Source organism: Nonomuraea rubra (genome assembly GCF_014207985.1).
Taxonomy (GTDB): Bacteria; Actinomycetota; Actinomycetes; order Streptosporangiales; family Streptosporangiaceae; genus Nonomuraea; species Nonomuraea rubra.
This window is the reverse complement of record NZ_JACHMI010000001.1, coordinates 2,054,680-2,170,022: the sequence shown is the minus strand read 5'-3', so window position 1 is coordinate 2,170,022 and position 115,343 is coordinate 2,054,680. Positions and strand designations below refer to the sequence as shown.

88 protein-coding genes and 1 pseudogene (1 of these 89 running past the window's edge) are annotated in these 115,343 nt (G+C 71.2%); 44 read left to right on the top strand and 45 right to left on the bottom strand.

Features of this window, described 5'->3' with window-relative positions:
- Positions 1-565 carry the 5' portion of a TetR/AcrR family transcriptional regulator C-terminal domain-containing protein gene (locus tag HD593_RS09945; RefSeq protein ID WP_185101890.1) on the bottom strand. The gene continues 71 nt to the left of window position 1, outside the view, so the window shows 565 of its 636 coding nt (coding positions 1-565); its start codon is at positions 563-565; its stop codon lies off the left edge, out of view.
- 69 nt (positions 566-634) lie between these two features.
- Here HD593_RS09945 and HD593_RS09940 point away from each other — a divergent pair, with 69 nt between their 5' ends.
- The 4 genes from HD593_RS09940 to HD593_RS09925 all read left to right on the top strand — a co-directional run bounded on the left by HD593_RS09940 (position 635) and on the right by HD593_RS09925 (position 3,909).
- Entirely contained in the window at positions 635-1,579 is a 945-nt protein-coding gene (locus HD593_RS09940; protein WP_221524696.1) for a hypothetical protein, read from the top strand.
- A gap of 51 nt (positions 1,580-1,630) precedes the next feature.
- Positions 1,631-2,821 carry an FAD-dependent monooxygenase gene (locus tag HD593_RS09935; RefSeq protein WP_185101889.1) on the top strand — a complete coding sequence of 397 codons (1,191 nt, stop codon included), beginning with the start codon at positions 1,631-1,633 and terminating at the stop codon, positions 2,819-2,821.
- A 258-nt stretch (positions 2,822-3,079) separates the two neighbouring features.
- Positions 3,080-3,466 carry a hypothetical protein gene (locus HD593_RS09930; protein WP_185101888.1) on the top strand — a complete coding sequence of 129 codons (387 nt, stop codon included), beginning with the start codon at positions 3,080-3,082 and terminating at the stop codon, positions 3,464-3,466.
- Between the two features lie 26 nt (positions 3,467-3,492).
- The gene (locus tag HD593_RS09925) at positions 3,493-3,909 is read left to right on the top strand and encodes a hypothetical protein (RefSeq protein ID WP_185101887.1); all 417 of its coding nucleotides are present in this window, start codon (positions 3,493-3,495) and stop codon (positions 3,907-3,909) included.
- Between the two features lie 122 nt (positions 3,910-4,031).
- Here the strand turns inward: HD593_RS09925 and selA are convergent, their stop codons facing one another.
- Positions 4,032-5,342 carry an L-seryl-tRNA(Sec) selenium transferase gene (gene selA, locus HD593_RS09920; RefSeq protein ID WP_185101886.1) on the bottom strand — a complete coding sequence of 437 codons (1,311 nt, stop codon included), beginning with the start codon at positions 5,340-5,342 and terminating at the stop codon, positions 4,032-4,034.
- Positions 5,343-5,496: 154 nt separating this feature from the next.
- Here selA and selD point away from each other — a divergent pair, with 154 nt between their 5' ends.
- A complete protein-coding gene (gene selD / locus HD593_RS09915) occupies positions 5,497-6,489 on the top strand; it encodes a selenide, water dikinase SelD (RefSeq protein WP_185111749.1) in 993 nt (330 codons plus the stop codon).
- 141 nt (positions 6,490-6,630) lie between these two features.
- Here selD and HD593_RS09910 read toward each other — a convergent pair whose 3' ends face one another.
- Together HD593_RS09910 and HD593_RS09905 are read right to left on the bottom strand one after the other, a co-directional pair.
- Positions 6,631-14,364 carry a type I polyketide synthase gene (locus HD593_RS09910; protein ID WP_221524695.1) on the bottom strand — a complete coding sequence of 2,578 codons (7,734 nt, stop codon included), beginning with the start codon at positions 14,362-14,364 and terminating at the stop codon, positions 6,631-6,633.
- A gap of 312 nt (positions 14,365-14,676) precedes the next feature.
- Positions 14,677-16,170 (bottom strand): alpha/beta fold hydrolase, encoded by a 1,494-nt coding sequence (locus HD593_RS09905; RefSeq protein WP_221524694.1) that lies wholly within the window; start codon positions 16,168-16,170, stop codon positions 14,677-14,679.
- Between the two features lie 538 nt (positions 16,171-16,708).
- On the opposite strand from HD593_RS09905, the gene HD593_RS09900 reads away from it, so the two are divergent.
- From HD593_RS09900 to HD593_RS09885, 4 genes are all read left to right on the top strand, one after another.
- Positions 16,709-18,760, top strand: coding sequence for an ATP-binding protein (locus HD593_RS09900; RefSeq protein ID WP_185101883.1), 2,052 nt, complete (start codon positions 16,709-16,711; stop codon positions 18,758-18,760).
- Between the two features lie 98 nt (positions 18,761-18,858).
- Positions 18,859-20,886, top strand: a complete 2,028-nt coding sequence (locus HD593_RS09895) for an ATP-binding protein (protein ID WP_185101882.1) — start codon at positions 18,859-18,861, stop codon at positions 20,884-20,886.
- 159 nt (positions 20,887-21,045) lie between these two features.
- Positions 21,046-21,876: an LLM class flavin-dependent oxidoreductase gene (locus tag HD593_RS09890; protein ID WP_185101881.1), complete on the top strand. Its 831-nt coding sequence runs from the start codon at positions 21,046-21,048 to the stop codon at positions 21,874-21,876.
- A 188-nt stretch (positions 21,877-22,064) separates the two neighbouring features.
- Positions 22,065-22,529, top strand: coding sequence for a hypothetical protein (locus HD593_RS09885; RefSeq protein ID WP_185101880.1), 465 nt, complete (start codon positions 22,065-22,067; stop codon positions 22,527-22,529).
- Between the two features lie 21 nt (positions 22,530-22,550).
- Here HD593_RS09885 and HD593_RS09880 read toward each other — a convergent pair whose 3' ends face one another.
- Complete coding sequence (locus HD593_RS09880; protein WP_185101879.1) at positions 22,551-23,159, bottom strand: flavin reductase family protein; 609 nt, start codon at positions 23,157-23,159, stop codon at positions 22,551-22,553.
- A 76-nt stretch (positions 23,160-23,235) separates the two neighbouring features.
- Entirely contained in the window at positions 23,236-24,090 is an 855-nt protein-coding gene (locus HD593_RS09875) for an SMP-30/gluconolactonase/LRE family protein (protein ID WP_185101878.1), read from the bottom strand.
- A 180-nt stretch (positions 24,091-24,270) separates the two neighbouring features.
- Here HD593_RS09875 and HD593_RS09870 point away from each other — a divergent pair, with 180 nt between their 5' ends.
- The gene (locus HD593_RS09870) at positions 24,271-24,624 is read left to right on the top strand and encodes a beta/gamma crystallin domain-containing protein (RefSeq protein ID WP_185101877.1); all 354 of its coding nucleotides are present in this window, start codon (positions 24,271-24,273) and stop codon (positions 24,622-24,624) included.
- Positions 24,625-24,651: 27 nt separating this feature from the next.
- Here the strand turns inward: HD593_RS09870 and HD593_RS09865 are convergent, their stop codons facing one another.
- From HD593_RS09865 to HD593_RS09850, 4 genes are read right to left on the bottom strand one after another with little or no spacing between them, the layout of a single operon-like run.
- Positions 24,652-25,827 (bottom strand): DegT/DnrJ/EryC1/StrS family aminotransferase, encoded by a 1,176-nt coding sequence (locus tag HD593_RS09865; RefSeq protein WP_185101876.1) that lies wholly within the window; start codon positions 25,825-25,827, stop codon positions 24,652-24,654.
- Complete coding sequence (locus tag HD593_RS09860; protein WP_185101875.1) at positions 25,824-26,582, bottom strand: amidohydrolase family protein; 759 nt, start codon at positions 26,580-26,582, stop codon at positions 25,824-25,826. The genes HD593_RS09865 and HD593_RS09860 overlap by 4 nt, the downstream gene beginning before the upstream one ends.
- Entirely contained in the window at positions 26,579-27,247 is a 669-nt protein-coding gene (locus HD593_RS09855; RefSeq protein ID WP_185101874.1) for an amidohydrolase family protein, read from the bottom strand. Before HD593_RS09855 ends, HD593_RS09860 begins: the two co-directional genes overlap by 4 nt.
- Positions 27,247-29,232 carry an NHL repeat-containing protein gene (locus HD593_RS09850; protein WP_185101873.1) on the bottom strand — a complete coding sequence of 662 codons (1,986 nt, stop codon included), beginning with the start codon at positions 29,230-29,232 and terminating at the stop codon, positions 27,247-27,249. Before HD593_RS09850 ends, HD593_RS09855 begins: the two co-directional genes overlap by 1 nt.
- An 82-nt stretch (positions 29,233-29,314) precedes the next feature.
- Here HD593_RS09850 and HD593_RS09845 point away from each other — a divergent pair, with 82 nt between their 5' ends.
- Genes HD593_RS09845 through HD593_RS09835 form a run of 3 tightly spaced genes read left to right on the top strand, consistent with a single transcriptional unit; the run spans position 29,315 to position 32,737 of the window.
- A complete protein-coding gene (locus tag HD593_RS09845) occupies positions 29,315-30,040 on the top strand; it encodes an amidohydrolase family protein (protein WP_185101872.1) in 726 nt (241 codons plus the stop codon).
- Positions 30,037-30,765, top strand: coding sequence for an amidohydrolase family protein (locus HD593_RS09840; RefSeq protein WP_185101871.1), 729 nt, complete (start codon positions 30,037-30,039; stop codon positions 30,763-30,765). The genes HD593_RS09845 and HD593_RS09840 overlap by 4 nt, the downstream gene beginning before the upstream one ends.
- A gap of 43 nt (positions 30,766-30,808) precedes the next feature.
- Positions 30,809-32,737, top strand: a complete 1,929-nt coding sequence (locus HD593_RS09835; protein WP_185101870.1) for a ligand-binding sensor domain-containing protein — start codon at positions 30,809-30,811, stop codon at positions 32,735-32,737.
- Position 32,738: 1 nt separating this feature from the next.
- Here HD593_RS09835 and HD593_RS09830 read toward each other — a convergent pair whose 3' ends face one another.
- The 5 genes from HD593_RS09830 to HD593_RS09810 form a co-directional block, all read right to left on the bottom strand.
- The gene (locus tag HD593_RS09830; protein ID WP_185101869.1) at positions 32,739-33,632 is read right to left on the bottom strand and encodes a dihydrodipicolinate synthase family protein; all 894 of its coding nucleotides are present in this window, start codon (positions 33,630-33,632) and stop codon (positions 32,739-32,741) included.
- A 58-nt stretch (positions 33,633-33,690) separates the two neighbouring features.
- Positions 33,691-34,554: a carbohydrate ABC transporter permease gene (locus HD593_RS09825; RefSeq protein WP_185101868.1), complete on the bottom strand. Its 864-nt coding sequence runs from the start codon at positions 34,552-34,554 to the stop codon at positions 33,691-33,693.
- Positions 34,551-35,417: a carbohydrate ABC transporter permease gene (locus HD593_RS09820; protein ID WP_312903414.1), complete on the bottom strand. Its 867-nt coding sequence runs from the start codon at positions 35,415-35,417 to the stop codon at positions 34,551-34,553. The genes HD593_RS09825 and HD593_RS09820 overlap by 4 nt, the downstream gene beginning before the upstream one ends.
- Before the next feature lie 55 nt (positions 35,418-35,472).
- Complete coding sequence (locus HD593_RS09815) at positions 35,473-36,720, bottom strand: ABC transporter substrate-binding protein (RefSeq protein WP_185101867.1); 1,248 nt, start codon at positions 36,718-36,720, stop codon at positions 35,473-35,475.
- An 86-nt stretch (positions 36,721-36,806) separates the two neighbouring features.
- A complete protein-coding gene (locus tag HD593_RS09810) occupies positions 36,807-37,979 on the bottom strand; it encodes a DegT/DnrJ/EryC1/StrS family aminotransferase (RefSeq protein WP_185101866.1) in 1,173 nt (390 codons plus the stop codon).
- A 68-nt stretch (positions 37,980-38,047) separates the two neighbouring features.
- Between HD593_RS09810 and HD593_RS09805 the strand changes: the two genes are divergently transcribed.
- Complete coding sequence (locus HD593_RS09805) at positions 38,048-39,253, top strand: hypothetical protein (protein WP_312903413.1); 1,206 nt, start codon at positions 38,048-38,050, stop codon at positions 39,251-39,253.
- Positions 39,254-39,265: 12 nt separating this feature from the next.
- Here the strand turns inward: HD593_RS09805 and HD593_RS09800 are convergent, their stop codons facing one another.
- The 4 genes from HD593_RS09800 to HD593_RS09785 all read right to left on the bottom strand — a co-directional run bounded on the left by HD593_RS09800 (position 39,266) and on the right by HD593_RS09785 (position 42,990).
- A complete protein-coding gene (locus HD593_RS09800; RefSeq protein WP_312903412.1) occupies positions 39,266-40,336 on the bottom strand; it encodes a dihydrodipicolinate synthase family protein in 1,071 nt (356 codons plus the stop codon).
- 97 nt (positions 40,337-40,433) lie between these two features.
- Positions 40,434-41,444 carry an NAD-dependent epimerase/dehydratase family protein gene (locus HD593_RS09795; RefSeq protein ID WP_185101865.1) on the bottom strand — a complete coding sequence of 337 codons (1,011 nt, stop codon included), beginning with the start codon at positions 41,442-41,444 and terminating at the stop codon, positions 40,434-40,436.
- Between the two features lie 120 nt (positions 41,445-41,564).
- The gene (locus HD593_RS64265; protein ID WP_185101864.1) at positions 41,565-42,449 is read right to left on the bottom strand and encodes a Gfo/Idh/MocA family protein; all 885 of its coding nucleotides are present in this window, start codon (positions 42,447-42,449) and stop codon (positions 41,565-41,567) included.
- A gap of 97 nt (positions 42,450-42,546) precedes the next feature.
- Positions 42,547-42,990 carry a hypothetical protein gene (locus tag HD593_RS09785; RefSeq protein ID WP_185101863.1) on the bottom strand — a complete coding sequence of 148 codons (444 nt, stop codon included), beginning with the start codon at positions 42,988-42,990 and terminating at the stop codon, positions 42,547-42,549.
- Between the two features lie 208 nt (positions 42,991-43,198).
- Here HD593_RS09785 and HD593_RS09780 point away from each other — a divergent pair, with 208 nt between their 5' ends.
- The 3 genes from HD593_RS09780 (at position 43,199) to HD593_RS09770 (ending at position 48,743) form a co-directional block, all read left to right on the top strand.
- Entirely contained in the window at positions 43,199-44,674 is a 1,476-nt protein-coding gene (locus HD593_RS09780) for an aldehyde dehydrogenase family protein (RefSeq protein WP_185101862.1), read from the top strand.
- Between the two features lie 235 nt (positions 44,675-44,909).
- Positions 44,910-47,696, top strand: a complete 2,787-nt coding sequence (locus HD593_RS09775; RefSeq protein WP_185101861.1) for an ATP-binding protein — start codon at positions 44,910-44,912, stop codon at positions 47,694-47,696.
- 114 nt (positions 47,697-47,810) lie between these two features.
- Positions 47,811-48,743, top strand: a complete 933-nt coding sequence (locus HD593_RS09770; protein ID WP_185101860.1) for a zinc-dependent alcohol dehydrogenase — start codon at positions 47,811-47,813, stop codon at positions 48,741-48,743.
- Positions 48,744-48,782: 39 nt separating this feature from the next.
- Here the strand turns inward: HD593_RS09770 and HD593_RS09765 are convergent, their stop codons facing one another.
- Positions 48,783-50,831: an ATP-binding protein gene (locus tag HD593_RS09765; protein ID WP_185101859.1), complete on the bottom strand. Its 2,049-nt coding sequence runs from the start codon at positions 50,829-50,831 to the stop codon at positions 48,783-48,785.
- Positions 50,832-51,045: 214 nt separating this feature from the next.
- Positions 51,046-51,348, bottom strand: coding sequence for a hypothetical protein (locus tag HD593_RS09760; RefSeq protein ID WP_185101858.1), 303 nt, complete (start codon positions 51,346-51,348; stop codon positions 51,046-51,048).
- Between HD593_RS09760 and HD593_RS65080 the strand changes: the two genes are divergently transcribed.
- The 5 genes from HD593_RS65080 to HD593_RS09735 all read left to right on the top strand — a co-directional run bounded on the left by HD593_RS65080 (position 51,308) and on the right by HD593_RS09735 (position 57,560).
- On the top strand, positions 51,308-51,913 hold the full coding sequence (locus HD593_RS65080; protein ID WP_379478738.1) for a serine hydrolase: 606 nt from the start codon (positions 51,308-51,310) through the stop codon (positions 51,911-51,913). The two genes, HD593_RS09760 and HD593_RS65080, sit on opposite strands and share 41 nt — an antisense overlap.
- A 144-nt stretch (positions 51,914-52,057) precedes the next feature.
- Positions 52,058-53,521: a sulfatase family protein gene (locus tag HD593_RS09750; protein WP_221524693.1), complete on the top strand. Its 1,464-nt coding sequence runs from the start codon at positions 52,058-52,060 to the stop codon at positions 53,519-53,521.
- Positions 53,522-53,676: 155 nt separating this feature from the next.
- A complete protein-coding gene (locus tag HD593_RS09745) occupies positions 53,677-55,287 on the top strand; it encodes an outer membrane protein assembly factor BamB family protein (protein WP_185101856.1) in 1,611 nt (536 codons plus the stop codon).
- A gap of 153 nt (positions 55,288-55,440) precedes the next feature.
- Entirely contained in the window at positions 55,441-57,189 is a 1,749-nt protein-coding gene (locus HD593_RS09740; RefSeq protein ID WP_185101855.1) for a hypothetical protein, read from the top strand.
- Positions 57,186-57,560 carry a hypothetical protein gene (locus HD593_RS09735; RefSeq protein WP_185101854.1) on the top strand — a complete coding sequence of 125 codons (375 nt, stop codon included), beginning with the start codon at positions 57,186-57,188 and terminating at the stop codon, positions 57,558-57,560. Before HD593_RS09740 ends, HD593_RS09735 begins: the two co-directional genes overlap by 4 nt.
- A gap of 68 nt (positions 57,561-57,628) precedes the next feature.
- On the opposite strand, the gene HD593_RS09730 is transcribed toward HD593_RS09735, so the two are convergent.
- Positions 57,629-57,991 carry a beta/gamma crystallin domain-containing protein gene (locus tag HD593_RS09730; protein WP_185101853.1) on the bottom strand — a complete coding sequence of 121 codons (363 nt, stop codon included), beginning with the start codon at positions 57,989-57,991 and terminating at the stop codon, positions 57,629-57,631.
- A 537-nt stretch (positions 57,992-58,528) separates the two neighbouring features.
- Between HD593_RS09730 and HD593_RS09725 the strand changes: the two genes are divergently transcribed.
- Positions 58,529-58,783, top strand: coding sequence for a hypothetical protein (locus HD593_RS09725; RefSeq protein WP_185101852.1), 255 nt, complete (start codon positions 58,529-58,531; stop codon positions 58,781-58,783).
- A gap of 159 nt (positions 58,784-58,942) precedes the next feature.
- Here HD593_RS09725 and HD593_RS09720 read toward each other — a convergent pair whose 3' ends face one another.
- A complete protein-coding gene (locus tag HD593_RS09720; RefSeq protein ID WP_185101851.1) occupies positions 58,943-59,887 on the bottom strand; it encodes an alpha/beta fold hydrolase in 945 nt (314 codons plus the stop codon).
- Between HD593_RS09720 and HD593_RS60250 the strand changes: the two genes are divergently transcribed.
- Complete coding sequence (locus HD593_RS60250; protein WP_185101850.1) at positions 59,886-60,206, top strand: hypothetical protein; 321 nt, start codon at positions 59,886-59,888, stop codon at positions 60,204-60,206. The two genes, HD593_RS09720 and HD593_RS60250, sit on opposite strands and share 2 nt — an antisense overlap.
- A gap of 287 nt (positions 60,207-60,493) precedes the next feature.
- Here the strand turns inward: HD593_RS60250 and HD593_RS09710 are convergent, their stop codons facing one another.
- The gene (locus HD593_RS09710) at positions 60,494-61,426 is read right to left on the bottom strand and encodes an SGNH/GDSL hydrolase family protein (protein ID WP_185101849.1); all 933 of its coding nucleotides are present in this window, start codon (positions 61,424-61,426) and stop codon (positions 60,494-60,496) included.
- Between the two features lie 95 nt (positions 61,427-61,521).
- Between HD593_RS09710 and HD593_RS09705 the strand changes: the two genes are divergently transcribed.
- The gene (locus tag HD593_RS09705) at positions 61,522-61,929 is read left to right on the top strand and encodes a hypothetical protein (RefSeq protein WP_185101848.1); all 408 of its coding nucleotides are present in this window, start codon (positions 61,522-61,524) and stop codon (positions 61,927-61,929) included.
- Between the two features lie 392 nt (positions 61,930-62,321).
- On the opposite strand, the gene HD593_RS09700 is transcribed toward HD593_RS09705, so the two are convergent.
- The 6 genes from HD593_RS09700 to HD593_RS09675 all read right to left on the bottom strand — a co-directional run bounded on the left by HD593_RS09700 (position 62,322) and on the right by HD593_RS09675 (position 74,246).
- Entirely contained in the window at positions 62,322-63,221 is a 900-nt protein-coding gene (locus HD593_RS09700) for a CHRD domain-containing protein (RefSeq protein WP_185101847.1), read from the bottom strand.
- Between the two features lie 389 nt (positions 63,222-63,610).
- Positions 63,611-66,115, bottom strand: coding sequence for a S8 family serine peptidase (locus HD593_RS09695; RefSeq protein ID WP_185101846.1), 2,505 nt, complete (start codon positions 66,113-66,115; stop codon positions 63,611-63,613).
- Between the two features lies 1 nt (position 66,116).
- A complete protein-coding gene (locus HD593_RS09690; RefSeq protein ID WP_185101845.1) occupies positions 66,117-67,334 on the bottom strand; it encodes a beta propeller repeat protein in 1,218 nt (405 codons plus the stop codon).
- Between the two features lie 10 nt (positions 67,335-67,344).
- Positions 67,345-68,610 (bottom strand): S8/S53 family peptidase, encoded by a 1,266-nt coding sequence (locus tag HD593_RS09685; RefSeq protein ID WP_185101844.1) that lies wholly within the window; start codon positions 68,608-68,610, stop codon positions 67,345-67,347.
- A 14-nt stretch (positions 68,611-68,624) separates the two neighbouring features.
- Entirely contained in the window at positions 68,625-71,027 is a 2,403-nt protein-coding gene (locus HD593_RS09680) for a hypothetical protein (protein ID WP_185101843.1), read from the bottom strand.
- A gap of 291 nt (positions 71,028-71,318) precedes the next feature.
- Positions 71,319-74,246, bottom strand: coding sequence for an ATP-binding protein (locus tag HD593_RS09675; protein WP_185101842.1), 2,928 nt, complete (start codon positions 74,244-74,246; stop codon positions 71,319-71,321).
- Positions 74,247-74,626: 380 nt separating this feature from the next.
- On the opposite strand from HD593_RS09675, the gene HD593_RS09670 reads away from it, so the two are divergent.
- The 5 genes from HD593_RS09670 (at position 74,627) to HD593_RS09650 (ending at position 80,278) form a co-directional block, all read left to right on the top strand.
- Entirely contained in the window at positions 74,627-75,508 is an 882-nt protein-coding gene (locus tag HD593_RS09670; RefSeq protein ID WP_185101841.1) for a TIGR03854 family LLM class F420-dependent oxidoreductase, read from the top strand.
- Positions 75,509-76,743: 1,235 nt separating this feature from the next.
- Positions 76,744-77,640, top strand: coding sequence for a helix-turn-helix domain-containing protein (locus tag HD593_RS09665; RefSeq protein ID WP_185101840.1), 897 nt, complete (start codon positions 76,744-76,746; stop codon positions 77,638-77,640).
- 116 nt (positions 77,641-77,756) lie between these two features.
- On the top strand, positions 77,757-78,743 hold the full coding sequence (locus tag HD593_RS09660) for an NHL repeat-containing protein (protein ID WP_185101839.1): 987 nt from the start codon (positions 77,757-77,759) through the stop codon (positions 78,741-78,743).
- Between the two features lie 321 nt (positions 78,744-79,064).
- Positions 79,065-79,691, top strand: a complete 627-nt coding sequence (locus HD593_RS09655) for a ClpP family protease (protein WP_185101838.1) — start codon at positions 79,065-79,067, stop codon at positions 79,689-79,691.
- The gene (locus HD593_RS09650) at positions 79,688-80,278 is read left to right on the top strand and encodes a ClpP family protease (RefSeq protein ID WP_185101837.1); all 591 of its coding nucleotides are present in this window, start codon (positions 79,688-79,690) and stop codon (positions 80,276-80,278) included. The genes HD593_RS09655 and HD593_RS09650 overlap by 4 nt, the downstream gene beginning before the upstream one ends.
- 27 nt (positions 80,279-80,305) lie before the next feature.
- On the opposite strand, the gene HD593_RS09645 is transcribed toward HD593_RS09650, so the two are convergent.
- Positions 80,306-80,647, bottom strand: a complete 342-nt coding sequence (locus HD593_RS09645; protein ID WP_246546430.1) for a helix-turn-helix domain-containing protein — start codon at positions 80,645-80,647, stop codon at positions 80,306-80,308.
- A gap of 147 nt (positions 80,648-80,794) precedes the next feature.
- Here HD593_RS09645 and HD593_RS09640 point away from each other — a divergent pair, with 147 nt between their 5' ends.
- From HD593_RS09640 to HD593_RS09625, 4 genes are all read left to right on the top strand, one after another.
- Entirely contained in the window at positions 80,795-81,385 is a 591-nt protein-coding gene (locus HD593_RS09640) for a hypothetical protein (protein ID WP_185101835.1), read from the top strand.
- Between the two features lie 509 nt (positions 81,386-81,894).
- The gene (locus tag HD593_RS09635; RefSeq protein ID WP_185101834.1) at positions 81,895-82,239 is read left to right on the top strand and encodes a hypothetical protein; all 345 of its coding nucleotides are present in this window, start codon (positions 81,895-81,897) and stop codon (positions 82,237-82,239) included.
- On the top strand, positions 82,229-82,876 hold the full coding sequence (locus HD593_RS09630) for a hypothetical protein (RefSeq protein WP_185101833.1): 648 nt from the start codon (positions 82,229-82,231) through the stop codon (positions 82,874-82,876). Before HD593_RS09635 ends, HD593_RS09630 begins: the two co-directional genes overlap by 11 nt.
- Before the next feature lie 506 nt (positions 82,877-83,382).
- Positions 83,383-86,181 carry a WD40 repeat domain-containing protein gene (locus tag HD593_RS09625; RefSeq protein ID WP_185101832.1) on the top strand — a complete coding sequence of 933 codons (2,799 nt, stop codon included), beginning with the start codon at positions 83,383-83,385 and terminating at the stop codon, positions 86,179-86,181.
- A 232-nt stretch (positions 86,182-86,413) separates the two neighbouring features.
- Here the strand turns inward: HD593_RS09625 and HD593_RS09620 are convergent, their stop codons facing one another.
- Positions 86,414-87,388: an aldo/keto reductase gene (locus HD593_RS09620; RefSeq protein ID WP_185101831.1), complete on the bottom strand. Its 975-nt coding sequence runs from the start codon at positions 87,386-87,388 to the stop codon at positions 86,414-86,416.
- Between the two features lie 87 nt (positions 87,389-87,475).
- Here HD593_RS09620 and HD593_RS09615 point away from each other — a divergent pair, with 87 nt between their 5' ends.
- Positions 87,476-88,105: a TetR/AcrR family transcriptional regulator gene (locus tag HD593_RS09615; RefSeq protein ID WP_185101830.1), complete on the top strand. Its 630-nt coding sequence runs from the start codon at positions 87,476-87,478 to the stop codon at positions 88,103-88,105.
- 191 nt (positions 88,106-88,296) lie between these two features.
- Here the strand turns inward: HD593_RS09615 and HD593_RS09610 are convergent, their stop codons facing one another.
- Complete coding sequence (locus HD593_RS09610; RefSeq protein ID WP_185101829.1) at positions 88,297-89,199, bottom strand: LysR family transcriptional regulator; 903 nt, start codon at positions 89,197-89,199, stop codon at positions 88,297-88,299.
- Positions 89,200-89,387: 188 nt separating this feature from the next.
- On the opposite strand from HD593_RS09610, the gene HD593_RS09605 reads away from it, so the two are divergent.
- Both HD593_RS09605 and HD593_RS09600 read left to right on the top strand, forming a co-directional pair.
- The gene (locus HD593_RS09605; RefSeq protein WP_185101828.1) at positions 89,388-89,693 is read left to right on the top strand and encodes a DUF1330 domain-containing protein; all 306 of its coding nucleotides are present in this window, start codon (positions 89,388-89,390) and stop codon (positions 89,691-89,693) included.
- Between the two features lie 293 nt (positions 89,694-89,986).
- Complete coding sequence (locus HD593_RS09600) at positions 89,987-90,820, top strand: SDR family NAD(P)-dependent oxidoreductase (protein ID WP_185101827.1); 834 nt, start codon at positions 89,987-89,989, stop codon at positions 90,818-90,820.
- 81 nt (positions 90,821-90,901) lie between these two features.
- On the opposite strand, the pseudogene HD593_RS63290 reads toward HD593_RS09600, so the two are convergent.
- The 3 genes and pseudogenes from HD593_RS63290 to HD593_RS09585 all read right to left on the bottom strand — a co-directional run.
- Positions 90,902-91,114, bottom strand: a pseudogene (locus tag HD593_RS63290) (Na+/H+ antiporter NhaA); the annotation flags it as partial.
- Between the two features lie 218 nt (positions 91,115-91,332).
- A complete protein-coding gene (locus HD593_RS09590; protein WP_185101826.1) occupies positions 91,333-91,533 on the bottom strand; it encodes a ferredoxin in 201 nt (66 codons plus the stop codon).
- Between the two features lie 17 nt (positions 91,534-91,550).
- Positions 91,551-92,756 (bottom strand): cytochrome P450, encoded by a 1,206-nt coding sequence (locus HD593_RS09585; RefSeq protein ID WP_221524691.1) that lies wholly within the window; start codon positions 92,754-92,756, stop codon positions 91,551-91,553.
- Positions 92,757-92,845: 89 nt separating this feature from the next.
- Between HD593_RS09585 and HD593_RS09580 the strand changes: the two genes are divergently transcribed.
- A complete protein-coding gene (locus tag HD593_RS09580; protein WP_185101825.1) occupies positions 92,846-93,457 on the top strand; it encodes a TetR/AcrR family transcriptional regulator in 612 nt (203 codons plus the stop codon).
- A 51-nt stretch (positions 93,458-93,508) separates the two neighbouring features.
- Here the strand turns inward: HD593_RS09580 and HD593_RS09575 are convergent, their stop codons facing one another.
- On the bottom strand, positions 93,509-94,138 hold the full coding sequence (locus tag HD593_RS09575; RefSeq protein ID WP_185101824.1) for a response regulator: 630 nt from the start codon (positions 94,136-94,138) through the stop codon (positions 93,509-93,511).
- Positions 94,078-95,175 (bottom strand): sensor histidine kinase, encoded by a 1,098-nt coding sequence (locus HD593_RS09570; protein WP_246547779.1) that lies wholly within the window; start codon positions 95,173-95,175, stop codon positions 94,078-94,080. Before HD593_RS09570 ends, HD593_RS09575 begins: the two co-directional genes overlap by 61 nt.
- Before the next feature lie 130 nt (positions 95,176-95,305).
- Here HD593_RS09570 and HD593_RS09565 point away from each other — a divergent pair, with 130 nt between their 5' ends.
- Positions 95,306-96,304 carry a hypothetical protein gene (locus HD593_RS09565; RefSeq protein ID WP_185101822.1) on the top strand — a complete coding sequence of 333 codons (999 nt, stop codon included), beginning with the start codon at positions 95,306-95,308 and terminating at the stop codon, positions 96,302-96,304.
- A gap of 190 nt (positions 96,305-96,494) precedes the next feature.
- Here HD593_RS09565 and HD593_RS09560 read toward each other — a convergent pair whose 3' ends face one another.
- On the bottom strand, positions 96,495-96,968 hold the full coding sequence (locus tag HD593_RS09560) for a hypothetical protein (protein ID WP_221524690.1): 474 nt from the start codon (positions 96,966-96,968) through the stop codon (positions 96,495-96,497).
- 819 nt (positions 96,969-97,787) lie between these two features.
- On the opposite strand from HD593_RS09560, the gene HD593_RS09555 reads away from it, so the two are divergent.
- Positions 97,788-98,603 (top strand): alpha/beta fold hydrolase, encoded by an 816-nt coding sequence (locus HD593_RS09555; RefSeq protein ID WP_185101821.1) that lies wholly within the window; start codon positions 97,788-97,790, stop codon positions 98,601-98,603.
- Between the two features lie 861 nt (positions 98,604-99,464).
- Here HD593_RS09555 and HD593_RS09550 read toward each other — a convergent pair.
- The 3 genes from HD593_RS09550 to HD593_RS09540 form a co-directional block, all read right to left on the bottom strand.
- On the bottom strand, positions 99,465-105,644 hold the full coding sequence (locus HD593_RS09550; protein ID WP_185101820.1) for a S8 family serine peptidase: 6,180 nt from the start codon (positions 105,642-105,644) through the stop codon (positions 99,465-99,467).
- Positions 105,645-105,661: 17 nt separating this feature from the next.
- On the bottom strand, positions 105,662-105,844 hold the full coding sequence (locus HD593_RS09545; protein ID WP_185101819.1) for a hypothetical protein: 183 nt from the start codon (positions 105,842-105,844) through the stop codon (positions 105,662-105,664).
- Positions 105,845-105,924: 80 nt separating this feature from the next.
- A complete protein-coding gene (locus HD593_RS09540; protein ID WP_221524689.1) occupies positions 105,925-108,867 on the bottom strand; it encodes an ATP-binding protein in 2,943 nt (980 codons plus the stop codon).
- 420 nt (positions 108,868-109,287) lie between these two features.
- Between HD593_RS09540 and HD593_RS09535 the strand changes: the two genes are divergently transcribed.
- A complete protein-coding gene (locus HD593_RS09535; RefSeq protein ID WP_185101817.1) occupies positions 109,288-109,899 on the top strand; it encodes a hypothetical protein in 612 nt (203 codons plus the stop codon).
- A gap of 44 nt (positions 109,900-109,943) precedes the next feature.
- Here the strand turns inward: HD593_RS09535 and HD593_RS09530 are convergent, their stop codons facing one another.
- Together HD593_RS09530 and HD593_RS09525 are read right to left on the bottom strand one after the other, a co-directional pair.
- Positions 109,944-110,900: an alpha/beta hydrolase fold domain-containing protein gene (locus tag HD593_RS09530; RefSeq protein WP_185101816.1), complete on the bottom strand. Its 957-nt coding sequence runs from the start codon at positions 110,898-110,900 to the stop codon at positions 109,944-109,946.
- A 20-nt stretch (positions 110,901-110,920) separates the two neighbouring features.
- Positions 110,921-111,238, bottom strand: coding sequence for a putative quinol monooxygenase (locus tag HD593_RS09525; RefSeq protein WP_185101815.1), 318 nt, complete (start codon positions 111,236-111,238; stop codon positions 110,921-110,923).
- Positions 111,239-111,380: 142 nt separating this feature from the next.
- Here HD593_RS09525 and HD593_RS09520 point away from each other — a divergent pair, with 142 nt between their 5' ends.
- Complete coding sequence (locus HD593_RS09520; protein ID WP_246546426.1) at positions 111,381-112,301, top strand: AraC family transcriptional regulator; 921 nt, start codon at positions 111,381-111,383, stop codon at positions 112,299-112,301.
- Between the two features lie 200 nt (positions 112,302-112,501).
- Here the strand turns inward: HD593_RS09520 and HD593_RS09515 are convergent, their stop codons facing one another.
- On the bottom strand, positions 112,502-112,972 hold the full coding sequence (locus HD593_RS09515) for an HIT family protein (RefSeq protein WP_312903411.1): 471 nt from the start codon (positions 112,970-112,972) through the stop codon (positions 112,502-112,504).
- Positions 112,973-113,345: 373 nt separating this feature from the next.
- Here HD593_RS09515 and HD593_RS09510 point away from each other — a divergent pair, with 373 nt between their 5' ends.
- Positions 113,346-113,984, top strand: a complete 639-nt coding sequence (locus tag HD593_RS09510; protein WP_185101814.1) for a TetR/AcrR family transcriptional regulator — start codon at positions 113,346-113,348, stop codon at positions 113,982-113,984.
- A gap of 322 nt (positions 113,985-114,306) precedes the next feature.
- Positions 114,307-115,272 (top strand): RNA polymerase sigma factor, encoded by a 966-nt coding sequence (locus HD593_RS09505; protein ID WP_221524687.1) that lies wholly within the window; start codon positions 114,307-114,309, stop codon positions 115,270-115,272.
- Positions 115,273-115,343 lie beyond the last annotated feature (71 nt).

Sequence of the window (115,343 nt, the reverse complement as noted above, 5' to 3'; positions counted from 1 at the left end):
CGCGGAGGTGCCCGGCGGCCTTGACCAGATCGGCGCCTTCGCCCAGCCACGCGTCGCGCCCGGCGAGCGAGTACCTGGCCGGTTCGGCGCCGTCGGACTGGCTGCGCTCCTGCTCCTCGATCACGAAGCCGACCACGAACGCGGTGACCAGGTCGACGGCGTCGTCCGCCTCGGCCAGTGAGAAGCCGGCCGCGGTCAAGCGCTCGAGCCAGGGCTCCTTCGCCTTCACCACGTCGGGGTCGGAGAAGCGGGTGCCGCTGAAGATGCGGGCTCCGTCTCGGTGGAGCAGGTACTCCGAGCGCAGGACGCGGGCGTAGGCGGCCACGTCGTCACGCCAGCCGGCGCCGGGAGCGATCGCCGAGAGGGCGTCGATGACGCGGCGCATGACGAACGTGCTCATCTCGTCGAGCAGTTCCTGCTTGTTGCGGACGTGCCAGTACAGCGCGGGGGCTCCCACGCCGAGCCGGGAGGCGAGCGCGCGGACGGTGAGAGCGTCCATGCCCTTCTCGTTGAGCAACTCGAGTGCCACCGCCACGATCCGCTCCCGCGTGATGCCCTTTGCCACGGTTGACACCTTAACAAAGTTCAGGCACGGTGGGTGACGGCAAAATTGAACTTAGTTCAGGAGCGTGTCATGCGTGCTGCAGTCGTCAACTCCCCAGGATCGGCACCCGTCTGCGCGGACTTTCCCGACCCCGAACAGCGGCCGGGCCAGGCACCGCTGAGGCTCGTGGGCGCGGGTCTGCACCACATCGTCCGCGGGCTCGCCTCCGGCCGGCACTACGGCAGCGGCCAGGCCTACCCCCTCGTGCCGGGCATCGACGCCGTGGCCAGGACCGAGGACGGGCGGCTGGTCTACACGGGCCTGGCCCGGTCGCCGTGGGGAACGATGGCCGAACGGCTGGTCACCCCGTTCGAGGTGGAGCTGCCCGCCGGGGCCGATCCGCTCGCGGTCGCCGCGGGCATGAACCCCGCCATGGCGGGCTGGATGCCGCTGACCGCCCATCGCGAGGAGGTGGGCGAGCTCGGCACCGTACTGGTGCTCGGGGCGACCGGCATGTCGGGCGGCCTGGCCGTGCGGGCGGCGCTGTCCCTCGGCGCGAAGCAGGTCATCGCGGCCGGGCGCGATCACGAGGCGCTGGAACGGCTGCGCGGCCCCGGCACCGTCACCGTTCCGCTCGCGGCACCCGGCGCCGGAGCTACCGCCCTCGCCGCCGCCGTCGCAGAAGCGAGGCCCACGCTCGTGCTCGACTTCGTGTGGGGCCCCGTCGCCGAGGCCGCCTTCGCCGCACTGGGCACGGGCGACGGCGGAGCGGCGATCGACTACGTCCAGGTCGGCTCGCTCGCCGGAAGTGAGGCGGCGCTGCCCGCGGCCCTGCTGCGCAGCCGGCGGATCCGGATCAGCGGCAGTGGCGCGGGCTCGGTCTCGAAGGCCGAGATGATCGCCGGGTTTCCCGAGATCATCGCCCGGTTCGCCGACGGCACCTTCGACGCCCCGTACGCCGCCTACCCGCTCAGCCGCGTCGGCGAGGCCTGGGCGCATCAAGGGCACACCCGCGCTGTCATCATCCCGGGCTGACCGAGCGAACCGCGCTCAATGGCCCCGCTCGATAAGGAAGGAAACGGCGTCATGCAGAAACGCGCGTTGGTCGTCGGGCTCGGGATCGCCGGGATGTCCGCGGCGATCGGGCTGCGGCAGGCCGGATGGCAGCCCGTCATCGTCGAACGGGCCCCGGAACGCCGCATAGGCGGCTACTTCGTCGGCCTCATGCCGGAGGGCAGGCGGGCCGCCGCCGACCTGGGCATCGCCGGCCACCTGCCGGCCCGCAACCCGCCCGACGGCGGGAAGACGTGGTCGCTGACCCGGCGCGGGAGCCTTGAGCCCGGATTGGGCTTCCTGCACCTGCCGGGCGATCCCCTGGCGGTGATCCGCGGGGACCTCGAAGCCGCGCTCTGGCAAGGCACCCTCGGGGACGGGACGAGCGAGCCCGTCGACGTGCGGTTCGCGACGAAGCCCGTCGAGATCGACGACACCGGTGCCGACGTACGGGTGCTGCTCGAAGACACCGGTACCGGCACGTGGTACCGCGAGAGCTTCGACCTGGTCGTGGGCGCCGACGGGCTGCGATCGAGCGTGCGCCGCACGGTCTTCGGCCCGCACGAGAACCACATGACCACGTGGGACACGATGATCTGCGCGTTCGAGCTCCAGGAGCAGGTGCCGTCCTTCGCGCGGGCGGACAGCCTCATCAGCGCCCGCGCGGGCCGTGCCGCCTGGGTGTTCTCGTTCGCCGACCGGCCCCCGACCGCCATGCTGACCTACCGGACCGGGGACATCGAAGGACAGTTCACCGGATCCAGGGTCGAGCGGCTGCGCACCGTCTTCTCCGAGATGGACGACCCCGTGGTGCGGCACGCCCTGGACTCCGTGGAGCGGGCGCCGGATCTCCTGTTCGACTCGGTGCACCAGGTGAAGATGCCCCGGTGGAGCAGGGGGAAGGTCGTGCTCGTGGGCGATGCGGCGTGGTGCCTGAATCTCTTCTCGGGCATGGGGGCCACCTCCGGCCTCCTTGGTGGTGCCGAGCTCGGCCGGGCGTTGCGGGAGAACCCGGACGACCTCGGCGCCGCGCTGGCCTCCTGGGAGTCGCGGCTGCGCCCGTTCATCACGAAGCACCAGCGCATCGCCCGGCTGAAGCAGCAGATGTTCGTGCCGTCGAGCCGTCCCGCCGAAGCCCTTCGCTCGGTGGTCCTGCGCCTCGCCTGCACGGCGCGGGAGCGCAGGCTGGCGAGGACCCGTGCCGCGGAAGGAAGCGCATCGTGACGGTGACCGTCGCCGTGCCGCAACGGATCCCGATCCTGACGCGGCCCGGGTAAACGGCGCGTCAGCCGCGGCGGCCTCGCAAACGGCCGTCTCCGCACGTGCACGGGTGGGCGGGACGCGTCGGAAGGGCCACAGGTTCGCATACGACCGTGCAAGAAACCTTGATCGGACGACACGGGGCGGCGAGCGTCCCGGCGGGCTTCGCGACCTTACGTTTCGTTGTGGCTCCTATCCAGCCGTAACAAAGGGGGATTCCTCATGCTTCGTCGTGCTCTTGCGGGCTGCCTCATGCTCGCCGCCGCCGGCCTCGCCACCGTCGCGGCCCCTGCCGCCCATGCCGACTTCAAGGCCCCGTACGCGCGGGCCGCCGCGATCATCGACGCGGACGGCTCGCTCAACGAGAGCAAGAACGTCGTCAGGTCCTGGCGGGCGGGCACCGGCCGGTACTGCGTCCAGCTCGCCCACCACATCGACGCGCGCGAGGCGCTGATCCAGCTCACCCCGCGCCACATGCTGCGCCTGCCGTACATCGCCTACCGGCATCCATCGGCCACCTGCCGGGACGACAACACCATCACCGTCAACGTCTACAGCACGCACACCAGCCGCCTCGCCGACAGCGGCTTCGACCTGCTGGTCTCGTAGCCCGGCCGAAAGGACACGCAACCGACATGAACACCATCAGGCGATTCGCCACCGCGACGCTCGGCGCCACCGCCGTGGCGGCCGCCGGGCTCCTCGCTCCGGTGGCCGCGTCCGCGGAGACCCCGTTCGCGCAGGCCTCCGCGACGGTCGAGGCGGACGGCTCGGTGACGCACAGCAAGCACGTGGACGACGCCTGGCACCCGTCCCGAGGCGTCTACTGCGTCCTCGTGAACCAGCTCGTCGATCTGGACGGCGACGTGGCCATCCATGCCACGCCCATCGGCCGCTACGACCACCCGCGCTCGCTGTCGGTGGAGCGCGGCGCCCGCGTCTGCGTCCGGCGCGACCTGCACCGCAGCGCGGCCGACCGGACGATCGCCGTCCACAGCCAGGCGGGCTACCGGTTGCCCGCCGAGACCGCCTTCTATCTGACCGTCTCCTGATGTCCCCGGAGCGAGGCCGCGCGTGACCCGCGCGGCCTCGCCACCGTTCAGCACCTCCGGCGAACCGCCACGCGCCGTCCCACTGGACCCCGTCCCCACCCGGGCCGGGATGACGTTCGCACTCACTCCGCTGACAGTATGGCTTGAACGCTCGCCAGCAGCGTGTCGTCCTGATCGGCCGGAACCGCGCGCAGGTCGAGCAGGCACCGGCCGTTCTCCACGCGGGCGAGCACGGGCGGGCGGGCCCGGCGCAGCGTGGCGGCCACGCGCCCGTCCAGCGCGACGGCGGCGCTGGGCAGGGACACCCCGGGCGCCCCGCCGCCGCCGACCACGCTGCGGCTGTCGACGGCCTCGGCGTCGATCCCCTCGTCACGTAGCCGGGCCGCCAGGCGTTCGGCTCGGGACCTCAGTGTGGCCTGATCGGCGTGCAGGCTCTCCCAGGTCGGCGTCGGCGGCCCTGCGACCGTGGCTTCCAGCGCCGCCAGCGTCACCTTGTCCACCCGCAGCGCGCGAGCGAGGGGATGGCGGCGCAGCCGGTCCACGAGAGCGGCGCGGCCGAACAGCAGCCCGCATTGAGGGCCGCCGAGCAGTTTGTCCCCGCTGGCGGTGACGAGGTCCGCACCCTCCCGCAACCAGCTCGTCACGTCGGGCTCGCGGGGCAGCAGCGGCTCGGGAGCCAGCAGCCCGGAGCCGGCATCGGCGACGAGCGGGATGCCGCGCTCCCGGCACAGCTCCGACAGCCGCGCCACCGGGACGTCCGCCGTGAAGCCCTCGATCCGGTAGTTGGACGGGTGCGCCTTCAGCACCATGCCCGTCCGCGGCCCGATCGCGGCGGCGTAGTCCGTGATGGCGGTGCGGTTGGTCATGCCGACCTCGCGCAGCCGCGCCCCCGTGGAGACGAGCAGGTCGGGCAGGCGGAACCCGTCGCCGATCTCGATCAGCTCCCCCCGGCTGATCACGATCTCGGCCCCGGCCGCCAGCGTGGTGGCCGCCAGCGCGAGCGCGGCGGCGTTGTTGTTCACCACGTGCACCGCCTCGGCCGCGGGGACGGCGGCGGCCAGCGCGGCCAGCGCGGTACGCCCCCGCCTGCCACGGCCGCCCGTGCCGAGGTCGAGCTCGACGTCGGTGACCCCGGCGGCCAGCTCCACCGCCTGGCGGGCGGCGTCCGACAGCGGGGCGCGGCCCAGGTTGGTGTGCAGCAGCACGCCGGTGGCGTTGATCACCGGCCGCAGCCCGGAGGCGGAGCCGGGCAGCGCCGCCAGCACCTCGACCAGGACCTCTCCAGGCGCGAGCTCTCCGTCCCTGGCGCGCTGCTGCGCGGCGACGATCGCGGCCTTGACCCGCGCGTGGCCGAGCCGCCGCAGCGCCTCGGCCAGCCGGGGGTCGGCGAGCAGCGTGTCCGTCCGCGGGATGGAGCGGCGATGGTCGGCCACGCTAGGGACGTCCGATCAGCGTGCGGAGCACGAGCTCGCTCGTACGGGCCTGAACACGCATCATGGGATCACCGGCCTTCTGGCGACGAAGGTGTCCACCGCAGGGACCAACCGCAAAATCCAACCATGGCAGCCTTCGCCACCTTAGAGTGCGATTGTGAGGCTAACCCAGTACGCCCAGGGCGGCGGCTGCGCCTGCAAGATCCCCGCGGGAGACCTGGAACGGTTGCTGGGCAGCTCGGAGCTGCCTCTTCCGCGAGATTCCGCGGCAGAACTCCTCGTGGGCCTGGAATCCGGCGACGACGCCGCCGTGGTCCGCACCCAGGACGGGACCGTGATCATCAGCACGGCCGACTTCTTCACCCCGGTGGTCGACGACCCCTGCGACTGGGGCCGCATCGCCGCGGCCAACGCCCTCTCCGACGTCTACGCCATGGGCGGGCGCCCGCTGGTCGCGCTCAACCTCCTGTGCTGGCCCCCTGACCGCCTGCCCTACGAGCTGGCCGCCGAGGTGCTGCGGGGCGGCGCCGAGGTGGCCGCGCGGGCCGGCTGCCATCTGGCCGGCGGGCACAGCGTCATCGACGCCGAGCCCAAGTACGGCCTGGCCGTCACCGGCACCGCCGACCCCGGCCGGCTGCTCCGCAACGACGCCGGCCGCCCCGGCCTGCCGCTGTCGCTGACCAAGCCACTCGGCCTGGGCGTGCTCAACAACCGGCACAAGCGCACCGGCGAGGTCTTCCCGCACGCCGTGGAGACCATGACCAGGCTCAACGCGGACGCCTCCCGCGCGGCCCTGGCCGCCGGCATCCGCTGCGCCACCGACGTCACCGGCTTCGGCCTGCTCGGACACCTGCACAAGCTCGCCCGCGCCTCCGGGGTCACCGCCGTGATCCACGCCTCCGCCGTCCCCGTGCTGGACGGGGCGGCGCGGGCCGTACGGGAGGGGTTCGTCCCCGGGGGTTCCCGGCACAACCTCGACTGGGTGGCACCCCACCTCGGCCACGGCGACGTCCCGGAGGAGACGCTGCTGCTCCTCGCCGACGCGCAGACCTCGGGGGGACTGCTCGTCGCCGGGGAGATCCCAGGTGCTCCCGTGATCGGCGAACTGATGGAGCACACCGGACACACCGTCATCGTCCATCCTTGACCGGACGTGGTGACCCTCCTGGTCTTCAAGACCTCGGCGGTGGCGAGCAGCGCGTGACCGGGGGCGCGGTGCGGTGGGTGCCCCCGCAGCCCACCGCACCGATCGCCTCCCCTGCCGGGAAGCCTCCGCCGCCCTGGCGGTTCAGGGCAGGGTCGAGATCCAGGTTCGGAGGGCGGACGTGGTGGTCCCGATCCGGTCGGTGATGAGCTGGAAGTGGTGGCCGGGCACCTCGACGATGTCGACGGGCGGCGGCCACGCGGAGCCTCCTGGCGGGTGCTCGCCCAGGTAGGGAAGGGGGTCCTGGGCGCGCAGCAGCAGCGTCGGCGCGCCGGCCGGCCGTGGCTGCCAGCCGCGCAGGATCCGGGTGTAGGCCCCCATCGCGACCAGGGACGTGTCGTCGAAGAGCTCGTCGAAGAGCTCTCCCAGCTGTGCCGCCCGGTGGGCGGGCATGCCGAGGAGCCACTGCTCGGCCTCGTTCTCGCCTGTCACGTGGTAGGTGTCGATCATGGCGATGCCGGCGGGTGGTGTCCCGGCCTCGGTGAGCCGGGTGGCGACGGCCTGGGCGGTGCACCCGCCGACGGAATAGCCGGCGAGCACGACGGGGCGCTCGCCGAAGTGGCGCTGGATGGTCTCGGTGTGCAGGTCGATCAGGGTGTGCCAGTCCTCGGGCACGACACCTCCGCCCGACAGGCCCGGGTAGGGGATCTCGTACACGTCGCGTTCGCCCGCGAAGAGGTCGGCGAGCCTGCCGTAGATCCCCGTGGCGACCCGCGGGTAGAAGTCGGGGAAGCAGATCAGGGCGGTCCCGCCGGGCCCGGTCGCCAGCCGTTCGGGTGGCAGGGCGTGCGCTTGCCGAAGCTCGGACGGGAACGTCGGCAGGGCCATCGACGCGACGACCAGCATGCGCATCGCCTCCACCTCCTGACCGGCCTGCGACATCCTGCGGTAGAGAGGGGCGATCAGGGATTTCACGGGTCCGGGTTCCGGCTGCGGCAGGGCCTCGTGCTCCCGCTGTGGCAGGGCTTCGCCGAGCAGGTCGAGGAGGTGTCCGGCCAGTTGTTCCGTGCCGGGGTGGTCGAACGCCACGGTCGCGGGCAGCCGCAGCCCGGTGAGCGTGCTCAGCCTGTTGCGGAGCATGACGCCGGCGAGCGAGTCGAGGCCGAGCTCGGCGAACGACCGGTCGAGCCGCACCTCGTCCGCGCCGGCGTGGCCCAGGACGGTGGCCACCTCGGCTCGTACCGCCTCCACCAGCGCGGCAAGCCGCTCGCCGGGCGGCAGCGGGGCGAGCCTCCGGCGCCACGTCCCCGGCCCTTCCTCCTGCGATGTGGTGCCGGCGGTGGGGCGCGCCCGGCGCAGCAGGCCGCGGAGCAGCTCCGGTACGGGCCCGTTCCACGCGCGGTCGAGCAGGAGCGGAGCGAGCACGGGCTCCGGCGAGGCCAGCGCGGCATCGAACAGGCTCAGGCCCTGCTCGTCGGTCACCGGCGCCAGCGGACCGTGGCGTACGGCGCCCGCCATGCCGCCGGCGTGCAGCCACGGCCCCCAGACCAGCGACAGTGCGGGCAGTCCCCGCGCGGCACGATGCCGGGCCAGCGCGTCGAGGAAGGCGTTGGCCGCGGCGTAGTTGGCCTGCCCGGCGTTGCCCAGCAGGCCGGCCGCGGAGGAGAACAGCACGAACGACGACAGGCCGAGGTCGCGCGCCAGCTCGTGCAGGTGCCAGGCCGCGTCCACCTTGGGGCGCAGCACCTTCGCCATCCGCTGCGGGGTCAGCGCGTCCAGCACCCCGTCGTCCAGGACGCCCGCGGCGTGCACGATCGCGCTCAGCGGCGGGTCGGCGGCGGTCACCAGGGCGCGCACGGCCGCGCGGTCGGAGATGTCGCACGCGGCGACCCGCACGGACACCCCGAGGTCCGCCAGCTCGGCCCGCAGCGCGTCCACCCCATCGGCGGCCTCGCCACGCCGGCTCGCGAGCAGGAGGTGGCGCGCCGAGTGGTGGGTGGCCAGGTGCCGTGCCAGCACGGACCCGAGGGCGCCCGTGCCACCGGTCACCAGAACGGTGCCGCGCGTGTCGAGTGTCCCCACCGCCTCCCCGCCCGGACCACCCTCCTCCCGGCCGGTTTCGGTCAGGCGTGGGACCAGGATCGTGCCGGCGCGGATGGCCAGGACCGGCTCGCCGGACGCGCGTGCCGCCCGCAGCGCGGCGGCGGACTCCGGGCTGTCGTCGGCATCGGCCAGCACGATGTGGCCCGGATACTCCGCCTGGGCGACGCGTACGAGCCCCCACACCGCCGCGGCGGCCAGGTCGGGGTCCGGCGAGGTGGCGTCCCGCGTCACCACGACCAGGCGCCGGCCTTCCGCGAGACCGGACGCGCTCCAGGACCCCAGCATCTCAAGGGCCTCGGTGGTGGCGGCGTGCACCGCGGCCACCGGGTCGGAGCCCCGCGACCGGCCCTGGACGTGCACGACGACATCGTCCCGCGGGCCGGTGGGCTCACCGTTCTGCTCCGGCTCGACCCACCGCACACCGTAGAGGTTTCCGGCAGGCCGCCGAGGGGGGTGCTGCCCGGCCGGCCGCCGCAGCGTCACGGTTTCGATCCGGGCGACCGGTGAGCCGGCGCCGTCGGCGAGGTTCAGCCGGATCCGGCTGTCTCCCAGCTCCCGTACGTGGACCCGCAGTTCCGTGGCACCGGAGGCGAGCAGCCGCACGCCGGAGAAGGAGAAGGGCAACCGGGCCTCGGCGAGCTCGGGGGCGGCGACGAGGCTCGCGTGCAGCGCGGCGTCCAGCAACGCGGGGTGCATCACGTACCCTGCCGCGCTCTCCGCGTCGGGCAGCCGGACCTCGGCGAACAGATCTCCGTCACGCCGCCACACCGCCCGTACGCCGCGGAACGCGGGACCGTAGGCGAGGCCGGCCGCGGCCAGGACGTCGTAGGCGCCCTCGACGTGCACGGGTGTGGCGTCCGCGGGCGGCCACGCGGCGGTTTCGTCCGGCTTGCCGGGAGCGGTGACGCCGAGCGTCCCCGTCGCATGCCGGGTCCAGGGCTCACGGGTGCCCGCGTCGTCGGGACGGGAGTCGAGGTCGACGGTCCGCCTGCCCGTCTCGTCCGGTTCGCCGAGGGTGACCTGGAGGCGGACGCCGCCCGCGGCCGGGAGTTCGAGCGGGGCGACGATCGCCAGGTCCTCCAGGAGGTCGCAGTCGACCTCGTCGCCGGCGCGGACGGCCAGCTCGACCAGGACGGTCGCCGGCACCAGCGTGCGGCCCCCGGCCACGTGCCCGGCGAGCCACGGGTGCGTTCCGGCGGACAGGCGGCCCCGGCACAGGACCCGGTTCGTGCCGGGTTCGGGTTCGGCGCCGGTGAGCATCGGATGCCGCAGGGTGCCGCCGTGGACGGTGGAGTGGCGGCTCACCCAATATCGGCGGCGCTGGAAGGGATAGGTGGGCAGGTCGATGAGCCGCGCGCCGCTGCCGGCGAAGACGGCCCGCCAGTTCACCGGTACGCCGCCGGCGTGCAGCGCGGCCACGGCCTCGAGGAGCACGTCCACGTCGTCGCCGCGGGCCCGCCCGGTGGCCGCCACCGCCGGGTCCTCGGCGGCGAGGCAGTCACGTACCAGGGAGGTCAGCACCGCGTCCGGCCCCACCTCGAGGTAGGACCGCGCGCCCCGCTCCTCCGCCGCCCGTACGGCGGCCGCGAACCGGACCGGCTCGCGCACCTGCCGCACCCAGTATTCCGGCGAGCGCAGCTCCTCGGTCACCGGCAGGCCGGTCACCGTCGAGATCACCGGGATCGCCGGGGAACTCAGCGTGAGGTCCCCGAGCACGTCACCGTACTCGCCGAGCATCGGCTCCATCAGCGGGGAGTGGAACGCGTGGCTGACCCGCAGCCGGGTGGTCCGCCGTCCCCGCTCGGCGAACCCGGCCGCCACGGCGGAAACGGCGCTCTCCGCACCGGAGACGACCACCGAACGCGGGCCGTTGACCGAGGCGATGCCGGCCGCGCCGGCCCAGTCGCCGGCCCGGTCGCCGGACAGGTCGCCGGACAGCGCCGCGGCCACCTCCGTCTCCGTGGCCTGCACCGCCACCATCGCGCCGCCGGGGGGCAGGGCGCCCATCAACCGCCCGCGTGCCGCGACCAGCCGTGCCGCGTCCGGCAGGGTGAACACCCCGGCGACGTGCGCCGCCGCCAGCTCGCCGATGGAGTGCCCGACGAGGTGGTCCGGGCGGATCCCCCATGACTCCAGCAGCCGGAACATCGCCACCTCGAAGGCGAACAGGCCGGCCTGGGTGAAGTCCGTACGGTCGAGCAGCGCGGCGTCGTGGTCCATCACGTGCGCCAGCGCGGCCGGCAGGTGCGGGTCCAGGTGCCGGCACACCTCCTCGTACGCCGCGGCGAACGCGGGAAACGCCTGCCTCAGCCGTGCTCCCATGGCGGGTCGCTGAGCGCCCTGGCCGGTGAACAGCATGGCGAGCGGCGCCGGACGGGCGGTGCTCACCAGGACGTCCGGGTGGGGCTCGCCGCGTCCCAGCGCGTCCAGCGCCGCCCGGTCTCCCCTCGCGACGACGGCACGCAGCGGCAACGCGGAGCTGGACACGGCGAGCGAGTACGCCGCGTCCACGGCGTCGACCTCACCGAGGGCGGCCAGATCACGCGCCCTGGCGCGCAACGCGGCCTCGTCGGCGGCCGACAACAACCACGGCGGCCTGCACGCACCGGCCCCGTCCGGACCCGACGTCGCCGAACCAGCCGCCCAGGAACCCGGCGCCCCCGGAACGGGCTCCGGTTCGGGGGCCTGCTCCAGGATGACGTGCGCGTTCGTGCCGCTGATCCCGAAGGCGGACACGCCCGCCCGGCGTGGCCGCCCCGTCTCCGGCCAGGCCCGCGCCCCGGTCAGCAGCTCCACGGTCCCGCGCGACCAGTCCACATGCCCGCTGGGCGCGTCGACGTGCAGGGTGCGGGGCAGCAGGCCGTGCCGCAGGGCCTGGACCATCTTGATGACCCCCGCCACCCCGGCGGCGGCCTGGGTGTGGCCGAGGTTCGACTTCACGGAGCCCAGCAGGAGCGGTGGCGCCTCCGGCCGCCGCGAACCGTAGGTCGCGATCAGCGCCTGCGCCTCGATCGGGTCCCCCAGCATCGTTCCCGTCCCGTGCGCCTCCACCGCGTCCACGTCCTGCACCGCCAGGCCGGCCGCCGACAACGCCTCATGGATGACCTCCTGTTGCGCGGGGCCGCTGGGCGCGGCGAGCCCGTTGGACGGGCCGTCGGAATTGACGGCCGTCCCCCGGAGCAGGGCCAGCACCGGGTGCCCGTTGCGCCGGGCGTCCGACAACCGTTCCAGCAGCAGCAGCCCGGCCCCCTCCGACCATCCCGTGCCGTCGGCGGCGGCGGCGAACGACTTGCAGCGGCCGTCCGGGGCCAGTCCGCGCAGCCGGCTGAACGCGGTGAACGTGGAGGGTGTCGCCATCACGGTCACCCCGCCGGCCGCCGCCAGCGAGCACTCCCCGGCCCGCAGCGCCCGGGCCGCCAGGTGCAGCGCCACGAGCGACGACGAGCAGGCCGTGTCCAGCGTCATCGACGGGCCGCGCAGGCCCAGCGTGTACGAGATCCGGCCGGAGGCCACGCTGCCGGCCGACCCGAGCGCCAGGTGCGCCTCCAGCTCGTGGGGGTCGTTGATGAACCGCATGCCGTAGTCGTCGTACATCACGCCCACGAACACGCCGGTGTCGCTGCCCCGTACGGACACGGGGTCGATGCCGGCCCGCTCGAAGAGCTCCCACGACGTCTCCAGCAGCAACCGCTGCTGCGGGTCCGTGGCCAGTGCCTCCTTGGGGGACATCCCGAAGAACGCGGGGTCGAAATCTGCGGGATTGTCGAGGAACCCGCCGCGTAACGTCAGCGACTTGCCGGGCATGTCGGGATCGGGGTCGTACAACGCTTGCACGTCCCAGTCCCGGTCCTCGGGAAAGCCGGAGGTGGCGTCACGCTCGTCGAGCACCAGCCGCCACAGGTCCTCCGGTGAGGCGACGCCGCCCGGGTACCGGCAGGCCATCGACACGATGGCGATCGGGTCGTCATCGGCCGGGGCACGTTCCAGGGCGGCCCGCCCGCGCGGCCTCGCCTCGCCGCCGAGCCTGGCTCGCAGGTGGGCGGCCACCGAGGCGGGGGTCGGGTGGTCGAACACCAGGGTGCTGGGGAGCTCGACCCCGGTCCTGGCGCTGAGCCGGTCGCTCAGCACGATCCCCGCCATGGACGTCAGCCCGAGCTCGGCGAACGGCCGCCGCAGGTCGGCTTCCCCGGAATCCGGCCCGAGCACCGCCGTGACCTCGGCCAGCACCAGCCGTTCCAGGGAGGCCGCTCCGGCCCGCACCGATCCGCCGAGGCCGGCGGCCGTCAGCTCATGGCGCTTCGGCTTGCCGGTCGAGGTCCGCGGCACGGCGTCGATCACGTGCACCGCGTCGGGCACCTTGGCCTCGGTCAGCTCCGCCCGGCACGCGGCCAGCAGGGCCTCCGGGTCGAACCCCTCGGGGCCCGGGACGACGAACGCGACCGGCACCTCACCGAACACCTCGTGCGGCACGCCCGTCACGACCGCGTCGGACACCCCTGGGCAGCCCAGCAGAACCCGCTCGACCTCCTCGGGATGGATGTTCTCGCCACCCCGGATGATCAGCTCCTTGAACCGGCCGGTGAGCGCGAGGTGCCCGTGCGCCACCCGCCGCCCCAGGTCGCCGGTGCGGTACCACCCGTCCACGAAAGGCGACTCCCGGTCGCCGTGGTAGCCGAGCATGAGCCCGGGACCGCGGACCCAGACCTCGCCCTCCTCCTCGTCCGGGACGTCCTCGGCACTGTGCGGATCCACCAGCCGGATCTCCACCCCCGGCACCGGAGGCCCGCAGGAGCCGGCGACGCGCGGCCCCTCCGGCCGATTCGCCGCGATCATGCCGCACGTCTCCGTGCTGCCATAGGCGTCGAGCAGCGGCGCGCCGAGCACCTCCTCCGCCTCCGCGCACAAGCGCGGGGTGAGGGGTGCCCCCGCCGTGACGCACAGCCGCAGCCCGGACGGCTTCCGCCCGTCCCGCCGGGCGGACTCCACCAGCCGGTGGTAGACGGTCGGCACCCCCGCCAGCATGGTCGGCTCGTGCTCGTACAAGGCGTCGAGCAGGCTCTCCTCGCCGAGCACGTGGGCGCTCGCACCCGTCGCCACCACACCAAGCAGGCACAGCGAGTACGAGAAGGAGTGGAACAACGGCAGCGGCCACAGCAGCCGATCCCGCGCGGACAGCCCGAAGATCGGCGCATGGCAGGCGGCCGCGGACCACAGCCCGGCACGTTGCGTCGAGAGCACGCCCTTGGCCCGGCCCGTGGTCCCCGAGGTGTAGTGCAGCCAGGCGGGATCGTCGAGAGCCAGGTCGTCCGCCGCCCGGCAGGGCGCTTCCCGCCCGGCCAGGTCCTCGTACCGCAGGCAGCCGTCCGGAGCATCGTCGCCGTCCCCCACGAGGACGACGAGGGACGAGGAGGTCCGGCGCACCTGGGGCAGGCGGGAGGCGTCGGTGAAGATCACCTGGGCGGCGCTGTCCCCCAGCGCGTGGGCCAGCTCGGCGTCCGAGGATCTCGGGTTCAGCGGCACGCCCACCGCCGCCGCCCGGGTGATCGCGAGGGAGCTCTCGATGGCCTCCACCCGGTTCCCGAGGAGGATCGCCACCCGGTCACCCGCGGCGACCCCCGCGGCTCTCAGCCCACCCGCCAATCTCCTCGTCCGGACGTCCAGGGCCGCGTAGCCGACCGCCCGGGACGCGTCCGAGAAGGCGATCCGGTCCCCCTGGGCGGCCGCGTGCCGGGCCAGCAGCTCGGGCACCGTACGGATCAATTCACTGTGAGCCAAGGCCATCCCCTCGCCAGGTACGGAGCGAACTTCGTGCGGCGTGTCCACGCTCGCACGGAAACGGCCCCGGCGCGTCGATGCGCCGAGGCTCGTCCCTCTCAGGAACCGCTAGACGAGGTCGATCGCGTTGTCCCACCCCTGCCTGTGCACCTTCATCTTCTGGTCCCCCGTGGCCCCTGTGGTACGGCGAGCCCAGTGTCGGAGATCCGGCTGTCCATGTCCCAGGCCGTTAACTGTCCATTTTCCCGACACTGGGCCTGCCGGCCCGCAGCAGCGGATCATTCATGCGACGGCCGACCGGAGAGACAGCCCTCAGTCCTGGCGCTCTTCGGCCGGGCAGCGGGTGCCCTGCGCGGGCACGGTCAGCGAGATCAGATAGCCGTCCATGGCCGTCGTGATGCACGGGGTCTTGCCGTAGATGCCGTGGCCCCAGCCCTCGTAGGTGAACAGCGTGGCCTTGGAGCCCAACTGCTCGGCCACGTTGGCCGACCACTCGTACGGCGTGGAGGGGTCGTGCATGGAGGTGCTGACCAGGAGCGGAGCGCTGCCCTTGTACTCCAGCCGGTGCTGCGGGTTGGTGACCGGGTGGCCCTGGCAGATCGGCATGTCGCCCATCGGCATCGGGTTGTACCGCATGTCCGGGGCCGCCGCGCCGGCGCCGCTCATCACGTCGGCGTACTCGTCGTAGTCCCGCAGCGACAGGTCGAAGTCCGAGCAGAGGATCGCGGTGGGGAGTTCGGCGGTGTTCCCGCTCACGGGACCGTTACCCGGAGGGCCCGGCATGTTGTCCGGCACCGGCCCGCCGTCCAGGGCGTTGAGCACCTGGGCCTCCAGCCGCCAGTCGGGCGCCTCGTTGAGGATCACGCCCAGCCATCTGAGGTTGTGGGCGCTCACCGGGCGGCCGGTGACGCCCGGCCAGTACAGCTCGCCGCGGCTCGCCTTCTCCAGCAGTCCCTGCCACAGCGCGCGGACGTCGCGCCCGTGCAGGACGCACCCGGTGTCCCGTTCGCACCAGGCGACGAACTCGTCGAAGCCGTCCTGGACGGCGGCCGCCTCGCTCACCTGGAACGCCTTGGCGTCCAGGCTGTGGTCCATGCTGCCGTCCAGCACCATGGCCCGGATCCGGTCCGGGAACAGCTCGGCGTACATCTGCTGGGCGAGCGTGCCGTAGGAGACGCCGTACGAGGTCAGCTTGTCATCCCCGAGCGCCGCGCGGATGGCGTCCATGTCACGTGCCACGTTGAGCGAGTCGAGGTGGTCGTACAGGGGGCCGGTGCGCTTGCGGCAGTCCGCGTGCAGCCTCTTGTTGAAGGAGATCCACTTGTCGTAGTCGTCCTGGCTGGTCATGATCGGGCTCGGCATCTCGTTGTACACCGAGGCCGAGCAGGTCACCGAGCCGCTGCGGGCGACGCCGCGAGGGTCGTAGCCGACGATGTCGAAGTGCCGCTGGACTTCCGCGCTGAAGCCGGCGGGACGGAACATGCCGTTCACGCCGGAGTTACCGGGGCCGCCCGGGTTGATCAGCAGGGATCCGATCCGCGCGGAGGGATCGGTGGCCTTGCGCCGGGCAAGGGCCAGGTCGACCTTGGGGCCGTCCGGCTTGGACCAGTCGATCGGTACAGCCAGCCTGCCGCACTCGACGGCGGGCTCCTCCTCGCACGGCTCCCAGGTGATGCCGCCCTTCCCGCCGGCGCCTGGGGCCTCCTCTCCGGTCCCCGTCCCGCCGGCCCCGCACGACGTCGTGGCGGCCAGCAACGTCGCCATCGCCACGAGGACGAGGGCGAGCGGAGAAGTTCTTCTTGGCACATTGCTCCCATCGTTGATCGGCTCGCCGGGTGGCACGCGGCCGGTCCTCGACTCAGGATGCCCCGTGATCATCGGTTCGAATGCGACAGGCGACTCCACCGTTGACGGAAAGCATGTGCCTCCGGCGACAACGGGACCAGTCCGGTTTCCTGTCCACTCATTGGCCGTTGCCCGGCCCCGAGCCATTCCCGACGCCATGAGATCACATCGCGAGAGAGAGCGTGACACCGCTGTGTGTGACCGGGATCACATAATCAGGTCTGAACCCGGGAACAGCGCCCCGCATCGAATCCCGCAGAAGTGAAAATGCTTACTGCCGGCGCCATCAATGAAAACTGACAACGGGTGTGCCCAGTGACGTGATATCAGATCGGCGTGAATGCCGATGGCACAATAAGCCATCACGCCGAGATCACCTCAACGCCACAGAATGCATGATTCCTGCATCTACCGAATGAAAGCCCAGGTCGGTTCGATGAATGCTGCGACAATGCGCCACCTCACACTCTCGCAAGATTCGCAGGCAATAGTTGAGCGCATGCCGTCGGGAAGAAAGGGAAACTCCGAGTTACTGGGCCGGCGCCTGCAGGCGGCACGCGAGTCGGCGTTCGTGGGCCGCCGGGAAGAGCTCGCGATCTTCCGCGCCGCGCTGTCCGGGGGCCGGTGCAACGTTCTCTACCTTCATGGTCCCGGAGGAATCGGGAAGTCGGCGCTGCTGCGGCGGTTCGCCCGGGAGGCCGTGTCGGCCGGGCGCCCGGTCGTCCAGCTGGACGGCCGGACGCTGGGGCCCGCACCCGAGGCCGAGGCCGAGGCCCAGGCCCAGGCCGAGGCCGTGCTGCGCGACGAGCGGGCGGTGCTGTTCGTGGACACCGTGGAGCGTGTCCAGGGCCTGGAGGGGTGGCTGCGCGACAGGTTCCTGCCCCGCCTGCCGGTGGGCGCGCTCGTGGTGATCGCGGGACGACTCCCGCCGGACGTACTGTGGCGGGCCGACCCGGGATGGGCGGGGGCGCTGGAGGTGCTCGCGCTGCGTGACCTCCCCGCCCGGGACGCCGAGGCTCTCATGGACTGCTGCGGGGTCGCGGACGAGCTGCGCGAGCCGCTGCTGGCCTTCGCCGGCGGGCATCCGCTGGCGCTGCTGCTGGGAGCGGCGGTCGCGGTGCAGGACGGGGGCGCGAGCACGCGGTGGACGCCCAAGCACGACGTGGTGGCGACCTTGCTGGACCAGCTCGTGGGCGAGGTTCCCAGCCGGGCGCACCGGCACGCGCTGGAGATCTGCGCGCACGCGTACGTGACGACCGAGGACCTGCTGCGCGCCGCGCTGCCCGGAGACGCGGGACGGCTGTTCGACTGGCTACGGCGGCTGCCGTTCGTGGAGTCGAGCAGTCTCGGCCTGTATCCGCACGACGTGGTGCGGGAAGTGCTGAACGCCGACCTGCGCTGGCGCGACCCGCAGGGCTATGCGGCCATGCACGAGCGCATCCACACGGCCCTGGCGGAGAAGGTGTGCACGGCCGCGGAATCCGACGTGCTGAGCACCGTCACGGCGCTGTTCTACCTGTACCGCGGCAAGAACGCGATGATCGAGCCGCACAGCTGGTACGAGGAGGGCGAGATCCAGGAGGGCGCCTTACGGGCCGGGGACGCCGAGAAGCTGCTGCGGCTGGCCCGCATGGCGGAAGGAGAGGAGTCCGCCGCCTGTGCCGCGTTCTGGCTGGAACGCCGGCCCGCGGCCTTCCGCGTCTACCGGCGGGCCGGGACCGGGGAGCCGGTGGCCTGCCACGCGTGGCTGCGGCTGGAGACGCCGGACGACGAGGAGTGCGCCGCCGACCCGATCGTGGCCGCGGCGTGGGAGCACGCGCGCGCCACCTCGCCCTTGCGCGCGGGCGAGCACCTGGCCGTCGGCCGGTCATGGGTGCTGCCCGCCTACCGGGGCAACTCGCCGGTCACCGACCTGGTGCAGTGGCGGGTGATCGGTGACTGCCTGCGGTCGGAGCGGATGGCCTGGTCGTGCATAGCGGTTCGAGGCCCCGGCCGGGACCGGAGGGAGAGCTGCCGCCGGCATGGCATGCGCGAGATCCCGGATGTGGCCTGCATGGGCGGGCAGTCGTACACCTTGTTCGTGCACGATTGGCGTGCGGTGCCGCCTCGGTCGTGGCTGAGGCGGCTCAACCGGACGCCGGTGCCGGACCCGTCCGAGCCGCAGGCGGACGAGCTGGCGGTGCTGTCACAGGAGGAGTTCTCCGAGGCCGTCCGCCAGGCTCTGCGGCACCTGGCCCGCCCCGGGGCCCTGGCCGGCTCGCCGCTGACCCGTACCCGGCTGGTTGCCGAGCACCCCGGCGGCGATCCTGCCGAGGCGCTGCGCGAGCTGCTGGAGGGGACGATCGAAGCGCTCGATGGGGATCCCCGCTCCGCCAAGCTGCACCGCGCGCTGACCGCCACCTTCATGGGCGGCGCCCCGACACAGGAGCTGGCCGCCGAACGGCTCGGCCTGCCCTTCACCACCTACCGCCGCCACCTGACCGCGGGCGTCGAGCACGTTTGCCAGCATTTGTGGCAGCGGGAGCTCTACGGTGCGGCCGCGAGGGCCTGAGAGCCCGCACTGCAGCGACCTGCGCGGCCCCGGCGGTGCATCGCAGGCTTGCGAAATGATGATGGCCCAGAATTTCGGAGAAAGTCGTGATAAACGGTATGCGATCGGTGAACGACCAGGGTTCAGACCTGCTCGGGCAGCGGCTGCTGGCCGCGGGGAATGGGACGTTCGTCGGCCGTCAGGAGGAGCTCGCCGCCTTCGGCGCAGCGCTGCGGAGCGGTGGCAGGGTGCTGTTCGTGCACGGCCCTGGCGGGGTCGGAAAGTCGGCGCTGCTGCGCCGGCTGGCACAGGAGGCCCTGGCGGCCGAGCGCAGCGTCACGCTGCTGGACGGGCGCACGCTGGGCCCGTCCCCGGCCGCGTTCGAGTCCGCCGCCGAGGCGGTGTTCGCCGATGAGCGTGCCGTGCTGCTCGTCGACAGCTTCGAGGACATCCAGAGCCTGGAGGGCTGGCTGCGCGAGCGGTTCCTGCCCCGCATCCCGGTCGGCGCGCTGGTCGTGCTGGCCGGGCGCGTTCCGCCGGACCTGACGTGGCAGGCCGACCCCACCTGGGCGGGCACGCTGATGGTGCTGCCGCTGCGTGACCTCTCGCCCACGGACGCCGCGGCGCTGCTGGAGGCCCGTGGCGTGGCCGTCGGCGGCCTGCGCGAGTCGCTGCTGGCCTTCGCCGGCGGCCACCCGCTGGCCCTGTCCCTGGGCGCCGCGGTGGCGATCAAGGACGAGAGGGCGAGCTCGCGCTGGAAGCCGACCCAGAACGTGGTGGCCACCCTGCTCGACCAGCTCGTGGGGGAGGTGCCGAGTCCCGCGCACCGGCACGCGCTGGAGGTCTGCGCGCAGGCGTACGTCACGACCGAGGACCTGCTGCGCGCGGTGCTGCCCTACGACGACGCCGCCACCCTGTTCTCGTGGCTGCGGCGGCTGCCGTTCATGGAGTCGGGGACGCCGGGGCTGCACCCGCACGACGTGGTACGCGAGATCCTGCGGGCCGACCTGAGCTGGCGGGACCCGCAGCGCTACGCCGAGCTGCAGCAGCGCATCGGCGGTCACCTCATGGCCCAGGTCCGTACGGTGGCCGACACCGACGTGCTCCGGGTCGTCGGCTCCCTGTTCTACCTCCGCCACCATCGCAGGTCCCTGCCGGGGCGGGACTTCTGGCACCAGGAGGACGACGTGTACGAGGAGGCGTTCCGTCCCGGGGAGACCGGGAACACGGTGGCTCTGGTCGCCGAGGCCGACAGCGGGGAGTCGGCGGCCGCCGTCGCCTTCTGGGCCACCCGGCAGCCGGAGGCGTTCCACCTCTACCGGCACACCGCGACCGGCGAGCTGGCCGGCGTCTGCGTCTGGCTCCGCCTGGACCGGCCCAGCGACGAGGAGGCCAAGGCCGACCCGGTCGTCGCCGCCGCCTGGACCCATGCCCGGGCCGTCGCCCCGCTGAGGCCGGGCGAGCACCTGGGCGTCGGCCGGATCTGGGTACGCGACGCGAGCCGCGGCCTGTCCTCGGCGATGGAATGGCGCGGAGTCGGCCACTCCCTGCGCTCCGAACGCATGGCCTGGTCGTTCATGGCCGTGCCCGCCGACGACCCCAGGGTCGGCTACTACCGGCGCTACAGTCCGTACGAGCTCGACGAGCACACCTGGCTGGGAGACAGCGAATACACCCTGTTCGCCCACGACTGGCGGGCCCTGCCCGCACAGGTCTGGCTGGAGCGGCTGATGTCGGCCGACACACCCGCCGCCGCCTCCTCCGTACGAGAGCCCGAACTCGCGGTCCTGTCGCGGGCGGAGTTCACCGACGCCGTCCGCAAGGCCCTGCGGCACCTGTCACGTACCTCCGAGCTGGCCGCCAATCCCCTGGTGCGCGGCAGGCTGGTCGCCGGGCATCCCGACCCCGTCCAGGCCCTGCGCGAACGCCTGGAAGAGGCCATCCACAGGCTGGGCCGGGACCCGCGCGCGAGCAAGCTCCATCGTGCCCTGGACACCACCTACCTGCGCGGCGTCCCCAACCAGGAAGCCGCCGCCGAACGGCTCGGCCTGCCCTTCACCACCTACCGCCGCCATCTGACCACCGGCGTCGAACGCATCTGCGAGGACCTCTGGCAACGCGAACTGTACGGAACCAGCGACGGCTGACCTCGCAACGGCTCGCACCGTGCGCGCCTGAGATTTGCGTGTGTCCCGGACCGTCGCGTTGTCGGATCGGGGCAGCGGCGTTCGTAGTAGGGGTGAGACGCAGACCATGGCGCCCGAGGAAACAGGGCCCCGTCCCTACTGATGACGAGGACAGGAACGATGACCGATTCGACGGCAACCGGCGGAACCAGGCCCTTCCGATTCGGGGTCGTTGCCCCGCTCAGGACAGACCTGCCGACGTGGCGGGACCAGGTGCGCCGCCTCGCCGACAGCGGCTACTCCACGCTGCTGATGCCCGATGTCCCACGATGGCAGCCGGCGCCCGGCCCCACGCTGGCCGTCGCGGCTACCCTTACCGACCTGCGGGTGGGCACGTGGGTGTACGCCTCCCCGCTGCGCCCGGCGTGGAGCACCGCGTGGGAGGCGCACTCGCTGTCGGTGCTCACCGGCGGTCGCTTCGAGCTGGGCATCGGCACCGGCAGGCCCGGCATCGAAGACGAACTACGCGAGCTGGGGCTGCCCGCCGTGCCACCGGGCGAGCGGCTGGCCCAGGTGCGTGAGGCCGTCACGACGCTGCGCGATCTCGACGGCCCCGACGCACACACGCCGGTGGTGATGGCCGTACGCGGGCCCAGGGCCCAGGCGCTGGCGGCCGAGCTGGCGGACACGGTCGCCTTCGCACTGATGCCGGGAGAGGACCGGGGTGAGATCACACAGGTGGTACGCGGCTTCCGCGCCACCCGAGACGTGGAGCTCGCGCAGCACGTGGCGGTGATCGGCGACACCGTCGCGCCGTTCATGGCGTCCCCCGACACCGACCCTGCCGCACTTCACGCGGTGGACTCGCTGGCGGCCCTTCCGGCTGACCCGGCGGCGGCGGCCGAGGAGATCCAGCGGCGACGTGAGGAGATCGGCTTCTCCTACTTCGTCTTCGGCGCCGGCCACGCCGACGTGCTCGCTCCTGTCGTTGCCGAGCTCGCCGGACGTTGAGCCGCCGTAGCAGACGCGACGTGTGGTGACAGGCAGCGTTGCCTGAGTCCGTACGCAGCGAAACGAGGTGCGGGCCCGGCCGGGGAACGTGTCCGGTGCCGCGCGTGCCCGTGGTGGACGGGTCGCCGTCAAGCCAGGTAAGGCGAGTAGGCTGACCATGATCCCCTGCGACGGTGAAGGAGCCGCTCATGACCGCCGACCCCACGATGGCCCGGATCGGCCAGGGGGTGGAGTTGCATCACCACCAGGGCGAGCGTGAGGCCGCGCGCGAGTTGTTCGCGCAGATCTGGGACGACATCGGCGGCGAGCAGGGCGACCCGCTGCATGTCTGCGTTCTCGCCCACTCGATGGCCGATGTGCAGGACGACGTGGACCAGGAGCTGATGTGGGACCTGCGCGCGCTGGCCGCCGTCGGCCTGGTCACCGATGAGCGGGTGGCCCAGGCCGGGGTGCCGCTTTCGGTGGCCGGCCTGTATCCGTCGTTGCACCTGAACCTGAGCGAGTGCTATCGCAAGCTGGGCGATCTCGACCGCGCCCGTGAGCACCTCCAGCATGCGCGGGACGGGATCGGCGCCCTTGGCGACGACGACTATGGGCGGCTCATCAAGGGCGGGCTGGAGCGGCTGGCCGAACAGTTGGGTGAGCCCGTCTGACCGCGAGCACCCGGGTATGACTCATACGGCCTGCGGCTCCTCGTAGGGGATGCGGTTCAGGTGCAGGATCTCGCCGAGCGTCCCCCATTCGTCGCCGCCGAGCTTGGTCAGCGGACGCAGCCGCTCGGCGTCAGGCCGGCCGTTGACGATGTACTCTTCGTGCACCGCCGCGAGGAACACCCTGCCGAAGACGAGGGTGGAGTTGCCCATGCGCAAGGTGGTGTGCGAACGGCACTCCAGGACGACCGGAGAGGCGGCCACCCGGGGCGGCCGCACATGACGGCTGGGTTCGCGTTCGATTCCCGCGGTGCCGAACTCGCTGACAGTCCGCGGGAAATCGGTGGCGGTGTCGCGGATCAGGTGCAGCAGTGGTTCTGAGGAGAAATTGACGACGAACTCACCGGTGTCCTCGACATTGCGCAGGGAGTCCTTGCGGCCGATCGAGGTGAACTGCACGATCGGCGGATCAGTGCTGGCGATGCTGAAGAAGGAGTGCGGAGCGAGGTTGTCGACCGCTCCATCCGGGGTGACGGTGGACACCCACGCGATCGGACGTGGAACGACGACCGACGTCATGAACTTGAAGAAGGCCGCCCCGCCCAGGGCCGCGGGGTCGAAATCGACACGCATGTCGTTCAGTATCCCGTTCGATCACAGCGTGTAGTGGCCGCCACGCAGAGCTGCGGCGACGGGAGCGTTCCGCGGGTCAGCCGGGCATGCTCGGACGGGGCAGCGCGGGGCCGGCCACGTCCAGGCTGAGGCGGACGATGGTGGGCCGGTGACGCGAACCGAGCATTCCCAGGCTCGTCACGAGGAGACCGTCGTCGAGGACGGCGATCGCGGTGGGGCCGTCGAGTCCGTCCGCCTCGGTGGCAAGCGTGGTCATGGTGCCGTCCGGGGAGATCCGGACGACGGTGTCGCGCGGATGGACGGCGAGGTACAGCGTCCCCGAGCGATCGAAGGCGAAGTCGTCAGCGGGTATGCCGGTGTACACCGGTCTCACCTCGCCCGGGCGCCCTTGGTCGATGCCGATGCGCAGGACGGTGCCCTGGGCCGTGTTGGTCGCCCACAGGGCGCCGTCCCAGATCTTGAGGCCGTTCACGCCCGTGGACGACACCGGGTCGTCCGGCGACGTCGGCGCCAGGCGCTCGTCGGCGAGCCAGAGCCGGAGGGCGCGGTCACCGGGAGGGCAGCAGAGGATCTCGCCGTTGACGGAGTCGGCCGCGAACAGCGTGCCGTCCTCGGCGAAGGTGATGCCGTTGAGCCCTGCCCGGGCTTCCGCGGCGGCGAACCGTACCCAGCGGCGGGGAGCCTCGCGCCGCCAGATCCCCGCCACGGAGCCGGTCGCGCTGCGCACGGCGGCGTAGAGCCGGCTCTCGGCGTCCGAGGCGAGGCCCACCACCAGCACGTCTGTCTCTCCGGGGACCACCCGTTCCGGCTCGCCGTCGGACAGCCAGACGGTGCCCGCCAGCAGCAGCGTCGCGCAGATCGTGCCGTCCGCGAGCACGACGATGTTCTCCGGCGTCTCGCCCGCGCCGTGATCGAAGGTTGTGAGGATCATGGGATGCGCCGTCCAATCTTCAGCGGCCCCTGGCCGGGGGCAGGCGGGTTCACCAGGGTACGCGGGGGTCAGTTGTTCCCCGTGCGCCACCTGGGCATCGGATGGACTGTGAAGCGGTCACCGGAGCGCGGAAGCGTGGCCTCCCGCAGGAAGAGTCTCTGGAGAGCGCAGGAGAGAGCCATGAAGAATTCCCTCCGCAAGGTCGTTGCCACGGGAGCCGTCGCGCTGGCCGCCGTGGTCACGGTTCCGGCCGGTCCCGCGTACGCCATCAACGGGGTGGCGTGCCGCAACAATCCGTTGGTCGACGAGTTCCTCTACGTCAACGGACACTGCTTCGCCAACGGTGGCACGATGGGCGTGGCCATCTACGGTGTCGAAACCATCTGGTCGGGCAACAACCGGGTGGCCATCACCTACATCGACGACCTGGGCGGTCCGAGCGGCGGCATGCTTCTGGACAAGTGGAGGATGTGGGACTTCTCCGACGACGGCCACGACCGCATCCACAAGGTCACCTCCATCTCGATCTACTAGTTCCGGCACCAGGGACTTTCCCGGCCCTCATGGACGAGGTCCCCGGGCAGCGCCGGCGAGCACCTTGGCCAGGGCCTCGGCGATGTGCGCGGCGCCGGTGAGGTCGTCCATGAGCATGGGCTGGCGAACCCAGAGCACGTCGCGTGCCGCGGCCTCGGCCGACGGGCAGGGCTCGGGGCGGGCGCCCGCCTCCGTCAGGGCGGGCATCGTGCCGAGCGGTGGATAGCCGCCGTCGAGGGGGACCCCTTCCGCATCCATGGCCGCCAGCAGGAACGGCCGGTCGAAGGGGACGTGGACGCGCAGCATGAGCAGGTGGCGCGAGTCGCGCGTGGTGCCGGGTGGCTGCGGGACCACGCTCACCCGGTCCCCGGGCAGGTCGCGTTCGACGGCGGCGGCGAAGGTGTTCCTGCGGTCGATCTCGTCGTCGAGCCGGTCCAGCCAGGGCAGCAGCAGGGCGGCCTGGATCTCGGTCAGGCGCAGGTTCCAGCCGGCGCGCGGATGGCCGTACCAGGCGCCGTCGAGTGCGCGGCCGACGTTGCAGAGCGACCAGACGGCCTCGTGGACCTCGCCGGCGCGGCAGACGATCAGGCCGCCCTCCCCTGCCGTCATCGCCTTGCTGGACTGGAAGCTGTAGACCCCGGCGTCGCCCAGCCCGCCGACGGGGCGGTCGCGGTAGGCGGCGCCGTGCGCCTGGGCCGCGTCCTCGACGACGGCCAGGCCGTGCCGTGCCGCGAGGGCGTTCAGCGGGTCCATGTCGGCCGGGCTGCCCGCGAGGTGCACCGGCACGATCGCCGCGGTGCGGGGGGTGAGCGCCGCTTCCACCGCGGGCGCGGACAGGTGGAGGTCGGCGGCGTCGACGTCCACGATGACCGGGGTGGCGCCGGCGAGCAGGACCGCCGTCGCGGTGGCGACGAACGTGTACGCCGGCACGATCACCTCGTCGCCGGGCCCGACGCCGAGCCCGCGCAGCGCGGCGAACAGGCCGAGCGTGGCGTTGCCGACGGCGACGCCGTGCTCGACCCCGGAGCGGCGGGCGAACGCGGCCACCAGGTCGGCGCACGCCTGGCCTCCCTGGGTGGCGCCCCACTGGCCGCTGTCCAGCACGGCGGTGACGAGCGCGCGCTGGGCGTGGTCCATCGGGGGCGGCCACGCCGGCCAGGGGGCGGTGCGCACGGGGGTGCCGCCGTCGATCGCCAGGGTCATGGCTGATGTCCTTCCGCGAGGTCGCCGCCCAGGATGCGGGCGGGGTCGCCGCCCAGGATGCGGGCGAGGTTGCCGCCCTGGATGAGGGCCCGGTCGGCGTCGTCGAGCGGCGCCAGGGCGACGCGGCCGAAGCCGACCCGCAGGTCGAGGAAGCAGGCGTCGGAGCCGTACACGACACGATCGGCGCCGACCGCCTCCGCCAGCCGGGAGATCCACCGCCCGGTCATCTTGGAGCCGCAGATCTCCAGGTACAGGCTCGGATGGTCGCGGACGAGCCCGGCCGCGCGGGCGAACCCGTACGGCCAGAGCCCCGCGTGCCCGAGCAGCAGCGGAACCCCGGGATACCGGCGCGCCACGGTGACGAACCGCTCCGGGTCGCTCCAGGGCGAGTCCGTCTGGCCGTGGGCGAGCACGGGCAGGCCCAGCTCCCACACCGGGTCGTAGCGGCGGTCGTCGAGGGCGCACTGGTGCACGTCCGGATGGATCTTGACACCCCAGACGCCCCGCTCGGCGAGCCGGTTGCGCTGGTGCGGGTTGTACACCTGCCACACCCCGAACCGGCCGGGGTACCGCTCGGCGGCGGCGAAGGCGAGCCGGTTGCCCTCCTCCGCGCTGGGGCCGACGGCGAGCAGGTGGCTGATGCCGATGGCGTCGATGCCGAGGCGGTCCATGAGGGCGACCATGCCGCCGGCCGACGGGTCGGGGATGAGGAAGTCGGGCCACGGGCCGAGGTGGCCGTGCGCGTCGAGGATCACAGCAGGTCACCCCCCGAGGCGATCAGGGCGATGTCGTCCTCCGGCAGGTCGAGGTGGTCGAGGAGGAAGCGGGGGCCGCAGTCGTCCATGACGGGGGCGCCGGTGCCGAACACCAGCCGCCCGGCCCCGAAGTGCCCGGCCAGCCATTCGACACCGCGCTGGGTGTTCACGGTGCCGATCTCCAGCCACAGGTTCGGGATGGCGGCCATGAGCTCGGCGACGGCGCGCAGCCGCCGGTAGCCGGGGTTGAGCAGCAGGACGCGCTGCTCGGGCAGCTCCCGGGCGAGGGTGAGGAGCTGTCCCGGCGAGGTCTCGTCGAGATCGATGGCCGCCGTGACGCCGAGCTCCGCCAGCCAGCGCAGGGCGGTCGGCCCGGTCAGCTCGAAGCGGTGCCTGGCCGGGCAGAGCCGGACCACGGGCACGTCCCAGTGCGGCACGGGCTCGAACGGCTCGGGCAGCAGCACGGGCACCGGGACGAGCCGGGGGTCGCCGAGCGCGAGCAGCGCCTCGTTCCCGGCGCGGACGTCGGAGTAGAGGCTGAGGGTGTGGGTCACGTAGGCGCGGTCGATGCCCAGCCGGCCCATGTCCGGCCGCGGGTCCTCCGGCAGGTCGTCGAAGGGTACGGGGCCGATGAGCCGGTGGGCGTCCACGACGGGGTACGACATCAGAGCTGCCGCGGGGTGACGGTCAGCGGCGGGCAGCGCGGATCGAGGTCGATCCTGGCCAGGTGCCGGCCGCTCAGGGCCCACGCCTTCCAGGAGCCGGGCTCGAAGTGGAGCTGCGGGTTGGTGTACCACTCGTCGCCCAGGCCGGTGGCGAGCCGCGTGGCCTGCTCGCCCAGCTCGTAGGCGTTGCCCCCGCCGAAGAACGTGCTGGCGAACACCCTGCCGCGGTGCGTGGTCAGCTCGCCGTACCCGGACAGGGTGCCCTGGTGCTCGATCGTCCGGGTGGCCGGGTCCAGGGCGATCCAGGCGCCGGAGTTGCGCTTGTACACGCCGTAGAGCAGCCCGTCGTGGATCTTGACGTCCTGGAAGGTGCGGTATCCGGCGATCGGGTCCGTCTGCCACAGCACCGTACGGGTGCGCAGGTCGAAGGCCGCGACGGACGCCGACGCGTGCACCGGCGGGGTGCCGCCGCCGCCGAGCACGTCGCCGCCGAGGTACACGATGCCCTTGCCGGCGTCCAGCGACAGGCTCATCAGGCTCTGCCCGGGGATGACGCCCTTGTAGACGTCGATCTCGCCGGTGTCGGGGTCCACGACCGACAGGGCGCCCTCCAGCTCGGCGCCCAGCGGGGCGGAGGCGACCAGCAGCTTGTCGCGCACCGGGTCGTACTCGATGTCCCACGGGCGCTGCTGGCCCTGCCCCAGGTGGCCGAGGCTGCGGACGGCGTCGGTGCGCAGGTCGATGGAGATGATGTTCCCGCTGGGGTAGATGGCGGCGTAGATCTGGTTGCCGCGGCGCACGAGGTCCTTGGGCTCTCCGGGGACGCGGAAGCGGCGCTGCTCGCCGGTGCGCAGGTCGCGCACGTCCATGAAGAAGTGGCCGCCCACGTAGACGGCGCGTCCGGGCACCAGCAGCATGCTCTGGGGGCGTTCGGCGCCGGCGGGCAGTCCTGCCTCGATCAGGTCGGTGAACTCCCACTGCCCGGTGCCCAGGTCCAGCGACCACATGCCGCCGCTGCCGGAGAACCCGACCAGGGTGCCGTCATCGGTCAGCGCCAGCCGCCTGGTCTCGTCGTCCTGCGACGGAGGGCCGGCGACCCTGGTGGGGGCGCTGTCGCCGGTGCGGTAGCGGTGGACGGCGCCGTCGGGGCGCGAGGTGGCGTAGACCGTGCCGTCGGCGGCCACGGTCAGGGCGTCGAAGCTGCTCGTGCCGAGCGGGACCCGCCGGAGGTCGGTGCCGTCCTTGCGCACGTCGATGAGGGTCTGGCCGCTCGTCGCGAGGATCCGGTCACCGTGCTCGGCGACCACCCCGATGCCGGTCGTGCCCTGGGCCAGCTCGGTGACGGCGCCGGTGGTCCGGTTGATCGCGACGAGCTTGCCCTTGTCGAGCAGGCCCGCGTAGACGTTCTCGGCGTCGGCGGCGACCGCCCTGACGTACCGCTCGCCCGCGGCCAGCACGCCGAAGTCGCGCACGGCGCCGGTGGCCGGGACGTACTCCCTGACCCGGCCGTCCGGGTAGGTGCCCGCGTAGATCGTGCCGTCGGGGGCGGTGGCCAGCGCCCAGATGTAGCCGCCGTTCCTGCCGAACGAGGCCAGGTGCGCCACCTCGCCGGTGGCCGGGTCGAAGCGGTAGAGGTCGGGGACGGGGTAGGTGCCGACGTAGATCTTGCCGCCCGACACGGTGGTGGCCCAGCCGCCTTCCGGTTCCCCGGTGGCGGGGCCGTCGGGCAGCCGCACGCTTCTGACGACCTTGCGGGTGCTCAGGTCGATCTCGGCCAGTACGGGCGGCTTCTGGCCGCGCGTGACCACGTACGCCCTGCCCTCGTGCACCGTGGCGCCCACGATGGCCCCGGTCATCGACGCCGCCCCGAACGTCTCCACCCGCGGCCCGGCGCACGATGACGCCGGGGCCGCTTGAGCCGGGACGACCGGCAGGAGCAGCCCGGCGGCCAGGGCCGCGAGGACTGCGAGGGGTTTCCGCGGCACGGCCGCACCTCCACGTGAGCGTGTTGCCCAATTTTGGCCCAGACCGTAATGTGCTGAGCTTGATAAGTCAATGGAGGCGGTTGTGACGGCGTTCGACGCGAGCAAGCTGATCGGCGACCTTGAGGTGAGCCTCGACGTGGATGTCCTGGTCGGCGCCTATCCCGACCGCGACGGCCCGCCGGGCACGCCCCGGGCGGTGCTGGACACGCTGGCCGCGCACCGTGTCCGGGCGGGCGCGGTCGCGTCCCTGCGCGCCGCGCTGTTCGACGTGCGCGGCGGGAACGACGAGGTCCTGGGGCTGGACCCGCCGGTGGTCCCGGTAGGGACGGTGGACCTGCGCGACCCCATCGGTGCCGTACGGGAGATCGACCGGCTGGCGGGGCTGGGCGTCAGGGCCGTCAGGCTCTTCCCCGACGAGCAGGGCGTGGAGGCGGGCTTCCCCTCGGTCCGCCACGTGGCCAGGACGTGCGCGGGGCTCGGGCTCGCCGTGCTGACCGGGGGTGACGTGCGGCGCTTCTGGCAGCCGTTCGCCGGTCTGGACGCCACGGTGGTCTTTCTCGACACGCACTTCTACCACCTGGGCGACTTCCTGGTCGTGGCCGCCGACGAGCCGGGCTTCCACACCTCGACCCGCCTGCTGAACTCGCCCGACGCGCTGGAGACCGTACCGGCCGACCGGCTGCTGTACGGCTCCCGCACCCCCCACTACGAGCCGGTCGTCCCCCTGCTGCGCCTGGCGACCAGCGGCCTGAAGCCGGAGGAGATCGCCGCCGTGGCCGGCGGCAACGCGAGGAGGCTGCTCGGATGATCATCGACGTGCACGCGCACTGGGGCCCGTGGTTCTTCACCATGGACGTGGCCGGCGCGAACGTGGCCACCATGGACCGATACGGCATCGACCTGTCGATCGTCTCGGCCACCGAGGCGGTGATCTACGACGCCCCTGCCGGCAACCGGGCCCTGGCCGCCTGGCTGGAGGGCCAGGACCGCCACCTGGGCTACGTCACCGTCAACCCCCGCAGGCAGGCGGACGCCGAGCGGGACCTGCGCACGTACCTGCCCACCGGCAGGTTCGCCGGCGTCAAGATCCACACCGACTACACCCGCTCGCCCGTCTCCTCGCCCCAGACGCGCGAGGCGCTGGCCATGGTCGCGCAGGCCGGGGTGCCCGCGCTCGTGCACACGTGGGGCGCCACGGTGCTGGACCTGGCCCAGGTCTGCCTGGACACGCCCGGCCTGCGTGTGATCGCCGGGCACATGGGCGCCGACGGCCACGCCCACGCCATCGAGGCGGCCGGCGCCTGCGACCGCCTCTACCTCGAACCGTGCTACTCCCACGCCCCCGCCGGCCGCTTCGCGCAGGTGGCGGCGGCGGTGGACCGCACGCGGCTGCTCTTCGGCACCGACTCGACCCTCATCGACCCGGCCTCGGCGTTCGGCGCGGTGGCGGCGGCGGGCCTGGACGCGGAGACGGCCGAGCTGGTCGCGTGGCGGAACGCCGCACGGCTTTTCGATCTGGACATTACGGCCTAGTCCGTTATACCGTGCGGCCACCCTCACAAGGAGTGACCAGCGAATGATCCCCCGCCGCCGTTTCCTCCAAGCCGCAGCCATCTCCGCGGGCGCCGCCACCCTCCAGGCCGCTCCCGCGGCGGCCGGCACCCGTGAGCCGAAGGGCACGATCACCGACCTCGGCCCGGCCAGCGTGACCAGCCCCCTGGGCAACGCCGAGTTCGTCGGCGACGTGCTCTACCTCGGCTCGCGCGGCCTGGCGCCGAACGTCGTGGGCGCCTGGGACCTGGGCCAGGACCGGGTCACGGCACACTTCGACATCCCGACCGGCGTGGGCATCTGGGCGATGTGCAAGGTGGGCACCGACGTCTACGTCGGCACCCACAGCCGCTCCGACCTCTACAAGATCGACACGCTGACCGGCAGCACCACCCTGCTGGCCCAGTACCCCGACCCCTACATCTGGACCATGGCCGCCTCCCCCGACGGCAAGGTGTTCATGGGCACCTCCCAGCCCGGCCGCGTGCTGGAGTACGACCCCGCCACCGGCGCCACCCGCGACCTGGGCCAGCCCGCTCCGGGCGAGGCGTACGTCCGCAGCATCCAGGCCGACGACACGCACGTCTACGCGGGCGTCGGCGCCAACGCCCACCTGATCGCCATCGACCGGCGGACCGGCGAGAAGCGCGAGCTGCTGCCCGCCGAGGTGGCCGACCGCGACTGGGTGTCGAGCATGTCGATCAGCGACACGCACGTGGCGGGCGGCATGAACTCGCTGGCGGAGCTGCTCGTGCTGGAGAAGGCGGACCCGGCCGCGTACAAGGTGGTCAAGGCCACCGCCCCGGGCGAGAAGTACGTCGTCTCTGTGCTGATCCACGACGGCTGGGTGTACTTCGCCGGCCGTCCCTCCGGGACCTTCTACCGCTACGAGATCGCGACCGGCGCGTACGAGGTGCTCGGCGTGCCGTTCCCGGAGGCGCAGACCGTCCGCATCCTGGAGCACGGCGGCCGCATCTATGGCGTCCAGGAGCCGGGCATCTTCGTCTACGACCCCGCCACCGGCGACCTGAGCTATGTCAGCCACGTGCAGAAGGGGTTCAGGGCCGCCCCCGAGGAGCCCATGTCCGTGCACTGCGACGGCGAGCGCATCTACGTGGGCGGCAAGGGCGGCTGCGACCTGCACGACCTGGCCACGGGCCAGGTCACCCGGCTGCCCATCCCCGGCGAGCCGAAGACCATCATGACCGCGGGGACGACCACCTACCTCGGGGTCTACACCCAGGCCGCCCTCTACTCCCACCGCGCGGGCGACCCGGAGGCCAGGCTGCTCCTGCGCACCGGCCACAACCAGGACCGGCCGAAGGACCTCGTCCACGACAGGCTGACCGGCCTGATCGTGATGTCCACCCAGCCGGAGCCGGGGCACCAGAACGGCGCGCTCGACGTCTACGACCCGAGGACCGGCCGGGTGGACACCTACCGCCCGGTCGTCGAGCGCCAGACCGTGTTCTCGCTGGCCGCCCGGCTGGGCACCGTCTACCTGGGCACCAGCACGCAGGAGGGTCTCGGGTCGCCGCCGGTGACGTCCACGGCCCGGCTGGCGGCGTTCGACCTGCGTACCCGCGAGGTGAGGTGGGAGGTCGAGCCGGTGGCCGGCGCGAAGGCCGTCACGAGTCTCAAGCACGGCGCGCTCGCCCTGTACGGGATCACCGACGCGGGCGTGCTGTTCGAGTTCGACCTGCGCCGGCGCAAGGTCACGCGCACGCTGAAGGTGTGCGACCGGGGCGGCGACCTGGTGCTCGCCGGGCGGCATGCCTACACGAGCGACGAGGACGCGGTCTACGAGATCGACCTGGTCAAGCTCACCTCCCGCAAGCTCGTGGAGGGGCTGGCGAGCGACTGGTTCGGCGGCGGCTCCCGGATCAACATCGACCCGTCCCGCAAGGCGCTCTACGCGCTCAAGGGGCGCAACCTGATCCGGGTGGCCCTCTGAGCTACCAGGCCAGCACCCTGGCGCGCTCGCCGTCCGGAAGCGCGGGGCCGTACGGGTCGTGGGCCCGGTCCCCGGGGATGAGCCCCTCCGCGGCGGCGAGCCAGGCCATGCGCTGGACGTAGCCCTCCATCGGAGCGGTGAACGTGGCCGCCGCCAGCCGGTCCAGCCGCGAGGCGGCCTTCTCGAAACCGCGCAGGTCCTCGCCCTCGTACGCGCGCAGCACCGCCGCCGTCGTCTCCACCGACGCGGCCGCGATGCCCACCAGCGCCGCCTGCGCGCCCCACAGCAGCGAGGCGGCGAACATGCGGTCCTCCCCCGTGATCGCCAGCCTGCCGGCCTCGAGGGTCAGGGCGATCGTCTCCTGGCACGCCATCGCGTCAGACAGCAGCGCCGTCTTGAGGCCGGCGACCCCGGGCAGGCTCAGGATCCGGCGCAGCGTGGCGGGCGGGCACGGGTTCGTGTAGAGGTCGAAGGCGATCATCGGCAGCCCCGCGGCCGCCCACACCGCCTCGTGCAGCGCCACCCGGTCCCCCGCCTCGGGGAACACCAGCACCCCGTCGGCCCCCAGCTCGGCGGCCATCCGCGCGTCGGCGACCGCGCCCGCCTGGCCGCCGTCGCGCGTGCCGCCGATGCCGACGACGACGGGGACGCCCGCGCGGCGGGCACGGGCGATCACGCCGGCCCGCACCTCCGCGGGCAGGTAGGGCCCGCGCCCGGTGTGCGCGAGCACGGCCAGGACGCCGGCGCCCGAGGCGACCAGCCGGCGGAAGTACGACTCCGCGACGTCGAGATCCACCTCGCCCGCCCAGGTCATCGGCGTCAGCGCGGCGGCGGCCAGGCTCCCGCGCAGGCGGTCGCGCAACCCCGCGGCCCGCGCGTCGATCGGCGTGCCCATCCTCGCTCCCCTCACCGGACGTCCCGGGCGACAAGCGTAGGACGTCCCGCTCAGCCGGTCACTTCAGGCCCGTCATCGCGATGCTGTTGACCAGGTAGCGCTGCAGCAGGAAGAAGACGACCAGGCAGGGCACCGCCGAGACGGCCGCGGAGGACATCAGCAGCGACCACTGCATCTCCTCCGTCTTCAGCACGGTGAGCCCGACCGTCAGCGTCCGCGTGGCGTCGCTCTGCGAGATCACCAGCGGCCACAGGAAGTCGTTCCAGTGCCACAGGAAGACGAACACGCCGAGGGTGGCCAGGATCGGCTTGGTCAGCGGCACCACGATCGTCCAGTAGACGCGCAGCTCGGAGGCCCCGTCGACCTTGGCGGCGTCGAACAGCTCGTCCGGCAGCCCCAGGATGAACTGGCGCATCAGGAAGACCGCCTGGGAGTTGGCCAGCGTCGGCACGATCAGGCCCCAGAAGGTGTCGGCGCCGTCGAAGTCGGAGACGAGCACGTACAGCGGGATGAGCGTGGCCTGGAACGGCACCATCATGGTGGCCAGGAACGTCCACAACATGGTGTCGCGCCCGGGGAAGCGCTTCTTGGCGAACGCGTAGCCGGCCATCGACGCGGTGAGCAGGATGATCACCACGGAGACACCCGAGTAGATCAGCGAGTTCAGCGTCCACTCGGCGAACCCCGACGCCCTCAGGACCTGCACGACGTTGTCGAGGGTGAGCGAGCCGGGCCACTGCGCCGGCACGGTGGGCTCGCCGCGCGGCGACAGCGCCACGACGATCATCGCGGCGAACGGGCCGAGCGTCAGCAGCGACATGACCGCGAGCAGCGTGTAGAGCGGCCACCGCCGGCCGTGGCGGCGCGGCCTGGTGGCCTGCCGGTCACGGACGGCGGCGGGGCGCGTGGCCGTCATCGTCATGTGTTCTCCTTGCCGATGAACCGGCGCTGGATCAGCGAGACGACCAGCACGATGGCGAACAGCACCATCCCCCAGGTGGCCGCGTAGCCGAACTCCCAGAACCTGAAGCCGCGTTCGAAGATGCCGTAGATGAGGGTGTAGCTGGCCTTGGCGGGCCCGCCGCCGGTCATCACGTAGATCGTGTCGAAGACCTGGAACGAGGAGATGGTCTCGATCACCAGCACGAAGAAGATCGCCGGCTTCAGCAGGGGCAGGGTGATGCCGCGGAAGCGCTGCCACGGGCCGGCCCCGTCGACCTTGGCCGCCTCCAGGTAGGAGCCGGGGATGGCCTTCAGCCCCGCCAGCAGGATCAGCATGGAGTAGCCGAAGCCCTTCCAGCAGGAGACGACGGCCAGGGCGGGCAGCACCAGCTCCGCCCGCTCCATGAAGCCGACGGGCCCCAGGTCCAGCTTGGCCAGCACCCCGTTGATCAGGCCGTCGAACTCGTAGATCCAGCGCCAGATGAGGCCGGCGAAGACGAAGCTGGTCACGTACGGCAGGAAGAGGATGCCGCGGAACAGCCCGCGCAGGAAGACGATCGAGTTGAGCAGCAGGGCGGTGGCGAGCGAGACGGCCATGACGAGCGGCACGTAGATGACGGTGTAGACCAGCGTGGCCTGCAGGCTGGACCAGAAGTTCGGGTCGTTCACGAGCCGGGTGTAGTTGTCGGCGCCGATGAAGCTCCACTCGCCGCCGATGTTCCAGTTCGTCAGGCTCATGCCCGCCGCCCCGAGCGTGGGGAAGATCTTGAAGATCAGGAACAGCACGAGCATCGGGAGCACGAACAGCAGTCCCGTGATCGGGTCACGCAGGCGATGACGCACCGGATCTCACACCCTTCCGAGCAGGCGGGCCGCCCCCGAGACGGCCCTGGTCGTGTCAGCCACCGCTGGCCAGCAGGTCGTTGCCCTCCTTGGCGGCGGCGTCGAGTGCCGTCTTGGCGTCCTCCTTGCCGATCAGCGCCGCCTGGACGTGGGCCGCGACCATCGCCATCACCTGGCGGGCCTTGGGGTGGGTGTCGCCGGGGAAGGCGTACTGCAGCGACTTGGCGAACTCCTTGGACGTGGCCGACTGGCCGGGGATCGTCACGTCGGTACGCGCGGAGAAGAAGCCGGACTCCTTGGCCAGCGAGCCGGCGACCTCGGGCGAGGCGATGTAGGCGGCCAGCTTCCTGGCCGCGTCCTTGTTCTCGGAGTGCTTGGCCAGGACCAGGCCGCCGGGGATGCCGAACGCGACCCGCTTGGCGCCTTCCAGCGGCAGGCCGATGCCGACGTTCTCCGCGCCGATGGCGGCGCCGAGCTGGTCGGCGTTCAGGGCCGTGGCCGCGTGGTACATCGCGGTCCTGCCGCCGGCCAGCGGGCCGCCCTCGATGTCGTTGCCCTTGCTGGCGGCGTTCTCCGGCAGGCCGCCGACGGCCTTGAGGTCGAGCAGGAACTGGAGGCTGGCGATGCCCTCCTGGCTGTTGACGGTCACGCTCTTGCCGTCGGGGGAGAACACCGAGCCGCCGTTGGCCCACAGGATCGGGTAGAAGCTCTGGTTGAGCGAGACCTCCGGCTTGCCGGGATAGTCGAGCACCGCGACCTTCTTGGCGGCCAGCTTGGGTGCGGCCTCCTTCAGCTCGGCCAGCGTCTCCGGCACCTTGGTCACGCCCGCGTCGGCGAAGAGCTTCTTGTTGTAGATAGGGGCGGTGATCGTCTGGTAGATGGGCACGCCGTAGAGCTTGCCGTTCACGGTCAGCGCGGTGAGGGCGTTGGGCAGGTAGCCGCTCTTCTCGGCCGCGATCACGTCGTCCACGGCCTCCAGCGTGCCCTGCTCGGCGTACTGCGGGATCTGGTCGGGGCCGAGCACGACCAGGTCGAAGCCCTTCCTGGAGGCCAGCGCCGTGGTGATCTTCTCCTGGCGGCCGTCCCAGGGCTGCTGGTCGATCGTGACGTCGATCGCCGGGTTCTTGGCCTCGAAGTCCTTCTCGATTTTGTCCCAGAAGGCCTTGTTCTTGGCCTGGTCCGAGATCACGGGGTACATCCAGAGAGTCACCGCGCTCTTGTCCGAGCCCGAGCCACCGGAACCGCACCCGCCGATCACGACGCTGAGGGCGACCGCGATGCCTGCTGCCGCTTTGTTTCTCATCGGCGGCGTTCCTTTCCTGAATACCGGTCCTGACCGAAACCTAATGACCGGGGATGGTCCGGTCAATGCCTGATACATGAACGTGACTACGACCGGCCGGGGTATCCGGCGATCGCCTCCGCCACGGCTTTGACGTGCTCGGACGTGTAGTGCTCGTTCCAGTCGACGATGAGCAGGGTGGCGGCGACCAGGCGTTCGGCCTCGGGGCAGGGGGCCGGGCGGTAGCCCTCCAGGGGGTAGCGGGAGGAGCCGTAGATCGGCCCGTCCCACAGCGGGGCCCGGTTGAGCGGCTCCTTGAGGTAACCGGCCCGTGCCGGAATTCCGGCCGCGGCCAGGTGCGCGGCCAGCTCGGAGGCGTCGCCGCGGGGCAGGACGAGGGGGAACAGCCACCAGGCGTGCCCGCCGGGGCGCGGGAGCCCGATCCCGCCGCCGCCCTCGTCACGCCCGCTCTCATGGACCCCGTCGAGCCCGCGCAGGGCCTCGATGAGCTGCCGGGCCGTGCGGCGCCTGGACTCCACCACGCCGGGCAGCTTCGCGAGCTGGGCGCGGGCCACCGCGGCCTGCAGCTCGGTCATCCGGTAGTTCAGCCCCAGGCTCTCGTGCGAACGCCCGGCCGCCCGGTCCCAGCCCTTGTCCGCGAACAGCCGCATGCGCCTGGCCAGCTCGTCGTCGTCGGTGAGGGTCAGCCCGCCGTCCCCGCACGTGATGTGCTTCCACTGCTGCAGGCTCAGGGTGCCGACGTGGCTGGCCGTGCCCGCGTACCGGCCGCCGGGCAGCTCGGCCAGCCACGCCTGCGCGCAGTCCTCGATGAGCGTGAGACCGTGCCGGTCCGCCAGCCGGCGCAGCTCCTCCACCCTGGCGGGCGCGCCGAACAGGTGCACCGCCATGATGGCGCGGGTGCGCGGCCCGATGAGCGCGGCGACGGCGTCCGGGTCGAGGTTGCCGTCGGACGGGTCCACGTCGGCGAAGACAGGAACCGCGTTCTGCGCCAAGATGGGGGCCACGGTCCCGAAGTCCGTGATCGGCGTCGTGATGATCTCGTCACCGGGGTCCGGCGCCGCCGCCACGACCGACAGGTGGAGGGCCGCGGTGCCGGACGCGCAGGCGATCGCGTGGCGGGAGCCGTACAGCTCCGCGACCTCGCGTTCCAGCGCCCGCGCCTCGGTCCCCCACACGGAGTTGAGCATGCCGGAGCGGATGACGCGGTCCAGCGCGGCCACCTCCTCGTCACCGAGGGTGCGGCCCGCGGGTTCGGCCATGTTGGGAAAGTGCAGGGTCACCGGATAGCCTTTCGGTCTAGACCGTAAAGAAGGGGAAGGAGACGCGGGTGGGTTTCGTCATCGGAGTCGTCGGCCCGCACGATCTGGTCGACGACGTCGCGGCCACCTGCGAGGAGCAGCCCGGCGTGAGCGCGCTGCGGCTCGACTACGACCACGAGTCGCAGGCGCCCGCCATCGTCGAGGCGCACGCGAACTCGGTCGAGGGCTGGCTGTTCACCGGCATCGTGCCGTACATGCTGGCGCGCGGCGCCGACGTGCTCACCCGGCCCGCCGTGTTCGTCGACTACTCCGGCGCGACGCTGCTGAGCGCCCTGGTGCGCCTCCAGCACGAGGGTCAGGACATCACGCGCCTGTCCATCGACACGATCTCGCCCGCCGACGTCACCGCGACCTTCGACGAGGCCGGGCTGCCCACCGGCGACCTGCGCACGCTCGGCTACCGGCCGGAGACGACGTCCAAGAAGATCATCGCCTTCCACCGCCGCTCCCCCGACCATCCCGTGATCACCTGCCTCAGCTCCGTGCACGAGGCGTTGCGCGACGAGATGCAGGTGCTGCGGCTGGCGCCGTCCGAGCACTCCGTCCGCACGGCGCTGCGCCAGCTCCTGCTGACCGCCGAGGGGCAGGCCCAGGAGGACGCCCAGATCGCGCTCGGCCTGGTGGAGATGGACGGCGACGAGGGCCTGCTGCGCGAGGCCGGCGCGCTGGCCGGCACCCTGGCCGGGTTCCGCGGGGGCAAGCACCTGCTGGTGACCACCCGCGGGCCGCTCTACGAGGCCACGGGCGGCTTCACCGGGCTGCCCATGCTGGCGCGGCTGGCCGGTCACAGCAGCGTTGCGCGGGTGGGCTTCGGCCTCGGGCGCAGCGCCGCCGAGGCCGAGAGCCTGGCCCGCCGCGCCCTGGCCAGGGCCAGGCGCATCGGGAACGTGGCCGCCGTCCTGTCCCTGCGCGCCGACACCGACATCGTGCTGGAGTCGGTGATCAGCGCACCGGCCGGCGAGCAGAACCTGCCGCTGATCGCGCGGCGCGTGGGGCTGTCGGTGCCGACCCTGGAGAAGCTGCTGGAGGCCCGCGACGCGGCCGGCGGCGAGGCGCTGACGACCCGCGAGATCGCCGAGCGGCTCGCCGTCCAGCAGCGCACCGCCCGCCGCATGCTGCACCGGCTGGAGCTGGCCGGGCTGGCCGAACGCACGGGGAACCTGACCAGCGGCACCAGCGGCCGTCCGCTCACGCTCTATCGCCTCACCCTGTAGCCGGCCTTCCGCTCAGGCCAGCCATCGGTCCAGGCCCTGCGCGACGAAGTCGTCGTCGCGCAGCCACGGGTAGGCGGCCCAGACGCGGTCGATCTCGGCGAGCTGCCCCGGCGACAGGTCCTCCCCGGGGTCCAGGCACCATCGGCCGGCCAGCAGCCCCTGGCGGCGCAGCACCTCGTGGATGCCCGGGATGCACCCGTGGAAGCCGTTCGCCGAGTCGAAGATGGCCGCGTTGGCGTCGGTGAGGTGACCGTCCAGCCCGAGCAGCCGGCGCACCGCGGCGTCGTCGCCCGACCGCGCCAGCGTGGCCTCCTCCAGCAGTTCCACCGCCCGCCGCACCCAGACGGCCCACTGCCCGAGCAGGCCACCCACGAACTCGACCTCCACCTGCCGCCCGTCCACGACCACCCGGTGGGAGGTGATGAGATCGGCGAGGATGTGATCGTCGTTGCCCGTGTAGAGCGCCACCTCCCCGGCCCGCCCCGCCCGTACGACGCCGTGCAGCACGTCGAGGGTGCGGTACCGGTCGAAGGGCGCGACCTTGACGCCCACCACCGACTCGATGCCCGCCAGCCGCGTCCAGAAGTCGCGCGACAGGGGCCGCCCGCCGACCGCGGGCTGCAGATAGAAGCCGATCACGGGCAGCACCTCGCCCACGGCCCTGGCCCGCGCGATCAGCCCGTCCTCGTCGAGCTCCCGGTACGGGCTCAGCAGCACCATGTGGTAACCGAGCGACCGGGCCAGCTCCGCCTCGGCCACCGCCTGGCCGGTGGGCCCGGTCACGCCGGCGACCAGCACCACCTCGCGCTCGAACTCCTTCGCCGTTCCCGCGGCCAGTTCGAGCACGGGCGCGAGCAGGCCGGTGCCGTGGATGGCGAACTGCGTGGTGTGCACGCCCACCGCCAGCCCGCCCGCGCCCGCCTCGACGTAGTAGCGCGTCAGCGCGCGCTGGCGGCGCTCGTCCAGCCTCCTGTCCTCGGTCAGGGCCAGCGGATGCGCCGGGATCACCAGACCGCGCCTGAACAGGTCGCGTACGGACTCCTGTGCCTGTGGAGCCTGCGCCCCTGAAGCCGTGCCGAGCACGTGAGGTCCCCCTTTTCCGTGTGAGGTGAGCACGCACGCCTGCCGTGCGGAGCGAGCGCGTGCGCTCGCCGCCCGCCGTGCGATGCGAGCACGCGCGTCAGAAACGCCCGTCGCGGCGTTCGAACTTGGTGGGCTTGCCCAGCAGCGGCCCGCCGTCGGCGACCCAGCGCGCCGTGTGCTCGATCAGCTCGGCGGGCGTCAGCTCCGGATAGCCGAACAGGCGGTGGCAGCGGGAGGCGTTCGACAGCAGCGCCGTCGGCGCCTCCTCGCCGGTGAACACCGGCTCCTTGCCGAGCGCCTCACCGAGCGCCACCGCCGCCTGCCGCACCGAGATCAGCTCGGGGCCGGTGACGTTGAGCACGTACGGAGGCACGCCGGCGAGCAGCAGCGACCGCAGCGCCACCTCGTTGGCGTAGCCCTGCCAGACCACGTTCACCTGGCCCGTCGTCAGGTCGACGGGCTCCCCGGCGAGCACCTTCTGGGCGAGGTCGACCAGCACGCCGTAGCGCAGCTCGACCGCGTAGTTGAGGCGCAGCAGCGCCACGGGGGTGCCGTTCTTCGCGGCGAAGTACGTCAGCACGCGTTCGCGGCCGAGGCAGCTCATCGCGTAGTCGCCCACGGGCCCGGTGGGCGAGCCCTCGGTGCTGCCGCCGCTGGTGACGGGGACGAGGGGATAGACGTTCCCGGTGGACAGCGCGGCGATCCTGCTGCCCGCGAACCGGTCGGCGACCCGGCCCGGCAGGTAGGTGTTGGTGAACCAGGCGGCGTGCTCCTGGCCGCTGCTCGTGCCGAACTTGGCCCCGACCAGGAACACCACGTTCGGCGCGTCCGGCAGCTCGCGCAGGGCCCGCTCGTCGGCGACGTCGGCCGCGACCACCGTGGCGCCCTCCTCCTGGAGCGCCTGGGCCAGGCCCGGCTCGGAGAAGCGGGACACCGCGATGATCCGCCTGTCTCCGCCGGTGGCCTTCAGCGCCAGCCGTACGAGGCTCGGGCCGAGCTTGCCGCCTGCGCCCAGGATCATGATGTCGCCGTCGAGCCTGCCCAGATCGTCGACGAGCCCGGGGCTCGGCCGCGCGAGCCGCTCCTCGAGTTCCGCTGTCGTGCGCACGCGGTCTCCTCCGTCCTCGATTTACGGTCCAGACCGTAACTGGGCGAAGCTCCGGCTGTCAACGGCAGGGGAGGCCGGGGCCTGGGTGAACGCCGGGCACCCCTCCCCGGCCTCAGGCGTTCAGAAGTCCTCGCGCGCGCGGACCAGCACGTCGAGAACGGCCCTGGTCTCCGCCCACGGCACGGGGCTGGGCGCGCCGTTCACCATCGCGAGGAACGCCTCGATCGTCCCCTCGTACCCGAGCCCGCGGACCACGTCGTCCCCGCCCTCGATCACGATCGTCTCGCTGCCGTCGCGCGTGTGCAGCGTGACGCTGTAGGACTCCGACTCGGACACGCCGAGGACTTCGACGGTGCCGGTGATGCCATCGTCCCAGCGCAGCGCCATCACCCCGGTGTCCTCCGAGCGGAGCGTCGCGTAGTGCCGCCTCGCCCCCGCGGCGCCCACCAGCCTGACCTCGGGCCCGAGCAGCGCCACCAGCAGCTCCACCCCGTGGATTCCCATGGTGACCATCGTGCCGCCGCCCTCACCCGGCGTGTCCTGCCAGGCGTTGTAACCGGTCGCCCACATGCCCACGTCGTGCCGTACGGTCGCCCGCACCGCCAGCACCTCGTCACGATCGACCCGCGCGCCCGCGAACGCGGGGGCGAACCGCAGCACCGAGCCGGACAGCACCCGGTCGTGGATCGGCAGCCGGTCGAGCTGCTCCAGTTGCGCCCGGCTGGCGGCGGCGGGCTTGTTCACGAAGCAGGGCAGCCCCGTTTCCAGCACCTCGGCCAGCGCCGCCGGGACCTGCGGGTTGGGCACGGTCAGCACCACCCCGTCGAGCGGGCCCGCCAGCACCTCCGCCAGGCTGCCCGCCACCTTCGCGCGCGGGTGCTCGGCGGTGAACCTGCCGAGCCGCTCGGGATCCTGCTCCCACACCACGAGCTCGGCATGGCGGGACAGGGTGCGGGCGTCGGTGTAGGGGTGGCTGGTGGCGAGCCCGGCGAGTGCGATGCGCACGGTACGACCTTCCATGTCCGGCAACGGCTGCGGAAAGCGTAGCCATCGCCCGGCCCGTCACGCCCGCGCTCGCCTCCCCGTCAGTGCCGCATCCTTGTCAGTGCCATGGCACGAGGTCGTGGGCGGGATCGTCCTCGATCTTCAGCTCGCGCCGGCGTAGGCCGTAGGTCGTGCAAGAGTTCACGTGGTCACCCAGGTGGAGAGCGGTGATCGGCCCCTCGCTGATCAGGGTTTCGTCCGGTCCGATGGTGTACGTGGTGGTCACCACGTCGCCCCCCGGCCGTCGGCTGGTGATCGCGTCGAACCGGAAGTCGTCGTCCGAATCCGCCCAGTCTCCCGCGAGGTGGCACTCGTAGCGGAGCCGCAGAACCGCGGGCTCGGGGCAGTGCCAGCGGAAGCGGCCCACGTCCATTTCGCCGCCGAAGGTCGCCCATGCGCTCCAGCCCCGGCCGTCCGGCAGGAACGCCATCCAGCTCGTCTCCATGACGCCGTAGTCGTAGGGACCGCTGTCCCACAGGCCGAGCAGGGTCTCGTCGCGCATGGTCGTCCTGCCTTCCCCCCGATCGCCAGGTTCGGACCGAGACTAGGCGATTCCCGCCGGAGCTTCTTCTAGGCGATCGTCGCCGATGCAGGCAGCACCTGCCCGCGGACAGAGTGATACCGCGAGTCCCGCCGTCACCGGCCGCCCTGCGCCGATCGACGGTGGACGCGCCAGGCAGAGCCGCTCAGTCTTCACCGGAAGGACGACCATGGCGCCCACCACCACCGGCATCCGCTCCACCGCCGCCCGCAACCTGATCAACGGGCGGTGGAGTGACGCCGGCTCCGTACACGAGTCCATCAACCCCTCGACCGGCGACGTCGTCGGCACCTACGTCTCAGCGGGCCGGCCCGAGGCACAGGCCGCGGTCGCCTCCGCAGGCGCCGCGTTCGACACCACCGGCTGGTCCCGCCACGCGTCGCTGCGGGCCAGGGCACTCGACGAGCTGGCCGACCGGCTCGCCGAACGCGTCCCTGACCTGGGCCGTACTCTGGCCCGGGAGAACGGCAAGCTGCTCCAGCAGACGACCTGGGAGGTGGCGCTCTCCGTCGACTGGCTGCGTTACAGCGCCGCCTCCGCGCTGACCCAGATCGCGGGCCGGGCCGGCGAGCCCGAGCCGGGCGCCTACTTCCACTCGACCCCCGAGGCGATGGGGGTCGCCGGCATCATCGCGCCGTGGAACTCCCCGGTGATCCTGCTGGTCCGCGCCCTCGGGCCGGCGCTCGGCGCCGGCTGCACGACGGTGGTGAAGATGCCCGGGCAGACCGGGCTGACCAACGCGCTCTTCGCCGAAGCCGTCGCCGCCACGAAGTCCCTCCCCGCGGGCGTCGTCAACGTCCTCACCGAGGCAGGCAACGAGGTGGCACCGTTCCTCGTCGAGTCACCGGACGTCGACGTGCTCAGCTACACCGGCAGCACGCACGTCGGACGCGCCATCGCCGCCGCGGCCGCCCGGACGCTCAAGCGCGTCAACCTCGAACTGGGCGGCAAGACCCCGATGATCGTCTTCGACGACGCCGACCTGGACGTCGTGGTCCCGCAGCTGGTGACGAGCTGCATCCTGATGAACGGGCAGTACTGCTGCACCGGCTCGCGGGTGCTCGCCCAGCGCGGCATCGCCGATGAGCTGCGGGCCCGGCTGGCCGCCGCGCTGGAGGCCGTCAAGGTGGGGCCCGCGGAAGATCCTTCCAGCCAGCTGGGGCCGCTGATCGACAAGGCCGGCGTCGCCAGGGTCGACCACGTCGTCGAGGAGGCCGCCTCGTACGCCAAGGTCCTCGTCAGGGGCGGGCCCGTGACCGATCCCGAGCTGGCCGGCGGCGCGTTCTACCGCCCGTCGCTGGTCGAGGTGGAACAGCTCGATGTGCCCTTGGTGCAGCAGGAGGTGTTCGGTCCGGTCCAGACGTTCGAGGTCTTCGACGACGAGGCGGACGCGATCCACCGCGCGAACGCCACCCAGTTCGGCCTGGCCGCGTCCGTGTTCACCCGTAGCGACCTCCGGGCCCGCAGGGTAGGACGCGAGCTCCGCTTCGGTGGAGTCTGGTTCAACACCTGGGGCGTGCTCTCCGAGCACTTCGAGCAGGGTGGCTTCAAGCAGAGCGGGTACGGCCTCCTGTGCGGCCTCGCGGCCATCACCGAGTTCCAGAACCTCAAGACGTACGCGACCGCCGCCTCCCAGCTCGCATAGAACTCCGCGGCTTTCCTGAGTTGAGGGAAGCACCATGAGCATCCCGTACCTGGCCCAGCCCGGACAGCAGCAGAAACTGGAATGGCTGGGCGGCGGCCGTGAAAGCGCTCATCACCCGATCAGCAGGGGCCCCCAGAACGAGCCACACCCGTAGTACTTCGCCGGAAATCCCCTAGTCTTGGGCGGAAAGCCAGGTTTGCGGACACCGGATTGACGCCTGCGGGAGAACCAGACGATGCTTCGAGGCCGACGCGCCGAACGTGAGGTCGTCGAACGGTTGCTCGCCCGGGCGCGGGACGGGCGCAGCGGCGTGCTGGTCGTGCGCGGGGAGGCGGGCATCGGCAAGACCGCGCTGCTGGAGCATGCCCGCGACGCCGCGGCCGGGTACCGGGTCGAGCGCGCGACCGGGGTGGAGTCCGAGATGGAGTTCGCGTTCGCCGGGTTGCACCAGTTGTGCGCGCCGCTACTGGATCGGCTGGGGGCGCTGCCAGAACCGCAGCAGGCCGCTCTGGGCGTGGCGCTGGGACGACGCGCCGGCGACCCGCCGGACCGGTTCCTGGTCGGGCTGGCCGTGCTCGGCCTGCTGGCCGAGGCCGCCGAGGAGCGGCCGCTGCTGTGCCTGGTGGACGATGCGCAGTGGCTGGACGCGGCCTCCGTGCAGATCCTCGCGTTCGTGGCGCGGCGCGTGGAGGCGGAGCAGGTCGTGCTGGTCTTCGCCCTGCGCGACCCGGGCCCCGACAGGGGTGGCGCCGAGCTGCTGGCCGGGCTGCCGGAGCTGCGACTGAACGGGCTCGGTGAAGCCGACGCGCGGGCGTTGCTGGCCGCGGCTGTCCGAGCGCCGCTGGATGAGCGGGTACGCGACCGGATCATCGCCGAGGCTCGCGGCAACCCGCTGGCGCTGCTGGAGCTGCCCCACGGGGCGGAGCCGGCCGCGCCGGCGGAGCTGGCGGGCGGGTTCGCGCTGCCGGCAGCGTCGGCCGAGCTAGCGGGCGGGTTCGCGCTGCCGGACGCGCTGGGCGTGCCGCGCCGGGTCGAGGAGAGCTTCGAGCGCCGCTCCGGCAGCCTGCCCGCCGACACGCAGCTGCTGCTGCTGGTCGCGGCGGCCGAGCCGGTCGGCGACGCGGCGTTGCTGTGGCGCGCGGCCGAGCACCTGGGCATCGGCACCGAGGCCGCCCTACCGGCGGAGGCGGCCGGGTTGCTGGAGATCGGCACCAGGGTACGGTTCTCGCATCCGCTGGTGCGTTCGGCGGTTTACCGGGCCGCCGGGCCGTGGGATCGCCGCCGCGCGCACGGGGCGCTGGCCGAGGCCACCGACCCGCACACCGACCCCGACCGCCGCGCCTGGCACCGCGCGCAGGCCGTGCTCGGCACCGACGAGACGGTCGCCGCGGAGCTGGAGCGCTCGGCCGGCCGGGCCCGCTCGCGCGGCGGGCTGGCCGCGGCGGCCGCGTTCCTGGAACGAGCGGTGGCGCTGACGCCCGAGCCGGCGGAGCGGGCTCGCCGGGCGCTGGCCGCCGCGCACGCCAAGCACCAGGCCGGTACGCCCGATGCCGCCTCGGAGCTGCTGATGGTCGCGGAGGCCGGGCCGTTGGACGCGCTGCGACGCGCCAGGGTCGAGCTGCTGCGCGCGCAGATCGCGTTCGTGCAGACGCGCGGCAGCGACGTGCCGGGGATGCTGCTGGACGCGGCCAAGACGCTCGGTCCGCTGGATGCCGCACTGGCCCGCGAGACCTACCTGGATGCCATGGAGGCGTCCATCCACGCCGGCCCGCTCGGTCAGGGCCGTGGGGTCCTGGAGGTGGCCGACGCCGCCCGGGACGCGCCCGCGCCGTCGACGCCGCCGCGGCCGGTCGACCTCCTGCTCGACGGGCTAGTGACGAGGTTCACGCAAGGGTACGAGGCGAGCGTGCCCGGTCTGCGGCTGGCTCTGGAGTCGCTTGGCGGCCATGAGCCCCGAGCCGACGACGACAGCCGCCGCTGGCTGTGGCTCGCCTGCCACATCGCGGCGATGTTGTGGGACGACGAGGCGGTCTACGTGCTCGCCGGCCGCCACGTCCGCCTTGCGCGCCAAGCGGGCGCGCTGAACACGCTTCCCGGCGCCCTCAACACGCTCGCCGCCGTGCTCGTGCCCACCGGCGCGTTCGCCCACGCCGCCGAGCTGATCGCCGAGGAGGCCGCGATCACGCAGGCGACCGGCGGCGCGCCGCTGCCCAACGCCAGGCTCATGCTCGCCGCCTGGCGCGGCAGGCGGGCCGAGACCTCCGAGCTGTACGCGGCCGCCGTCCAGGAGGCGACCGGGCGGGGCGAGGGCATGGCGGTCACCCTTGCCCAGTACGAGCTGGCGGTGCTGCACAACGGCCTGGGCAACTACCCCGCCGCGCTCGCCGCCGCCGCGGACGCGGCCGGGTTCGACCTGCTGGCGCACAGCAGCCTGGCACTGCCGGAGCTGGTCGAGGCGGCCGTCCGTGCCGGCGAACCGGCCCGCGCGGCCGCCGCGCTGGAACGGCTCAGCCCCCGGGCCCGTGCCAGCGGTACCCCGTGGGCGCTCGGCCTGGAGGCACGCTCGCGGGCGCTGGTGAGCACCGGCCCGGCAGCCGAGGAGCTGTATCGCGAAGCGATCGAGCGGCTCGGCGACTGCCGGATGGTCACCCACCTGGCCCGCGCCCGCCTGGTCTACGGCGAGTGGCTGCGCCGCGAAGGCCGGCGCAAGGATGCGCGAGCGCAGCTCCGCACCGCCCACGAGCTGCTGTCGGGCATGGGCGCGGAGGGGTTCGCGGAGCGCGCCGCCCGTGAGCTGCGCGCCACCGGCGAGCAGCCGCGCAAGCGGACCGTTCAGCCGGCCGACGCGCTCACCGCCCACGAGCTGCTCATCGCGCGGCTGGTGGCCGGCGGGGCCACTTCCAAGGAGGCCGGCGCGCAGCTGTTCCTGAGCCCGCGCACGATCGACGCGCATTTGCGCAACATCTTCCGCAAGCTCGGCCTCACCTCCCGCCGGCAGCTCAGGAACCTGCGGCTTCCCTGACCTCCGACCGGACATCGCTGGACGACGTTCATAGGCGATGGTCGCCGACGCGACCGCGGCGCGAGGGCGGCCAGCATGAACGCGGCCTGCCGTATCGACATGGACGGAGAACACATGCGCGCTGTGCTGAACACCGACGACGGTATCCGCACCGTCGAGGTCGATGAACCTGGTGGAGCAGGGATCCGGCTTTCAGTGGCCGCTGTGGGAATCTGCGGCACCGATGTCATGTTCGCCGGCGGCGGCGTGACCGGATTCATCTATGGGCACGAGTTCGCTGGAGTCGACGACGCCGGTAACCGCTATTTCGTCGAACCGGCCATCTACGGTGGCGAATGCACGGAATGCCGCTCCGGTAACCCACAGCGGTGCACCGAACCCGGCCACGGAATCCTCGGGATCCACCGCGACGGCGGTCTGGCCGAAGCGGTGGTCGTGCCGGAGTACACGCTCCTGGCCCTGCCCTCGCAACTGGACGTGAAGGACGCGTGCCTGGTCGAGCCCGGCGCCGTCGCCTGGCACGCGGTGCGCCGCGCGCAGGCGCGGCCGGGAGAGCGCATGCTCGTGGTCGGCGGAGGGTCGATCGGGCTCCTGGCAGCCGCAGCGGCCCGGCATCAAGGACTGGACGCCGATGTGGACACCCGGCACGGCCATCAGCTGGCAGCGGCCGAGCGGCTGGGCTTCGGCCACCCGAGCGGAACCTACGACGTGGTGATAGACGCGGCCGGGAGCGAGTCGAGCCTGGCCCGATCCGCGGACTCCGCACGGCCGGGAGGCCGGATCGTCTCCTTGGGCGTGTACCGGAAGACGATGCCGATCCCCGGGACCGTGAGCCTGGTCAAGGAGCTGACCTACGTCAACAGCATCGCCTACGGCCGGCCTGAGGGGGTCCGCGAGGTCGAGGAGGTCGCCTCCATGCTGGCCAAGAAGCCGGACATCGCGCAGACGATCATCACGCACCGGTTCCCGATCGACGAGGCCCGGGAGGCGTTCCGCGTCGCGGGCGACCGCGGAGCCGGTGCGATCAAGGTGGTCATCGAGCCCTGATCCCGCTGTGGGTCTGCCTACCGGAACGCGCCCGCGGGCTCACGACGCGCCGGCGCCGTAGAGCTCGCGATGCCACAGGTCGGCGCAGACGCGTTCGATACCGGCCGTCAGGTGGCGGCGGTAGGTGGTGAACGGCAGGCCGAGCTGCTCCGCGGCCAGCTCCTGGGTGGGGGTGCCGCGCAGGAAGGTGGCGGACAGCGCCCGGTGGAACTTGCCCGTGCGCGGGTCCTCACCCAGGTCGGCGATCGCCCCGCGGAGCAGCTCGCCCAGCGCGGCCACCGGGTCCTGCCCGGCCCGCTCGGCGATCAGCCGGGTGCGCGTCAGCGGAGAGGCGGCCAGGGCGTCCGGCCGTGACAGGTGGCGCAACGCCTTGCGCACCGCCCCGGCGAACTCCGCCTGGGACAGCACCACCAGCCCCGGTGCGGCATCCGGGCCCTCGGCGGCACCCTCGGCGAGTGGCCGGTTCATCCACTCCAGCCACGTCTGTTGCGGCACCGCGCGCCAGTCATGGACGAACAGCGTGTACGAGTCGTCCCCCAGCCGCGGCCGCTCGGGGATGTCCAGCATCCCGTAACGCCGTAAGCACGTCACCCAGGCCCGGTGGTTCGGGTGCTGGATCGCGGTGTAGGACCACGCCATCCGCTCGGCCCGCAGGCAGTTGCCGATCATTCGCCACTGGATGAGATCCATCACCGTGGACCTCCCGCGATGCTCCGGCAGCACCCACAGCCGGCTGACCGCCAGATGCTCGCCGGCGCGCACCGGCGTGGTGGCGCGCGCGTGCGCCCACGCCGCGGCCACGACGGGATCGGCCGCCACCTCCTCCTCGTCCAGCTTCTCCAGGCGCAGCCAGGCCGAGAACGCCACGGGCTCGCCGGTCTCCGTCCGCCGGTACAGCCGGAACGCCTCCGGCCGGCGTCCGGCCCAGAAGGCGGCGCAGCCCGCGGACGCCGCGCCCTCGGCTGCCGTGGCCACCCGGACCAGTGTGCCGGTGTCCTCCTGCCTGAACGGCTCCTCCTGGAACTCGCCCTCGTCGCGGCAACGGTGGAAATCGGTCAGCGCCCCGTTGTCCCGATGCAGGTAGAGCAGCGCGGCCACCGCGCCGAGCACGTCCGCGTCGCCCGCCGTACGCACCTTCTCCGCCAGGTGCGCGTGGATGCGGTCGTGCATCACCGCATACCCCTCGGGGTCGCGCCACCGCAGGTCCGCCTCCAGCAGCTCGCGCACCACGTCGTGCGGGAACAGTCCGGAACTGCTCGACTCCACGAACGGCAGCCGCCGCAGCCACCGGAACAACGTCCCGGCGTCCTGCGGCAACGCCGCCCGCAGCAGGGCCTCCGTCGTCACGTGCGCATGCGCGCAGATCTCCAGCGCGTGCTGATGCGCCGCCGACGGCAGCTCGCCCACCAGCTGGTCCAGCAGCGTGGCCACCACGTCCTGGTCCGGCACCCACCGCCTGCTCGCCCCGCCGTCCTTGACCGCCACAGCCGCCCCCAGCAGCAGCGCCAGCGGATGACCGCCGGCGAAGGCCAGCAGCGGCTCGCGCAGCTCGTCCGGCACCCCGCACGAGTCAAGCAGGGCCTGGGCGTCGGCGGCCGGCAGGTCCCGCAGCGCCAGCACCTCCAGCGCTCCCGCCCATCCCGGATCGGCCTGCCAGCGCATGTCCGGCGGGTACCGGCCCGCGATCACCACCAGCGCTCCCACGGGCAGCCGCGGCAGGAACCGCTCACGCAGCCACCCCTCCAGGCCCTGGATGCGTTCGAAGTGGTCGATCAGCAGCACCGCGTCCGCGTCGCCGAGCGCCGGCTCGGCCTCGTCCCCGAACGTCGCCGGCGACGGCTCCATCGTGCGCCCGTCCACCATCGACACCGGCCGGCCCGCCACCGCGGCCTCGTGCGCGAGCCGCCGCAGCAGGGCCGACTTGCCGATGCCGCCCGGGCCGTGCACGTACAGCACGCTGCCACCGCCGCCGTACAGCGCCGTGTGGAAGACCGCGAGCTCCTCCTCCCGCCCCACGAACGCGAGCTCGCGTGCTGCTTCCAGGCGCGATCCCAGCAACCCGGACTTACCGCTGCTCCCCGATGACATCTCCCTGTTCCCCCTCCGAACCCCGGGCGCGCCGGCCGGATTCTCGGTGAACCATCCACAGAAGAATTCAACAGAATAGATCATGACATTTCCGAAACAAGGAAAGTGCGTCAGGCGACGACGATACCGCCCGCACTGCTCCACGGGTGCGAAATGCGGCACATACGCGCATATCAACTGCGGAAGACGAGACATCAGCCCTGGCCAACGGCGGTTACTCATCTGACGCATTCGGCATTTCCGCGCGCCGCTTCCGGCCGAAAATTAACATAAACTTTCCGCCGGAGTTCGGCTGGTTGCGAGCAGCCGCCCCGCCGTGATCCTCCTGCCGGACACCGCTGGAATCATCGCCACGCGCCGCATCGTCACCAAACCCGGCCGCATGGCAGACGATCTCCGCACTGGGGTGGTCGTCCTTGATCGGAACCGTGGCGGCAGGGGCGTGATAACGCGGAGGAAACTTCCGGCTGTGTTGTATGTGCGCCGCCACTTCCCATATCAATCTGACGGAGTCCATGCCGTGGAAAGCCTTCGATGGTCACGTCGATCCGCCCTGCGCCTGCTGGGCGTCGCACCCATCGCGGCCAGTGGGACCTTTGCGGCCGCGGGATCGCGCCGCTGCGGCAACGAGCGCCGCTACCGGGCGCGTACCCGCAGGCCTTCGGCCCGGTGGCGCGTTCGACAAGAACTGGACAAGCTCGCCGAGGATGGGGAAGCTTTCGGGAACCGTGCTGTTGACGCACCGGAAGCGGACGGTGCTGTCCCGCTCCTACGGCAAGGCCAACGAGCGCAAGTCGCTGCCCAACCGATCCGACACGATTTTCGCGCCCGCGTCGGTGGCCAAGCTCTTCACGGCCACCGCGATCATGCAGCAGCAACTCGGGCTTCTGCACCCTCGGCGCGATCGTGCAGGAAGTGTCCGGCCAGTCCTTCTACAACTACGTTACGCGAGCACGTCTTCGACGCCGCCGGCGTGTCGCGCACGGACCACTACACCCGCCCGCAGCAGCTCTCCAACGACGACATCACCCACCCGTACACGACCTCGCCCGCGGGCCGGCGGGTCGACACCCGGAAACTGATCACCACTGGCCGAGTAGCGGCGGCCGGGGGCCCGGCGTCCTGGCGCACGCGGCACTCCGCCACTTCCCACTCGTGCAAACGCTGCGGAAACGCCCGCCCGGTTACACCTGGACCTACCCGTCCGCGACGAAAAGGATCATGGAGTGAACCGAGCGTCAGCGATTTCCCGCCGCACCCTGCTGACCAGGGCAGCCGCGGTCGCCGCCGTGTCTCCTTTCACCGTTCCCGCGGCCTCCGCTCGCGGTGACTCCGCGCAGGCCACGCCGAACATCCTGCTGTTCACGGTCGACGACATGGGCGGCGACAGCCCCGGCTGTTTCGGCGGACGGGCCGATCTCACCCCGGCGATCGACCGGCTCCACCGGCAGGGCGCCAGTTTCCACCGCGCGCACGTGCCGGTGGCCATCTGCCAGCCGAGCCGCTCGGCGATGCTGACCGGCCGCTACCCGCACCGCAACGGCGCCGAGGGCTTCGAGCCGATCCGCGACGACGTCCCGGTCCTGAACGACCTGCTCCGCCCGCGCGGCTACCTGACCGGCATCCTCGGCAAGGCCGGCCACCTCACCCCCGTCGAACGGTTCGCCTGGGACCTGCGCGCCGACCCGGCCGACCTGGGCATGGGCCGCAACCCGGCCCGCTACGCCGAGGCGGCCACCACGCTGTTCGAACGCGCCAAGGCCGAGGGCAGGCCGTTCTTCCTGATGGCCAACGCCGAGGACCCGCACCGCCCCTACCACGGCAGCGCCGCCGAACAGATCGGCTTCACCCCCGAGCAGCGCGCCACCATGGCCACCCCGTCGCGGGTCTACGGCCCCGGCGAGGCCACCGTGCCCGGCTACCTGCCCGACCTGCCCGGCATCCGCCAGGAGTTGTCGGAGTACCTCAGCAGCGCCCGCCGCGCCGACGACACGCTCGCCGCCGTGCTCGCCGCGCTGGAGACCGCCGGGCTGGCCTCGTCCACGATCGTGATCTTCATGTCCGACAACGGCATCGCGGTGCCGTACGCGAAGGCCAACTGCTACCAGCACAGCACCCGCACCCCGCTGATCATCCGCTGGCCCGGCACCACCCGTCCCGGCCACGCCGACCACCGGCACTTCGTCTCCACCATGGACCTGTTCCCGCTGCTCTGCCGGGCGGCCGGCGCGCAGGTGCCGGACGGTCTCGACGGACGCGACCTCACCCCGCTCCTGGACGGCGGCAGCCAGACCGGCCGCGACTCGATCACCACCGTCTTCCACCAGTCCGCCTCCGACACCCGCTACGACATGCGCGGCGTGCACGGCCCACGCTGGAGCTACGTCTGGAACGCCTGGTCCGACGGCCAGGCCACCTACCAGGCGGAGAACATGTCCGGCCTGACCTGGCGCGCCATGGTCACCGCCGCCGCCACCGACCCCGCCGTCGCCGAACGCGTCACCTTCTACCAGCACCGCGTCCCCGAGGAGCTGTACGACCTCGCCCAGGACCCGCACGCCCTGCACAACCTGGCCCAGGACACCCGCCCGGAGACCGTCGCCGTGCTCACCGCCAAGCGGGCCGCCCTCGATACCTGGCTGCGCGACACCGGCGACCCGATCCGTGACCGATACCCCTGGCGCCCATGACAGCCGCCGTGTAACGGTCTGCACGGCGTGTCCACCGCGAGGTCAGGCGAAGGAGCACCCTCGGGCGAGGCCGTTGACCGTCTCGGGCTCACCGAGGCCGACCCGGAGGACCCGGCATACCGGGGATATACCCACGACGTCTACGGTCCACAGCCATGGCCAGAATGCTCACCCTCGTCCTGACCCTCATCCTGGCGGCCGGGGCGTGCAGCCCGCTGGACCTTTCGGACGTGCCGACCGACCACCAGGTAGGCCAGGCCGCACGGGCCGGCGTCAGCGGTGACGGTCCCGCCCTCGGGCTCCTCACGGCGGATTGGCAGGTCGAAGCCGACCTGACGGACGTGTCCACCGAGTTCCAGGTGGACGGCGGCACCCTGCTGGCCTTCGCCACCGACGGCGTGACGGGGTTCGACGCCACCACCGGGAAGAAGGCGTGGCACTACCGGGAGCCCGGGCGGACCACCACCTGGTCGAAGGTGACAGGTGGTGCGGTCCTCCTCAGGACGAAGGGCGAAGCAGGCGACAGGCTCGTCGCGCTCGACTCCGGTACCGGACGCCTGCTCTGGGAGCGCGACCCCGAGCCCAACACCGCCTATGTCGTCGCACGAGGGGTCCTGGTCCAAGAGGTCTACCGCTTGTCCGAGCACAAGAACGAATTCACCGCGTTCGACGCGCGTACCGGTGACGAGCTGTGGAACGGCGTGCCCAGTCTCGGGGCGGGATGCCAGGCCCACCTGCCCTGGGCGGGGCTGAGCGGCGACGGCAGCCTCGTGGTGATGGCCGAGGAGTGCTCCGGACGTACGGAACGCCTCCACGGCCTGGACCCCGCCGGCGGTGATCCGCTCTGGAGCCTCGACACCCCCTCCCCTTTCGACGTCCACGGGACGATCTCGGTGGTGGCGGGCAGCGTGGTCATCAGCCCGTCGTCCAGGAGCGTGATCGTCCTCGGCCGCGACGGGGTGCGGCAGGTCCCGGCGGCCGGATGTGACCGGTGCCGGCCCGTCGTCGCGGGCGATCAGGTCGCCTGGCGGGACAAGCACGACGCGCGACAGCCGCGCGTGACCGTCGTCAACGTCCGCACCGGGGCCGTGAAGGTCGTGAAATCGTCGGCGCCGTCCTGGGACCTGATCTCTGACGGGCGCCGGCTGTACGGCCGCCTGCAGTGGCTCGCGGGTGGAGCCGAAGGCACGCCGCGCCATTGGGCGACGGTCATCGATCCGATCACGGGCTCGTCCAGGGCCCTGCCCGTCCACAACGGGCCGGATCACGAGTTCCTGCATTGGGCGGGCACCGCGGGCGGTCGGTTGATCACGACGGAACGCCATCATGAGCAGCCGGCCAGGTTCCGGTTGACCGCCTACCGTTCGATCCCCGCGGCGGAGCCGCTCGAATACGGTGGCGTGGACCCCCGCGACTGGCCCGACTGCGCTGAACTGCTGGCCGCCGTGCCGGGCAAGCGGCGCCCCGGTTCGCCCGACACCAAGGCCCGGTCGGACGACAGCCTCCTCCGGGAGGCCATGTGGGTGCCGTTCACCTGCCGCGCCGACATCGCCGGCATCGGCCGCGTCCGCGTCACCGTCCTGTGGGTGACCAAACGGCCGCAGGAGGCCGATGCCCTGCTCGACGGGAAACCCGAAACGCCGCCGGACGCCGACGAGATCGCCGAGGACGTCATCCGGGTGGGCCGCGTGATCGTGCAGGTGGAGGGCTCGGACGAGGCCGAGCGAGCGGTGGTCAAGCGGCTTCGGTCCATGGAGTCGCCCTGACCGCCGCCGTCTGAAGGTCGAGTCCGGAGTCGTGAGCTCTGTCTCACAGGGCGTGACGAAAAGGATACATTCCCGAATCAGTGTTCAGTAGTCGCGCGGTTACCGTTCGTCTAACGTATGTGAGGCTGATCTCTCCCCCGAGAGGAGCCCGGCATGTACACCAGTCCCCCCGCAGCGGACCCGACGGCCACTCCACAGGTCCCCTTCGGCGCGGCCATGCGGAACGCGACCCGGTACATGGCGGTCGCGGCGTACCTCGATCCGTCGTTCCGCGAGACGGCGCTGCGCGAGCTCGTCCGCAACCGGCACCGGGGCGTGGCGCCCTCGCACGGCGGCTTCGACGTGGTCCCGGTGTTGCGGCACTGCCTGCGCGCACGATCGTTCCTGCTCGCGCGGGAGATCGTCCTGACCGTCGTGCTCGCCGGCGGCCTTCTCCTGCTCACCGAGGTCACGATCCAGTGGCTCGCCGTGGTGATCCCGTTCGCGCTGCTCACCGTGCGGCCGCTGCGCCGGCTCTCCCGCCCGTACAAGATCCTCGTCTGGTTCGTCATCTCGACGCTGGTGGCGATACCGGCCGCCTTCGCGGTCGTGGCCGTTGCCACCGCACGTGCGATCAGCTCCTTCCTCGAAGGGGGCGCGCCGCCGAGCGGTGCCGCGCTGTCGCTGCAGTTGCTCATCGTGGTGCTCCTGTCCCTCGGCGTGGCGGCCGGCTACCGGATCGCCGTGTTCCGCGTCATCGGTCGCGACCTGCGACCCGGAGCGCCGCCACCGCCGCCCGGCCCGGCCGCCGACGCGGCGACCGAGCAGCGGCTGCGCTGGATCGGCGCGGCGCAGCACGGGAACGTCACGCTCTACTCCGGCCGCAACGCGTTCCTCGGAGCCGGCGACACGGCCCGGGCCTGGACCATCGCGGTCGAGCTGGACCGCGCGCCGGGCCCGCGCGAAGGCTCGGGGCCGGCGCGGCCCCTGATCGAGATCGACCCGGTGGAGCTGCACGCGTTCGTACGGGAACGGCTGGCGCAGATGAGCGCGCAGTCCCACCCCGCTGGCATCATCAACCTGCACATCCGCGACCAGATCGTCGCCACCGGCCGCTTCAACCAGTTGCACGGCTGGAACGGCAAGGGCTCGGCGCTGCATCCACTGGTGGATCCCGGTCAGCTCTGCCCGTGGACGAACCTGCCGGAGCAGGTCGTCGCCGCGGTGATCCGTACCCCGCAGGCAGGCGCGCGGCACTACCAGCGGCTGGACATCAACTCCGAGGGCCCGCACGTCCTGGACCCGGCGGGCCGCACCGTCATCCCGGCCGTGGACCGGGGGACCTCCGTCACCGCGTTCGTGCACCTCGCGGTCGAGGGCCGGATGCTCTACACCGAGTTCGTCGTCACGGTGCTGCCGCCCGTGACCGGGGTGTACCGCTCGGTGGACGAGCTGCCGCTCTCCTCGCCCCCGCTCCTGGTCTACCACGCGCTGCGCGGGCGCTGGCTGTACCTGTTCCGCGACATCGTCGCCGCCCCGGTACGGCTGCTGCGCATGGCCTGGCAGGCGTTCCGGCAGGCCATCGGCGTGGACGACCCGCGGGCCTACACCGCCTACGACTACGGAGCCCGGCTGAGCCTGCGCGAGCTGGGCGCGGCCGAGCGGGCCGACACCCTCATCCAGGAGCTGGACACCTTCAAGTACACCAAGCTCGTCGAGGAGCGGCTGACCTCGGCCGTCCTCGACTTCCTGGAGGACAAGGGCGTCGACACCACCGCCTACCGGCGCCAGGCCACCGCGGTCTCGATCTCCAGCACGACCCACTACGAGTACAGCGGCAACTACCCGGGCGCGCAGTTCGGCGGCCCCGGCTCCCAGTTCGTCCAGAACGTCAACACGCAGCGGGGCGAGGCGAACTCATGACCGACGAGGACAAGTACACCTACAGCGGAACGTTCACCGGCAGCCAGTTCGGCGGCCCCGGCTCCCACTTCACCCAGAACGTCACGACGAGCGGCCCATCCGCGGACCCGAACCTGGTACAGCTCCAGGCGCTGCTCACCGACCTGATGGCCCGCGTCGCAGCCCACTCCACGGAGATCGACCACCCCGAACGGGCCGGCCGCGACGCGGAGGAGATCCTCACCGAGGCCGCCCGCCCAGCGGCGGAGCGGGACACGGGCCGCCTCGCCGACGCCTTTCGCCGGCTGCGCGACCGCCTGCGCCCGATCGCCGATTTCGCCGACTCGCTCAGCAAACTCGCCGACCTCCTGACCAAGTTCCTCCCCTCCTGAACGAACCTGGAGCCGTGCACGCCGAACGCCCCGTCCATCGACGCCTCGCCAGGCCGCCCGGTCGCGCGCTAGAGGATTCTGATCCGGTAAACCTTATGCAGGTTGCCATTGATATTCGGCGATCCGCCCCAGAGGTTCCACTTCGGAAGCAGCATGGCTCTGGCGGGCCCTCCCAAGTCATCGATGTATTCGATGGCCACATCGTTGTTCCCTGCGGAGATTTCGTCGACACCGTAGATGGCCACGTCCATCACGCCGCCGTTCGCAAAGCAGTGGCGGTCCCAGCCATTGAAGATCTGCAGGAATTCACGACTCCAGCTCACGCCGCAGTCTGCGTGGTTGATGGCGAATGCGGGGGCGGGGAGGGCCAGCATGACGGCCAGCGCGGCAGCGCAGCCGGCGAGGGCCTTACCGAGGTACGACTTCTTCATGGCCTTTTCCTTTGGAGGAAGATCTAGTGTCGGGGAGCGTATACCAGACCCTGAACCTGCAAACAGTCCACTTCGCTGCCCATTTCTTGCCCACCGGGACCCAACAGGGCCGAAACTTTCCCGGCGAGCCTCACACTGAGATCAACCCCAATTACGCATTCACAGCACACTGGTAAGCGACAGCCAGAGTTGAAGACAGTTGCCCCTTCCCGGATTACACACTCAGCGCCCGAGTGCCGGTAGGGGCTACGGCGTCCTGTGGCGGCTCACATCGGCGGGCGGCGGGAGCGGGCAGGCCGAAGAGCACCAGCAGGGTGTCGGCCGAACAATGCGGGCACCGTGGACGCGCCATCCTCACAGTATGGTCATCAACACCCCAGTCCGCGCCCTACGGCGAGACAGCCCGCAGATTCGCCATGATCTTCGCCAGGGAGGTCTCCTCGTACCTGAAGACACCGAACAGCAGACGCCGGCTGGCCGCCCGCGACGCCGTCGCCGAGACCATCCGCCGCGCGGCAAGGCGAGGCCGTCACCGTGGTGGCGCATTCACTGGGCAGCGTCGTGGTCTACGAGGTGCTGTGGGCGCACCCGGACTTGCGCGTCAACCGGCTTGTCACCCTCGGCAGCCCGCTCGGCATGCCAGGCGTCGTCTTCGACCGGCTCGACCCCGCGCCCGGCCAACGCGGCAGCCGCCCACCCGGTGTGAGCGAGTGGGTCAATTGGGACTTCCACATCGTACGGAGCTGCTTGAGCTGCGCCGACGTGGCAGAAGCGACCTGGCCAGGGAGGTGATGGCTCGTACCGCCTCACGGCGCTTTCCGTGTCGGGCAGTGCCCGTCGCCTGCCGCGTCCGGACCGGAGCAGCCCGTCCAGGCACCAGGCCCGCATCACCGGCGATCTGCCGCCGGGCATCCAGTTCGAACGCACGGCCCCGGTGCGACTTCCGCTGCCTCAGACGGCCCCAACGCTCGCGATGAACCCGAGGATCGCCTTCGCCAGCTCCTCCGGGGCCTCCATCGCGGCGTAGTGACCCACGCCGTCGAGCTGCACGGACCGGACCTCCACCGCCGCGGCCCGCTCCATGGTGGCGGCCGTGAACGGACCGCCGCCGGCGCCGACCGCGAGCACGGGCACCTTCAGCCCGCGCTCTTGCGCGAGGGCCTGGATGTCGGCACCCTCCCGCAGCATCGACCGGTAGAGGCCGATCGCGCCGCGCCAGCCGTCGGGACGTGAGTAGGTGCGGGCGAACTCCTCGACGTCGGTCTCGGTGAACGCGCCCGGGGCCGCGGTCATGGACGGGAACGCGTACTGTCCGAGGAACTCGCGTTCGCGGCCGGCGAGCAGCAGTTCCGGGATGCCGGGCGCGGCGAGGACCCCGATGTGCCAGGCCCCGCCGCGGGTGACGTCGGCCAGCGCTTCCAGGCCGAACCCGGGCAGCCCCATCTCGATGGCGGTGAGGCTGAGCACGTCCTCGGGATGGGTGGTGGCCAGACGGAACACGGTCGCGCCGCTGATGTCCTGCCCGGTGAGGTGGACAGGGCCGGCATCGAGGCGGGCGATCAGCTGGTGCAGGTCCTCGGCCGCGGTCGCACTGTCGTACTCGCCCGGGCCGTTGCCGGAGTCGCCGAACCCGCGCAGATCGACGGCGAAGACGCGGTGGTGGACGGCGAGCAGCGGGATGAGCTTGTGGAACGTCCACCAGGTCTCGGGGAACCCGTGCACCAGCAGGATCGGGGACCCTCCGGTTCCCGCGGCGGCGTAGTGCAGGGTCGTCCCGTTGACCTCGGCCCGGTGGTGGCCGCACCTGGTTCCCCGGTCCTGGTCGAGTCGCCCGCCTACCCCGGGGCCCTGGCCGCCGCGCGGGCCGCGGGGCTGCGCCCCGGTCCCCGTCCCCATGGACGACGACGGCCTGCGCCCCGACCTGCTGAGGGCCGCCGGCGCGTTCCTGATCGAGGACGACTACGCCCGGCTCCTGAGCCACGGCCGCCCCCTCCCCCGCCCGCTGCAGGAGGCGGCCGTCGAGCTGGTCAGCTCCCCGGCCTGGGACCGGCATCTGCGGGCCTTGTCGTCCTCCCTGCGCGAACGCTGCTCCGCCCTGGCCGACGCCCTGGCCCGGGACCTGCCGGGCCGGCGCCTGGCCCGCCGCCCGTCCGCCGGCCTGCACCTGTGGGCCGAACTGGCGGAAGCCGTGCGCCGCCTGGCCCGCCTCGGCTGACGACCCGCCCGGCCCGCAGCGGCTGCCGCCCATGGCCGGCCCGACGCCGCCCCGGCTCGAACCACCCCGCAACCAGCCGCCCGCTCGCCGCGTACACCGCCGAGCAGGGCCATGATTTTCGACGGGCAGGCCACCACCAGGCCGTACAGGTAGAGCGTGCCCGAGGTCTGGGCGACCGTGCCCAGCCCGAGCGCGACCCATGGAGATCTTCTCTGCACGTCGTGCGAGCGTGGCGACCGTCTCTCATTCAGAGATGAATCGCTTCAAACTGTGGGACGTCGATGGTCTCACGCGGGGTTGACGATGCGCGTCTTCTGGTACTCGAGGATCGCCAGGGCGAACGCTGAGCCCAGTCCGAGGATCCCCTGGGAGTTCGGGTGCGCCGCCGCGGGGGCGATGGAGCCCTGTTCCGTCAGCAGGGGCTCGATCCAGCGGCGGTACCCGGTCGCGCACATGTCATGGCCGATCGAGGGGGTGTAGAGGTCGATGTACTTGGCGCCGGTGTTCCGGGCCTGCTCGGCGATGGCCCTGTTGAGCCGGACGGTGGTGTCGCGCAGGTAGGCGAAGTCCCCGTCGGCGAACGGCACCTGCGCCGAGCGGCAGCTCTGGCCGCTGTCCGGCACCAGCGACGGGTAGCCGGTCAGGGCGACCATGGCCCTCGGGCTGCGCTTCTTGACCTCGGTCACCACCTTGGCGATCTCCGGCTTGATCGCGTCCAGCTTGAGCTGGAGCTTGTCCGAGCCGTCGGCGTTCCTGAAGCTCTGCCGGCACGGGTCGCCGGTCGGCTGGCGCTGGCTGACGGTGGCGCAGGTGACGGCGATGCTGGTGAAGCCGAGGTCGTTGCCGCCGATGCTCACCGTGACCAGGTTGGTGTCGGGCTTGAGGGCGTCGAGCTGCGCCGGCCGGCCGTTTCTCGCCTGCAGGACGTCCGCGGTGGTGGCGCCGGCGCAGGCGACGTTCTGGTAACTGTCCGCCTCGGTGGCGAGGTTCAGGATGTACGGCAGGTTCTTCTTGGCCCGGCCGCAGGCCGCGTCCACGATCGGTGTGGTGCCGTAGCCGGTGGCGTACGAGTCGCCGAGGGCGACGTAGTGCGTGCCGGTCGCGCCGGCCTCCGCGTTCGCGGCCGGGCCCGCGGCGGCGACCGAGGCGCAGGCACCGAGCAGGGCCGTCGCCGTCACGATCAGGCGCTGGACGCGGCGTAAGCGGACATTGCGCAGCATGGAAGCCTCCATTGGCATGTTCTCGGGGATGAGCGGACCTCACCTCGTTCCGGAGCAGCCTGGCGGCGGGCACTGACCACTTGCCAGTTCGTTTCTTGTCTATCCGCTCGCCTACGCGGCGTGAGGTCAGCTCAGGAGGAGAACGAGGGCAAATCCACGACACTCATGACGCCGGCGGCAACCGGGTCGCGGTCAAGGTGCTGCACGCGGCCGGCGACCGTGCGGGCCGCGACAGGTTCGTGAAGGAGACGACGGCCGCGCGGCGGGTGTGGTCGTTCCTCAATCCGGACAACGTGCTGCGCGGGCCCGACGGCCCACGGGTCATCGACTTCGGCATCGCGCACACGGTCCACCTGGATCTTTCCGGCCGCGGCATGCGTATTTCGCGCCGGCCGGCCGCGCGCACCCGGCGGGCCCTGCGCTCGGTACGGGGCGAGCACGACGCGGTGCGACTGGCCCGGCAGGTGGAGATCATCAATCGGGTGCCCGAGGCCGCCCCCTGAGGAGACGGTGGAGGCCGCGGAGAGCTGCTGGGCATCGCCGATGCCCGGGGCGCGGGTGAAACGGCGGCCACCAGTCCGGCAGGGGATAGTGCGTCCATGCGCAAGATGTGGTTGGCGATCTCGGTGGCCGGCTTCGCTCTCATGACGGGCGCGCTGATCTACTCGCGCATGACGCCGCCTGCGACGGACCGGCTGGTCGGCTCGTCGCTGATCCTGGCGGGATCTGCGGCAGGCCGGCAGGCCCCGAGCACTGCGACGGGCCGGCTCGCGGGCCGATACGATGCCGCTCCGGCTCCGGTCGCGATCATCATCTCAGGGGAACGTCGGCGTACGCGCCACGGCATCCCCCGTCCCAGGTGGGGGGCGGGCCGGGCGCCTCTGGGTGAGCGGTCTCACCAGTCGCCTCGGTAGAGCTGGCCGCGTACCGCGCCCCCGGGGAACTTCGCGTTGTGCAGGTTGGCGTACCAGTTCTTGGGGTTGTTCCAGATGCGGCGGGCGACGGCGGCGGACGTCACGGCACTGCCCGCGAGCCCGTTGACGCTGGCCGGCAGGCCGCCCTTGGCCTCGAAGAACGGCACCACGACGGGCCCGTTCCTGCCTTTCGGCGCTCGGTGGATATGTGCGGCCGTCGGGGCGCTGATCTTCTTCCAGGCGGCGGCGAACCACACCAGCCGCCCCTCCGGCTGCACCAGCCACGCGGCGCGCCCATCGCGGTCGCCGACCTTCGTGCCGGGTGCCGGGATCTCCTGCCGCCCGTCGGCCCGGGCGGTGAGCGTGTGGCCGAACCCGTGCGCCAGCACCGACTCCATGGACACCGGCCGGACGCGGTGCAGCTGAGCTCGTACGGCGCCGCCGCCGAACTCGGCGTTGTGCAGGTTGGCGTACCAGTTCTGCGGAGCGTTGAGTATGCGGCCGAGCAGGGCGCGGTCCTTGACGACGACCGTGCCCTTGACGGCGTGGAGCTGGGCGGGCAGCGCCGTGGCGAAGAACGGGATCCTGACCTCGCCGTTCTCGCCCGCCGCGCCCCGATGGATGTGGAACCCGCTGGGCGCCTTCACGTTCTGCCATCGCACCGCGTAGTCCACCCGCTGCCCGTGGATGCGGAACACGGCGAGCGCGCTCCCGTCCTTGTCGCCGGCCTTCGTGCCGGAGGCGGGGACCTCGTTCCCGCCCGTGAGAGAGGCGGCCAGGTACACGGGGGTGCTCGACGACGCGGCGACGGGGGTGACAGAGGTGGCGATCATGGCCGTGGCGACGGCCAGACCTGGAACAGCGAGGGTGCGGTTCTTCATGGCCGGCCCTTTCGTCTGCCTCATCGGTGAGGCCGAATTGCTTGCTCCTGGGAGGTACGGGCGGCGCCACGAGTCAGGTTCACCATCAGCCGCACCGACTTCCCGCAGGGTCGGCGGGCGGCGAGTCCTGCGTCCAGTAGATCTGGCCCAGCATGGACGGAATCAATGGCAGGCGCACTCCCGGGGCGCTCTGCTCCGGGCGCGGTGCCGAAAAGGTGGCCAAGGTGATCGACGCCATGGTCGGCCACCTGCATCCGGACGACCGGGAGGGACTTCGAGATCACCGTTGAGCCCGGCCCGCGGCGCCCTCGGTTGAAGTCGCGCCCTCCGTCCAAGCTGCTGCCCCCGGGCGGTCTCCGTCCCGGGGGCAGCGGCGCGCGGCGGTGGGGTCAGGTCGCCGCGGGCCGGCAGGTGCGGTCGCCGACGAACAGGTCGTCGACGGCCCACCAGCCGGACAGCTGGCCCCGGTAGTGGAGGCGGATCCGCACGTCGGCCTGCCCGGCCGCGTCCGGCAGCGGGACGACGTGGACGGCCGGTCCCGGAGCGCCGGGGAAGCCCTTGGCCGACCACACGGTCTTCCAGGTACGGCCCCCGTCCACGCTGAGGCCGACGCCGGTCGTGGAGTTGACCGCCGGCTTCAGGTCGTGGGCGAACTCCAGGGTCGCCGAGGTCCGGGCGGTCAGGTTGTAGGAGGGGCTGGTCAGGTAGGTGTCCTGGAGGTGGCCCTTGCCGGAGTGCAGGGAGTCGACGATGGCGAACCCGCCCGCGCCGCCGGTGTGGTTGCCGCGTCCGCCGGCGTCGGTGAAGACCCAGCCGGGCTGGTAGGCGTAGTTGGGGATGCGGGGGTCGACGTTGGTGACCGTCCAGCCCTTGGGCGCCGCGGCGCCGTCGAACGGCTCGGTGCTGCCGTCGCGGATCACCTCGTAGCCGCGGGCGACGCAGGACAGGGAGACGGTCAGGCCGAGGTCGAGCCGCCGGCCGGTCTCACCCATGGTGACCTGCTGGACGGACGGGTCGTAGCCGGGCTCCGTGGCCCGGGTGGTGAGGGTGTAGGTCGTCGACGGGAGCAGGGACAAGGTGTAGGCGCCGGTGGCGGGGTCGGACTCGGCGTTCCACGTGTGGCCCTTGCCGTCGTCGGCGGTGATGTTCGCGGCGAGCCCGCGCCCGAGGCCGGAGCCGTCGGAGACGGTGCCGGTCAGGTTGATCCGCTCGGTCTGCGGCAGGGCGACGTCCAGGGTGAGGGAGCCGTCCTTGGCCAGGGTGGCGGTCTTCGTCGTGGTCTGGTAGCCGAACGCCTCGGCCTTGAGCTGGTACTCCCCCGCGACGAGGGTGTAGCGGTAGGCGCCTTCGGCGCCGAGGGTGGAGGTGCGGGTCAGCGGGCCGGTGAGGGTGACGGTGGCGCCCTCGACCGGCCGGCCGGTGGTCGCGTCCGTGACGGTGCCGGCCAGCGTGGCGGTGCCGCGCGTTCCGGCCTCGACCAGGGCCAGGGCATCGAGGCGGCCTTCGCCGTAGACGGCGTTGTCGGCCGCGGTGCCGCCGCAGGTGGTGTCCTCGGTGTCGATGGCCGACAGGTCCAGCAGCAGGCGGGTGGCCGCGGTGTCGCGTATGTACTCGGGGCGGGCCGACCACAGCAGCGCGACCGCTCCCGCGACGTGCGGCGCCGCCATCGAGGTGCCGTTGTAGAACGCGTAGGCGCCGCCCGGTACCGAGGAGCGGACGTTCACGCCCGGTGCGGAGATGTTCGGCTTGATCTCGCCGTCCTGGCCGGGACCGCGGCTGGAGAAGCTCGCGATCCTGTTGTCGACGTCGTACGCGCCCACCGAGTAGTTGATGACGCGCCCGCCGGGCGTTCCGGAGGTCTGGCAGGCCGGGCCGTCGTTGCCGTTGGACCAGATGCCCATGATGCCGGAGGCCGCCCAGGCGAGCTGGATGTCCTCCATGAACGGCTGGGTGGTCAGCCTCGCGCCCCACGAGTTGTTGACGATGTGCGGGCGCCTGGACGCGTCGGGGTTGGCGCCGGTGGAGTCGGTGGGCGCGAGCATCCACTGCGAGGACGCGACGAGGGCCTCCTCCGAGCACTGGTCGGTGGTGCAGCCCTTGGCGGCGATCCAGCGCACGCCCGGGGCGACGCCGATCTGGTTGCCCTGGCCGTCGTCGCCGGCCATGGTGCCCATGGTGTGGGTGCCGTGGGAGTTGTTGTCGCACGGCGCGTCGCTCGGGCACTCGCTCAGCGGGTCGTACCAGTTGTAGTCGTGGGTGAAGGTGCCGTCTCCGTTGCTGCCCCGGTAGCTCCTGGCAAGGGCGGGGTGGTCGTACTGGACGCCGGAGTCGATGTTGGCGATGACGATGTCCTCGCCGCGGCGGCCGGTCTGCGCCCACACGTCGTCGGCGTTGATGTTGGACACGCCCCAGGTGAGGCCCGTCGCGGCGGCGGCCCCGGCGGGCGTGCTCCGGATCGGCTCGGGGATGCTGTACGTGACGGGCGCGCGGATCTCCTCGACCCCGGGTAACTTCGCGATCTTCTTGGCCAGCGCCTCCGAGGCGTTCTTCACGTAGACGGCGTTCGTGACCCAGAACGCCGTGGACTCCACTCTCTCCGCCTTGAGCAGCTTGCGCAGCGGCTCCTGGTCGCGGTCGGCTCTGGCGTGCAGCCGCTCGACCACGTCCCGGCCGCGGGCGGCGCCGCCGGCGATCTTCCTGGCGGGGGCGAGGTCGGCCTTGCCCGACATGCGCACCCAGAAGTCCGTGGTGGCGCGCGTGTCGAAGCTCGCCAGCACCTCCGGCGCGATCACCGGATCGTCCGCGGCGGCCCATGCGGGGACGGCGCCCGACAGGGCGGTGGCCAGCAGGGTCAGGGCGCACGCCAGCGCGGGCACCTTACGGGGTACTCTCACGTCACTCACTCCCGCAGCTCAGATGGGCGATCAGGCGGCGCGGCAGCAACTGCGGGTAGCCGATGTCGGAGGGCACCGTCCGGTTGGAGGTGCCGGTCACCCACACGTCGTCGGGGCCGCTGCCGTCCACGTCGTAGAAGATGAAGCCGAACGCCTCCGGCTGCTCGCCCTGAGGCTTGACCTCCTGCCAGGCGGCGCCGTCCCAATGCCGCACGTGGAACACGCCCGTGCTGGTGTCGTTGGTGAGGGCCCACAACTGGCCGGGGGCGGGGGCGTACAGCTTGAAGATGTCGCCGCCGTAGGGGCCCGGCTCGGGTGCGGGCATGGTGGTCCAGCTCCGGCCGTCCCAGTGGAGCAGGAGCGGCCTCGGGCTGCTCTGGCTGCCGGAGATGCCGGCGACCCAGACGTCGTCGGGGCCGGAGGCGTCGAGCGCGTACAACATGCCTTCCGCGCCGGGGTCCGGCAGCGCGACGTCTGCCCAGGCCGTCCCGTCGTGGCGCAGGACCATCGGCTGGTACGAGCCCGTCTGCTCGTTCTTCTGGAAGCCGGCGGCCCAGACGCCGCCGCCCGGCACGGCTTTCACCGAGCTCAGGTTGGCGGAGGCGCGCCGGGCCGCGGGGTGGTCGACCGTCGTCCACTCCGTGCCGTCCCAGCGCTGGATGAGCGCGCCGCCCGCGGGCCCCTCGACGCGGCCGACCGCCCACGCCTGGGAGGAGTCCACCGTGGCGACGTCCGCCAGCCAGGACGGGCCGGTCTCCGGGCTCTGCGACGCGCCCGCCGTCGTGAGCGTCCAGCGGCCGCCGTCGAGGCGGGCCAGCACGCCTGCCCCGTCCGGCTGGAAGGCGCCGTGCAGGCTGACCAGCGACCAGCCGCCGGTGACGCCGAACGAGCCGGCGCCCACCTGGAAGCGGCTCGCGGTGCGCGGGGGCACAGGGATCTGGGGGCCGTTCTCGACCAGCGAGCGGCCGTTCCAGCGCAGCGATCGGGCGCCCTCCTCGAGTTGCTCGGAGAAGCGCACGTTGTCACGCGAGATCACGTCGACGTCGACGACGCCCTCGCTCGCGGGCGCGTCGAGCATCGTCCAGGTCGGTACGCAGTCCGTCCCGGCGGTGGCGGGAGCCTGGGTGGCGGAGGTGGCGGCGGTGCTCAGCAGGGCGGTCAGGCCGGCCGCGGCGGTGGCCCGGCGCCACCGCATGCGGGGAGATCGTGGTGTTCGCATCAGGGTCCTCCTAGAAGGCGCCGGTGCCGTTGGGGGTGCCCATGCCGCTGGGCCCGTCGTAGCCGCGCACGGCGGTGCAGATCCTGCCGCCGCCGCAGGCGCCGTTGCTTCCGGCGACGATGTCGTTCAGGTACTGGGAGGCGGCGTAGAGGCGCTTGCCCGCCGGGGTGGCCGAATCGGTGCCGGCCAGGCCGTACACGCCGGCGATGAACGCCGCCGCGACGGGGGTGCCCGCGGCGGTGCCCCAGCCGCCCAGGCTGGTGCTGTAGACCTGGACCGGGGTGTCGGAGGAGGCCACCGCCGCGACGTCGGCCACGGTGCGCCGGCTCCCGCACGCTCCGGCCGGCTGCCAGGCCGGGCGCGGCGCGTACATCGAGCAGCCGGAGGCGGTGTCGCGCCAGGCGGACTCGTTCCAGCCGCGCGTGGTGGCGGGGTCCCGGTAGAGCTGGGTGCCGCCGACGGCGATCACCGACGGGTAGGCGGTGGGCAGGATCTGGCGGCCGCCGCTGTTGAAGCCCACGCCGGAGGGGGCGACGACGGTGGTCGGCGCGTGGTCGAAGTGGGCGGCCAGGGCGTTCTGGCCGTCGTACTCGGCCACGCCCCACATGGGCACGACCGCGGTGGCGCCCTGCGCGGCGGCCTGGTCCACGGCCGCCGCCATGCTGGCCAGGGACGGGTCGTCGGCCTGCACCAGCAGGAGCTTGCAGTTCGGGCAGGCCGCCGCGGCGAGCTGCAGCCCGACGCTGCTGTGCACCGCCCAGGCGGGGCTCGGGGCGGGCGGTGTGTCGCCGCCCCGCTGGTTGATCTTCTTGAAGCAGGGGAAGTCGGCGTCGCACGGGGGCATGCCGTTCGCCTTGCGGTACTCGGCCAGCTCGTCCCCGGCCTCGGGGTTGTCGTACGGGGTGACGACGGCCACGCTCTGGCCGCCGCCCAGCCAGTCCGAGGGCAGCCGGTAGGCCTCCTGGAGGTCCCTGGCGGTCAGCGGGCCGCGGCCGGCGGTGACGCGCGGCAGCGGCTGGTCGCCGCCTCCCGTGCCGGCGCGCAGGAGGCACGTCGCCGGCCCGGTGTCCTTGGCGTCCTTGGGGCAGGCCGGACTCGTGGCGGGCGGCGCGGCGAAGGTGGGCCCGGCAGAGGTGGCCCCGACAGAGGTGGCCCCGACAGAGGTGGCCCCGATAGAGGTGGCCGCGGCGGAAGTGGTGAGCAGGGTCAGGGGGGCGATCGTGGTGAGCAGCATCGCCACCACGCCCGCGAGCGTCGTCCATCGATGGGTGCGCATGTCAGGTCTCCCGGTCAGCCGGCGAGCCGGTAGGCACGGATGTTGGTCTGGGTGACGGTGCTGCCGTCACCGGCCCGCGCCTTGACCCGCAGCGACACCCAGCGGACCGGCTCGGAGTACTCCGGATGCGTGATCGGCGCAGTGAACGTGCCGTCGCGCCTGGCGGTGGCGGCCTTCGGAGCCGACCAGGTCCTGCCGTCGTCGTACGACACCTCGGCCGTGGCCCGCACGCCGGTGGGCCGGGCCTGGTGCTCCTGGCGCGAGACCCGGAACGCGACGTCGAACGGCTGCCCGGCCTGGGCCCGGGAGTCGAGGTCGAGCGACAGGTTCCAGTGCACGAACAGCAGCGGCAGGAAGGAGCACCGGCGCGTGGAGTCGGCGCACTGCACGGTACGGGGCAGCGCGGCGGCGGCGTCACGCGGGCCGCTGCGGAAGGTCCACTCGGTACGGCTCGGCGACTGGGAGTTCCCCTGGCCGGCGAAGTCCCACACCAGGCGGTAGTCGGCCGGGCGCGGCGCCAGCGGCAGCGACAACGGCATGGGCAGCTGGGGCGCGTAGCCGCCGGTGCCCAGGTCGAAGGCGAGCTTGCCGTCCTGGTAGAACGTCGTCCGCGACGCGGCGTACGCCTCCGACGTCGAGTGCAGCGGCGCCGAGTCGGCGAACCCGTTCAGGTAGACCGCGCCCAGCGAGCCCTGCCTGCACGCCAGGCACACCTGCAGCCACGGCTTGTCCACCCTGCTGCCCGGGCCTCCGAGCCCGAGAAGGGTCTCCTGCACGTAGGTGGCGGCCGCCGACGGCGTCCGGGGGCCGAGGTTCCACACCTCTCTGATCTCCTGGCCGGGGCGCAGCTTGCGGCGCTGCCCGAGGATGACCTCGTTGGTGTCGGCGTGCATGACGTGCTGCCAGTACGTCTCGCCGGGCCTGGTGCTGTAGACGTAGTCGACGCGCTCGCCGGCGGCCGGCAGGTAGCCGTGGCTCACGTCGGACCACCCCCACGGCAGGAACACGAAGGACGCCCGGCTCACCGGTCCTGGCGAGGCGGCGTCGGAGGCCGTGTTGTAGAGAGTGGAGCGCACCGCGGCCAGCTCCGACTTCCTGACGACCGGCGTCAGCCTGCCCGGCACGGCGTCGCCGTAGGCGAACACCAGCTTGTACGTCGCGCCCATCTCGGGGCCCGAGTCGGCGTTCTCGGCCAGCAGCGTGAAGCCCGTGAACTTGAAGTCGCCCTTCCTGACCGGCCTGGTCGGGGTGACGTAGAGGTCGGGGTTGCCGGTGACCGGATCGGAGTAGGTCTTCCAGGTGAAGCCCGCGAGCAACCCCGAGGGGCTGATGCCCGTCTCGTCTCCCGCGGCGCTGGTGCGTACGAACGACAGGGATTCGGAGCGGATCAGCGGCGCCTGCGGCGGCGAGGCCAGCGTCGGCCGGTAGCGGACCGCCTTCCTGGCGTCCAGCACCACGCTGGTGTCGGCGCCGACCCGCACCTCCGGCTCGATCACCAGTGCCGTCTCCGACGTGAGGTCGGTGGCCGGGACGGTGAGCACGCTGGCCATGATGCTGTAGGTGCCTTCCGGCACCATGAACGACTTCTTGCCCTCGCCCGGGTAGGTGAAGGCGAAGGTGGCCAGGGCCCCGTCACTGACGTTCTGGACGGCTCCGATCATCGTGCCGGGCGTGCCGTCCCTGGCGATGGAGTCGACGGTCAGCATGTAGTAGCTCAGCTCCCCGCCGGCCGCCTTGACGGCGGGCGCGTCGGCGGCCAGCGGCGAGGGCGGCGGCTCGGGAGCGCCCTTGGGGGCGGCCAGCTCGATCCGCTCGATTCCGGGCAGCGTGCCGACGGCGTCGCCCTTCGCGCCGCGCCAGGTCTCGGCCAGCAGCCTGCCGAGCGCCGGGGCCTCCTTCTTGGACACCGTCGCGGTGGCCGCGCTGCCCGCGGCGGCGGTGACGCTGGTGGCGGGCAGGGCCTCGGCCTGGGCACGACCGGCCCGAACGGTGACCGGGAGGGTGGCGCTGCGCTCGTCGTCCAGCTTGGCCCGCACCAGGTAGCCGACGTTGAACAGGCGCAGGTCGATGGTCCTGCCGAGGTAGGGCACCACTTCGGACGGCACGACGTAGGTGTCGCCGCCGAGGGTGAACTGCGAGAACGTTCCTCCGGCCGGGCCGCCGCCGGGGAGCCTGCTGACCTGCTGGCCGCCGCGCTCGTCGACGTCGACCTGGAAGCGGTCACCGGTCAGCAGGGTCACCGTCGAGGTGCTCGCCTCAGGCGCTCTGGTGGCGGGATCGGTGACGTGGGGGGTGGGGTCCAGCGGCGGGGCGGCCGCGGCGGGTGCGGCTCCCGCCGCCAGCGCCAGTGCCAGTGCCAGGCCGGCCGTGGCGAGGCGGGGAAGGCGTGCGGAGCCTAACCGGTGGTGGATTGTCATCTCTGTCCCGCTTTCTGACCGCGCCTGTACGGCAGGCGCACGACGTGCTGGTTCACAGCGGCTCGTGTGCGCCGTCGGGCGCCGCCTCACCCAGGAGTCCCTCCTCAGAAACGGCGTCCGGCTCGACGTCGGGTCCGGCATCGGGCCCAGCATCGGGCCCAGCATCGGGCGCTGCATCGGGCGCTGCGTCCGGCTCGACGTCCGGTTGATCGTTACGCATGAAGATCAGGATCAGGCGGGCCTGCCGACGTCGCGAGTCGGGAAATCACCCAATTAATGGGGAAAAGCGATCTATGTCGGTGTCTCGTCCAGCAGTCCGTCGGCGGCGGCCGTGGTGACCAGGGCAGTGCGCGTGGTGACCGACAGCTTGCGCATGGACGCGCTGAGGTGGCGCTCCACCGTACGCGGCGACAGCGTCAGGCTCTCCGCGATGCGCTTGTTGGTCCATCCGAGCGCCACCAGGCGGACGATCTCCAGCTCGCGCGGGGACAGGCGGTCGCCGTACCCCCTGCGCCCGCCGCGCCACGGCCTGGCCACCTCGACCCCCTGCTCGCGCAGCAGGTGAGCGACCCGGTCGGCGTCCCAGCGCGCGCCCAGCGCGGCCAGCTCCCGCTGGCTCTCCTCCAGCACGGCCAGCCCCCGCTCGCGCTCGCCCGCGTCGAGCAGGCGGCGGCCCTGGCGCTCGGCGGCGAGCAGCCCGTCGTAGGGGCGGGGCAGCGCCGCCCACATCGCCGCGGCCCGGCCGAACAGGCCCGCCGCCGCCTCCGGGTCGGCGGCGACCATGGCCTGGCAGGTCACGACCGCCGCGGCGGCGGCCGGAGCGTCACGTCCCGCCATCCCGGCGGCGAAGGCCGCCGCCAGGCCGGCCCGCTCCTCCGTCCGCCCGACGGCCGCCAGCACGTCCAGGTGGACCGGCAGCAGCTCCGTGGCCCACAGCCACACGTCCTTGCGGACGATCATCTCCAGCATCGGCTCGGTGATCTCCACCGCGGCCTCCGGCTCGCCGCGGGCGAGCAGGATCCGGGCCAGCGCCACGTCGGGGAAGATGAACGGGTCCGCGTGCCCGCGCTCCAGGCTGGCGGCGAGAACCTCGCGCAGCCGCTGCTCGGCCCGCTGCGGTACGCCGCGCGCCAGGTCCAGGCAGCCGAGGATCATCCGGGCCTCCAGGCGGGTCGCCTCGTCGGCCGTCTCCGAGCCGGCCAGCTCGGCCGCCACGTCGTCCAGGCCGTCCCAGTGCCCGTCGTGCCAGGCCAGGTGTGCCCGCGCCAGCCTCAGCACGTCCTCGATCCGGCGGTAGCCCGCCCGTTCCACCAGCGCCGCGGAAGAATCGAGGTAGGCGCGGGCGTCGTCGTGCCGGCCCCATAACGTACAGAACTGACCGGCCATCAGCCTCCCCCGGGCGATCTCCTGGCGCTCCAGGCGGCTGTCCCCATCGGTGGGAAGTGCGCGCGCCACGCGCCAGCCGTCCTCCTCGCCGAGGCAGAGCAGCGCCGCGGCCTGGTTGGACAGGAACGCGGCCCGCTCGACCGGCAGGCCGACCAGCGGGAAGAGCCGCTCCGCCCGGCCGGCCCACTCCAGGTGGCGGGCCCGCGGCCAGGCGCGGATCATCGGGTTGGCCAGCAGGAGCATGGCCTGGACGGCGAGCTCGGGCCGATCCTGCAGATCCGGCATGGCGGCCTCCAGGCCGGCCATCGCGGCCTCGAACTCGCCGAGGTGGAAGCGGAGCCGCCCCAGCCTCAGCCCGAGCTCTCCCCTGGCCTCGGCCGGCAGCCCGGGATGCGCGAGCGTCTCCTCCAGCGCGGCGCGCACCCGCTCCCCCAGCCCCAGCAGCGGCTCGGCGGTGGCGGAGACGGCCGCGCCGAGCCGCCTGGCCAGGCGGACCAGGCGCTCCACCGGGTGGTCGGCGGCGGTCAGCAGGTCCAGCATCATGGCGACCGTCGTGTGGCCGTCGCCAGCCTCCATGGCGAGCTCGGCCGCCGCCTCGGCGTAGCGGCACCACTCCTCGACGTCGCCGGACTCGCGGAAGTGGCGGCACAGCCGTACGACGGGAGGGTGCTCGCTCTCGCTCAGGGCCAGGGCCGCGCGGTGGTGCAGCCGGCGGCGCGACGGGATCGGGGTCGCCTCGGCGACCGCGCGCGAGGCCAGAACATGGTTGAAGCCGAACGCGCCCCGGCCGGCCTCGCGCAGCAGGCCGGAGGCGAGCGCGACGGCCAGACTGTCCTGGACGGCGGCCTCGTCGAGGCCCGCGACCGCCGCGATGAGCGCCTCGCCCGCAGGCGCCTCCAGCACGGCGGCGGCCTCCAGCACGGCGCGGGTGGGCGGGTCGAGCCGGGTCACGCGTTCCAGGACGGAGTCGCGCACCGTGGGCGGCACGCGCAGCTCCTCGGTGATGCGGCGGCGCCAGCCGCTCTCGGACCGGAAGATGTCGCGCCGGGCGCGCAGCAGGCGTACGGTCTCCTCCAGCGCGAGCGGGATGCCGCCGGTGTGCTCGTGCAGGAAGGCCGCGAAGTGGTCGGACACGTCGGCGGTCGCGAACATCGACTTCACCAGGGCGCCGGTCTGCGGCACGTCCAGCGGCTCCAGCGCGATGCGTTCCCAGGACATGTTCCTGGGCGGGCGCGAGGTCAGGCGCAGCAGCGGCGAGCCCTCGCCGACGTCGAGCGGCCGATAGGTGACCACGATCGAGCGCGCGGCGCCATGCGAGGTGGTGAGGGTGAGCAGCCAGTCGAGCGTGGCCGCGTCCGCCCAGTGCGCGTCCTCGACCACCAGCACGTCCACTCCGAGCGCGTCGATCAGCTCGCCGAGCGCGCGGAAGAGCCGGTGGCGTGTCTCCTGCGGGTCGGGCAGCGCCTCCAGCGCCGGCGGCAGCCACGACGCCCACTCGGGGAACAGCGTGCGCAGCGCACCGGCGAGCGGGCTCAGCGCCAGCTCGCCCAGGCGCTCGTGGAAGGCCCGCAGCCCGTCCACCACCGCGCCGAGCGGGAACGGTTCCCGCAGGGGCGGGCAGGCGGCCATCAGCACGGTACGGCCGCGTAAGGCGGGATCGGCCAGGCACTCGTCCAGCATGCGGGACTTGCCGATGCCTGACTCCCCCTCGACGAGCACGAGGGCGTGTTGTGACACCGCGGCGACCATTGCGGCCATGGCGTCGTCGCGGCCGATGAGCGCCGGCGGGAGCGCGTCCGAGGGCGCACTCCGCCGAACATGAGTTTCGTTCATCCCTTTATGGGTCTATATATCACGTCCGAACCCGCAAAGGACCGCCGCGATCGTAGACCTCGCCAGGCACGGCCGGCACATCAACGACGTCGCATGGCGCGACGCCCTTGGAGGCGCTCCGTGGAGGACCACGCTCTCCACGAGGTCCACGAAGCGGTCACCCAGCATGATCGCCGCGCCCTCCCCGGGCACCGTCCACGTGAGGCGAACCACGCGGACAACGCCGGAACAGACGCCGCTTTCAGAGCGCCGCCGCGGCTCTGATGTGATCGGCTGGTGCAGCGCCGATTCTGTGAGGAGCGCACCGACGGCCTTGAAAGCCGCCACCGGCCCGTAGGAGCACAAGCAGTGGATTTCGGGGCCGGGCCGATAATGGTCCGATGAAGGTACGTATCGGGGTCGCGCCGCCACCTGGAGACCACCCTGACCGCCTCGCCGGGCTCGCGGAGCGGGCCGAGGCTCTCGGGATCGACTCCCTGTGGCTGTCGGAGATCGTCCACGGGCCGTCCGTCGAGCCCATCGTCGGCATGGCCTACACGCTGGCCGCCACCCGCAGGCTGAAGGTCGGCACGGGGGTGGCGATCCTGCCGGGCCGCCACCCGGTGCGGGTGGCCAAGCAACTCGCATCGCTGGCCGCGCTCGCCCCCAAGCGCGTGCTGCCGGCCTTCGGACTGACGCCGGCCAGGCCCGCCGAACGGGAGGCGTTCCCCGTCCCCGGGCCACGCGGCGCGGTGTTCGACGAGTCGCTCGAACTGCTCAGGCTGCTCCTGCGGCAGGAAAAGGTGACCTTCCACGGCGAGTTCTTCACGGTCGAGAACGCCGGGGTCGGCCCGCTGCCGGCCAAGCCGCTCGACATCTGGGTCGGCGGCAGCGGGGAGCGCGCCCTGCGCCGCGCCGGCCGGCTCGCCGACGGCTGGCTGGCCAGCTTCCTCACCCCTGACCAGGCCGCCGCCGGCCGCACGGCGATCGCGGCGCACGCGGCCGAGGCCGGCCGCGAGATCGAGGCCGACCACTACGGCACCAGCCTCGCCGTGGCCGCGACCGAGATCCCCGCCACCACGATCGACGCCATCGCCCGGCGCAACCCCGGCGCAGACCCCACCGAGATCGTCCCGGTCGGCTGGGCCGCCGCCCGCGACCTGATCGGGCGCTTCGTCGAGGCCGGGATCACCAAATTCGTCGTACGGCCCGCCACACCCGTGTCTTCGGCCGAGCGCTGGCTCGACGAGTTCGCCGACCACCTCATGCCGCTGCAGAACTGAGCACAACCCTGACGAGTCTCCCGAACGAGGAGGACTCTGCTGGTGCCGGTTGCTCATCCGGTTCGCGGTGCAGGTGCGCGGACTGGACGGGCAGCGGCAGCGCATCCGCCAGGGAGGCCATGCCGATGCGGGCCCGCCGGCTGCGCACTGACCGGCCCGCCTTGAAGAGCATCAGGCCCTCCGTTCAGACCCACCACGAGCAAGCCGAGCCCTACCGACCGCAGATGCCCCATCCCACAGTCGCCCTACTACGAGCGACGACGGGGACATGACCCCGCCTTGCCGGGCTCCTTCTCCCCGTGGACATCAGTCATTGTGATACCCACCATCAGGCTGGTATCCGCCGGTCGGCGAGATGGGGGCAGCGGACGCCTCCCAGGGGAACTGCCGGGCAACGCCCGACGTCGCTGCCGTCCTCTCGATGCAGCTTCCCGTGCACGGAGCCGCCCACGCCGCCGTCCCACCGAACGTCGCCGCGGCCGTGGCCAGCAGACCCGCCGTCGTCATAGCGGTCACGATCTTCCTGATCATCTTTACCCCGTTTCCCGGTTGTCTCATTGCCCCGCCGGATAAGGCCGCGACCGCCGAATCGACCGGACGGCCGCGATGATGCCAGCGTCCTAAGGTGAGAGCCGCCGCAGCCACAGTCGCTCCCCACGTGCGGCACCCTCTGCCGGATTGTCTCCTGAACCTTACGGGGCCTGTCGTTGAGGAGGCTGTGACCGAGGACACTAATGGCGTTGAAGGGTTGCCTTGATGTCGTCGTCGACGGGCTTGGGTAGCGTCCGCAAAGGGACCCACCCACCGCTCCTGATCGCGTTCATGCGAGGAGCCTGAGGTGCGGTGAGCACCACGCGATTGCCCGCGGCCGTGAACACCTCATCGAACAGAGCGGTGTACTTGCTGTCCCGGTCTCTGACCAGAAAGCGGAAGGCGAGCGGCCCGGCTGGGTTACCCGAGCAGAGTAACCGCGCACCCGACCGGAGCATGGACGGTGCAGCAGGCCCGCAACCTGGTCATGGACCTGGGTGACCGCATCTCCGGGCTCCGGTTCTTGATCCACGATCGGGACCCGCTCTTCGCCGCATAGCCGCAGCTCAAGCCACGTAACTCGATATTCGAGCGGCACAGGATTCACGGTGAGCAGGATCCGTAGTACGGCCATGAGAGCTCTGCCGTGCCTATCCCCAGGAGGGTGTGGCTGGGTTATGAACCGGCCGCGAATACTGTGAGCCATGAACACGAGACGACAGCTCGGGGAGTTCCTTCAGTCAAGGCGTTCCCAGCTGCGGCCCGAGGATGTGGGGGTCACCACGTACGGTGGCCGGCGCCGGGTCCCCGGGCTGCGACGGGAGGAGCTGGCCCTGCTGGCCGGGGTGAGCGCGTCGTACTACTCGCGGCTGGAGCAGGGCCAGGCGTCCAACGCCTCCCCCGAGGTGTTGGAGGCACTGGCCGGGGCGCTGAACCTGAAGGAGGCGGAACGCCGGCACCTGCACGAACTGGCCGGCGGCCGCCGCCGGGGTGCCAGGCGACGGCCGGCGCCCGAACGGGTCAGCCCCGCGACGCGCCAGCTGATCGCGACGGTGGGCGACGTGCCCGCGGTGGTGCTCGGCCGGTACATCGACGTGCTGGCGTGGAACCCGCCGGGACACGCCTTGTACGCCGGCCACCTGGCCCCAGACGCTCCGGACACACCGCGGCAGCGGCCCAACATGGCACGCCTGCTGTTCCTGGACGCGCACACCCGTGACCTGTACGCCGACTGGACCGCCAAGGCACGTGCCGTGGTGGCGAACCTGCGGGTGGCCACGGGGCACCACCCGGACGACCCGCTCCTGGCCGCGCTGCTCGGGGAGCTGACGGTCAAGAGCCCGGAGTTCGCCACGATGTGGGCCGACTACCGGGTCAAGGCCGGCGGCGACGCGGTCTACGAGATGCGGCATCCGCTGGTGGGCACCATGCACGTGACCCAGCAGACGCTGCGGATCTCCGACGACCAGGTGGTGGTCGCCGCCACCACCGAACCCGGCTCTCCCTCCCACGCCGCGATGACGCTGCTCATCCACAACGCGCTCACCAGTCGCACCCCTGCCTCCCAGGACCCCCGGCACGATGCGCCGGTGCGGACATGACCGGCTGACTCCTTCCCACGCTTCTCCACGCTCTGCCCAGGCGCTCCGAGCCGAGCGCCTGATGTCGCATGCCCGCGAACCCCCTGTTCGCGCAGTCATCCTGAAAGGACCCAGCAGTGCGCAACAGCATGCTCACCCTCGCGTTCGCCGCCGGTATCGCTCTGGCGAGCGTACCTCCGGCGAACGCGGCGACGATCACCGCCGCATCGTCCCCCTCGGCCGCGCAGACCCGCCCGCCGGCGGTGACGTCACGGATCGCCGTGCACTTCGACCTGGCGAAGGGCCAGATGCCGGAGAACATCGCGCTCGGCCCGGACGGCACGGCCTACGTCACCTTCGCGGCCGCCCGCCAGGTCGCCGCGATCAGTCCGGCCGGCGCCACCCGAATTCTGGCGACCCTCCCCGCGCCCGCCGACGGCGGCGCGGCCACCCCGGTCCTCGGGTTCGCGCTCACCACCGGCATCGTCCGCACCGGCGACGGGACGCTGTACTTCCTGTACGCCAGCGGCGACGCCGCGACCACCGGCCTCTACCGCCTCTCCCCCGGGCGGGAGCCGCGGCGCATCGCCGCGCTGCCGGCCACCGGGCTGCCCAACGGCCTGGCCTACGACGAGCCGGCGAAGACCTTCTACCTCACCGACTCGGTGCACGGCACCATCACCACCGTGCCCCTGAACGGCGGCCACGCCCAGGTCTGGTCCTCGGCGCGAGAACTGTCCGCCACCACGTTCCTCGGCGCCAACGGCATCAAGGTGCGTCACGGCGCGGTGTGGGCCACGAACCTGGACCGGGGCACCCTGTTGCGGATCCCGATCGACCGAGGCCGTCCCGGACCCGTCAGGGTCAAGGCCGCCGGGCTGGCCGGCATCGACGACATCGCCTTCACCGGAACCGGGGACGACCAGGTCATCGCGACCCTCAACGTACCGAACAAGGTCGTGCGCATCAGCGGGGACGGCCGCGCGACGACACTACTGGCAAGCGCCGGACGAAGCCTGGCAAGAGCATCACGACCTGCTCGTTCCCGACCACCTCGGCACAGTGCTCGGACGTATGAGTACCGTCGAGGCGTGGCCGACCAGCGATGTCGAGTGCTGAGCTGAGGCACGCGCGAACGACTTGCTCACCTTCCTCTGGCGGCACTTCGGCAGGCGCCTCGCCGGAGCCCATCGCATCCAGGCGCCTCTGCCCTAGCGAGCCGTCGCGTTGCCGTGGTCGCAAGGTCTCAGCTCACTGGGGCCGGCTCGAACCCGGCCCGCCAGCCGGACCGCGCTCCCCGAACCGACCGGTAATCGCGCTGTCCCTGCTCAGCAGCTCTCCCTGCTCAGCAGCTCTCCCTGCTCAGCAGCTCTCGCTGCTCAGAGCAGATCTGCCCCAGGCAGATCGTGTCGACTCCGGTCCGGATCGCCTCACAAGATGGACGCATGAGCGAAGAATCGAAACTTCCGCTGTTCAACCCACGAATGAGACGCGAACTCTACGAGCAGCGTGTGCTCGTTCTCGACGGCCCTCTCGACGACGACAACGGAACACTGCTGGCCACTCAGCTGATGGCACTCGCCACGCAGGATGCGTCGTCCGATATCGCCTTGTGGATTCATTCCCCAGGTGGCTCGGTCCCGTCGATGCTTGCGATCCGCGACGTCATGCGCATCATTCCCTGTGACGTATCCACTCTCGTCCTGGGTATCGCTTACAGCGCCGGGCAGTTCTTGCTGTCGTCGGGGGCCCGTGGGAAACGCCGTGCTCTGCCGCACTCACGAGTCCTGATGCACCAAGGCTCGGCGGGAATCGGTGGCACCGCGGTCGACATCGAACTGCAGGCCGGCGACCTTCGGCATACGCGCGACACGGTGCTCGGTCTGATTGCCGAGGACACAGGTCAGCCTGTCGAGCGCATATTCGAGGATTCTCTGCACGATCGTTGGTACACGGCACAGGAAGCACTGGACTACGGCTTCATCGACGCCATCGTGCAGAACTTCGACGAAATCGCGCCACAAAACCGCCCACGGCTCGGATTCGGCGTCACCCAAGGAGTCGGCCAGTGACCACATATACGATCCCGAACGTCATCGCCTCGAACCCTCGTGGCGAGCGGATCATGGATGTCTACTCGCACCTGCTCACCGAGCGGATCGTCTACCTGGGCACCGCAATCGACGCGGGCGTCGCGAATGCTCTCATCGCGCAGCTGATTTTTCTGGAATCAGACAACCCCGAGGCGGAGATCCAGTTCTATATCAACTGCGAAGGCGGAGATCCGAGCGCGATGCTCGCGATCTACGACACCATGCGCCATATCCGCCCGCGGGTTTCGACGACCTGTGTGGGACAGGCCGTCGCGGTGGGTGCCGTACTTCTCGCCGCGGGCGCCGAAGGCAAACGTGCCGCTCTCCCACACGCACGGATCATCCTGCACCAGCCGGCAGCCCAGGGGCGCGGAGCAATCCCGGATCTCATCTTGCAGGCCGACGAGGTCGTACGTGTCCGGGCGGACATCGAGCGCATACTTTCACGGCACACCGGCCAGACGGTCGAGACGCTGCGCGCCGACACCGATCACGATCGCGTGTTCACCGCTACCGCGGCCTTGGAGTACGGGCTCCTCGACCAGATCATCGAGGAGCGTTCATAGCCCCGTGGACAACCCCGGCAAGCCGCGCTACGCGGCCAGGGCATACGCGGCCGAGCAGGTGGCACCTCTCGACGCGCCCTGCTGAGCAGGCCGCAAACTCTCGGCAACGGCAAGGGTCAGATCGACCAGGGTTACATCCAGCGCCCCGGCGACCGCGGCGATCATTTCGCTCGACGGCTCCTTGACGCCTCGTTCGATCTCGGAGAGATATTGCGGCGAGACTCCGGCGCGGCTTGCCGTCTCGCTCAACTTCTCGCCCCGCTCATGGCGAAGCCCTCTCAAGCGCTCGCCGAGCACCTGCCGCCACAGCGGCTCGCGAGCCGGGGACGGCTCGGGGGCGGTCCGATTGATCGCTGGACGCGACGGCATGGATGAGGCCATACCTCACCATAGGTCGATGGCGCGTTCGAGTTCTGTCAGCTTCGCGCAGAGCAGAACCGTCTCCGCCTACCCTCGCCCAGCCTCAGTCCGTTCGCCGCGCGCTCACCGAGCGGTCGCCGCGGCGGCGACCGCTCGGTGAAGCCGAAGACCGGCCACGTGAGCGCCGCTTGCGCAGGTGGTGTTCCTTCATGCACGCTGGGCAGCTGGGCGAACCGGCATCGGATCGCGCATGCCCAGGACGAGCAGCCGGTCTCCGGGCCGGACCGGATCCGGATCCGGATGTTGGAGCGGGAGAACGCCGAGCCGCGCGAGAAGTTGATCTTCCCGAAGAAGCGGCGCCTTCCTCGCGTCCGAGACTCGATGGCGCTCGCCACGTACGAGCTCATCGACGCGAAGAAGGCCCGTCACTCGATCGTGAAGATGTGCGCCTGGCTGGATGTGTCCCGTTCGGGCTACTACGAGTGGCGCGAGCGGCCGGCCTCGGCCACCGCGCGACGCCGCACGCTGCTGACCGCGTCGGTCGCCGAGACCTTCGCCGGTGCCGAGCGGCCGGGCATCAAGCTGGTCGGCGACATCACCTACGTCCGCACCGACGAGACCGGCCCGGCGGAGTCCTCCGCGAATACTCACAAGCGGCTTGCACTGCACGGATTGAATTTCCGGCAGGCGCAAGACCACCACGGCTGGTTGTCGCTCCAGAAACCCTGCGCCGGAAGGCACCTTTGAACGCCTTCCAGATCGCCTTCGAAGGCCACCTCACCCCTGCCAGCCTCTGACCACTTCAACAACCGAGATCAGCCGTTGAGTCGACACTCCCCCGTGGAGGCCGTGGGATCAACCAGGGCTGTGTTCGGCCTGGCACCGGACGAGTCGGGCCACGTCATGCAGCCTGGTGAAGGCAATGTCCAGGCGGGGCTCGTGCGCCTTCGGGGTGATGGCGAGTTCGTGGGTGGAGTACTCGCCGAACCGCATGATGTGCTCGTCAGGTAGGGGAAGACCTCGGCCAGGTCCTCGGGTGCGATCTTCCAACCCTCGGCCTGCGACTGCAGGACCACGTCGGCGATGTCGCGCGTGTCGTGAAAGATCACTGCCCACCTCGGGGGACAGCTCGGAGTCGCACGCCCGGTGAATCTCGTAGTGGTGCCGGCCCGCTGCCATTTACCCGGTTCAGCTTGTCGGCGTGACGGAGATTGTCTTGCATGGTCGTTATCGACACATGACGAGAGGGCGGACTCGTGATCAGCGGAGGCGAGGCGGCGCTCTGGGGCTTGCTGGGCAGCGCCTGTATCGAGCTGTTGGAGATCGTCGCAGCGATTCGCCGGACGAGCGGTTGGCCGTGGCAGCAGGAAGGCGAAGCGCCGGCCTCCGCGCTGGTGGCCTCGGTCGTCATCCGGGTCGGCGTGGGCGCCGCGGTCGCGGCGGCCCTGGGAACGGCGGGGCAACTCAGCGGGGTGCTCGGTGCCTTTGCGGCAGGCATAGGTGCCCCGTTGTTCGTCGAGCAGTTATCGCGGCAGGCCCGGCGCTCCAGTCAGGCACTGACCGAGACGGAGGCGGGGCGAGGGAGCGGCAGTGCGACTTGACGACCTCCTGGCCGCGCTGGCTCGGGACACAGCCGCCTTCGGAGGAGTCGCCGATCCGCGCGCACCCTCACTGATCAAGGCACTGGCGCGGAACACTCGGGCGTTCGCCTTCCGGCAAGAGCCCCCGGAAACGGCCCCGTCGGCGCTTTGGCGCACACCCATCATCCGTGACGGCCTTCTGCATCTCCCGCGCTTCAGCCCTGTCTCCGCCCGCAGCCATGCCGCCACCCACGAGGCCCGGCCGACCCCGGCCGAATGGCGCATCGCGGAGTGGGGGCTGACCTGTCACCTCATCGAGGCGGGGCGGGGCAGAATGCGTTTCACAGTGGAGGCCGAAGACCTCGGCAATGAGCCTTTCCTGCCTGTCACAGTGACGACGGAGGCGGGCGAACGGGCGTACGTCATGATCTTCACAGCTGATCCTTCCGGGCTCTGGGCGGGGCAACTGCTCGTCCCCGACGTGTCTGCCTGGGCCGACGTGACGATCCGGGGGTTCGAAGCACAGCCCGGTGCGGTGGAAACCGTCAGACTCTCGGTACTCGCCTCTCCCCCGCCGTGGCGGCGGGCATGGTTGGAGGTGGCCACGCGGCTGTCACCAGATGATCCAGTACGGCAGGCGATCGAGAACCCGGCATGACCCGGGCGGACGCGACCAGACTCGGCACCCTCTTCGACGAGCTGACTCTCGGGCCTGGCACCTGGTTCGAGCGGTGCCGCCGCGCGGCCCTCGGCACGGATGTCGAGCCGAGTCTCGACGGGGACGAGGGCAAGGCGCTGGCCATGTTCGAGCCAAGCTGGCCAGATGAGCCGCGGACCGGCGCATCCGCGTCCGAGGGCCCGGCCAGCAGTGCCGCCCGCGCCGTCTTGGACGTGGTCAAGGCGCTGGGTGAGCCTGCGGGCGCGGAGCCGTACCTGATCCGTTCCATCCAGCACTGGCGGCAGGCGAACGTGCTGCCCTCCACCCTGACGGCCACCTTCGAACCATCGACGAGCATCCTGCCCGCCGCTGACATGAAGCTCGCCTCCGTCCTCCATCGCCTCGCCGACCTCCAGCCCGATCCTGGCCCGGGAGCTCTGGTCGCCCTGCTGGCATGCGCCCTGAAGGACTCACTGCCCGCCGTCGCAGGCCAGGTGGAGCTGCCGGTGTTGTTCGACCGGCTGGCGGCCGGCGGGCACGCGAGTCTGCGTCTGGAACTGCTTCGAGACGCTCCGCCTGGCCTGTATCCCATGCCGGGGCGCATGACGTTCCTGGTTGCCGACCATGCGTTCGCCGATGCGCTGGACGCCGCTTGGCAAGCCATCCCCCGGCTGCACGAGCGCTGCGTCCTGTGGTCCCTTACGGATGGACGCCATCCATGCAACGACGTGATCCAGGGCTCGCTCGCTGCTTCGTTCGCCCTCGGCCTGGACGAACTGCACCGGCAATCGCGCAAGCTGGGCAGATATCGGCTGCGCCGCCTGGACCACCGGTGTGCCGTGACCGGCGGGCTCGACGACGAGGGGCGACTCCTGCCCGTCGGTGGCTACCGGGCCAAACTCCAGGAGGCCGTCAGGCAGCGCTGGCGCGTCGTCCTACCCGTGCTCCGGCCCGCGGACCAGGTTCCGCCCGAGCTGCTACGCGAAGCCCGGGCGCGACAAGCCCGCGACCTGACTCAGGCCATCAGGCTGACCCGGACCCGGCTGAACGAACGGTTCGTGGGAGCCGCGACAGCGGTGATCCTGGGCATGTCCTCCGGCGGCGTCGTGGCCGCCCGAGCCATCGACGCCGCCGAACGGGCGCACCGCCAGGCACTGGCCGGCAGGCTGATCGGCGAAGCGGGCGACCTGCTCAACCGCGAACCCCGGCTGGCCCTACGGCTGGGCCTGGCCGCCGTACGGCTCGGCGGCGCAGAAGGAGCACGCGCCGCCCTCCTCAAGAACCTGCTGACCACCCGCTACGCAGGCGAACTGCCCCTGTTCGGCCTGTCCCATCCGGCATTCTCCCCCGACGGCCGGATGCTCTCGACCACCTCCGAGGACGGCGGCGTGATCCTGTGGGACACGGCCACGCGCACCGCGATCACCACCATCGACGTCCCGAAACCGGATCCACGCAGGAGCGCCTTCTCCCGAGACAGAAGCATGATCGCCATACCGGAGAACAGAGGAGACATCACCCTCTGGAACCTGGCCGACCCGCGCACGCCCAGGAAGGTCGGCGTCATCCCTGGTCTCTTCGCAAACCAGGGGTACGCAGGCGATGAGATCAGCGCACTGGTGTTCTCGCCGGACGGCCGCTTTCTTACCGTGGTCCGGGATGCGGACGTCCTGGAGCACTGGGAGATCACCATCCCCGAGAATCCGCGCCTGCGGCACAGCGAGCCGAGCGAGCGGGGACGAGTGGGAGCGGAAGGACTCGCGCTCTCGGAGGACGGCCGGATCCTCGCCTCCCTCGGCAACCAGCGGCTCACCCTGTGGGACGCCTCCGGCGGGGCGGCCTTGCGGAAGCTCGGCACGGTACTGGATGACAAGGCCGGCTCCATCAGAGCCATCGCACTCTCCCGGGACGGCCGTACGCTTGCCGCCCTGCACACCGGCGGAATCATCCTGCTCGACATCACCAACCCTGTCGCGCCGACGCAGTTGGCCATCGCCAGGCGCTCCGTGGAGATACCCGGCAGCGCGAATCAGCTGGCCTTCGGTCTGGATGATCGCTACCTGGTCACCGACCGGGGAGTGAGTGGCGAAGTCTGGGACATCACCCGCCCCTCGGAGCCGTCCTTCGTGGACGGCGCCACCGACGAAGCCCGTCAGATGGTCCACCTCGGGGCATCGCCTCATCTGCCGTTCCTGGTCACGGTGGACGGGAGCCCCAGAGCCAAGTTATGGCGACTGACCAGTCTCAGCCGTCCGGCACCCGTGGCCATCGTGCCCGGCCGCGACGGGCGGACCACGTCGGCGGCCTTCTCCCCCGACGCCGGCCTCACCACCGTTTCCTCGGCGGGAGAAGTGCTGGTGTGGGAGATGAGCGACCCGGCCCATCCCGTAGTGATCGGCCGGGCCCCGCCGACTCAGCGCCACAGGAGCGAGACCAGCAGCCGCCTCTTCTCCGGCAAGGACGGCATCGTGGCAGTGGGCCGAGGGCAGGACTCGACCGAGCTGTGGGATCTCTCGGATCGGCGTCGGCCCCGCCAGATGGCAGGCGTCGACGGCAAGTCCCCCGTGGCGATCGGCTCCAGCGGACGGCTCCTGGCAGTCACCGACCGAAGGAAGCGGACGCTGGAGTTGTGGCAACTGCCCGCCACCACCCCGCTCGCCGGCCTCGACGGCTGGCAGGGCGAGCTGAGGTCCGCCGCGATCTCACCGAACGGACGACTGCTGGCGTTGCTGGACAGTGACCGGACGGTCGAGATCTGGGACATCGCCGACGCCCACCGGCCCCGGCGCCTCGCCAAGGTCCAGGAGACCACCGGCGGACGGCGGGGGCAGATCACCTTCACTCCCGATGGACACCGGCTGATCACTACCACCTCGGAGACTCCGGGAACCATCTGGGATCTCGCCGACCCCACCCGCCCCCGGCCGCTCGACCGGCGGGACGGTCAGATCGCCAGCGACAACAGCGCCATCGTCACGCCCGACGGACACGGGCTCATCCAGTCCCTGCTCGGGGTCACGACCGTGTGGGAGATCACGGACCGTCCCACACATCTGTTCACCTTCAACGTGGCGAGCGGGATCTTCCACCCGGCCGCTCTGTCCACATCCGGAGTCCTGATCACCCCGCTCTTCGACGGGGTGTCACCCTACGACTGGGCAGGCCAAATGGTGGTATGGGACTTCGCCACACACCTGAGATACCTGGGCGATCCCTCCAAGGCGGCCTGCGAGCTGGCCGGCCCCCTGACCGATCATCAGTGGGCACAACGTGTCAGAGAGCTCCCCTTCGAACGCACCTGCTGAACAGTCTTCCGCCACCTGCGGCAAGCCCTGGGCGAGAACGAACACGTCCACAACCAGCGCCGAGCCCATCAATTCCTGATATCTGCGCACCGTCCCCGATCCGGTTTACTGCATGGTGCCCGTTCTACCTGGTGCCCTTATCGGGCATCGCCGTACCGGGTGGCACGGGCGCGGCTGCGGACGGCAGCGGCCTGACCGCTGCTTCAGAGGAGGCCGTGCCCGGTCACCGGGGTCAGTCCCACGTGGGCAGCATGCCTTCGGGGTAGCGGGCGCCGAAGCCGCCGGTCGGGAGGATCTCGGCGATGCGCTTCAGGTCGGCGTCGTCGAGGGTGAGGTCGGCGGCGGCCACGTTCTCCTCCAGCCGCTGGATGCTGCGGGTGCCGGGGATGGGGACGATGTCGTCGCCCTGGGCCAGGAGCCAGGCCAGGGCGAGCTGGGCGACGGTGGCGTCCTTTGCCGCGGCCAGGCCGGCGAGCCGCTGGGTGGCTTCCAGGTTCTTCTCGTAGTTGCCGGGCTGGAAGCGGGCGTCCCAGCTGCGCATGTCGGTGGGGTCGTACTCGGCGCCGGGCTTGGCCTGTCCGGTGAGGAAACCCCGGCCGAGCGGCGAGTAGGCGACGAACCCGATCCCGAGCTCGCGCAGGACGGGGAAGAGGGTCTCGGCGTCCCGCTCGAACAGGGAGTATTCGGTCTGCAGGACCGAGACGGGCTGTACGGCGTGCGCGCGACGGACGGTGTTCGCCCCCGCCTCGCTCAGCCCGAAGTAGCGGACCTTCCCGGCGTCGATGAACTCCTTGACCGTCCCGGCCACATCCTCGATCGGCACGTTGGGGTCGACGCGGTGCTGGTAGAGCACGTCGATGACGTCGACGCCGAGGTAACGCAGGCTGTTGTCGACGACCTCGCGGATGTGCTCGGGACGGCTGTCGACACCGCCCTCTCTGGTGCCGGTGAAGTCGAAGCCGAACTTGGTCGCGATGACGACCTCGTCGCGTATCGGGGCGAGCGCGGCGCCGACGATCCGCTCGTTCTCGCCCTGCCCGTACAGCTCGGCCGTGTCGAAGAACGTCATGCCCAGCTCGTGGGCCCGGCGGATCGTCGCGATCCCCTCGTTCTCATCCGACGGCCCATAGGCCAGGGAGATGCCCATCGCGCCGTATCCCAGCGCCGACGTCGCCAGCCCCTGCCGTCCGAGGGTCCGTTGCTCCATGATGCGTCCTCATTCCTGCAGATGTAAGAGTGCTCTAACATTAAGTAAGAGTACTCTAACATTGGGAAGGGGGCAGAATCGTTGGCCGTGAGCAGACCCACGCCGCCGAAACGCGGCTACCACCACGGCGACCTACGTCCCGAGCTGATCCGCGAGGGTCTCGCGCTGCTGGCCGAATCGGGCGTCACCGGCTTCTCCGTGGCGAAGGTCGCCGCCCGCGTCGGCGTGTCGTCGGCCGCGCCGTACCGCCACTTCCCCGATCGTGAGGCACTGCTCGCCGCCTGCGCGGCCGCCATCATCAGCGACATCACCGACGTTCTCGTCGAGGCGGCCGAGCGAGCGGGGCCCGATCCCGTGGACCGGCTCGCCGCCACCGCGGGCGCCTACACCCGCTTCGTCCTGGAGCACCGCGCCGGCCTCGACCTCGTCTACTCCTATGACTTCGCCGAACCCCACCGTCCGACCGTCCAGGAGCAGAGCCGCCACCTCACGGCCGCCCTCATGCGCCTGGCCGCGGACGTGCTGCCCGCCGACACCTCCTGGCCCGAGATCGCCGATTTCGTCTACGTGCACCTGTCCACCACGCACGGCTACGCCACGCTGCTCTGCAAGGGCACCCGCCCACCACAAGGCATCGACGATCACGCTGTTCGCGCTGTCACCGCGGCCCGTGACCACATCACCGGGCATCTCCTGCGGCTGCGTCACGCCCGCTGACGAAACCGGCGACGCTCACTGGGCCGGCGGGTGTGCAGCCTGGCGATCGGCCGACTTCGATGACGCGAGCGCCGCTATTTCGACACCTATCGAAGTGAAAGCGCCCAGATAAGGCGCAGGCTCCACTGTCATCTCCGCTGCGTCCAGACACTCGCCACCGCAGGCGTCCGTCTCGCTTGACCTCTTGCGCGTCAGTCCGGCAGCCAGCGCAGCTCGTGCGCCAGGGTTTTGGCGACGGCACGGACGCGGCGGTGTAGCGGCGACTGCTCGCGTGGGAGGACCAGGTGGATCGTCAGGCTGGGCGCGCCCCGCAGCGGTCGCCAGGTGAGACCGGCCGGTGCTGCCGTGAGCGCGGCTTCTCCGGCCGGGGCGAGGGTGACCCCGTCGCGCAGGTCGCGCTGGGACAGGTCGAAAGAGACTGCGGGCGTGTGGAACCGGGGGTGTGGTCGGGTGTCCCGGAACAGTGCGGACAGCTGATCGTGGATCACCGGGTTGGCCGCACGGTCCGGGAGTCGCAGCGGATACGCGGCCGCGTCGGCGATCTCGATCTCCGGGTGTTCGGCCAGCGGATGGTGCTGCGCCAGCTGGACCCCCACGCGCATACGCCGCAGCAGGAACCGGCGCACGCCACGGCCCGGCTGCTCACCGCGGGTGATCCCGGCATCGATGCGGCCGTCGGCGACCGCGGGGGAGATCTCCGGTGTCGCCATCGGGACCGCGCCGACCTCAAGTCCGGGACTCTTGCGCATCAGCCTGTCCACCAGGGCCGGTACCGTCTCGGCCCCGGCGCTGAGGCTGTATCCGATGCGCAGCGTGCCCAGTTCACCGGCCGCCGCGCTCCGGGCGGTGTCCCATGCCCGGTCCAGCGCCGCCAGCGCGGGCGGCGCGGACTCCGCCAGAGCCGCACCGGCCGTGGTCAATACGACGCTACGCGTGTTGCGGACCAGCAGGGCCGTACCGAGTTCCGCCTCCAACCGGCGCATCCGGGCGCTGAGTGCGGGCTGTGCGATACCGATCCGTGCGGCCGCGCGGGTGAAGTTCAACTCCTGCGCCAGCACCAGGAAGTACCGCAGGCTCACCGTGTCCGGCGCCACGTGCCCTCCCTGCCGATTGATAACGATCCGTTCTGAGTCTATCCCGTATCGATCTTTCCCTCGACCGCACATGAGGCCCTAACCTGCGCCTATGACGATTCAACTGACCGCAGTACCCGTCGCCGGGATCGATCGATCCGAGTGTCAATGCGAAGCCGGACGCGTCCGGCCCAATACAGGAGGTTTCCATGGCTAAGGGCTACTGGGTCAGTGTCTACCCCGCCATTTCCGACCCTGAGAGGCTGACTGCCTACGACAAGCTGGCCGGTCCGGCTGTCCAGGCCGGGGGCGGGCGCGTCCTGTCCCGGATCCCGTCCCGTGGTGGTCGAGTCGTCGCCCACGAGGCCGGAATCACGCAGCGCGTCGTTCTGATCGAGTTCGACAGCTTTGAACAGGCCGTCGCGGCATACGAGAGCGAGGCATACCAGAAGGCGCTGGTGGCCCTCCCCGACGGCTTCGAGCGCGACTTCCGCATCGTGGAAGGCATCGACTGACAGTGGACATCTGGTTGAGCTGCTGTGACCCACCTGAGCCCCTGCCTGTCCGCTCTGGATCTCGGCCTTCACCCACAAGCCGCCGCGCCTCACCGCCGTGTGACATCCGGTGATCGTGGCGCATGTCACACGGCGGCGCTGTCACGGGGAAGGGGGTCGCCGGCGCCTCATGTTCGGTCAGGACGCCGCGCGAACGTTCCGCGCGGCACAGATCTCCATGAGTGATCGCCCCGGCCTCGCGCGCGGTGACCGCCGCACGACTACCGCGGCCCGGGCGGGAACGGAAGGACATCATGAGCAAGGTCTGGTTCATCACCGGCTCCTCGCGCGGGCTCGGCCGTAACTTCGTCGAGGCGGCCCTGTCCCGGGGCGACCGGGTCGCCGCGACCGCCCGCACCACGGCGAGCCTGGACGACCTGGTCACCGCCTACGGCGACGCGGTGCTGCCGCTAGAGCTGGACGTGACCGACAAGCCGGCCGTCTTCGGCACCGTGAAGCAGGCCAAGGAGCACTTCGGCCGCCTGGACGTCATCGTGAACAACGCCGGCTTCACCCAGATCGGCGCGATCGAGGAGCTGAGCGAGCAGGAACTGCGCGACCAGATGGAGACCAACCTGTTCGGCGCGGTGTGGGTGATCCAGGCCGCCCTGCCGCACCTGCGCGAGCAGCGCTCCGGGCACATCATCCAGCTCTCCTCGGTGGCCGGGATCGTCGCCATGCCGCTCGTCGGCGCCTACCACGCCTCCAAATGGGCCCTGGAAGGCCTCAACGAGGCCCTCGCCGGAGAGGTCGCCGCGTTCGGCGTCAAGGTGACCATCATCGAGCCGGACGCCTTCGCCACCCGGGATGCCAACAACCCTCTCGACTACGGCCACATGGCGCGGACGAACCCGGCCTACGACGAGCTGCGCCAGCGTCTCGGGGCCACCGCGCAGCAACCGACGGGCGACCCGGCCGCCGCCGCCCAGGCGCTGCTCACCCTCGCAGACACCGACGACGCGCCCCTGCGCGTGCTGTTCGGTCATGGCTTCTACCCCATGATCCAGCAGGCGTACGCGGACCGGCTCAAGACCTGGGCCGACTGGCAGGACCTGTCGGCCCAGGCGCACGGCCCGCTTGGCGCCTGACGTCCATGGCCTTCCTGCGCCGCCGTGCCCGCCGTGGCCGGCGCGAGAGGTCCGGTGCGGGCGCGCCGGGGCCATGATCCCGGCCAGGACCGCGATCTTGACGGGCGCGACGCCCTCCCCCATGCCGATCGCCAGCTCGCCGATGAGCAGCGAGACGGTGCAGCCGATCCCGGACAGAACGGCCAGCCCGACCATGTTGACCAGGCCGGCCCCCGTCCCGGATCGGCCTGCCTCAAGGAAGCTGTCAGTGCGCCACGGAAAGCACTGTTTGTCCGCATGGAGGTGGAAGGCCACCGTCGCCCGGCCGTCGTAGCGGTGGGGTGAAGGAGGAGGCAGCCTGATCCGGGGATCACCGGGGAGGGCGGGAGCAGCCTCGACAAAGTCGGGTCGGTCCAGCACTACCGGATGGGCTGGTCAGAGGTATGCACCCTGCCGGTGAAGCCGCGTTGTCGCAGGGAGTCCGCGGCACCGATGCCCGCCGCGGACGCGCCCACGATGACAATCTTTGTCCACTATGGTGATCCCTCGATCGAGATCGCCTGTCCTGGACACACCATGGCTGCTTCATGAACGGATTCGTATTGCTCCGAATCCGCGCATGGATGAAGCAGAATCGCGATCCCGTCCTCCTCTCGCTGGTCGAAGAGCTCAGGGGCGGTAAGCACACATTGGCCTGAACCGCAGCATTTTTCCTCGTCCAATGTGATCTTCATGAAGGCGTCTCTTTCGGTTACCAGGTCGCCGGCAGCCGGTGGACGCCGTAGACGAGTGCGTCGCTCTTGAACGGCAGGCGCTCTACCGGGTCCGCCAGTGCCAGGTTCGGGATCCGTGCGAACAGCGTGTTCAGCACGACCTCCAGCTCCAGCCGGGCCAGGTTCTGTCCGAGGCACTGGTGGATCCCGAAACCGAAGGCAAGGTGGTGCCGTGCACCGCGATCGACGTCGATCTGATCCGGCCGCGTGAACACGTCCGGGTCGTGGTTGGCGGCCGCGGCCGCCACGATGACGCCGTCGCCGGCGCGGAAGGTGACGCCGTCCAGTTCGAAATCCTCGACGACCACCCGGGAAGTGGCGTTGTCGACGATGGAGTGAAAGCGCAACAGCTCTTCGACCAGCTGCGGCGTCCGCTCGGGCCGCTCCCGCAACCCGGCCAGCAGTTCCGGATCGTCCAGAAGCGAGGCCACGCTCAGCGAGATCATGTTGGCGGTGGTCTCGTGACCGCCGACCAGCAGCAGCAGCCCGATCCCGGTCAGGGTCTCGCGGTCATAGGCGTCGATGTCGCGGTACTTGTCGATCAGCCGGCTCAGCAGGTCCTCGCCCGGCTCGGTCTCCTTGCCCACGACCAGGCCGTTGATGTACTGGCGCAACCACAATGCGGTGTCACGTCGCTGTTCGCTTGTCGAGTTGCGACTGAGAATGATCTTGGTTCTGCCCTGGAATCGGCCGCGATCGGCGTAGGGCACTCCCAGCAGCTCGCAGATCACCAGCGACGGTACCGGCAGCGACAAGGCCTCCACCAGGTCGGCCGGCCGCGGTCCTGCCAACATCTCGTCGATGGATCGGTCGGTGATCCGCTGGATCTCGGGCCGCATCTGCTTGACTCGCTTGACGGTGAACTCATTGGTGATCATGCGCCGGTGCTGGGAATGCTCCGGCGGGTCCATGGCAACGATCGTGCCCTTCAGCGGCACCGAGGCCACCCCGGGAATCAGCTGAGGAAAACCGGGGTTCGCGCGGTTCGAGCTGATCTTGTCACTGGACAGGAATTGTCGCGCGAAGGCGTGCCCGGTGATCAGCCACGCTTGCTTGCCGTCTTGCAGGGTCACCCGCGAAATCGGCGCCTCCCGTCTGGCTTGCGCGTACTGCGGCGGCGGACCGAATGGGCAGGAGCGGGGCATCGGGAATGCCGGTGGAGTCTGGGTGGCGGCGTTCGTCATGTGTCACCTCTCGAAATAAGGAACTCTTAGTTCCTTATGCTCAGGCTAAGCTCGGCGATCAGGGAACGCAAGGTTTCTTGGGAGTTGTGATGCCGAACACGCCGAGTACGGGCCCATCTGCAGGCGAGACCATGTCGCGCCGCCGGGGAGCCGCGCTCGAAGACGCCATTCTGGACGCGGCTCGCGAGGAACTGGCCGAGCTGGGTTACGCGAAGTCCACCATGAGCGGTATCGCAAACCGAGCCGGTACCAGCAAGGCCGTGTTGTACCGCCGCTGGAGCAGCCTGCCGGAGCTCGTGCTGGACACGCTGCGGAGCCGGTTCGCCAACGTGCCGGTCCCCGACACCGGTGATCTGCGCGACGACGTGCTGCACCTCCTGCGTCAGGCACAGACGAACCTCGGCGACACCCGCCGCGACACGGTGTCCGGGCTGATCGCGGACACGGTTCACGACCCGCGGCTGGCACAGCGATTGCGGGACCTCATCGCCAACTCTGCCCTGTCCGACGCCATGTCCACGGTGCTGAAGCGCGCGGCCGAGCGCGGTCAGATCCCGCCCGGCCCCTGGCCGCTGCGGGTGATCACCCTGCCGATCAGCCTGCTGCGGGACGACTTCGTGGTCTTCGGGATCTTGCCATCCGATGCCGACCTGGCCGCCGTCACCGACGAGGTCTTCCTTCCGCTGCTGGGTTACGCGTAGGGGCATGAGGAACCGTGCTGTGCCATCTCCAGCCAAGGCCGGTGTACGCGATCAGGGCTCGGCTCTGCCGGTTGCCCATGCCCAGGCCGCGATGGCGACGCGGTTTCTGGCGCCGGTCTTGCGCTGGATGGCCGCGATGTGGTTCTTGACCGTGCCCGGAGAGATGAAGAGTTCCGCGGCGATCTCGGCGTTGGTCCTGCCGTGCGCGAGCAGTGCCACGATGTCGTCTTCCCGCTCGGTGAGGACGACGGTCGGTGTCTCGTGCGGCAGGCCCTGTTGGCGTAGCAGCCGGACGGTTAGCTGCGGGCTGATGAGCATATCGCCGTTCATCGCGGCCCTGATGGCCTCGATGAGCAGAGTGGGGCCGGAGCGTTTGAGGATGAACCCGGCGGCGCCGTGCCGCAGTGCCGCGTGGACGTACTCGTCGAGATGGAAGGTGGTGACGATCACCACGTGGATGTCGGTGTCGGCCAGGGCACGGGCCACCTCGATGCCGTCGGCTCCGGGCATCCGGATGTCGGCGAGCACGACGTCGGGTTTGATCGCCTTGGCGGTGTCGATCGCGGTGCGGCCGTCGGCGGCCTCGGCCACGACCGTCATGTCGGGCTGGGCGTCGAGGATCATGCGGAAGGCGCTTCGGATGCCTTCCTGGTCGTCGGCGATGAGGATGCGGGTGGACACTCCGGCGATTGTGCCAGCGGCAGGTGCGCGGTCATCGACCACCCATCCGATACGGCCTGCGTCACCAGTTCGCCGCCCTGTTCCTCCACGAGGGCGGTCAGGCCTGGCAGGCCGGACCCGCCGCGTCGGCCGCTTCGCGCTCGTCTCACGCCATCGTTGGTCATCGTGATCTCCAGGAGGCCGGCCCCAGCGCAGATGCTCAGGTCGACGCGGCTGGCCTGCGGCGCGTGCCGCCGGACGTTGGTGAGTCCTTCGATCACGATCCGGTAGGCCAGGGCCGCGGTCTCCGCCGGGACCGTCACCTCCGGGTCCATGCGCAGGTGGACCGGCGCGGGACCAGCGGCGGAGAAGCGTTCGGCCGCCTCGCGTATGCCGCTGAGGTCACCGGTAGAGTTGGGGAGCCGGTTGTGGTGGAGCATGTCCAGGGTGCGGTCCAGCATCGACATGGCGCGCTGGCCTGCCGCTTCGACGCGTTCGAGCGCCTGCACCGGGTCGCCCGCGACCTTGCCGGCTTGGGCGTGCGCCACCATTTCGCTGATGTCATGGGCGACGAAGTCGTGTAGGTCTCTGGCCAGCTGCAGCCGCAACGCGGTGCGGGTGTCGGCCACGGCGCGGGTCTGCCGTACATCGAGAAAACGCAGGTAACCTCCCACAACGGCGGCCAGGAGCGCACCCAACCCCCAGAACACGCACGCGCCCAGCCCTTCCAGCGGCGAGGCAGGAGCGAAGAAACGCAGCAGCCACGTGGCCGCGGCCATGCCTGCCGCAGACGCGGCCACAGTCGCCCGCCGTGCCGGCGCGTACCGGATGACCAGGCCGACCAGCGCCATGAGCGCCAGGCTCTCGATCATCCCCAGTGCGGCGGCGCCCGGCTCGGGCTGTGCAGGGCTGATGACGTGAGCCAGCGTGACGGCCAGCGACCCGGCCGCGGCCACACACGTCAGCGCAGGCAGACGCGACCCCAACGACGGCCGCGACAGCACCGCGGCCGCCACTGCTACGGGAACCAGCAGCGATATCGACACGGCAATCCACATCCAGCTCACCGGACCGACGATACGTCCATACTGAAATCCGGCCGCAGGTGCCGTTCGGCACCTTTGCCGGCGGCCGGAGGTGCCGAACGGCATCTGGTCCGCAGGGCTGTCACCCGGCGACGCTGATCACATGAAACCCATCACTTCTGCCTGGCGAGGCTACGCGGCGGCGCTGTGGGCGCTGGCCTATGGCGTGCTCGGCTCAGCGTGGGCGCTCGGGCTGCCCGGCTTCCCCTGGGGCGCTTCAGACCCGGACCCGGACGGGGCGCTGTCGGTCCTGGCCGGGACGACGCCCCGCTTCGGCTGGTGGATTGCCACATTCAGCCTGCTCACCGCAGTGACGGCGCTGGCACTTACCCGCAGGAGCGATCGTCGTACTCCGTTGTTCCTGGCCTGGCCGATCGCCGTCATCCTGGTCCTGGTTGTTCCGGACTCGCGGCTGATGATGGGCGTCGCCTACACGCCGCTGCTGCTGGTGGCGCCGGTCTTCGGCTGGAGCCTGGGGGGCGCCACTTTCGCCGATGCCTGGCCATGGCCCGTCCTGAATCAGCTCGTCTGCGTGCTGGGCGGACTGCTGCTGGGCGCCGCGGCGCTGGCGTATGGCCGTAGTCAGGTCCGTACGCGCTGGTTCACCCCGCAGCGGGGGCGCACAGCCGTGTACGTGGCCGTCGTGGTGCCTCTGGTGTACTGCGCCACCCGGTGGGCGTGGGCGCTGGGCATCCCGCTCGGCGTGAGCCCGGAGTTCCTGGCCGAAGGCGAGGACGGCCTGTGGCTGGCGGGCGCCTATCTGGCGACCTTCGGCGCATTCGGCGGCGTGCTCACCCTTGGGCTGACTCAGCGGTGGGGGGAGATCTTTCCACGCTGGATTCCCGGCCTGCGCGGCAGGCGGGTACCGCCCCTGCTGGCGGTCATCCCGGCCGCATTCGTCTCGATCATCGTTACTGTGGCCGGGCTGACCTACATTCGGTGGACGATCGCAGGCCGGTTCGCCGTGTCCGAATGGGGTGCCTGGCTGCCGGAGTGCTTCTGGCCGATCTGGGGCGCCGCGCTGGCCACCGCCACCGTCTCCTACCACCTGCGCCGCAAGGACGACGCAAACGGGCAGATGCCGCTGCTCGTCGCGACGTGAGGCCGCAGCAGAAGCTGATCGCGGTGCCGGCGCCCGGTGGGCCTCGGCGAGCACCGCCGGCAACCGCTCAGGCGAGATGTGAAGGGTCGTCTACAGGCAAGGATGCAGCCCACTTGTCCACGAGCTGGCCCCGGGTATCGATGGTTGGCAAGCGGGAAACGATCAGGCCTACGGGGGCGACCTCTAAGCTTCAGTCAACGGGGGCATCAAGCCAGGAGCCGTTGAGCATGAGGGTACGGCCGCTGAACTCTGCCAGAGAATTCCACGCGAGTATCCGCTTGGGGACGAGGCGGATGTACAGGAACATGTCCGGGGCGTTGCGTGGGTCCGTCGATACCTCTGCGTACGCCTCGGCTGAGGCGACGTCGATGTTGGGTACGTCGAGCAGAATCGTGTAGGCATCGATCAGGACGACGTCGGCGGTGTCCCCGATCGCCAGCCGCGCCGTTGGCCTCGCCCGCAGGTTCGAGACCGTGCGACTGCGGCGGAAGGTCGCGGTAGTCAAGGCCGAGCCGTTCCAGACGTAGGCGACTGGAATCAGATGTGCCCCGTGACCGTCGCTTCCGGTGGCCAGCCACATTTGGAATCCGCTGCTCAGACGGTCAAGGGTGTCGGCTCGTCGCTGGGGGAGGTTACGTGCCGGCGGCAGGGTTGCCGAGGACATGGCTACTCCTTCATGAGGGCTCATATCCTGAAGACGAAGGGGCGGGGGACAGATTCGACCATGTCGGCCCGAGTTCTGTTCGCCAGACTCGCGGGCGAACCCGCCGACGTGCTCGGCGGACGCGGTAGCCATGGCGGTGGCCTGCCGCTCGATCTCGTCGTTGGAAGTGCGCCCATCGGCGGGCCAGACCGTCCCCATCACAGTCATCGATGCGCGTCGTCTCGAGCTCTCTCGTGCTGATCACCATCACCCGAGGCAGTCGCCACGCGTGAGGGCGGCACGCCACCGGCATGGCGCGAGGTCGCAAAGCGCCTCACGCCTACCCCTTCAGCGGTTAGAGACTGCGGTCGCGCTTTCCGAGAACCTAGATCGTCCACTCGGCTGCGGGGTTCAGCAACAACCTCTGGTTCTGTAGGCGAGTTGCGACAGCGTTTGTAGGTCAGCCGTGACAGCGGGGGTCGTGAGCGCTCGGGTGTGTCGATGAGAAATGACAGCGTCCGATTGGTTGCGGTAAGAGTATCGAGGTGCTGCAGCCCGTAAGGGAGCCGTCGTGCCTCGCATGTCGAAGATCGAGCTGTACGCGGCCATCCGCCCTGGACGCGCCACGCAAGCAACGCCACACCACCAAGCGGATCTTCGACCGCCTGCTGAGCGAGCACGACGCGGTGGAGGTGTCGTGTCAGATGGTTCGCGCCTATGTCGCACAGCGCCGCCCGGAGATCCGGATCGAGGCGGCCCGCGGTCCGGTGGAGGCGTGCATCACCCAGTCGCATCGCCCGGGTGTCGAGGCAGAGGTCGACTTCGGTGACATCGCCGCGGGTGGACCGCGACAGCCAGATCACGGTGCGCACCAACCGCTACTCGGTGCCCGCTCGCCTGATCGGCCTGCAGCAGCCGAGGGGCGGAATTGGGTTGCAGTGGCGGCCGCCGGGCCGGGAGAGTGCCACGATGACGGAGATTCTTCTGTTGCCCGGCGGTGGGCGGAGGTCCACGGACTGGCGGCTCGCTGCGCCGCTGCTGGAGGCAGCGGGGTTACGCACGGTGGCGGTCGACTTGCCGGATCTGGGCTCGTGGTCTTGGGCCGGAGCCGTCGAGTCCGTGGAGCAGGCGATCAACGACCACGGCATGGAGCATCCGGCAGTGGCCGGGCACTCGCTGGGCGGCATCGTCGCCGCCCTGTGGGCCTCAGAGCATCCCGAGTGCCCGCTCGCGGTCAATCTGGACGGGCATACCAATCCCACGGGGCCCTTCGACGGAGTCGACCCGGTCGGCGCCGAGCACACGATGCGCGCGTTCCTCGCCGAACAGACGGCGGGCGATCCGGAGATGACCCACTTCATCGCGCAGATGGACGCGCTCGACCTCATCGCCGTCTACCGGGCGGCCCGCTGTCCCCTTCTCGTCGTCTCCTCCAGCGGCTCGGACCTGAGTGCGATGTTGCCCCCGGCCGTCTCGGTGGCCTTCGACGCCTACGTCCGCGGCTTTGCTCGCGAACTCAAGACAGCCGCCGCGCATACTCCGCTGCTCTCCCTCGCCGACCTGACCACCGGCCACGACATGCACCTGGAGGCTCCGCGCGAAGTGGCGCGCCTCATCCTCGGCCACCTGAGCTCCGGCCACCGTCCGACCCCGTAATCGTCGGCTCCCTCCCACCACGGCTGAAGACCATCCAGCGCCCGCTTCCGCGTGATCACGGCGGAGCGGGCGCTGTCATTTCTCACCAACATTTCGCCTCGTGTTGATCTCCAACCACTGTCAGAGCTCACCTACAAGCGCTGCCCGTGGAGACCAACAAAATGAAACCTCTGTCTTCTGATCGGCGGGGTCCTCTTGGGTGATGCGCTGGACCGTCCCCCGAACCCTGCGATAGTCGCGATCAGACCAGGATCCGGTGTGACAGGAGCCGGGGGCAAGAAGCAGTCTGGTTCTGGCGATCAGCGCCGCCGCAGTCGCCAGAACGGGCAGTCCCACCAACGCGCCGAGCCCGGCGATGTAGAGAGCCTGGCCGGCCACGACCATCCGCAATGTTCCCGGTGAGGCGCCGATGGCCATCATCGTGGAGCGCTCAGGTCGCATGTCGGCAGGCCGGTGGCTGCCAGCGTGCCACCGACGAGGACAGGAGCACTCACAAGCCGGCTCCACAAGCCGGGATCGGGCACATTGCGATGGCCCTCCTCGGAGGCGACCGTGACGCGGTAGGTCACCTTGGCTAGATCTCGCCCCAGCGTGGAGTCGGCCGGCGGCCGGTACATGGCGTAGAGCTGGCGGCGCTTGCCCACGCGGCCGTGAACTGGGCGGACGCAATTATCGGCAGGCACAGTGGCGGGCAACGCGCTTCGTCGTCTGGCGCGCCGCCACTGACGGGGAACTCGGATTCTTTGCCACCAAGTGCGCGAGTACGGCCGGAAGCCGCAAACTCGGTAGTCGTGGTCAGAGCCTCCACGGCGATCCTTTCCGAGGAGGCTCTGACCACTGCTGACGGATTGGTCGGCTAGCTCATAGGCGCGGGTCCTCCTGGACCTTCAGGGCATTGAGGATCGGGTCGCGCTCGCCGGTCTCGCGGCGAAACTCGACCTTCAGATCGCCACCGGCGTGCTCGACGGTGACCGTGTTCACGTCCGCGGTCAGCGCACCCGCCCTCGCCTGCACGTCGTGGTCGTGGAGCAGGGCTTTGCCGTCGACCACAACATCGAAGGCACGCTTGCCGGCCTTGACATTCTCGATCTCCGCAAAGTCGAGGCCGATTCGGTAAGTCCCGGCGGGCGCGTTCTTGAACACGTAGGCGAACGTCTCGCCGGTCCGCTGGGTGCGGAACAGGTCGTCGTCCTCCGTGCCGCCGATGTCGGCCTTGGTGGCACGCGCCCTGCCGCCGACGTAGCCCCACGGCCGCGAGCCGAGTTCCTGGTCGGGTGACCAGACGAAGCCGTCGGCACCGACGTGCCCGGACCCGCCCGCGTCGACGCCCCTCCAGTAGGCCGAGGTCGCCAGGCGGACCGGCCTGAGCTGGGCTTCGCCCTTGCCGGCGTTCGACGCCACGAGCACGTCCCCGACGAGCACGCCGGGCTCGACGGCAGTGTTGTCGGCCGTTGCCGTGACCGTGGTGGACTCGCCGGCCGCGAGCTTGACCGTGCCGGCCGCGGCCGCGCCCGTGAGGGTCAGCCACGGAAGGTCGGCGGCCTCGTGCCCGCCGTCGCTGGTGCGTTTCTGCTCGCTGAGCCGCACCTCGAGCGGGGCGGAGCCGGTGTTGGTCACGGTCACGTCGGCGGTCGCCTTCTGGTCCGGGCCGAGGAGCCAGTCGAGGTCACCTCCCGTGACGGTTGCGACGCCCGTGGTCAACTTCGCGTCGACCACCTCGGCCTGATCCTTCTTGGCGATGGTCACGGGGTGGCTGGCCGTGACATAGTTCGGCGCCCAGACCTGCACGGTGTTCTCGCCGACCAGCGCCTGGGCCTTCCACCGGCCCTTCTCGTCGGCGATGATGACCCGTTCACCGTTCGGCCCCCTGAGCGTGACGATCGCGCCCGCGATCGGCTTGCCGTCGTTCGCGTCGGTGACCGTGCCCTCGATCGTGCCCGCAGCCGGGAGGGTGTACTCCAGCCCGAGACCGGCCGTCAGGATGGGCTGGTTGAAGGAGTACTGGCTCGCGGGGTTGCGCGTCAGGCTCTCCAGGCCGACCGTTGCCGACGACCCGCGGGTGAGGGGGTTGTCGCCGCCGATGCCGTCGCCGTACCCGATCTGGATGCGGCCGTCCGCGATCAGGGTGACCGAGAAGCTCACCCGGGCCGCCCTGTCGCTGTCGAAGGTGGCGTTGCGCCACTCGATGACCTCAGCGGCCAGGCCGTCCACCTCGGTGGTGCCGAAGTAGATGCCCGCCTGGTCGTCGACGACCAGGTCGTCCCAGAACGGATAGATCGCGTCGAACGCGTATCGCGACGGCAGCGCCGTGTTGCTCCCCAAGGCGCTGGCCCGGTCGAAGATCAGCGCGCCGTTCGTCGTCACACACACGCCGTCCCAGGCCGTGTCGTAGAACGGGAACAGGAAGCTGGAGTCGAACCACAGCACGCCGCAGACGTCATCGCCGTGCCACCCGGAATCCTCCGTGCCCTGGCGGTAGAGCCCGTCGGTCACCTTCATCGAGTACGAGCGACCGGCGGGGGCCACCGGCACGGGGCCCGGCTCCGGCTGCTCGGGCTGGGGCTCCGGCTCCGCCTCGTCTCCGCGCGGATCGAGCGTCACGCGCAGCGCCGCGATGCTCGGGGCCCGCAGGCCCTTCCCGCCCCGCAGCTCCACGGTCAGCGGACCGCCGTCGTGCTGCACGACGGCGGTGTGCCAGTCGGCGGCGTTCGGGCCGACGGCTCCCACGACGTCGTAGGCGTACTGCGTCAGCTCGCCGTCGACGAGGACGTCGAACACCCGCTTGCCCCGGTTCACCCGCTCGATCTCCGCGAACCCGAGGTCGACGGCGTAGGTGCCCTTCGGCGCGTCGGGGAACCTGTAGACCAGGTCCTTGCCCGGCGTGGTGCGCTGGGACTGGAACAGGGCGTCGTCCTCGGTGCCCTCGATCGCGGCGCTCGCGGAGATCGTCTTGCCCTTCCCGGCGTAGCCCCACGCCCCGTCACCGGCCGCCTGGTCGCCAGACCAGGTGAAGCCGGCGGCGTCGGTGAGCGAGGGGCCGCCGGCGTTGACGCCGACCTGGTACTTCGTGGTCGTGAGCGTCACCGGGACGTAGGTCTTGGGCTGCCGTCCGGAGTCGGACAACACGACGATGTTCGCGCCGAGAGTGCCCGGGTCGGCGTCCTTCGAGGAGATCGAGACCTTGACCGTCGCCGACTCGCCCGGGGCCAGGGTGCCGCCGGTCGAGGAGAGCGACAGCCAGGGCAGGTCGGTGAGCAGGTCGTCCTCGACATCGACCAGCACGACGTCATCGGCGATCTGGTCCGCCGCCCACAGCGCCCCGGTCGAGTCGGTCTCGAGGCCACCACCCTGGCCCGCCTTCTGACCCGGGAACCACCACGCGTTGACGAGCGAGCAGTCGTCGGGGTCGACCTGCAGCAGGCGGGTGGGCCTGTTCGAGGTGAGGTCGGTGTACCAGATGGTGTCGGAGGCCTGGTTGTAGGCCAGGCCCATCACCTCGGGCAGCGGCGGGGCGCAGAAGGACAGCAGCGCACCCGCGTTGTCGTGCGACGTCCCGGCGACGGTTCCGATCAGGCCGTTCGCCCGGCCGCCGACGTAGAACACGTCCTCGGCCGGGTTGTAGGCGAGTCCGGTCAGCTGCAGCGTGGACCAGTCACCCTTGATCTGCCGGGTTTCCTTTCCGGTCTCCCGGTCGAAGCAGTGGATGTAGCTGGCCGGGCTGTCCTCCATCTGGCACATGTCACCGGTCTTGGTGTCGAGCGCCATGTCGAACGCCCGGTACTTGGGGTTCCACGAGGCGTCGAAGACCTTGCCGGTCCGCTTGCCCGTCACGGCGTAGGCGGTGTTGGTCCGCGCGTTGTAGTCGTGGACCCAGACGTCGCCGTCGTACCCGATGCCGGAGGGCTCCTTCTCCGCGATCGTGCCCGGGATCTCGATGCGGGTGATGACGTCGCCGCCGGAGGTCGTGCCGACCTTGTCGGCCGCCTGTGCTTCCGCGGCGCTCGCCGTCGCGGCCTTGCCGTCGACGTTCGACGGCTTCATGCCGCTCGCACCGGCCTTCCACGCGGTGAGGTCGATCGTGCTGTCCGCACCCGTCCCGGTGCGCGTGGTGGCGCCGGCGGCGTCGAGCTCGGGGTGGCGCGCGGCCTCGCCCAGGTCGTACGTGAGCGGGGCGGAACCGTTGTTGGTCAGCGTCAGCGAGCCCACACCGTTCTGGTCGGTTCCCATCACGGCGTCGAGGCCGCTCACCTTCAGGCCGGCGGCGCCCGTGGTGAGGCGCGCGTCGACCGTCGCCTTCGCGTAGAGCTTGTCGAGGGTGAAGTCGTACGACCCCGTCACGTAGTTCGGCGCCTCGACGGTCATCGTGTAGCCGGCGACCGGCAGCTGGCGATGCACGATGCCCGTCCCGTTGGTCGTGACGCTCTCGACGAGGCCGTTCTCGTCGGAGAGCGAGACCTTGGCCCCGGACACCGGCAGCCCGTCGTTCTTGTCGACGACGGTCGCGTCGAGGTATCCCCAGTCCGGAAGATCGTAGGTGACGATCATCCCGTCGTGGAGCACCGGGACGTTGTCGGAGTACCGGATGCCGTCCACACCGGCCCAGCCCTGGATGCCGGTGATGGTGCGGGCCCCGCCGGTCACCGGGTCGTCGGTCCCGATGCCGTCGCCGTACCCGAAGATCACCTTGCCCGAGCGGGTGAGCGTGGCCGAGAAGTTGACCGGCTCCGTGTACTCGGACCGGATCGGGTAGGCCCAGATCTTGGCGTTGCGGAACTCGATGACGAACGCGTCCTCGCCGTCGACCTTGGTGGCCGCCGTGAAGACTCCCCCGCCGGGGGCGAACTCGACGGGGGACGGGACGGAGAACGGGAAGACGCCCGCACCGCCGGTGCCGGGTCCGGTGGAGGTGTCCGGGGAGATCACGCCGCGCAGGCTGATTCCGAGGGTGTCGTGGCTGCCGTTGTAGAGCGCGATCGGGAACGGCAGGTTCACCGTCGCCCACACGCCGCTCGTGAACGCGACCGGGTCGGTGCCGCGCAGGTACTCCCCCTCGGAGACGGAGCAGCTGTAGCCGCCCTTGTCGACGACGAGCCCGATCGGGATCTCCAGCGGCTTGTTCTCGGCACCGACGGTCAGCGGGACGAGCGTCGGCGAGAAGCAGGCGTTGGGCGTGACGGCGAGCCCGTACTGGCCCTCCGGCACACCGGCGATCGTGAACGCGCCGTTGGCGTCCGTGCGCACGGCGTCCAGCGGCGTGTCCTTGACGGAGACCTCGGCGTTCGGGACGGGCTGCTTCTTGTCGTCGATGACCCTGCCGCTGATGTCGTGGCGCGCGGCGGCGGTGAGGGGAACCTCGACCGAGGTGTTCTGGCCGAGGGTGATCGTGGCGCTCGCGGTCGCCGTCAGGTACCCGAAGACCTTGGTGCTGATCTGGTAGTCGCCGACCGGGAGATTTACCGTGAACCGGCCGTCCTTGTCGGTCCCGACGGACCGGCTGAACGGTCCGCTGATCGTCACGTCGGCGGCGGGGACCGGGTCGCCGTCGGCGGTGACGACACCGGTGAGGGTGCCGCCCTGCCGGGGTGCGAGCTCGAGCAGGCGGACGAGGTCGAGCCGGCCTTCCCCGTACTTGTTGTTGAGGTCGGCGGTGCCGCCGCACTCGGTGTCGTCGACGTCGACGGCCGACTCGGCCAGCAGGCGGCGGGTCTCCTCGACCTGCCCGATGAGGGTCGGGTCGTAGCTCCACAGGCCGGCGACGGCCCCGGCGACGTGGGGAGCCGCCATCGATGTGCCGGACATCTCGGTGTAACCGCCGTTCAGGTAGGACGAACGGACGGCGACGCCCGGAGCGGAGATCTCGGGCTTGATCCGGCCACCTTCACCCTCGCCCTTGCGGGAGAATAACGCGAGCTTGCCGTCCGACGCGTAGGCGCCGACCGAGTAGGCACTCTCGGCGGAGCCGGGCGAGGAGACGGTGTCGCAGGCCGCGTACGGCGTGGTGTTGCCCGATGACCAGACGCTGAAAATGCCCGCGGCGCTCCAGGCCTCGTCGATGGCCTTGAAGAAGTCGTCGAAGTTGTGCTCGGCGTTCTGGCCCCACGAGTTGTTGATGACGTGGGGGCGCTTGGACGGGTCGGGGTTGTTCCCGTTGACGTCGGTCGGGGCGAGCAACCACCAGCCGGACTTGAGCAGCGACTCGACGCCGGTGCTGTCGCAGCAGCCGTTCGTCGCGATCCACTTCGCGTCCGGGGCGACGCCAACGTGGTTGGTGCCGTCGTCGCCGACCATGGTGCCCATGGTGTGCGTGCCGTGTCCGTCGTCGTCGCACGGTACGCCGGTGCACGTACCCCGGGTGCCCATCCAGTTGTAGTTGTGGTCGACGGTGCCGTCGGGCTTCGTGCCGCGGTACTGGTGCATCAGGGCGGGGTGGTCGAACTGAACGCCCGAGTCGAGGTTGGACACGGTGATGCCCGCACCGGTGGCCCCCATGGCCCAGGCCTGGGGGGCGTGAATGGCGTCCAGACCCCACGAGACGGTGCCGTCCTCGGCGGTGGTGGAGGGGCGGACGGCCTGGTCGGGCGGCGTCTTCTCGTCCACGGGCTCGACCAGCGCGACCTGTGGCGACGCCTGGATCTCGGCGACCTGCCCGACCGAGGCGACGTCGAGCGCGAGCTCCTGCGTGCCGCCCTTGACGAGCACGGCGTTGACGAGCGGGTAGGAGGTGTACTTCACGCCCGCCGCGTCGAGCTGGGCGGAGACGGACGCCGCGGAGGCCTTGGCCGAGGCCTTCAGCGCGTCGTAGACGAACTGACCGCGAGCGGCCCAGTCGGCGATCTTCTTCGCCGGCGCGAGGTCGGCCTTGGTGTCGAACGTGATCCAGAAGTCGGAGACCGGCTCCGTGCGGAAGCGGCCCTTCAGGTCTGACGCGATCTTGCCGGCGGGCGCACCGGGATCCGGCTCAGCGGCCGACGCCGGTAATGGCGGGATCATGCTCAGGCCGACCGCTACGGTCAGCGAAGCGACGAGGGCTTTCAGTCTCACGTGGGGGGTCCTCCGGCCTACAGGGGTTGGTAGGGGTCGTGGCTCTCGTCGTCGTCGTCGGCATCGCCGGCATCCCGGGCGTCGGGGGCGTCGGGGGCACCAGGGGCGTCGGGAGTGCTGACGCGTGGCTCGCACGACAGCTCAAGTGGTTGCTGGTGCTCGATGACGGAGTCGTCACGCGCGATAGGTCGCTCAGGCATGCACTGCCCTAAAGCCATGGATCATGAAGTCATGCTCGGGGTGACGAGCGACCTTCGCTATCCGGCGGATACGTCAATTTTCACGACGGGTCGTCGAGGGAATCCTCTTCTGCGAACACTCCGGCCTCTACCGCCTTGACCGCGAGCGCGGTCCGGGAACTCACCTTCAGCTTGCGCATCGCCGCACGCAGCTGCTGATCCACCGTGGCCGGTGACTTGGCCAGAATCCGGCTGATCTCCCGGTTCGTCTTGCCGGCGACGACCAGCCGGACCACGTCGAGCTCACGAGGTGAGAGCCGGTCGCCGTACCCCCGTCGGCCGCCGCGCCACAATCGCGGAACCTCGGCGCCGTGTTCGCGAAGCCGCTGTGCGACCCGGTCCGCATCGCCGCGGGCTCCGAGCCTGAACAGTTGTTCGTACTGTGCGGCCAGCAGCTCTCGGCCCTGTTCGATCTGGCCTTGCGCCATGAGCGCCTCGGCTTGACGCTCGCGGGCGAGCATGGCGTCGTAGGGGCGCGGCAACGCGTCCCAGGCGCGTGCCGCCCGGTCGTACGCCCTCGCCGCGCGGGCGTGGTCTCCGGCCGCGGCGAGCAGCAGAGCGCGGCATACGGTGAGGGCGGCGCGGGGCGCAGGCGCTGTACGGCCACGCAGTCCTCTGGCGAACTGGTCACTCAGGCGTGTCGCGGCCTTCAGGTCGCCCGCGACGAGGTACGCCTCGATCCGGGCGGGGACGAGGTCCGCCGCCCAGACCCAGATGCCCTTTCTCTGGACTGTGCCCATCGGCTCGTCCGTGATCTGCAGCGCCCGGCCGCTGTTACCGTCCGTCAGCCACAGTCTGGCCAGCGCAGCGGCGGCCTCCATCGTGTCGTCGGCTGCGCCGAGACGGGCAGACTCCTCAAGGACCAGCCGGAACTGCTCCCCCGCGGCGCGCCGCCGTCCGGCTGCGGCTGCCAGCCGGGCCGCGAGGCGAATGCTGCCGAGGTAGTACGCCGGCCGGTCTCGGTCGGCATCGGCGAGTGCCGCGCTCCTCTCCGCGAGACCCTCCCAGCGGCCGGTGAACCACGCCAGGTTGGCCTGTTCGAGCCGGACGTTGTGTTGCAGCCGGGACGCCTGCTCGGCCTCGGCAAGGCGCATGGCCACGGCGAGGTGTTCTTCCGCGTCGGCGTACCGACCCCAGATCAGCGCGCCGGTCCCGACATTCACGTGGATGCGGGCCACGTCGAGACGCTCCGCCGAGGCCGCGCCGTCGATGGGCAGGTCAGCGACGACGTCCCAGGCCTCCTCTTCGCCGAGCATGAGCAACGCAGCGGCTCGGTTGCCGGCCAGATTCAGCCGCTCTGCGGGAGAATCGACTTCGGCGGTGAGCTCGGCGGCGCGATCCAGCCAGCGCCGATGGGTCGACGCCGGCCACGGTCCCGCATAGGCCCATCCCAGATAGGTCATGGCCCGAGCCGCCTCGACCGGGTCATGGTCGAGGTTGGCCACCGCTTGCTCGAGCTCGCTGAGTGCGGCCTGCGCCTCACCCCCGATGATCAGGAGCCGACCCAGGGGGTTTCGGATCTCCGCCTGCTGGCGGGCGGAGAGACCGGGGGTCTCCAGCACCGAGCGCAAGGTACGGATCACGCGGTGGTAGACCTCGTCGACCGGTTCGCGACGGCCCAGTGCGGCTACTCCGGCGATGCGCGCGACCCGTGCCCGATCCGCCGGCGCCAGCTCGGACCACGAGAACAGATCGACCAGCAAGTCGACCGCCTTGGTGTGGTCACCCGAGGCCATGGCCAACTCGGCACCCTGCTCGGCGTACCGGGCCCAGGACCGCGTCTCGCCCGCCTCACGGAAGTGGTGGGCAAGGCGTGCGACAGGCGGCGGATGGATGTCCTCCAAGGCCCGGCCGGCCAGCAGGTGGAAGTGCCTGCGGTCGGTCAGCTGGATCGCTTCGTAGACAGCCGTGGCGGCCAGCACATGCCGGAATCGCCACTGGCCGCGGCCGTCTCCGTCCAGGAGGCCGGCGTCGGCCGCCTCCGCGATGGCGCCTCGGCACACAGCCGGTGACAGACCGGCGGTCATCGCGATCGTGGCCACCGATGACCGCTCAGCCAACGTAGCCGCGGCTCGCAACACCTGCTGCGCCGTCGGCGACAGACGGCCCACCCGCTCCCGGGTGGAGTCGCGCACCGTCGGCGGCACCTGTAGCTTGCGCAGCTTCAGCCGGACCCACTGCCCGTCGCGGAAGACGAGGTCGGCACGGTCGCACATGAGGCGAACCGACTCCTCCAGCACCAGAGGAACGCCACCGGTCCGCTCGTGCATGAACGTCGTGAACTCCTGCGATATCGGGTTGCCGTCCAGCATCGAGGACACCAGCGCCGCCGTGTCGTCGGGTCGCATCGGCGCCAGGGCGATCCTCAGCTGGGTCACGCCGGCAGGCAACCGGGACGTCAGCCGCAGCAACAGCGATCCGGCGTCCACCTCCTCCGGCCGATAGGAGATCACGAGGCTTGGCCCGTCCGATTGCTGCCGGGAGGCGACGAACAGCAGGAACTCCAAGGTCACCTCGTCGGCCCAGTGAGCGTCCTCGAGCACGAGAACGTCGACCCGCAGAGCCCGCAGCAGCTCGTCCAGGGCGCGGAACAGGCGATGCCGTGCCGCCTTCGCATCGTCCAAAGGCGGCAATGCGGGCGGCAGGTCCGAGGACCATTCAGGGAACAGGGGCCGTAACGCACCCGCGAGCTCGGTGAGCCGCAATCGCGACACCGGGCGGCCGATCCCACGGAACGCGTCGACGATCGGCCCCAACGTCAGCGACTCGCGAAGCGGTGGGCACACCGAGACCAAGGCAGTGCGCTGGTCCGGCGCGGCCAACCACTCTCGCAGCAGCCGGCTCTTCCCGATCCCCGCCTCGCCCTCTACCAGCACGATCGCCGGCGGCCGGGCCAAGGCGACCCGAAGCGCCGCCATCTCCCGATCACGACCCACGAAATGCGGCGTAGAAACCGCCGGTGAAGTCCCGTCGTCCTCGGGCAAGGGGTCGAGCATGCGTGATGATCTCGCTTTTCGATGCTCGGCCGCAACTACCCGCCCGTTGGGATCCTGTGGGTGCCGAGAGCTCGGCCGCCCCATGCGACCTGCGCGTATTCGTGAATCAGCCCGCCGAGGCGATCACGCCGAATGACCTTGATATCTGCCGCATTCTGGGCTGGCTGCCCCTGCTGGCTCGTAGCGACGCGACCATATGGAGATCCTCGTACTGCGGCACGAGGTCGCGGTGCTCCGCCGTCAGGTTGGCCGTCCGAGGCTGTCGTAGGCGGACCGAGCGGTGCTGTCCGCGCTGGCCCGAGGACTGCCGGCGGTGCTACGCGCCCTGTGCCGTGCCAAACTCGTCCATGGCATCTGGCCTGGCCTTCTATCCTCGGCACTCGTTTTCTACGCCTGCTGGATCTGCGGATGGTCCGGTTGTTCGGCAGGTTGACGCTACTCACGCGGGACGACACCTCCAAGGACGTGGAGATCTTGGCGCTGCGCCATGAAGTCGCCGTCCTGCGTCGTCAAGTCTCCCGACCACGACCGGACCGGGCCGACCGGGCGCTGCCGGCCGCACTGGCGCGACTGCCACCCGCGCGGCTTCGCCGCCATCGAATCGTGACACCGGGCACCTTGCTGTCCTGGCACCGCCGGATGGTCAGCCAACGCTGGACGCACCCGAACGCGACCGGACGTCCACCGATCCCGAACGAACTGCGTGAGCCGGCGATCCGGCTGGCCGGAGAGAACCCACGACGGAGGCACCGGCGGATCCAGGGCCGCCGCCGGCGTCCGAGTCATCAAGACCCCCGTACGGTCACCAAGGGCGAACGCCTTGGCACCGCACAGGTCGAGCAGATCACGCAGCTCCTCGAGAACCATGATCCGCATCCAAACACCGGGAGTTCAATCCCGGTGTTCACCTGCCTGCGCGTCCCCGAGATCCGCGCCTCCACGCTGGGCGCCGAGAGGGTCGCCCTGGGCGCCCGCCTGTTCGGGGTGGGCCTGCCGGCCCCGGTCGTGCCGCGCGCCTGACCCCGGTGCGCTGGGGCGGCGGTGCCTGCTCTTGGAAGCGGTCTTCATCCGGCGTCCAGGGTGCGGGTGAGCCATCCGGTACGGGTCTCGCGGGCGGCGGCCGACAACCCGGCCTGCGGGAAGAGGGCGTCGAAGCCGTGGAAGCCGCCCGCCCAGACGTGCAGCTCGGCCTGCCCGCCCGCGGCCCAGATGCGGGTGGCGTAGTCCACGTCCTCGTCGCGGAAGACCTCGGCGGACCCGGCGTCGATGTAGGTGGCGGGCAGGCCCGACAGGTCCTCGGCGGTGGCGGGCGAGACGTAGGCGGGAACCCGGTCGCCGTCGAGGCCGCCGAGTACGGCGTTCCAGGCGAACTCGTTGCTCTCGCGGGTCCACACGCCGGGCTCGCCGGCGTACTGGCGGCTGGAGGTGGTGGTGTTGCGGTGGTCGAGCATGGGGCAGATCAGCACCTGGGCGGCGATCGGCGGCGTGCCGCGGTCGCGGGCCATGAGCGTGACGCCCGCGGCCAGGCCGCCGCCGGCGCTGGCGCCGGCCACGACGACGCGGCCGGGGTCGATGCCGAGGTCGCCGGCGTGGCCGGCGATCCACTGCAGGCCCCGGTAGCAGTCCTCGACGGGGGTGGCGCCGCCGGCCTCGGGCGCGAGCCGGTAGTCGACGGTGACCACGACGGCGCCGAGCAGGTCGAGCCATTCGAGGGGGATGTCGAGCTGCGAGAACCGGTCCCCCATGATCAGGCCGCCGCCGTGCATCCAGTACACGCACGGCGCACCGGGACCGGCGCCGGCCGGGGCGAGGACCGTCATCGGGATCCCGGCGCCGTCAGGGGCGGGCACGGTGACCTCGCGGCGCTCGACGGCGCGGCCCTCCAGCAGGGCTTCGACCGGCGTCGAGGGCATGCCGCGCAGCTGGGTGAGGAGTTCCGGGGTGATCCGCGGGACGAGCGGCACGTCGGCGAGCAGGGCGTTCAGCTCGGGGTCGAGGGCGGGGCGGGCAAGGGATGACATGAACGTGTTCCTTTCGAATCTCAGAACGCGGCCTTGCCGCCGACCGGCACGTAGTCGGTGTACGGGGACTCCGCGGCGACCAGCTCCTGAACCTGGGTGACCAGCGCCTGCGCGGCCTCGCCCGCGAAGACCCGGTGGTGCTCCTCCTCGCTGGTCCAGCCCTCGGTCACGTGGACGACGTCGGGGTCGGACGCCGACCGGCAGACGAGATAGACCACGCAGTGCTCGCTCGCGGCCGGGCTGCCCTCGTCCAGGCCGGTCAGCAGCAGCCCGGCCAGTTGCTCCCCCTGGCCGGGCTTGGCGGTCAAGGTGGCGTTGAACCCGTAGCGGACCTTCACGGCAGTGTTCCTCTTCCTTAGGATGGTCATGCACGATCCCCCTTCTTCGGTGATCCCTCGCCGATCGGGGTAACACCATTTCACCGCCTCACACTGGGGTGACGGTAGAACAAACCTGCTCCGCTCTTGCATAATCCTGCCCATGGAGGAATCGCTGAGATTCGACGAGCTCCGCGCGGCACTGGCCCGGCACGTCCGGCCCCAGGAGAGCACCGCCATCGACGGCCTCTACATCGCGCAGATCGAACAGCCCGGGCCGCCCGCGCCCTCGATGACCGGCACCGTGCTGGCGGTCCTCGCCCAGGGCGCCAAACGGCTCGCGGCGGGCGACCGGGTCCTCGAATACCGTCCCGGCGACTACCTCGTGGCCTCCGTCGACCTCCCCGTCACCGGCCACTTCTTCGACGTCGAACCCGGACGCCCCGCGCTCGGGCTGGCACTTACCCTGGAGCCGGGCGCCGTCGCCGACCTCCTCCTGCACCCCGCCCCCGCCGACCTGCCCCGCCCCCGGGCGGGAGCGCTGCCCGGCCTCGCCGTCGCCACCATGACGGCCGACCTCCTCGACGCGCTCACCCGCCTGGTCCGCCTGCTGGACAGTCCCCGCGACCAGGCGGTGCTGGCGCCGCTGGTCAAACGCGAGATCCTGTGGCGGCTGCTCACCGGGGAGCAGGGCGCCTCCGTACGCCAGCTCGGCCTGGCCGGCAGCAGCCTCAGCCACGTCGCCAGGGCCGTCCGCTGGATCCAGGACCACTACGCCGAGCCCTTCCGCGTGGAGGACCTGGCGCGGCTGGCCGGCATGAGCCCGTCGGCGTTCCACCGCCACTTCCAGACCGTCACGGCGCTGAGCCCCATCCAGTTCCAGAAGCAGCTCCGCCTCCAGCAGGCCCGGCTCCTGCTGGCCGCCCGCCCCGGCGACATCACGGGCGTCGCGCACCGCGTCGGCTACGACAGCCCGTCGCAGTTCAGCCGCGAGTACCGCCGCCAGTACGGCCACCCACCCAGCCACGCCGCCCGCCCCGGCTCCCCGGTCGCGGCGGCTGCGAAGGAAGGAGCGGCGCCTTGAGCGACCACCAGCGCGACTCCGGGTCGTGTACTGGTGGAGTCGCCTGTTCAGCTGTTGATTACCAGCCGTCCCACCCTCGGCAACCCCACCGGCTGACCGGTCAGATGCCGGAGACCGTATTCGTAGTCGCCGGCGCGCGGTTGACCGTGAGTAGCCCAAGTGCCGCCGGAAGCAGGGACCGGAAGATCCACTTACGGGGCTTATGCGTCCGGCACGAACTTCCCGTGGCCCAGCTCTCGCAGGGCGGTCCGCAATTGCTCCGCGGCGTCGTCGAGCTCGACCGGGTCGTTCACCGGCTTGACTTTTGTGAAGTCGAGGTCGTCCATGCTCCAGGTCGGGCTGACGTGCACGTGGCAGTGCGGCACCTCGAACCCCGCGATGGCCAGCCCCGATCGCGGCGCACTCCACGCGCGCTCGACGCCTTGGCCGATCACCTGAGCCACACTCATCACCCGGCCCAGCAGTTCAGCCGGCAGCTCCGTCCAACTGTCGAACTCACGCCGCGGCACGACCAGTGTGTGACCTGGCCGGAGCGGCGCGATGGACAAGAAGCACACCACGTCAACGTCCTTCCAGACAAAACGGCCCGGCAGCTCTCCGTTGATGATCTGGGAAAATACGCTGGCCATCTTCTTCTCCTTGCTGATGGGAACATCTTCGTTGACGGTCACGCAAAAACGGGACGGCTGCCCGAGCACACTCTGCTTGGCGCAGCGGGTTCGGCTTTGCTCAGTTCACTGGAGAGCGGGTTGGCTCCACCGGTCCCGCCAAACCGTCCACCGCGGTGTCCGCTGGGCGTGCCCAGACAAATCGCGAGGTCGCGCCCGTCCGGGTATCGTCCGGCGTGCTGGTGTGCAGGAACTGTGAAACGGGATCATGACGAGATGCATGGGCGGGCGCCTTCTCCCTGAGACTCAATACAACGTGCACGACAGCGCGCAGTTGCACAGTGGTGTGCAATTTACTTGATTGCACAGGGGTGCGCAAGGTCACGGAAGGCTGGACGGCGGATCGGGCACCACCAAGCGAGGGAAGAATGGGCGCATGCCTTCGCGTGACACCAGCCGCGCCGCCGCCAACCGTCGCCGCATTCTCGACGTCGCCTTCGCTGAACTGCTCCGCGACCCAGACGCGTCGATGGACCAGATCGCCCGTGCGGCGGGCGTCGTCCGCCGCACGGTGTACGGGCATTTCCCGACCCGCGAGGCACTGGTCAGCGCCATCCTTGACGATGCCGTGGAGATGGTCGCGGCGGCCAGGGCGTCGGGCATGGAAGGCGCGACGGATCCGGCGGAGTCACTCGCCCGCGCGACTCTCGCGGCCTGGCAGGTCGCCGACCGATACCGGCTCCTGCTTGCGCTCGCCCAGCGCAGCGTCACCGTGCAAGGCATCCGCGAGCGTCTCGCCCCCGTCCGCGAAGCCTCGTTGGAGATGCTTCAACGCGGTCTCGATCAGGGCCTGTTCACATCCTCGCTGTCGGCACCGGCTCTGATGTTCCTCCACGAGCAGATGCTCATGGCCCTCATGGACGCGGTGAACAACGGCCTGCTGGCGTCCGACACGGCCGGCCCCGCCGCCGCCGTCGCCGTCCTGACCGTGTCGGGCGTGCCCGCTCCCCAGGCCACCGACCTCGTCTCGAAGCTGGGCTCCGGAGACGACGGGCGCAGCGCGGACAGCGGGTAGAACTCTCGCTTCGAGCACGCCGGTCAGAATTTCGGTTCCCGGCCGAGGCTCCCGGGCAGCCCGTTCCAGCTCCCCGAAGCGGTGGGACTGGGGACGCTACCTCGTGTGCCGTGGGTACGGCACCAAGCACCAGCGAGCTCCCCTCGTCGGGGAGCTCGCCCTCGACTGCGACGTGTGGGACAGCCCCGGCGGCAGCGGTCAGCGCCTCATGGTCCTCACCGCCGAACCCCGGCTCCCCCTCCCCCGAGGTCCTCCGCATCCTGACCTCCTGAACCGCCGTACCGGTGCTCGAGGACGCGGTGAGCCGGCCATGATGGACGCCATGGAGGACGCACCGCTGACCAGGGCCGCGCAGGCGGGCGACGCCGCGGCCCTCGGGCTGCTGCTGGAACGGCACCGCGCCGGCATGCGCGCCGTGGCACTGAGCATCCTGGGCCCCGGCCCCGACGTGGACGACGTCCTGCAGGACGCGGCGCTCACCGCCCTGCGCCGCATCGGCGGCGTCCGGGACCCTGGGGCGATCGGCCCGTGGCTGCGGATGATCGTCCGCAACGGCTGCCGCGACGTGCTGCGAGCCTCCCAGCGGGTCGAGCCGGTCGCCGAGCCCGCACCCCACGCCCCCGTCGGCGACGACCCGGCGGCCGTGCTGGAACGGCACGCGATGCGCGACTGGGTGTGGGCGGCCGTCGAGGAGCTCTCGCCCGCGCTGCGGCTGCCGCTGGTGCTGCGCCACTTCACCGAGGGCGTGACCGGATACGACCGCATCGCCCAGGTCTGCGGCGTCCCGGTGGGCACGGTACGCAGTCGCCTGAACCAGGCACGCGCCAAGCTCGCCGAAGCCCTGGACGCGACGGCGGCCACCACCCACAGCGACACCCGGCTGCGCACGGAGGCCAGCTGGGAGGAGGCCCGCCACACCCTGTCGGCCGCCGAGGCCGGGGAGTTCGGCAAGCTGCTCAAGGAGTGCTGGTCCACCGACGTCACCCTGATGAGCGGGGCCACCCGCATGGGCGGGGCCGCGATACTGGAGCGCGTCATGAACGGCGACCTCGCCGCCGGCGTGCGCCAGCGACCGATCAACGTGGCCGCCGGCCACTCCCTGACCGTCTGGGAGATGGACATCCTCAACCCCGCCGACAACCCCGCCCACTGCCCGCCGTCGGTCGCGTGGATCATGACGCTCCGCGGCGGCCGGGTGGCCCAGCTGCGCCTGTTCCACCCGGCTAGGCTGAGACGCACCGCCGTCCCGCCGGAACTGCGAGAGGTCTGGCCACACGAACTCGTGTGACACACGCCACACCTCCCGGATCGAACTCCGGCCCCGCGCTCCCGTCCTGCCGGTGTCATGTACCCGAGTCA

Excerpts from the sequence above, each read along its gene's own strand:
- HD593_RS09825 (WP_185101868.1), bottom strand. The coding sequence starts at position 34,554 with ATGACGATGACGGCCACGCGCCCCGCCGCCGTCCGTGACCGGCAGGCC.
- HD593_RS09895 (WP_185101882.1), top strand. The coding sequence starts at position 18,859 with ATGCGATCGGTGAACGACCAGGGTTCAGACCTGCTCGGGCAGCGGCTG.
- HD593_RS09745 (WP_185101856.1), top strand. The coding sequence starts at position 53,677 with ATGGCCAGAATGCTCACCCTCGTCCTGACCCTCATCCTGGCGGCCGGG.
- HD593_RS09925 (WP_185101887.1), top strand. The coding sequence starts at position 3,493 with ATGAACACCATCAGGCGATTCGCCACCGCGACGCTCGGCGCCACCGCC.
- HD593_RS65080 (WP_379478738.1), top strand. The coding sequence starts at position 51,308 with ATGTGCGCCGCCACTTCCCATATCAATCTGACGGAGTCCATGCCGTGG.
- HD593_RS09565 (WP_185101822.1), top strand. The coding sequence starts at position 95,306 with ATGAAACCCATCACTTCTGCCTGGCGAGGCTACGCGGCGGCGCTGTGG.
- HD593_RS09690 (WP_185101845.1), bottom strand. The coding sequence starts at position 67,334 with ATGCGAACACCACGATCTCCCCGCATGCGGTGGCGCCGGGCCACCGCC.
- HD593_RS09875 (WP_185101878.1), bottom strand. The coding sequence starts at position 24,090 with ATGATCCTCACAACCTTCGATCACGGCGCGGGCGAGACGCCGGAGAAC.
- HD593_RS09620 (WP_185101831.1), bottom strand. The coding sequence starts at position 87,388 with ATGGAGCAACGGACCCTCGGACGGCAGGGGCTGGCGACGTCGGCGCTG.
- HD593_RS09730 (WP_185101853.1), bottom strand. The coding sequence starts at position 57,991 with ATGAAGAAGTCGTACCTCGGTAAGGCCCTCGCCGGCTGCGCTGCCGCG.
- HD593_RS09585 (WP_221524691.1), bottom strand. The coding sequence starts at position 92,756 with ATGACGAACGCCGCCACCCAGACTCCACCGGCATTCCCGATGCCCCGC.
- HD593_RS09885 (WP_185101880.1), top strand. The coding sequence starts at position 22,065 with ATGACCGCCGACCCCACGATGGCCCGGATCGGCCAGGGGGTGGAGTTG.
- HD593_RS09765 (WP_185101859.1), bottom strand. The coding sequence starts at position 50,831 with ATGTCATCGGGGAGCAGCGGTAAGTCCGGGTTGCTGGGATCGCGCCTG.
- HD593_RS09710 (WP_185101849.1), bottom strand. The coding sequence starts at position 61,426 with ATGCTGCGCAATGTCCGCTTACGCCGCGTCCAGCGCCTGATCGTGACG.
- HD593_RS09700 (WP_185101847.1), bottom strand. The coding sequence starts at position 63,221 with ATGAAGAACCGCACCCTCGCTGTTCCAGGTCTGGCCGTCGCCACGGCC.
- HD593_RS09785 (WP_185101863.1), bottom strand. The coding sequence starts at position 42,990 with ATGCGCGACGAGACCCTGCTCGGCCTGTGGGACAGCGGTCCCTACGAC.
- HD593_RS09835 (WP_185101870.1), top strand. The coding sequence starts at position 30,809 with ATGATCCCCCGCCGCCGTTTCCTCCAAGCCGCAGCCATCTCCGCGGGC.
- HD593_RS09815 (WP_185101867.1), bottom strand. The coding sequence starts at position 36,720 with ATGAGAAACAAAGCGGCAGCAGGCATCGCGGTCGCCCTCAGCGTCGTG.
- HD593_RS09930 (WP_185101888.1), top strand. The coding sequence starts at position 3,080 with ATGCTTCGTCGTGCTCTTGCGGGCTGCCTCATGCTCGCCGCCGCCGGC.
- HD593_RS09840 (WP_185101871.1), top strand. The coding sequence starts at position 30,037 with ATGATCATCGACGTGCACGCGCACTGGGGCCCGTGGTTCTTCACCATG.
- HD593_RS09775 (WP_185101861.1), top strand. The coding sequence starts at position 44,910 with ATGCTTCGAGGCCGACGCGCCGAACGTGAGGTCGTCGAACGGTTGCTC.
- HD593_RS09810 (WP_185101866.1), bottom strand. The coding sequence starts at position 37,979 with ATGGCCGAACCCGCGGGCCGCACCCTCGGTGACGAGGAGGTGGCCGCG.
- HD593_RS09605 (WP_185101828.1), top strand. The coding sequence starts at position 89,388 with ATGGCTAAGGGCTACTGGGTCAGTGTCTACCCCGCCATTTCCGACCCT.
- HD593_RS09865 (WP_185101876.1), bottom strand. The coding sequence starts at position 25,827 with ATGACCCTGGCGATCGACGGCGGCACCCCCGTGCGCACCGCCCCCTGG.
- HD593_RS09665 (WP_185101840.1), top strand. The coding sequence starts at position 76,744 with ATGAACACGAGACGACAGCTCGGGGAGTTCCTTCAGTCAAGGCGTTCC.
- HD593_RS09670 (WP_185101841.1), top strand. The coding sequence starts at position 74,627 with ATGAAGGTACGTATCGGGGTCGCGCCGCCACCTGGAGACCACCCTGAC.
- HD593_RS09780 (WP_185101862.1), top strand. The coding sequence starts at position 43,199 with ATGGCGCCCACCACCACCGGCATCCGCTCCACCGCCGCCCGCAACCTG.
- HD593_RS09645 (WP_246546430.1), bottom strand. The coding sequence starts at position 80,647 with ATGCCGTCGCGTCCAGCGATCAATCGGACCGCCCCCGAGCCGTCCCCG.
- HD593_RS09870 (WP_185101877.1), top strand. The coding sequence starts at position 24,271 with ATGAAGAATTCCCTCCGCAAGGTCGTTGCCACGGGAGCCGTCGCGCTG.
- HD593_RS09760 (WP_185101858.1), bottom strand. The coding sequence starts at position 51,348 with ATGGACTCCGTCAGATTGATATGGGAAGTGGCGGCGCACATACAACAC.
- HD593_RS09600 (WP_185101827.1), top strand. The coding sequence starts at position 89,987 with ATGAGCAAGGTCTGGTTCATCACCGGCTCCTCGCGCGGGCTCGGCCGT.
- HD593_RS09720 (WP_185101851.1), bottom strand. The coding sequence starts at position 59,887 with ATGGGGACGGGGACCGGGGCGCAGCCCCGCGGCCCGCGCGGCGGCCAG.
- HD593_RS09545 (WP_185101819.1), bottom strand. The coding sequence starts at position 105,844 with ATGCCTGAGCGACCTATCGCGCGTGACGACTCCGTCATCGAGCACCAG.
- HD593_RS09560 (WP_221524690.1), bottom strand. The coding sequence starts at position 96,968 with ATGTCCTCGGCAACCCTGCCGCCGGCACGTAACCTCCCCCAGCGACGA.
- HD593_RS09735 (WP_185101854.1), top strand. The coding sequence starts at position 57,186 with ATGACCGACGAGGACAAGTACACCTACAGCGGAACGTTCACCGGCAGC.
- HD593_RS09890 (WP_185101881.1), top strand. The coding sequence starts at position 21,046 with ATGACCGATTCGACGGCAACCGGCGGAACCAGGCCCTTCCGATTCGGG.
- HD593_RS09855 (WP_185101874.1), bottom strand. The coding sequence starts at position 27,247 with ATGTCGTACCCCGTCGTGGACGCCCACCGGCTCATCGGCCCCGTACCC.
- HD593_RS09655 (WP_185101838.1), top strand. The coding sequence starts at position 79,065 with ATGAGCGAAGAATCGAAACTTCCGCTGTTCAACCCACGAATGAGACGC.
- HD593_RS09680 (WP_185101843.1), bottom strand. The coding sequence starts at position 71,027 with ATGACAATCCACCACCGGTTAGGCTCCGCACGCCTTCCCCGCCTCGCC.
- HD593_RS09510 (WP_185101814.1), top strand. The coding sequence starts at position 113,346 with ATGCCTTCGCGTGACACCAGCCGCGCCGCCGCCAACCGTCGCCGCATT.
- HD593_RS09570 (WP_246547779.1), bottom strand. The coding sequence starts at position 95,175 with ATGTGGATTGCCGTGTCGATATCGCTGCTGGTTCCCGTAGCAGTGGCG.
- HD593_RS09505 (WP_221524687.1), top strand. The coding sequence starts at position 114,307 with ATGGAGGACGCACCGCTGACCAGGGCCGCGCAGGCGGGCGACGCCGCG.
- HD593_RS09685 (WP_185101844.1), bottom strand. The coding sequence starts at position 68,610 with ATGCGCACCCATCGATGGACGACGCTCGCGGGCGTGGTGGCGATGCTG.
- HD593_RS09830 (WP_185101869.1), bottom strand. The coding sequence starts at position 33,632 with ATGGGCACGCCGATCGACGCGCGGGCCGCGGGGTTGCGCGACCGCCTG.
- HD593_RS09580 (WP_185101825.1), top strand. The coding sequence starts at position 92,846 with ATGCCGAACACGCCGAGTACGGGCCCATCTGCAGGCGAGACCATGTCG.
- HD593_RS60250 (WP_185101850.1), top strand. The coding sequence starts at position 59,886 with ATGGACGACGACGGCCTGCGCCCCGACCTGCTGAGGGCCGCCGGCGCG.
- HD593_RS09740 (WP_185101855.1), top strand. The coding sequence starts at position 55,441 with ATGTACACCAGTCCCCCCGCAGCGGACCCGACGGCCACTCCACAGGTC.
- HD593_RS09900 (WP_185101883.1), top strand. The coding sequence starts at position 16,709 with ATGCCGTCGGGAAGAAAGGGAAACTCCGAGTTACTGGGCCGGCGCCTG.
- HD593_RS09770 (WP_185101860.1), top strand. The coding sequence starts at position 47,811 with ATGCGCGCTGTGCTGAACACCGACGACGGTATCCGCACCGTCGAGGTC.
- HD593_RS09675 (WP_185101842.1), bottom strand. The coding sequence starts at position 74,246 with ATGAACGAAACTCATGTTCGGCGGAGTGCGCCCTCGGACGCGCTCCCG.
- HD593_RS09530 (WP_185101816.1), bottom strand. The coding sequence starts at position 110,900 with ATGTCATCCCTTGCCCGCCCCGCCCTCGACCCCGAGCTGAACGCCCTG.
- HD593_RS09590 (WP_185101826.1), bottom strand. The coding sequence starts at position 91,533 with ATGAAGATCACATTGGACGAGGAAAAATGCTGCGGTTCAGGCCAATGT.
- HD593_RS09935 (WP_185101889.1), top strand. The coding sequence starts at position 1,631 with ATGCAGAAACGCGCGTTGGTCGTCGGGCTCGGGATCGCCGGGATGTCC.
- HD593_RS09940 (WP_221524696.1), top strand. The coding sequence starts at position 635 with ATGCGTGCTGCAGTCGTCAACTCCCCAGGATCGGCACCCGTCTGCGCG.
- HD593_RS09520 (WP_246546426.1), top strand. The coding sequence starts at position 111,381 with ATGGAGGAATCGCTGAGATTCGACGAGCTCCGCGCGGCACTGGCCCGG.
- HD593_RS09535 (WP_185101817.1), top strand. The coding sequence starts at position 109,288 with ATGGTCCGGTTGTTCGGCAGGTTGACGCTACTCACGCGGGACGACACC.
- HD593_RS09880 (WP_185101879.1), bottom strand. The coding sequence starts at position 23,159 with ATGCGTGTCGATTTCGACCCCGCGGCCCTGGGCGGGGCGGCCTTCTTC.